General features: G+C 46.2%; 104 protein-coding genes, 2 tRNA genes, 1 other RNA gene, 1 pseudogene and 1 other annotated feature (1 of these 109 running past the window's edge). Of the genes and pseudogenes, 95 read left to right on the top strand and 13 right to left on the bottom strand.

The window, feature by feature from the left end; genetic code table 11:
* The 11 genes from DW183_RS10655 to DW183_RS10605 form a co-directional block, all read left to right on the top strand.
* On the top strand, window positions 1–545 hold the 3' end of the coding sequence (locus DW183_RS10655; RefSeq protein ID WP_118281986.1) for an ATP-binding protein. 817 nt of this gene lie to the left of the window's left edge; the window shows 545 of its 1,362 coding nt (coding positions 818–1,362); the start codon falls outside the window, past its left edge; it ends in the stop codon at window positions 543–545.
* A gap of 4 nt (window positions 546–549) precedes the next feature.
* Complete coding sequence (locus tag DW183_RS10650) at window positions 550–2,634, top strand: DNA topoisomerase (protein ID WP_118281985.1); 2,085 nt, start codon at window positions 550–552, stop codon at window positions 2,632–2,634.
* Window positions 2,635–2,652: 18 nt separating this feature from the next.
* Window positions 2,653–3,330, top strand: a complete 678-nt coding sequence (locus DW183_RS10645; RefSeq protein ID WP_118281984.1) for a UDP-N-acetylglucosamine pyrophosphorylase — start codon at window positions 2,653–2,655, stop codon at window positions 3,328–3,330.
* Between the two features lie 141 nt (window positions 3,331–3,471).
* The gene (locus DW183_RS10640; protein ID WP_118281983.1) at window positions 3,472–4,173 is read left to right on the top strand and encodes an iron-sulfur cluster assembly scaffold protein; all 702 of its coding nucleotides are present in this window, start codon (window positions 3,472–3,474) and stop codon (window positions 4,171–4,173) included.
* A 20-nt stretch (window positions 4,174–4,193) separates the two neighbouring features.
* Entirely contained in the window at window positions 4,194–5,204 is a 1,011-nt protein-coding gene (locus DW183_RS10635) for a GGGtGRT protein (RefSeq protein WP_118281982.1), read from the top strand.
* Window positions 5,205–5,309: 105 nt separating this feature from the next.
* Window positions 5,310–6,440, top strand: coding sequence for a DUF362 domain-containing protein (locus tag DW183_RS10630; RefSeq protein ID WP_118281981.1), 1,131 nt, complete (start codon window positions 5,310–5,312; stop codon window positions 6,438–6,440).
* Window positions 6,441–6,455: 15 nt separating this feature from the next.
* Complete coding sequence (locus DW183_RS10625) at window positions 6,456–6,683, top strand: purine biosynthesis protein PurH (protein WP_118281980.1); 228 nt, start codon at window positions 6,456–6,458, stop codon at window positions 6,681–6,683.
* Between the two features lie 22 nt (window positions 6,684–6,705).
* Window positions 6,706–7,431, top strand: a complete 726-nt coding sequence (locus tag DW183_RS10620; protein WP_118281979.1) for a nitroreductase family protein — start codon at window positions 6,706–6,708, stop codon at window positions 7,429–7,431.
* 142 nt (window positions 7,432–7,573) lie between these two features.
* A complete protein-coding gene (locus tag DW183_RS10615) occupies window positions 7,574–7,885 on the top strand; it encodes a PadR family transcriptional regulator (protein WP_118281978.1) in 312 nt (103 codons plus the stop codon).
* A gap of 2 nt (window positions 7,886–7,887) precedes the next feature.
* Window positions 7,888–8,850: a DUF2812 domain-containing protein gene (locus tag DW183_RS10610; protein WP_118281977.1), complete on the top strand. Its 963-nt coding sequence runs from the start codon at window positions 7,888–7,890 to the stop codon at window positions 8,848–8,850.
* Window positions 8,851–8,917: 67 nt separating this feature from the next.
* The gene (locus tag DW183_RS10605) at window positions 8,918–9,328 is read left to right on the top strand and encodes a YhcH/YjgK/YiaL family protein (RefSeq protein WP_118281976.1); all 411 of its coding nucleotides are present in this window, start codon (window positions 8,918–8,920) and stop codon (window positions 9,326–9,328) included.
* Here DW183_RS10605 and DW183_RS10600 read toward each other — a convergent pair whose 3' ends face one another.
* Entirely contained in the window at window positions 9,329–9,673 is a 345-nt protein-coding gene (locus tag DW183_RS10600) for a hypothetical protein (RefSeq protein ID WP_243069567.1), read from the bottom strand.
* Complete coding sequence (locus DW183_RS12695; RefSeq protein ID WP_243069566.1) at window positions 9,657–9,833, bottom strand: hypothetical protein; 177 nt, start codon at window positions 9,831–9,833, stop codon at window positions 9,657–9,659. The genes DW183_RS10600 and DW183_RS12695 overlap by 17 nt, the downstream gene beginning before the upstream one ends.
* Before the next feature lie 129 nt (window positions 9,834–9,962).
* On the opposite strand from DW183_RS12695, the gene DW183_RS10595 reads away from it, so the two are divergent.
* The 8 genes from DW183_RS10595 (at window position 9,963) to ilvC (ending at window position 16,763) form a co-directional block, all read left to right on the top strand.
* Window positions 9,963–10,706 (top strand): DNA/RNA non-specific endonuclease, encoded by a 744-nt coding sequence (locus DW183_RS10595; protein WP_330416382.1) that lies wholly within the window; start codon window positions 9,963–9,965, stop codon window positions 10,704–10,706.
* A 96-nt stretch (window positions 10,707–10,802) separates the two neighbouring features.
* Window positions 10,803–11,672 (top strand): YitT family protein, encoded by an 870-nt coding sequence (locus DW183_RS10590; RefSeq protein WP_118281975.1) that lies wholly within the window; start codon window positions 10,803–10,805, stop codon window positions 11,670–11,672.
* Window positions 11,673–11,675: 3 nt separating this feature from the next.
* Window positions 11,676–13,052, top strand: a complete 1,377-nt coding sequence (locus tag DW183_RS10585; protein ID WP_118281974.1) for a glycoside hydrolase family 32 protein — start codon at window positions 11,676–11,678, stop codon at window positions 13,050–13,052.
* Window positions 13,049–13,447, top strand: a complete 399-nt coding sequence (locus DW183_RS10580; RefSeq protein WP_118281973.1) for a DUF1284 domain-containing protein — start codon at window positions 13,049–13,051, stop codon at window positions 13,445–13,447. The genes DW183_RS10585 and DW183_RS10580 overlap by 4 nt, the downstream gene beginning before the upstream one ends.
* Window positions 13,425–14,102: a 4'-phosphopantetheinyl transferase family protein gene (locus tag DW183_RS10575; protein ID WP_118281972.1), complete on the top strand. Its 678-nt coding sequence runs from the start codon at window positions 13,425–13,427 to the stop codon at window positions 14,100–14,102. The genes DW183_RS10580 and DW183_RS10575 overlap by 23 nt, the downstream gene beginning before the upstream one ends.
* On the top strand, window positions 14,099–15,094 hold the full coding sequence (locus tag DW183_RS10570; protein ID WP_118281971.1) for an asparaginase: 996 nt from the start codon (window positions 14,099–14,101) through the stop codon (window positions 15,092–15,094). The genes DW183_RS10575 and DW183_RS10570 overlap by 4 nt, the downstream gene beginning before the upstream one ends.
* A gap of 119 nt (window positions 15,095–15,213) precedes the next feature.
* The gene (ilvN, locus tag DW183_RS10565) at window positions 15,214–15,714 is read left to right on the top strand and encodes an acetolactate synthase small subunit (RefSeq protein WP_118281970.1); all 501 of its coding nucleotides are present in this window, start codon (window positions 15,214–15,216) and stop codon (window positions 15,712–15,714) included.
* Between the two features lie 20 nt (window positions 15,715–15,734).
* The gene (gene ilvC / locus DW183_RS10560; RefSeq protein ID WP_118281969.1) at window positions 15,735–16,763 is read left to right on the top strand and encodes a ketol-acid reductoisomerase; all 1,029 of its coding nucleotides are present in this window, start codon (window positions 15,735–15,737) and stop codon (window positions 16,761–16,763) included.
* Between the two features lie 339 nt (window positions 16,764–17,102).
* Here ilvC and DW183_RS10555 read toward each other — a convergent pair whose 3' ends face one another.
* Window positions 17,103–17,990, bottom strand: a complete 888-nt coding sequence (locus tag DW183_RS10555) for a LysR family transcriptional regulator (protein ID WP_118281968.1) — start codon at window positions 17,988–17,990, stop codon at window positions 17,103–17,105.
* Between the two features lie 216 nt (window positions 17,991–18,206).
* Between DW183_RS10555 and leuC the strand changes: the two genes are divergently transcribed.
* Window positions 18,207–19,466: a 3-isopropylmalate dehydratase large subunit gene (leuC, locus tag DW183_RS10550; protein ID WP_118282105.1), complete on the top strand. Its 1,260-nt coding sequence runs from the start codon at window positions 18,207–18,209 to the stop codon at window positions 19,464–19,466.
* An 11-nt stretch (window positions 19,467–19,477) separates the two neighbouring features.
* The gene (gene leuD / locus DW183_RS10545) at window positions 19,478–19,966 is read left to right on the top strand and encodes a 3-isopropylmalate dehydratase small subunit (RefSeq protein WP_118281967.1); all 489 of its coding nucleotides are present in this window, start codon (window positions 19,478–19,480) and stop codon (window positions 19,964–19,966) included.
* 43 nt (window positions 19,967–20,009) lie between these two features.
* Here leuD and DW183_RS10540 read toward each other — a convergent pair whose 3' ends face one another.
* Window positions 20,010–20,810 carry a hypothetical protein gene (locus DW183_RS10540; RefSeq protein WP_118281966.1) on the bottom strand — a complete coding sequence of 267 codons (801 nt, stop codon included), beginning with the start codon at window positions 20,808–20,810 and terminating at the stop codon, window positions 20,010–20,012.
* Between the two features lie 168 nt (window positions 20,811–20,978).
* On the opposite strand from DW183_RS10540, the gene thrC reads away from it, so the two are divergent.
* On the top strand, window positions 20,979–22,463 hold the full coding sequence (gene thrC, locus DW183_RS10535) for a threonine synthase (RefSeq protein ID WP_118281965.1): 1,485 nt from the start codon (window positions 20,979–20,981) through the stop codon (window positions 22,461–22,463).
* Between the two features lie 70 nt (window positions 22,464–22,533).
* Here the strand turns inward: thrC and DW183_RS10530 are convergent, their stop codons facing one another.
* Together DW183_RS10530 and DW183_RS10525 are read right to left on the bottom strand one after the other, a co-directional pair.
* A complete protein-coding gene (locus DW183_RS10530; protein WP_118281964.1) occupies window positions 22,534–23,421 on the bottom strand; it encodes a chemotaxis protein CheX in 888 nt (295 codons plus the stop codon).
* A gap of 3 nt (window positions 23,422–23,424) precedes the next feature.
* A complete protein-coding gene (locus DW183_RS10525) occupies window positions 23,425–23,805 on the bottom strand; it encodes a response regulator (RefSeq protein ID WP_118281963.1) in 381 nt (126 codons plus the stop codon).
* Window positions 23,806–23,972: 167 nt separating this feature from the next.
* Between DW183_RS10525 and DW183_RS10520 the strand changes: the two genes are divergently transcribed.
* The 4 genes from DW183_RS10520 to DW183_RS10510 are packed head-to-tail and all read left to right on the top strand — an operon-like array spanning window position 23,973 to window position 25,414.
* The gene (locus DW183_RS10520; protein WP_118281962.1) at window positions 23,973–24,320 is read left to right on the top strand and encodes a hypothetical protein; all 348 of its coding nucleotides are present in this window, start codon (window positions 23,973–23,975) and stop codon (window positions 24,318–24,320) included.
* Complete coding sequence (locus DW183_RS10515; protein WP_330416381.1) at window positions 24,317–24,577, top strand: response regulator transcription factor; 261 nt, start codon at window positions 24,317–24,319, stop codon at window positions 24,575–24,577. The genes DW183_RS10520 and DW183_RS10515 overlap by 4 nt, the downstream gene beginning before the upstream one ends.
* Window positions 24,543–24,713 carry a hypothetical protein gene (locus tag DW183_RS12795; protein ID WP_330416380.1) on the top strand — a complete coding sequence of 57 codons (171 nt, stop codon included), beginning with the start codon at window positions 24,543–24,545 and terminating at the stop codon, window positions 24,711–24,713. Before DW183_RS10515 ends, DW183_RS12795 begins: the two co-directional genes overlap by 35 nt.
* Entirely contained in the window at window positions 24,710–25,414 is a 705-nt protein-coding gene (locus tag DW183_RS10510; protein WP_118281961.1) for a sensor histidine kinase, read from the top strand. Before DW183_RS12795 ends, DW183_RS10510 begins: the two co-directional genes overlap by 4 nt.
* 39 nt (window positions 25,415–25,453) lie before the next feature.
* Here the strand turns inward: DW183_RS10510 and DW183_RS10505 are convergent, their stop codons facing one another.
* Window positions 25,454–26,821, bottom strand: a complete 1,368-nt coding sequence (locus DW183_RS10505; protein WP_118281960.1) for a citrate/2-methylcitrate synthase — start codon at window positions 26,819–26,821, stop codon at window positions 25,454–25,456.
* 130 nt (window positions 26,822–26,951) lie between these two features.
* Here DW183_RS10505 and ssrS point away from each other — a divergent pair.
* From ssrS to DW183_RS10400, 21 genes are all read left to right on the top strand, one after another.
* Window positions 26,952–27,132: non-coding RNA, 6S RNA (gene ssrS, locus DW183_RS10500), on the top strand.
* An 88-nt stretch (window positions 27,133–27,220) separates the two neighbouring features.
* Window positions 27,221–28,684, top strand: coding sequence for a SpoIID/LytB domain-containing protein (locus tag DW183_RS10495; RefSeq protein WP_118281959.1), 1,464 nt, complete (start codon window positions 27,221–27,223; stop codon window positions 28,682–28,684).
* A gap of 16 nt (window positions 28,685–28,700) precedes the next feature.
* Window positions 28,701–29,591 carry a YihY/virulence factor BrkB family protein gene (locus tag DW183_RS10490; RefSeq protein WP_118281958.1) on the top strand — a complete coding sequence of 297 codons (891 nt, stop codon included), beginning with the start codon at window positions 28,701–28,703 and terminating at the stop codon, window positions 29,589–29,591.
* Between the two features lie 33 nt (window positions 29,592–29,624).
* Window positions 29,625–29,840, top strand: a binding site (T-box leader).
* Between the two features lie 113 nt (window positions 29,841–29,953).
* On the top strand, window positions 29,954–30,973 hold the full coding sequence (gene pheS, locus DW183_RS10485) for a phenylalanine--tRNA ligase subunit alpha (protein ID WP_118281957.1): 1,020 nt from the start codon (window positions 29,954–29,956) through the stop codon (window positions 30,971–30,973).
* 20 nt (window positions 30,974–30,993) lie between these two features.
* The gene (gene pheT, locus DW183_RS10480) at window positions 30,994–33,411 is read left to right on the top strand and encodes a phenylalanine--tRNA ligase subunit beta (RefSeq protein WP_118281956.1); all 2,418 of its coding nucleotides are present in this window, start codon (window positions 30,994–30,996) and stop codon (window positions 33,409–33,411) included.
* A 15-nt stretch (window positions 33,412–33,426) separates the two neighbouring features.
* Window positions 33,427–34,452 carry a tRNA preQ1(34) S-adenosylmethionine ribosyltransferase-isomerase QueA gene (queA, locus tag DW183_RS10475; RefSeq protein WP_118281955.1) on the top strand — a complete coding sequence of 342 codons (1,026 nt, stop codon included), beginning with the start codon at window positions 33,427–33,429 and terminating at the stop codon, window positions 34,450–34,452.
* Window positions 34,453–34,581: 129 nt separating this feature from the next.
* Window positions 34,582–34,890, top strand: a complete 309-nt coding sequence (locus DW183_RS10470) for a DUF1540 domain-containing protein (RefSeq protein ID WP_118281954.1) — start codon at window positions 34,582–34,584, stop codon at window positions 34,888–34,890.
* Window positions 34,891–34,992: 102 nt separating this feature from the next.
* Window positions 34,993–35,868: a prolipoprotein diacylglyceryl transferase gene (gene lgt / locus DW183_RS10465; RefSeq protein ID WP_118281953.1), complete on the top strand. Its 876-nt coding sequence runs from the start codon at window positions 34,993–34,995 to the stop codon at window positions 35,866–35,868.
* A 294-nt stretch (window positions 35,869–36,162) separates the two neighbouring features.
* Complete coding sequence (gene mraZ, locus DW183_RS10460; protein WP_118281952.1) at window positions 36,163–36,594, top strand: division/cell wall cluster transcriptional repressor MraZ; 432 nt, start codon at window positions 36,163–36,165, stop codon at window positions 36,592–36,594.
* Between the two features lie 13 nt (window positions 36,595–36,607).
* Window positions 36,608–37,555, top strand: a complete 948-nt coding sequence (rsmH, locus tag DW183_RS10455) for a 16S rRNA (cytosine(1402)-N(4))-methyltransferase RsmH (RefSeq protein WP_118281951.1) — start codon at window positions 36,608–36,610, stop codon at window positions 37,553–37,555.
* A gap of 26 nt (window positions 37,556–37,581) precedes the next feature.
* Window positions 37,582–38,049, top strand: a complete 468-nt coding sequence (locus DW183_RS10450) for a hypothetical protein (protein ID WP_118281950.1) — start codon at window positions 37,582–37,584, stop codon at window positions 38,047–38,049.
* Between the two features lie 73 nt (window positions 38,050–38,122).
* Window positions 38,123–39,931, top strand: coding sequence for a peptidoglycan D,D-transpeptidase FtsI family protein (locus tag DW183_RS10445; RefSeq protein ID WP_243069565.1), 1,809 nt, complete (start codon window positions 38,123–38,125; stop codon window positions 39,929–39,931).
* A gap of 31 nt (window positions 39,932–39,962) precedes the next feature.
* Window positions 39,963–41,711 carry a peptidoglycan D,D-transpeptidase FtsI family protein gene (locus tag DW183_RS10440; protein ID WP_118281948.1) on the top strand — a complete coding sequence of 583 codons (1,749 nt, stop codon included), beginning with the start codon at window positions 39,963–39,965 and terminating at the stop codon, window positions 41,709–41,711.
* Between the two features lie 74 nt (window positions 41,712–41,785).
* Window positions 41,786–42,739 (top strand): phospho-N-acetylmuramoyl-pentapeptide-transferase, encoded by a 954-nt coding sequence (gene mraY / locus DW183_RS10435; protein ID WP_118281947.1) that lies wholly within the window; start codon window positions 41,786–41,788, stop codon window positions 42,737–42,739.
* Window positions 42,740–42,763: 24 nt separating this feature from the next.
* Complete coding sequence (murD, locus tag DW183_RS10430; RefSeq protein WP_118281946.1) at window positions 42,764–44,125, top strand: UDP-N-acetylmuramoyl-L-alanine--D-glutamate ligase; 1,362 nt, start codon at window positions 42,764–42,766, stop codon at window positions 44,123–44,125.
* 3 nt (window positions 44,126–44,128) lie between these two features.
* Window positions 44,129–45,253, top strand: a complete 1,125-nt coding sequence (locus tag DW183_RS10425; RefSeq protein WP_118281945.1) for an FtsW/RodA/SpoVE family cell cycle protein — start codon at window positions 44,129–44,131, stop codon at window positions 45,251–45,253.
* Window positions 45,254–45,281: 28 nt separating this feature from the next.
* Window positions 45,282–46,061, top strand: coding sequence for a cell division protein FtsQ/DivIB (locus DW183_RS10420; protein ID WP_118281944.1), 780 nt, complete (start codon window positions 45,282–45,284; stop codon window positions 46,059–46,061).
* Window positions 46,062–46,200: 139 nt separating this feature from the next.
* The gene (ftsZ, locus tag DW183_RS10415) at window positions 46,201–47,439 is read left to right on the top strand and encodes a cell division protein FtsZ (RefSeq protein WP_118281943.1); all 1,239 of its coding nucleotides are present in this window, start codon (window positions 46,201–46,203) and stop codon (window positions 47,437–47,439) included.
* Window positions 47,440–47,530: 91 nt separating this feature from the next.
* Entirely contained in the window at window positions 47,531–48,289 is a 759-nt protein-coding gene (locus DW183_RS10410) for a sigma-E processing peptidase SpoIIGA (protein WP_118281942.1), read from the top strand.
* Window positions 48,290–48,293: 4 nt separating this feature from the next.
* Entirely contained in the window at window positions 48,294–49,007 is a 714-nt protein-coding gene (gene sigE / locus DW183_RS10405; protein ID WP_118281941.1) for an RNA polymerase sporulation sigma factor SigE, read from the top strand.
* 69 nt (window positions 49,008–49,076) lie between these two features.
* Complete coding sequence (locus tag DW183_RS10400) at window positions 49,077–50,678, top strand: MBL fold metallo-hydrolase RNA specificity domain-containing protein (RefSeq protein WP_118281940.1); 1,602 nt, start codon at window positions 49,077–49,079, stop codon at window positions 50,676–50,678.
* On the opposite strand, the gene sigG is transcribed toward DW183_RS10400, so the two are convergent.
* From sigG to DW183_RS10385, 3 genes are all read right to left on the bottom strand, one after another.
* Window positions 50,647–51,450, bottom strand: a complete 804-nt coding sequence (sigG, locus tag DW183_RS10395; RefSeq protein ID WP_118281939.1) for an RNA polymerase sporulation sigma factor SigG — start codon at window positions 51,448–51,450, stop codon at window positions 50,647–50,649. The two genes, DW183_RS10400 and sigG, sit on opposite strands and share 32 nt — an antisense overlap.
* 114 nt (window positions 51,451–51,564) lie before the next feature.
* The gene (locus DW183_RS10390) at window positions 51,565–52,905 is read right to left on the bottom strand and encodes a threonine/serine ThrE exporter family protein (RefSeq protein ID WP_199649438.1); all 1,341 of its coding nucleotides are present in this window, start codon (window positions 52,903–52,905) and stop codon (window positions 51,565–51,567) included.
* 16 nt (window positions 52,906–52,921) lie between these two features.
* Window positions 52,922–53,719, bottom strand: coding sequence for a DUF4866 domain-containing protein (locus DW183_RS10385; protein WP_118281937.1), 798 nt, complete (start codon window positions 53,717–53,719; stop codon window positions 52,922–52,924).
* A 123-nt stretch (window positions 53,720–53,842) separates the two neighbouring features.
* Here DW183_RS10385 and DW183_RS10380 point away from each other — a divergent pair, with 123 nt between their 5' ends.
* The 15 genes and pseudogenes from DW183_RS10380 to DW183_RS10315 all read left to right on the top strand — a co-directional run bounded on the left by DW183_RS10380 (window position 53,843) and on the right by DW183_RS10315 (window position 68,168).
* Entirely contained in the window at window positions 53,843–54,754 is a 912-nt protein-coding gene (locus DW183_RS10380; RefSeq protein WP_118281936.1) for a LysR family transcriptional regulator, read from the top strand.
* A complete protein-coding gene (locus tag DW183_RS12690; RefSeq protein ID WP_243069564.1) occupies window positions 54,751–54,915 on the top strand; it encodes a hypothetical protein in 165 nt (54 codons plus the stop codon). The genes DW183_RS10380 and DW183_RS12690 overlap by 4 nt, the downstream gene beginning before the upstream one ends.
* Window positions 54,860–54,991 (top strand): annotated as a pseudogene (locus tag DW183_RS12875) (5-methyltetrahydropteroyltriglutamate--homocysteine methyltransferase); the annotation flags it as partial. The gene DW183_RS12690 and the pseudogene DW183_RS12875, both read left to right, overlap by 56 nt.
* Window positions 54,974–55,171, top strand: a complete 198-nt coding sequence (locus DW183_RS12545; RefSeq protein ID WP_199649436.1) for a hypothetical protein — start codon at window positions 54,974–54,976, stop codon at window positions 55,169–55,171. The pseudogene DW183_RS12875 and the gene DW183_RS12545, both read left to right, overlap by 18 nt.
* Entirely contained in the window at window positions 55,155–56,525 is a 1,371-nt protein-coding gene (locus tag DW183_RS10365; protein ID WP_118281935.1) for a GGDEF domain-containing protein, read from the top strand. Before DW183_RS12545 ends, DW183_RS10365 begins: the two co-directional genes overlap by 17 nt.
* A 24-nt stretch (window positions 56,526–56,549) precedes the next feature.
* Window positions 56,550–57,392, top strand: coding sequence for an aldo/keto reductase (locus tag DW183_RS10360; protein WP_118281934.1), 843 nt, complete (start codon window positions 56,550–56,552; stop codon window positions 57,390–57,392).
* Window positions 57,393–57,429: 37 nt separating this feature from the next.
* A complete protein-coding gene (locus tag DW183_RS10355; protein WP_118281933.1) occupies window positions 57,430–59,115 on the top strand; it encodes a methyl-accepting chemotaxis protein in 1,686 nt (561 codons plus the stop codon).
* A 142-nt stretch (window positions 59,116–59,257) separates the two neighbouring features.
* Window positions 59,258–59,878 (top strand): zinc dependent phospholipase C family protein, encoded by a 621-nt coding sequence (locus DW183_RS10350; RefSeq protein ID WP_118281932.1) that lies wholly within the window; start codon window positions 59,258–59,260, stop codon window positions 59,876–59,878.
* A 175-nt stretch (window positions 59,879–60,053) separates the two neighbouring features.
* The gene (locus tag DW183_RS12455; RefSeq protein ID WP_158573072.1) at window positions 60,054–60,239 is read left to right on the top strand and encodes a hypothetical protein; all 186 of its coding nucleotides are present in this window, start codon (window positions 60,054–60,056) and stop codon (window positions 60,237–60,239) included.
* Window positions 60,240–60,355: 116 nt separating this feature from the next.
* Window positions 60,356–62,410: a glycoside hydrolase family 31 protein gene (locus DW183_RS10340; protein WP_118281930.1), complete on the top strand. Its 2,055-nt coding sequence runs from the start codon at window positions 60,356–60,358 to the stop codon at window positions 62,408–62,410.
* 262 nt (window positions 62,411–62,672) lie between these two features.
* Window positions 62,673–63,398, top strand: a complete 726-nt coding sequence (locus tag DW183_RS10335) for an ABC transporter ATP-binding protein (RefSeq protein ID WP_243069563.1) — start codon at window positions 62,673–62,675, stop codon at window positions 63,396–63,398.
* Window positions 63,399–63,402: 4 nt separating this feature from the next.
* Entirely contained in the window at window positions 63,403–64,326 is a 924-nt protein-coding gene (locus tag DW183_RS10330) for a SufB/SufD family protein (RefSeq protein WP_118281929.1), read from the top strand.
* 15 nt (window positions 64,327–64,341) lie between these two features.
* A complete protein-coding gene (locus DW183_RS10325; RefSeq protein ID WP_118281928.1) occupies window positions 64,342–65,094 on the top strand; it encodes an NAD-dependent protein deacylase in 753 nt (250 codons plus the stop codon).
* 332 nt (window positions 65,095–65,426) lie between these two features.
* The gene (locus DW183_RS10320) at window positions 65,427–65,651 is read left to right on the top strand and encodes an HPr family phosphocarrier protein (RefSeq protein WP_118281927.1); all 225 of its coding nucleotides are present in this window, start codon (window positions 65,427–65,429) and stop codon (window positions 65,649–65,651) included.
* A 63-nt stretch (window positions 65,652–65,714) separates the two neighbouring features.
* Window positions 65,715–68,168 carry an ATP-dependent DNA helicase gene (locus tag DW183_RS10315; RefSeq protein ID WP_118282099.1) on the top strand — a complete coding sequence of 818 codons (2,454 nt, stop codon included), beginning with the start codon at window positions 65,715–65,717 and terminating at the stop codon, window positions 68,166–68,168.
* Here the strand turns inward: DW183_RS10315 and DW183_RS10310 are convergent.
* Window positions 68,139–69,029 (bottom strand): LysR family transcriptional regulator, encoded by an 891-nt coding sequence (locus DW183_RS10310; protein ID WP_118281926.1) that lies wholly within the window; start codon window positions 69,027–69,029, stop codon window positions 68,139–68,141. The two genes, DW183_RS10315 and DW183_RS10310, sit on opposite strands and share 30 nt — an antisense overlap.
* A gap of 205 nt (window positions 69,030–69,234) precedes the next feature.
* Between DW183_RS10310 and DW183_RS10305 the strand changes: the two genes are divergently transcribed.
* The 17 genes from DW183_RS10305 to DW183_RS10225 all read left to right on the top strand — a co-directional run bounded on the left by DW183_RS10305 (window position 69,235) and on the right by DW183_RS10225 (window position 93,961).
* The gene (locus tag DW183_RS10305) at window positions 69,235–73,035 is read left to right on the top strand and encodes a phosphoribosylformylglycinamidine synthase (protein WP_118281925.1); all 3,801 of its coding nucleotides are present in this window, start codon (window positions 69,235–69,237) and stop codon (window positions 73,033–73,035) included.
* Window positions 73,036–73,167: 132 nt separating this feature from the next.
* Entirely contained in the window at window positions 73,168–74,238 is a 1,071-nt protein-coding gene (locus DW183_RS10300) for a carbamoyl phosphate synthase small subunit (protein ID WP_118281924.1), read from the top strand.
* Window positions 74,238–77,444, top strand: coding sequence for a carbamoyl-phosphate synthase large subunit (carB, locus tag DW183_RS10295; RefSeq protein ID WP_118281923.1), 3,207 nt, complete (start codon window positions 74,238–74,240; stop codon window positions 77,442–77,444). Before DW183_RS10300 ends, carB begins: the two co-directional genes overlap by 1 nt.
* Before the next feature lie 116 nt (window positions 77,445–77,560).
* Window positions 77,561–79,372 carry a bifunctional homocysteine S-methyltransferase/methylenetetrahydrofolate reductase gene (locus tag DW183_RS10290; RefSeq protein ID WP_118281922.1) on the top strand — a complete coding sequence of 604 codons (1,812 nt, stop codon included), beginning with the start codon at window positions 77,561–77,563 and terminating at the stop codon, window positions 79,370–79,372.
* Window positions 79,373–79,477: 105 nt separating this feature from the next.
* Window positions 79,478–81,688 carry an ABC transporter ATP-binding protein gene (locus DW183_RS10285; protein WP_118281921.1) on the top strand — a complete coding sequence of 737 codons (2,211 nt, stop codon included), beginning with the start codon at window positions 79,478–79,480 and terminating at the stop codon, window positions 81,686–81,688.
* Window positions 81,688–83,538 (top strand): ABC transporter ATP-binding protein, encoded by a 1,851-nt coding sequence (locus DW183_RS10280; protein ID WP_118281920.1) that lies wholly within the window; start codon window positions 81,688–81,690, stop codon window positions 83,536–83,538. Before DW183_RS10285 ends, DW183_RS10280 begins: the two co-directional genes overlap by 1 nt.
* Window positions 83,539–83,655: 117 nt before the next feature.
* Window positions 83,656–85,158, top strand: a complete 1,503-nt coding sequence (locus tag DW183_RS10275) for a methyl-accepting chemotaxis protein (RefSeq protein WP_158573071.1) — start codon at window positions 83,656–83,658, stop codon at window positions 85,156–85,158.
* A 125-nt stretch (window positions 85,159–85,283) separates the two neighbouring features.
* A complete protein-coding gene (locus tag DW183_RS10270) occupies window positions 85,284–87,710 on the top strand; it encodes a homocysteine S-methyltransferase family protein (RefSeq protein WP_118281918.1) in 2,427 nt (808 codons plus the stop codon).
* 106 nt (window positions 87,711–87,816) lie between these two features.
* A tRNA-Val gene (locus DW183_RS10265) sits at window positions 87,817–87,889 on the top strand.
* A 17-nt stretch (window positions 87,890–87,906) separates the two neighbouring features.
* Window positions 87,907–87,980: transfer RNA gene (locus DW183_RS10260), tRNA-Met, on the top strand.
* Between the two features lie 160 nt (window positions 87,981–88,140).
* Window positions 88,141–88,686 carry a 2-C-methyl-D-erythritol 2,4-cyclodiphosphate synthase gene (ispF, locus tag DW183_RS10255; protein ID WP_118281917.1) on the top strand — a complete coding sequence of 182 codons (546 nt, stop codon included), beginning with the start codon at window positions 88,141–88,143 and terminating at the stop codon, window positions 88,684–88,686.
* Between the two features lie 29 nt (window positions 88,687–88,715).
* Complete coding sequence (epsC, locus tag DW183_RS10250) at window positions 88,716–89,372, top strand: serine O-acetyltransferase EpsC (protein WP_118281916.1); 657 nt, start codon at window positions 88,716–88,718, stop codon at window positions 89,370–89,372.
* An 18-nt stretch (window positions 89,373–89,390) separates the two neighbouring features.
* Complete coding sequence (gene cysS, locus DW183_RS10245; RefSeq protein WP_118281915.1) at window positions 89,391–90,797, top strand: cysteine--tRNA ligase; 1,407 nt, start codon at window positions 89,391–89,393, stop codon at window positions 90,795–90,797.
* Window positions 90,782–91,213 (top strand): Mini-ribonuclease 3, encoded by a 432-nt coding sequence (locus DW183_RS10240; protein ID WP_118281914.1) that lies wholly within the window; start codon window positions 90,782–90,784, stop codon window positions 91,211–91,213. Before cysS ends, DW183_RS10240 begins: the two co-directional genes overlap by 16 nt.
* A gap of 17 nt (window positions 91,214–91,230) precedes the next feature.
* On the top strand, window positions 91,231–91,980 hold the full coding sequence (rlmB, locus tag DW183_RS10235) for a 23S rRNA (guanosine(2251)-2'-O)-methyltransferase RlmB (RefSeq protein ID WP_118281913.1): 750 nt from the start codon (window positions 91,231–91,233) through the stop codon (window positions 91,978–91,980).
* Window positions 91,981–91,988: 8 nt separating this feature from the next.
* Window positions 91,989–92,594 (top strand): sigma-70 family RNA polymerase sigma factor, encoded by a 606-nt coding sequence (locus DW183_RS10230; protein WP_118281912.1) that lies wholly within the window; start codon window positions 91,989–91,991, stop codon window positions 92,592–92,594.
* Between the two features lie 86 nt (window positions 92,595–92,680).
* Window positions 92,681–93,961, top strand: coding sequence for an EAL domain-containing protein (locus DW183_RS10225; RefSeq protein WP_118281911.1), 1,281 nt, complete (start codon window positions 92,681–92,683; stop codon window positions 93,959–93,961).
* Between the two features lie 72 nt (window positions 93,962–94,033).
* On the opposite strand, the gene DW183_RS10220 is transcribed toward DW183_RS10225, so the two are convergent.
* Window positions 94,034–95,356, bottom strand: coding sequence for an oligosaccharide flippase family protein (locus tag DW183_RS10220; RefSeq protein ID WP_118281910.1), 1,323 nt, complete (start codon window positions 95,354–95,356; stop codon window positions 94,034–94,036).
* Between the two features lie 124 nt (window positions 95,357–95,480).
* On the opposite strand from DW183_RS10220, the gene nifS reads away from it, so the two are divergent.
* The 3 genes from nifS to mnmA are packed head-to-tail and all read left to right on the top strand — an operon-like array spanning window position 95,481 to window position 98,218.
* Entirely contained in the window at window positions 95,481–96,665 is a 1,185-nt protein-coding gene (nifS, locus tag DW183_RS10215; RefSeq protein ID WP_118281909.1) for a cysteine desulfurase NifS, read from the top strand.
* A 23-nt stretch (window positions 96,666–96,688) separates the two neighbouring features.
* The gene (gene nifU, locus DW183_RS10210) at window positions 96,689–97,126 is read left to right on the top strand and encodes a Fe-S cluster assembly scaffold protein NifU (RefSeq protein ID WP_118281908.1); all 438 of its coding nucleotides are present in this window, start codon (window positions 96,689–96,691) and stop codon (window positions 97,124–97,126) included.
* On the top strand, window positions 97,127–98,218 hold the full coding sequence (mnmA, locus tag DW183_RS10205; protein WP_118281907.1) for a tRNA 2-thiouridine(34) synthase MnmA: 1,092 nt from the start codon (window positions 97,127–97,129) through the stop codon (window positions 98,216–98,218). It begins immediately after the preceding gene.
* Between the two features lie 85 nt (window positions 98,219–98,303).
* On the opposite strand, the gene DW183_RS10200 is transcribed toward mnmA, so the two are convergent.
* Window positions 98,304–99,113 carry a histidinol-phosphatase HisJ family protein gene (locus DW183_RS10200; RefSeq protein ID WP_118281906.1) on the bottom strand — a complete coding sequence of 270 codons (810 nt, stop codon included), beginning with the start codon at window positions 99,111–99,113 and terminating at the stop codon, window positions 98,304–98,306.
* A gap of 216 nt (window positions 99,114–99,329) precedes the next feature.
* Between DW183_RS10200 and gap the strand changes: the two genes are divergently transcribed.
* The 13 genes from gap (at window position 99,330) to smpB (ending at window position 115,257) form a co-directional block, all read left to right on the top strand.
* On the top strand, window positions 99,330–100,331 hold the full coding sequence (gene gap, locus DW183_RS10195; protein ID WP_118281905.1) for a type I glyceraldehyde-3-phosphate dehydrogenase: 1,002 nt from the start codon (window positions 99,330–99,332) through the stop codon (window positions 100,329–100,331).
* A 70-nt stretch (window positions 100,332–100,401) separates the two neighbouring features.
* Window positions 100,402–101,598 (top strand): phosphoglycerate kinase, encoded by a 1,197-nt coding sequence (locus tag DW183_RS10190; protein WP_118281904.1) that lies wholly within the window; start codon window positions 100,402–100,404, stop codon window positions 101,596–101,598.
* Between the two features lie 17 nt (window positions 101,599–101,615).
* Complete coding sequence (gene tpiA / locus DW183_RS10185; RefSeq protein WP_118281903.1) at window positions 101,616–102,368, top strand: triose-phosphate isomerase; 753 nt, start codon at window positions 101,616–101,618, stop codon at window positions 102,366–102,368.
* A gap of 160 nt (window positions 102,369–102,528) precedes the next feature.
* On the top strand, window positions 102,529–103,656 hold the full coding sequence (locus tag DW183_RS10180; RefSeq protein ID WP_118281902.1) for a tetratricopeptide repeat protein: 1,128 nt from the start codon (window positions 102,529–102,531) through the stop codon (window positions 103,654–103,656).
* A complete protein-coding gene (locus tag DW183_RS10175) occupies window positions 103,643–105,064 on the top strand; it encodes a CapA family protein (protein ID WP_118281901.1) in 1,422 nt (473 codons plus the stop codon). Before DW183_RS10180 ends, DW183_RS10175 begins: the two co-directional genes overlap by 14 nt.
* A 101-nt stretch (window positions 105,065–105,165) precedes the next feature.
* Entirely contained in the window at window positions 105,166–106,707 is a 1,542-nt protein-coding gene (gene gpmI, locus DW183_RS10170; protein ID WP_118281900.1) for a 2,3-bisphosphoglycerate-independent phosphoglycerate mutase, read from the top strand.
* Between the two features lie 54 nt (window positions 106,708–106,761).
* Entirely contained in the window at window positions 106,762–107,643 is an 882-nt protein-coding gene (locus DW183_RS10165; protein WP_118281899.1) for a phosphoribosylaminoimidazolesuccinocarboxamide synthase, read from the top strand.
* A gap of 13 nt (window positions 107,644–107,656) precedes the next feature.
* Entirely contained in the window at window positions 107,657–109,144 is a 1,488-nt protein-coding gene (gene purF, locus DW183_RS10160) for an amidophosphoribosyltransferase (protein ID WP_178011062.1), read from the top strand.
* Between the two features lie 9 nt (window positions 109,145–109,153).
* The gene (gene purB, locus DW183_RS10155) at window positions 109,154–110,605 is read left to right on the top strand and encodes an adenylosuccinate lyase (RefSeq protein ID WP_118281898.1); all 1,452 of its coding nucleotides are present in this window, start codon (window positions 109,154–109,156) and stop codon (window positions 110,603–110,605) included.
* Between the two features lie 193 nt (window positions 110,606–110,798).
* Window positions 110,799–112,160, top strand: coding sequence for an NADP-specific glutamate dehydrogenase (gene gdhA / locus DW183_RS10150; protein ID WP_118281897.1), 1,362 nt, complete (start codon window positions 110,799–110,801; stop codon window positions 112,158–112,160).
* A 168-nt stretch (window positions 112,161–112,328) separates the two neighbouring features.
* Entirely contained in the window at window positions 112,329–112,571 is a 243-nt protein-coding gene (gene secG / locus DW183_RS10145; RefSeq protein ID WP_118281896.1) for a preprotein translocase subunit SecG, read from the top strand.
* 93 nt (window positions 112,572–112,664) lie between these two features.
* Window positions 112,665–114,800, top strand: coding sequence for a ribonuclease R (rnr, locus tag DW183_RS10140; RefSeq protein WP_118281895.1), 2,136 nt, complete (start codon window positions 112,665–112,667; stop codon window positions 114,798–114,800).
* Window positions 114,793–115,257 carry an SsrA-binding protein SmpB gene (smpB, locus tag DW183_RS10135; protein ID WP_118281894.1) on the top strand — a complete coding sequence of 155 codons (465 nt, stop codon included), beginning with the start codon at window positions 114,793–114,795 and terminating at the stop codon, window positions 115,255–115,257. Before rnr ends, smpB begins: the two co-directional genes overlap by 8 nt.
* Window positions 115,258–115,343 lie beyond the last annotated feature (86 nt).

The following is a 115,343-nucleotide window of genomic DNA, read 5'->3' as shown; positions in this document are numbered from 1 at the left end:
TGGCGGCTTTTGATGTTGTTGAAAAAGTGGTTTCCTTCGAGACCGGCGGCTGGGATAACTCCAAGAAAGGGGTTTATCACATCCGCAATCATTTTGTGAATTTCTGGTTCACTTTTATCTATCCGCATTTGTCAGATTTTTATGTCATGAGTGCGGAAGCATTTTATGAAACTTATATTGAAAAGGAATTGGATACCTATCTGCAGCAGTATTTTGTCAGTGTCTGTACAGAATACCTGCAACTGTTAAACCATGTGGGACAGGTGCCGATTAAACTTGTAAAAATGGGAACCTGGGTAGGAAAAGAGGGATCCATTGATATTATCGGGCAAAATGCGCAGCGGGAAAATGTAGTTGGCATCTGCAGCTGGACAGAGGATGAATTTTCCTATGGAAGATACGAAAAACTTTTGGTGCAGATGAAAAAGGCAAAGATTTCTGCAAATGTGATCTATCTCTTCTCTGCCAAGAAATTTGATGCAGAGATCGAAAAACTGGCAGCAGAACATGCAGAGATCGTGCTGGTAGATATGACGGAGTTATAATTTTATGGGTAAATCCTTATTTATCGCAGAGAAACCGAGCGTTGCACAGCAGTTTGGTGCGGCTTTGGGTGAAAATCTGAGCAGACGTGACGGTTATCTGGAGGGAGAGCATATGGTCATTACCTGGTGCGTCGGACACCTGGTGACTATGAGTTATCCCGATGTTTATGATGAAAAATACAAAAAATGGCGTTTGGAGACACTTCCTTTTTTACCGACGGAGTTCAAATACGAGGTCATATCTTCAAGTGCCAAGCAGTATGGTATTGTTACCAGCCTGATGAAGCGGGACGATGTGGATACCATCTATGTCTGTACGGACTCGGGACGTGAGGGAGAATACATATATCGTCTGGTGGAACAGATGTCTGGCGTGACCGGCAAGGTCAGAAAGCGTGTCTGGATCGATTCGCAGACAGAGGAGGAAATCCTGCGTGGGGTCAAGGAGGCAAAAGATCTTTCGGAATATGACAATTTGTCCGATGCAGCCTATCTGCGCGCCAAAGAAGATTATCTGATGGGGATCAATTTTTCACGCTTGCTCTCGATCCGCTATGGCAATTCCATGGCAAATTTTTTGAATGAAAAATATTGTGTGGTGTCGGTCGGACGTGTCATGACCTGTGTTCTTGGCATGATCGTGCGCCGGGAAAGAGAAATCCGCAATTTTGAAAAGACACCATTTTACCGCGTGCTGGCGGGGGTCGATGTGGCAGGTGCTAATCTTTCCATGGAGTGGAAAGCGGTCGTGGGATCGCGCTATGAGAATTCGCCTTTGCTTTACAAGGAAAATGGCTTTAAAGAGATGGCGAGTGCCGTCAAACTGATCGAGGAGACCTTGGAGATGGAGCCCGGCAGTGCGGTTTTAGATGAAGAACGGCGCATCATGGGACAGGCAAAGGGAAGCATTGAGAAGATCGAAAAGAAGAAAGAAAAGAAAAAGCCGCCGCTTTTATACAACTTAGCGGAATTGCAGAATGACTGTTCCAAGTTCTTTAAGATCAGCCCGGACGAGACACTTGCGGTCGTGCAGGAACTCTATGAAAAGAAATTGGTTACCTATCCGCGAACGGATGCCAGAGTCTTATCGACGGCTGTGGCAAAGGAGATCCACAAGAATATCCGTGGACTTTTAGGCATTCCGGGTGTCCGGGACTACGCGCAGACCATCCTGGATCAGGAGATGTATAAGGGGCTTGCCAAGACACGTTATGTCAATGACAAGCAGATCACCGACCACTATGCCATCATTCCGACCGGACAGGGCTTGTCTGCCTTAAAGGGATTAAACAGCAGGGCGGTTTATATTTATGAGACGATCGTGCGTCGTTTTCTGGCGATCTTTTATCCGCCGGCAGAATATGAAAAGTTAAATCTTACTATAAAAAGTGGAAGTGAATACTTCTTTGCATCCGAGAAATATTTAAAAGAGCCGGGCTATCTTAGCCTGATGGAATATTCTTTCCGCAAGAAAAAAACTGCCACGGCGGATGCCAAGGAGGCAGCAGCGGTGGATAATGGCTCGGAGGAAAACGAGGGCGAAGAGTACGAGAATTTAAACATCAATATGGCGGAAGTCCTTGCCCAGATCAAAAAGGGCGACGAGGTTGGGATCGGCAGCATGCAGATCAAGGAAGGCGAGACTTCACCGCCAAAGCGCTACAATTCCGGTGCTATGATCCTTGCCATGGAAAATGCCGGGCAACTGATAGAGGATGAGGAATTGCGTTCCCAGATCAAGGGAAGCGGTATCGGAACCTCTGCAACGCGTGCAGAGATCCTAAAGAAACTGGTAAACAACAAGTATATTGCCCTAAATAAAAAGACCCAGATCTACACCCCGACCTTACAGGGAGAAATGATCTTTGACGTCGTGAATGCTTCGATCCCGTCACTTTTAAATCCGGAGTTGACGGCAAGTTGGGAAAAGGGGCTGACCTACGTGGCAGACGGTGAGATCACGGCGGATGAATATATGGTCAAATTGGAAAATTTTATCAAACAGAAGACTGCGCGCGTGCTGGCGAACAACAATCAATATGCCATGCAGGGGATGTACCGTGCAGCAGCACAATATTATAAAAAATAGAAAAGGATGGAAAAGAAAATGGAACATTGCAAAGTAAAAAACATGTATGACCTGACACAGACATTGGCAGCACCATTGCTTGAAACCGTGGATTATCCATGGGAGGCATTGCCAAAAATAGGAGAGTTTATTAAAGAAATCGGACCAAAGCTTGACCCGGAAGTTTTTGAACGGCGTGGAGAAAATATCTGGATTGCAAAATCGGTATCCATTGCAGCAACAGCTACATTAAATGGTCCGCTCATCATTGATGAAGACACCGAAGTACGTCCGGGCGCATTTATCCGTGGCAATGTTATTGTTGGTAAGAACTGTGTTGTAGGGAATTCAACAGAATTGAAAAATGTTATTCTGTTTAATGTTGTTCAGGTACCACATTATAATTATGTTGGAGATTCCGTACTTGGTTTCCATTCACATATGGGGGCTGGTTCCATTACCTCTAATGTTAAGAGTGATAAGACACTTGTGGTTGTAAAAGACCGCTATGAAAGCAAGGAAGAGATTGCGACAGGCCTTAAAAAATTCGGTGCAATGCTTGGCGATTATGTAGAAGTTGGATGTAACAGTGTATTAAATCCAGGTACGGTGGTATGCTCACATTCTAATATTTATCCAGTATCTTGTGTACGCGGAGTCATCCCGGCAAACTCCATTTTTAAAGATAAAGACCACGTGGTAAAAAAAGAAGCGTAGGAAAGCGCACGGAAAGAGAAAAAGGTCTAGACGAACCGCAGAAAATGTGAGAAAATAAGCAGAGTGTGTTAGTTATTTTTTTAACTAAGCAAGGCATAGCCATATGATGCATGCTTTATGTATTATGAAAGGAGTCTTATAATGATTTACACAAAGGAAGTTGAAAACATGTGTCCTGTTGCAAAGGGCGCAAAACATGAACCAGCTCCAATTCCTGAAGAAGGAAAATGGGTGCATTCTAAGAAGATTGAAGATATTTCAGGCTTTACACATGGTGTGGGCTGGTGTGCTCCTCAGCAGGGCGCATGTAAGTTGTCTTTGAATGTTAAGAACGGTGTTATTGAAGAAGCATTGGTAGAGACAATCGGATGTTCTGGTATGACACATTCCGCAGCAATGGCAGCAGAGATCTTGCAGGGCAAGACAATTCTTGAAGCATTAAACACAGACCTTGTTTGTGATGCTATCAATACAGCAATGAGAGAGTTATTCTTACAGATCGTTTACGGACGTACACAGTCTGCATTCTCTGATGATGGACTTGCTATCGGTGCTGGTCTGGAAGACTTAGGAAAGGGTCTTCGTTCACAGGTTGGTACTATGTACGCAACCAAGGCAAAGGGTGTTCGTTATCTGGAAATGGCAGAAGGCTATGTTACAGGTATTGCTCTTGATGCTGACGACGAAGTTATCGGTTACCAGTTCGTTTCTCTTGGAAAGATGACAGACTTCATCAAAAAGGGTGATGACGCAAATACTGCTTGGGAAAAGGCTTCCGGTTCTTACGGACGTGTTACACCAGAGCAGGGCGCTGTTAAGATCATCGACCCAAGAGTAGAGTAGTAGAAAGGAGACGTAAGAAGATGGCTTTATTTGAATCATATGAAAGAAGAATTGACCAGATCAATGCTGTTTTAAATAGTTATGGTATCAGCTCTATCGAAGAAGCTGAGAAGATCACAAAGGATGCTGGACTTGATGTATATGAGCAGGTTAAGAAGATCCAGCCGATCTGTTTTGAAAATGCATGCTGGGCATACACAGTAGGTGCAGCGATCGCAATCAAGAAGGGATGCCGTAGAGCCGCTGATGCAGCAGCTGCAATCGGTGAAGGACTTCAGGCATTCTGTATCCCTGGTTCTGTAGCAGATCACCGTAAGGTAGGTCTTGGACATGGTAACCTTGGAAAGATGTTATTAGAGGAAGAGACAGAGTGCTTCTGCTTCTTAGCAGGACATGAGTCATTTGCAGCAGCAGAAGGTGCGATCGGTATCGCTGAGAAGGCAAACAAGGTTCGTCAGAAACCTCTGCGTGTTATCTTAAATGGTCTTGGAAAAGATGCTGCACAGATCATTTCCCGTATCAACGGATTTACTTACGTTGAGACAAAGTATGACTACAAGGAAGCAAAACTTAATGTAGTATATGAAAAGGCATACTCAGATGGACTTCGTGCATCTGTTAAGTGTTATGGTGCTGATGATGTTCAGGAAGGTGTTGCAATCATGCACTTTGAGAACGTTGGTGTATCTATCACAGGTAACTCAACCAACCCAACACGTTTCCAGCATCCGGTAGCAGGTACATACAAGAAAGAGTGTATCGAGCAGGGTAAGAAGTACTTCTCAGTAGCATCAGGCGGTGGTACAGGACGTACACTTCATCCGGACAACATGGCAGCAGGTCCTGCTTCTTATGGTATGACAGATACTTTAGGACGTATGCATTCTGATGCACAGTTCGCAGGTTCTTCTTCTGTTCCGGCTCACGTTGAGATGATGGGACTGATCGGTATGGGTAACAACCCAATGGTAGGTGCTACCGTTGCTGTTGCTGTATCCGTTCAAGAGGCTGCTGACGCTGGCAAGTTCTAAAAATAGACAATAATATCCCGGTCTGGGATCATGGGATCCCCGTGCTATTTGGCACGGGGATTTTATAGTACATATAAGTATTTAAGAGAAAGAAAAGGGAAGATCATGGGAGAATCAAAAGTATATTTCACATCTTTTAAAACGACAGAACATGAAAACCTGATCCAGAAACTGCATCGTCTTATGAAGCAGGCTGGATTTGAAAACATTGATTTTAATGAAAAATATGCTGCCATCAAGATCCATTTTGGAGAATATGGAAATCTTGCATTTCTTCGTCCAAATTATGCCAAGGTGGTTGCAGATTATGTCAAGGAACTCGGCGGAAAGGCATTTCTTACGGATTGCAATACCCTTTATGTCGGCAGCAGAAAGAATGCGCTGGATCATCTGGATACAGCCTATGTCAACGGATTTTCGCCCTTACAGACAGGCTGCCATGTGATCATTGGTGATGGCTTAAAGGGAACGGACGAGACGATTGTTCCAATCGATGGGGAATATGTAAAGGAAGCCAAGATCGGACATGCCATTATGGATGCAGATGTCTTTATTTCTCTGACACACTTTAAGGGACACGAGACGGCAGGTTTTGGCGGTGCGATCAAAAATATCGGTATGGGCTGCGGATCAAGAGCCGGTAAGATGGAACAGCACTGTGAGGGCAAGCCGAGTGCAGATAAGGATCTGTGTGTGGGCTGTGGTGCCTGTAGCCGTATCTGTGCACATGGTGCGCCGGTCATAGCAAACGGCAAGGCGACGATCGATCATGATAAGTGTGTGGGCTGTGGCAGATGTCTAGCAGTTTGTCCAAAGGATGCGATTACAGCGAATTTTGCAGATTCTGTTTTCATGTTGAATTGTAAAATGGCAGAATATGCATATGCAGTCTGCAAAGACAGACCATGTTTTCATATTTCATTGATCTGTGATGTGTCGCCAAACTGTGATTGCCATGCAGAAAATGATATTCCAATTATTCCGAATATCGGAATGCTTGCATCTTTTGACCCGGTAGCATTAGACCAGGCATGTGCTGACCTTTGCAATAAAATGCCTGCGATGTCAGGAAGTCTGTTAGATGAAAATGAAAAGAATTTACCAGAAGAAGTGCATGCACATTGTGGACACGATCATTTTAAGATGACGCACCCGGATACAGAATGGGAATCTTGTCTTGATCATGCACAAAAGATGGGGCTTGGAACGAGAACGTATAAATTAGTGCAGATATAGAAGGACGAAAAACATATGAGTTATTTGATTGCAGAAACAACAAAGGAAGAACGGGAGAAAATCGTTGCAGATGCACTTGGAAATATAGAAGCAAGTTGTGACGGCTGTATGCCGGGATTAGCAGAAATGTATCAGGATTATATTGACGGGAAAAAGGAACTTCGACAAATCAATATGGAATTCAATGCCCGTTATGTAAAAGGTGATGATATGCCGGGAAGATCCGGGTGTATGTACTTATAGGGAGCAAAGGAAGACAGGAAGCATGAATGAGATCATAAAAAGCCTTTATGACAGAAAGTCTGTACGTGTGTTTGAGGACAGACCGATCCCGGCAGACATGAAAAAGACGATCTTAGAGACGGCGGCGCAGGCACCTTCTGCCGGATGTCAGCAGTTATATACGATCATTGATGTGACGAATCAGGCGATCAAGGATACGCTGGCAGATTTTTGTGACCATCAGCCTTTTATCGCAAAGGCAGATATGGTGGAGGTATTTTGTGCAGATTGTAAGAAATGGTATGATGCCTATATAGAGGCAGGCTGCAGCCCAAGACATCCCGGTGTGGGAGATCTCATGCTTGCGGTCACGGATGCGACGATCGCAGCGCAAAATACGGTCGTGGCGGCAGAAAGTCTTGGCATTGGATCCTGCTATATCGGTGACATCATAGAAAATCAGGAGGACGTCGCAAAACTTTTGCATTTGCCGGACTATGTATTTCCAGCAGCCATGTTGGTCTACGGATGGCCGACCGACCAGCAAAAGATGCGCAAGAAACCAGAACGCTGCCCACAGGAATACATTGTGCATGAAAACACGTATCACAGTATGGATGGAGCAGAACTGCGTGGTATGTTGGCACACCATTGTAAGCAAAGATCTTTTGAAGATTGGTGCGCAGCATTCTGCGAGCGCAAATACAATTCAGACTTTTCTAAGGAAATGACAAGGTCAGTGGAAGTATATTTAAAGCAATATCATTAAAAGAAGAAAGTACAGTGAAAGGCAGGAAGAAATTCCTGCCTTTTTGTATGGGCACAGAAACTCCTTGACACATATATCGCACTGCGATACAATATGATATATCGAAGTGCGATATATATTCTGGAATATAAGAGGTTTTATCATGGATGCGCATATCAAAAAAGTATACGTGCCAATGACAGAGACAGGTTTTTACATTTTACTGTGTTTACAGGAACCCAACCATGGTTATGGCATTGTGCAAAAGGTAAAAACTATGACGGGTGGTGACATTGTATTGGCACCGGGAACCATGTATGGCAGTCTGTCAAAGATGGAAAAGGACGGACTGATCTCTTTTGTGCGAGAGGAGGACAAGCGGAAAATATACGAGATCACGGCACTCGGCAGGGAAGTGCTGGAAACCGAAAAGAAACGAATTGACCGATTGTACCGGAATATGAAGGAGATGTAGCTATGAAAGATAAGAAGATCACTTTTAAGTATTTTTCCATTGCAGAATATGAAAAAGAAGAAGCATATTTGCGCAAAATGCATCAGCAAGGCTGGAAACTGGTAAAGATATCACTCCGTTATCTCTATGTCCGTGCCTATATTTTTGAAAAGTGTCAGCCGGAGGATGTGATCTACCGCATCGACTATGATCAGACCGGTGGAGACGCCTATATACAGATGTTTGCGGACTGCGGCTGGGAATATTTGTTTGATTTTGATGAGAGTTCTTATTTTCGGAAGAAAAAAGAGGATATCGCAGAGGATGAAGATATTTTTTGTGACGATGCATCCCGGCTTGCCATGGTACGGCGTGTCTTTAAGGCAAGATATATTCCTTACCTTACCCTTTGCGTATCAGATATTATTTTTTGGATCGGCTTGGATTCACTGATCTACATGGGATCCGGAAAAAGCGGACTCATCATCACCATGATACTTTGGATAACCATTCTGCTGGCGCTCTTATACTTAGGAGTATTGACAATGCAGTTTTATAAATGTGAAAAGAAACTGGCAGAGGAAACAGAGGCGGCAGAAGGCGTTAAGTACAAATATATAGGATTGGCGGTACTTTGGGTAGCGCTGGCTCTGGTGACCGGTATTCTGATCCTATATGCCAATCGTTCCGATTATTCGGTCACAGACCGGGAGAATGGTTTTTCCATAGAGAGCAAACGGATGAATACGGAACTGGAACGCGAGTATGAGGCGCAAAAAGGGGATCAGATCGCGATCGGGCATGATATTGATGATGGTTATATTGAGATCACGATCAAGGATAGCGAGGGTCAAGTCCTTGCAAGTCAATCTTATGAAGATTGGAGTGAGGATATCCAGACCATAGTGGTTCCTAAGGATGGCAGGTATCGCATTATTTGTAAGGGAAGACATGCGAGAGGCAGCATTCAGGTAAAACTGGAGTAGCAATTTTGCATACAGATAGAAAAAGTGCTAGAGTAGAGGATAAGATTTTTGACAAAGGAGAATACAAATGACTTTAGAGGAAGCAGTAGCATATTTAAAAGAAGAGGACTTAGCCACTATGGCAGTCGGCACTTATGAAGTGGATGGAGATTTCTATTTTATGATCCAGGAGTATGAGACCAAGGAAGCGGCAGATTGTCGCCTGGAAACCCACAAGAACTATACGGATATTCAGTGGATCATTTCCGGCGAGGAAGCCATTGATACGGTAAATGTGGCAGGGCTTACTGTAGAGGAAGCCTATGACGCAGACCGTGACGTGGCATTTTGGCAGGAACCTGCAGAAATGTGCCATATGGTATTATCTTCCGGTTCCTACGCGATCCTGCCACCGAGCATCGCACATAAACCTGGCATGCGTGCAGGAAGTCAGGCATCCCCGGTCAAAAAATGTGTGGGAAAGGTGCGCGTTCACTAATTACCAGACTTCGCCCGGGTACTTTAGATTCCAGTCTTTACGGACCTTTGTCATGATATCCATGACATCTTTAGACTGGGCAAGGCGCATGATGCTGTCATCCCCGGAAAGGATGGCATCTTCCATATCCTTCATTTCATAATAGAGAGCATTTGCCGCTTGACCGGCGCAGATCTCGCGTCTGTCGCCCGCTGCGGCATCGACGATAAAGGCTTTATCGGCTCGTGGGTATTCCATGATCTCGATATAGCCTTTTTCTAAACTGATCATGGCGCGTTTTGGCTGCTTGGAATGCATGGATAAGGCTACGGTAGCCATCTGCCCCAGATCATTTTGTAAAAGCATGGTCGCCTGCTCGTCGGAGCCGGTCGGGGAAGGCAAGGGCTTTTTCCTGTGTGCGGTTGGCGACACCGTAGAGTTTTTTGTCCATTTTTTGCAGTGCCTGTGCCATTTCATTAGCGATCACGCCGGTACCGATCACTGCCCAGTTCAATTCTTTCTTCATTGGAAATCAACCTCCTTTTTGCATCTTCGCGCTTATTAAATCACAAAATAAAAGGGGATGCAAGGCAGAGGAAAAATGCGCTATAATAGACGGGCATAAAAAGAATAAAATACATGACAAGGAAAGATGATGAGCAGATATAAAAAGCTAAAAAGAAATAAGATGACAGCAACCGCTATGGCGATCGTGGCACTTTTGATCGGCATGAATCTGGGACGCATGGGGCAGGATACCACGGACCAGAAACTCCCGAACGGCATTACGACAGAAGTAGGTGCGGAAGAACTAAGTGACATACCGGACTATAGTGGAGCCCCCTATGTAGTCTTAGGGAACAATGTGCCGGATTTTACAGAGGAGGAAAAGAAGACCACTGAGGCATTTACCTACTATGGAGATCTAGACGATCTGGGAAGATGTACACTGACCTTTGCCAATGTCTGTCCCCAGACCCAGCCGACAGAGAAGCGCGGGGAGATCGGACAGGTACGGCCGAGTGGCTGGCATACGGTCAAATATAACGATCTGATCGACGGCAATTATCTGTATAACCGCTGCCATCTGATCGGCTATCAACTGACCGGAGAAAATGCCAATGAAAAAAATCTCATTACAGGTACGCGTTATCTGAATGTGGAGGGCATGCTGCCTTTTGAGGATATGGTAGACGCGTATGTGGATGAGACCGGAAACCATGTTTTGTACCGGGTAAGGCCGATCTTTTCGGGAGACGATCTTGTGGCGCGGGGCGTGCACATGGAAGCATGGTCGGTAGAAGATGCAGGACAGGGCATCTGCTTTGATGTCTTTTGCTATAATGTGCAGCCGGGCATTGTCATTGATTATGTGACAGGCGACAGTCAAAGAGAGTAAGCATAGGTTGAGACAAGGGGCATTTTTTGGTACAATAAAGCATATTTTAGTTTTTATGAAGTCTTGTAAACGCCGTTTGAAATGAGAGGAGACTAGATGAAAAAAGACGTATTACAACCCAAAAACTTTGTTATGCTAACGATCGCAGGTTTGATCAACGCCTTTGGCGTGACCTGTTTTTTGTACCCGGTCAATCTGTATGACTCTGGGATCTCAGGTACTTCCATGTTGCTGGCGCAGGTGACACCGGGCTATCTGTCCCTGTCGGTATTTCTTTTGCTCTTAAACTTCCCTTTGTTTTTATATGGTTACAAAAAAATGGGCATATCCTTTACCCTCTATTCGGTCTATGCCGTTTTTGTCTATTCTATGGGAACCTGGATCATCACGGATATCCTGCCGGTGGATGTGACGATCGCCTCGCCTTTGGCAGAGCAGGATCTTTTGCTCTGTGCCATCTTTGGCGGACTGATCTCCGGTATCGGCAGTGGTCTGACCATACGCTACGGCGGTGCCATCGATGGCGTGGAGATCTTAGCCATCCTTTTTTCAAAAAAACTTGGCATTACGGTGGGAACTTTTGTTATGGGCTACAATGTTATTTTGTATGTGTTTGCGGGCATTGTCATGGGCAGTTGGATCCTGCCGCTTTACTCGATCATCACATATGCGATCGCGCTCAAGGCAGTGGACTTTGTTGCGGAAGGTCTGGATAAGGCGAAATCCGTCATGATCATCACCAACCATCCCGACAATATCTGCGAGGCACTTTCTTCTGAATTTGGTAACGGGATCACGCTTCTGGGAGCCAAGGGCTACTATTCGGATAAGGATAAGACCATGATCTATTTTGTTGTCAACCGTTTCCAGATCAATAAAGTGAGACAGATCGTGCAGGAACAGGATCGGCATGCCTATGTGACGATCACGGAGGTATCGGACGTACTGACGCATGAGGAGGCGTAAGAGATGGCGGTAACGTTACATTTTCTGCCCAGAGACCATTGGATGAACGATCCCAATGGATTTATCTACTACCGGGGCAAATACCACATATTTTATCAATATTTTCCCTACGAAAGCCGGTGGGGAACCATGCACTGGGGGCACAAGACCTCGACAGACCTTGTGCATTGGAAAGATGAGGGGATCGCCTTATATCCCAGCAGGGATTTTGACCGTAATGGCTGTTTTTCCGGGTCTGCCATAGAGATCGATGGGAAAATGTATCTGTACTACACTGCGATCGTCTATGCATCCATGGATCCGGCAAATATTCATGTGAGCGGCAGTGGGCTGATCGCATGTCAGGCAATGCTGGAAAGCCCGGATGGCATGCATTTTCCGGCAGAAGAAAAACGCATTATCATCCCGACGTTTTCGGAAAATGAGGTCGGTCATCCCGGAGATACCAGAGACCCAAAAGTCTGGCAGGAAAGGGAACAGTATTTTATGGTCCTGGGCAGCCGTAAGGGGGAGCAGGGAAATCTTTTGCTCTATAGCAGCAGGGATGGTCTGCACTGGCAATTTGCATCCGTGGTAAGCGACGAGCGCATCAAGAGCCATACCTGGGAATGCCCGGATATTTTTTCCATAGACGGAGAACATTATCTGATCATGTCGCCCATTGGCATAGAAAAGACCGGGACAAGTTATCCCAATCAGTCAGTCTGGACAAAATTGTCCTTTAATCCGGGGAAAAAGCAGGCAAAGATCCTGTCACACCCCCGTTTCATAGATTATGGCATGGATCTTTATGCACCGCAAAGTACACTGGATGAAAAAGGCAGACGCATTGTCATGGCATGGATGCGTATGCCGCGTCCGCTTGCAGACGGCAGGATCGGTATGCTGACCTTTCCGCGTCTGGTCAGGCAAAAAGAGGGTGACTTGCGTTTTGGACTGCATCCGGCGGTGGAGAGCCTTTTTACAAGAGTTTTGCAAAAGAAACAGGCAGAAGACGTCCTGCGGGATCAAAGACCATTAAAGATCAGTCTGGATCTTTTGGAGGGAGCACATATAGATATCGGGGGCTATGTCATCCGCTTTTATCAGGAAAAGGTCTATACGGACAGAAGCAAGGTCTTGGCCATAGAAAGAGCGGATCTTTTTGGCGAGGAAGCCCAAGTGGGCAAGGAGTTTTGCACGCCCATCTTGCAGGATGGCAGACATCTTGATATTTATGTGGATGCAAATATTATAGAAATCTATGTCAATCAGGATGAGTATGTCCTTTCCAATATCGTGTATGATCTGGGAAGTCAGATCTTGGCACAGGATGTGGAAAAGATAGCGTATTTTGGGCTGGATACAGAAGAGCCGGTATACGAGGGAGAAAAGAAATGAAGCATTTTCGTGTACATCACATTATGTGTACCAATTTATATCAGGGCTATGGTTACAGCGGGGCATTTTGCCAGAATATGACTAAGATGGTCACCTGGCTCAAAGATCACGCAGACGAGCCGCTTTTACTGGTGAGTGATCCGGATGAGATCTGCAAAAAATGTCCGAATCTGGTGGAGGGTAAATATTGCATGGATGCGACCAATCATGTCAAGAGCAAGGATCAGCATCTGCTGGAACCTCTGCATCTTTTGGAGGGGCAGACCTACACATATGGTCAGCTCATGCAGCAGGCGGACAAGTATCTGACAAAAGAAGTATTTGAGTCATCTTGCAGTAAGTGTGAATGGTACAAACAGGGGCTTTGTCATTATGAAGATTTCAGATTTTGCTGATCTTGGGCTGGAGCAGATCCCGCCTGCGGATACGGAAGAAGCGGATGCCAAGATCAAAGACTACTACGCATCGTTAAGTCCTGCCAGAAAAGAAAAGGCGGATGCCATAAAAAGCAGATCTTCCCGTAGGCAGAGCATTTGCGCCGGTCACCTTTTGGAAGATATGTTACGAGTCCGGGGGCTGTCTGCACCTTTTTCCTATGGCATGTCGGAGAGGGGCAAACCTTTTTTAGAGGACGTTCAATTTTCTCTGTCACATTGTAAAGGCTGGTGTGCCTGTATCGTGGCGGATCAGATGGGGGGAGTGGATGTTGAGATGCTGGGACGCTATCGGGACAGTCTGTGCAGACGCTTTTTTACCGAGGCGGAGCAGGTCTTTTTGCAAAAGACAACCGAGGCCGATTTTTATTTTACCCTTCTTTGGACATGCAAGGAAGCACTAGCAAAATGTCTGGATATAGCATTGACAGAAGTGTGCCAAAATTGCAACATGAGTCCGCTTTTACAAACTTTAAAAACAAAGCCGTCACAAGGCATGCATGGACTTGGAAACCTGACCTACGGTGGATATGATATATATTTTGAGACCATATGTTTAAAAGATGCAGTTGCCACATATTGTTTATGCCGAGAAGAAAAGAGAGATAGAAAATGAAAAAGATTTGTATGATCGCTGTTGGCGGAACGATCGCTTCCGTTGAGACAAAAGAAGGATTGCGACCGGAGATCACCTCAGAGGAGATCCTGACCTATATACCGGAAGTGTCAAAACTCTGTCAGATCGACGCCATTCAGTTATTTAATATTGACAGCACCAATGTCTATGCCAAGCATTGGAAGGCACTGGTTTCCTGTATCGAGGAAAATTATGCGGCTTACGATGGCTTTGTCGTGACGCATGGAACGGATACGCTGGCTTATACAGCGGCAGCCCTGTCCTATTTTATCCAAAACAGCAGAAAGCCTATCGTTATTACGGGATCCCAGGTGACGATCGCGGCGGAGAATACGGATGCGAGAGACAACCTGCTCAATGCTTTTATCTATGCGGCGGATGACCGTGCATGCGGTGTGCATGTGATCTTTGATAACAAGGTCATCCTGGGAACGCGGGCAAGAAAATCCCGGACAAAAAGTTATAATGCTTTTTCCAGCATTGATTATCCACAGATCGCCATCTTTCGCAATCACCGACTGGTCTTTTATATCGAGGAGCCAAAGCCGGAGGGCAATCCTATTTTTTACCATGATTTTTCGGCGAGGGTATTTGTTTTGAAAATGATACCGGGGATCGATCCTGCCATCTTTGATTATCTGAAAGAGCACTATGACGCGGTCGTTCTGGAAAGTTTTGGTGTGGGCGGCGTGCCTTATTACGGTGACCATGCTTTTGAAGCGGAGATCAGCAAGTGGACGCAGGAGAAAAAAGTCCTGGTCGTCACCACCCAGGTGGCGCATGAGGGTAGTGATATGGAGGTCTATGCAGTGGGGCAGACCATCAAGCAAAAACTGTCCCTGATCGAGGCTTTTGACATGACAACAGAGGCGATCGTGACCAAATTGATGTGGATCCTGAGCATTACCAGAGATCCAAAAGAGATCGCGGAGATATTTTACACGCCTGTCGAAAAAGATATTTTATTGTGAGCCGGCATATATTTCATCATAGAATTTCGTTGACAAAACGAAGTGTTGTGCTAGAATAATTTTTAAGCGCGAGACGGACAAGTGTCTGTCTGCAAATGACAGAGGAGAGGTTTTTTCGTATGAGAAGTCAGGTAATGTCCATTTTGGTAGAAAATACACCGGGGCTTTTGAGCCATGTATCCGGGCTTTTTAGCCGTAGAGGCTACAATATCGACAGTTTTTCTGCCGGAGTGACAGCAGATCCGAGATTTACCAGAATTACCATCGTGGCAAGCGGTGACGAATTGATCTTAGAGCAGATTGAGAAGCAACTTGCCAAGTTAGAGGATGTGGTAGATGTCAAGATCTTAGAGCCGGGCTCATCCGTTACGAGAGAACTCATGATCGTCAAGATCTCCGCTAAGGCTGAGGATCGCCAGTCGGTACTCACCATTACGGACATTTTTCACGGCAAGGTAGTGGATGTGACCCATGATTCCATGGTCATTGAGGTTACCGGCCATCAGGACAAGTTACAATCATTCTTGGATATGTTAGCTGATTATGAGATTTTGGAATTGGCAAGGACAGGTCTTACCGGTCTGACCAGAGGTACTAAGGATGTTGTTATAATTGATTGATATTAAAGGAGGAAAAAAAGATGTCACAGGAAGCAAGAATTTTTTATCAGGAAGACTGTAATTTATCATTGTTAGATGGTAAGACGATTGCAGTCATCGGCTATGGTAGCCAGGGTCATGCCCATGCATTGAATGCAAAGGAGTCAGGATGCAACGTGATCATCGGTTTGTACGAAGGCTCTAAGTCTTGGGCAAAGGCTGAAAAGCAGGGATTTGAAGTATATACAGCAGCAGAAGCTGCAAAGAGAGCAGACATCATTATGATCTTGATCAATGATGAGTTACAGGCTGATATGTATAAGAAAGACATTGAGCCAAACTTGGAAGAAGGCAACATGCTTATGTTTGCTCATGGTTTCAACATTCACTTCGGATGCATCAAGCCACCAAAGAATGTAGATGTTACCATGATCGCTCCTAAGGCTCCGGGTCATACCGTTCGTTCTGAGTATCAGGCAGGAAAGGGTACTCCTTGTCTGATTGCTGTAGAGCAGGATTACACAGGAAAGGCTCTTGACATGGCACTTGCTTATGGTCTTGCCATCGGCGGCGCAAGAGCAGGTCTTTTGGAGACAACCTTCAGAACAGAGACAGAGACAGACCTCTTTGGTGAGCAGGCAGTTCTTTGCGGTGGTGTTTGTGCACTTATGCAGGCTGGTTTTGAGACACTTTGCGAAGCAGGTTATGATCCAAGAAATGCATACTTCGAGTGTATTCATGAGATGAAGTTGATCGTAGATCTGATTTATCAGTCAGGTTTCGCAGGCATGAGATATTCTATCTCTAACACAGCAGAGTATGGTGATTACATCACAGGGCCTAAGATCGTTACAGAAGACACCAAGAAGGCTATGAAGCAGATCCTTTCTGACATTCAGGATGGTTCTTTCGCTAAGGAGTTCTTACTGGATATGTCACCTGCAGGTCGTCAGGTTCACTTCAAGGCTATGAGAAAGTTGGCCTCTGAGCATCCTTCAGAGAAGGTTGGCGAGGAGATCCGTAAACTTTACAGTTGGAATAACGAAGAAGACAAGTTGGTCAACAACTAAGTCGACTGTACATAAAAGACAGTGCGCTCGTCGCACTGTCTTTTTTTCGTCTTGGGGATAGGGCGATGTGTTATCAGATATAGAGGAGCAGATGGCTGGCAGGGGGGCAGGGGATGGGCTGGTGCAGTATGCGGGCGGTAAACTGTCGCAGAACAGGGAGTCTCTGACGAGAAAGATTTGCTTAGAAGAAGCTGTGCAAGAGACAGTTTCTTCTAAGCAAATCCTTTCTCGAAGAGACTCACATAACCTGCTCCTAAGTTTGCCGCCCGCATACTGCACCAGCCCATCCCCTGCCCCCCTGCCAGCCATCTGCTCCCGCGAAGTTTGCTGTCGCATTGCCTAGCCACGGCAAAAATCAAGAAAGCAGGACAACGCATCGTTTTGCAGATGCGTCTTTTTGTAGGCAAAGCCGACATCACGCTTATGGATGGGGATGTCAAGCGGAATCTGCTGCAACTGTCCGTCTGCCAGTTCCTCCTGCACAAAGTTTTTGATGACACAGGCAACACCGACACCGATCTTGGCAAACTCGATCAAAAGATCCATATTGGAGATCTCGATATAGTCCTTGGTCTGGATCTGGTTCTTGGCGAGGTAATCGTCAATGTACTGACGGGTCATATTATTTTTATCAAGGAGCATAAGGGTGGATGCTTCCAAGATCTCCCGCGTGGAAGTCATATCCTGCGGAAGATGCGACATATAGGTGGAAGTCGCCACAAAGATGTCCTCGATCTCCACTAAATTTTCATAGATGAAGCCAGTCTTATGCTCCGGCATGCCGACAAGCCCGATGTCAATGGCATCATCGGCTAACATCTTGAGGGTCTCATTGGAGGACTGACAGCGGATGCGGATATTGATCTGTGGGTGTTCCCGGATAAAGGCGGACAGGTAGGGAAGCAGGAGATATTTGCAGAGGGTCGTGCTGACCCCGATATGCAGGGTGCCGCCATCGGTCCGGGTCAGTGTCTCCAACTTGGTCTCTGCACTTGTGATTGCCGAGAAGGCGGTATCTAAATGCTGAAAGAGGAGTTGCCCTTCCGGTGTCAGCCGAACACCCTTGGAATTGCGCAAAAAGAGGCGGGTATGGAGAGCGTCTTCCAACTTCTGGATGGATTTGCTGATGGCAGGCTGGCTGATATATAATTGGTTGGTTGCCTTGGAAAAACTTCCGGCTTTGGCAACTTCATAAAAAATGTGATAAGCAGACAGTGGATTGTTCATTGTATTTCCTTTCTGATGATATATAACCTATAGTTATAGTGAATATATTTAATATGTATTTCTATTATATATACTTTCATGGTAAAATCAATATTGAACAAAAGAAAACTGCCTGAGATATGGGGTATGGCTGCAAACGTATCCGGTGTCACAGGCAGGAAAATCAGACATAAGAAGCACATAAGTATAGATCAGGAGAAAAAGGAGGAACATGTCATGGGAATGACAATGACACAGAAAATTCTTGCGGCACATGCCGGATTGGATTCCGTAGTGGCAGGACAGTTGATCGAGGCAGATCTGGATCTGGTACTGGGCAATGATATCACTTCACCGGTAGCCATTCATGAGATCGAAAAAATGAAGGTAGACGGCGTTTTCCACAAGGACAAGATCGCACTTGTCATGGATCACTTTGTACCCAATAAGGACATTAAATCCGCAGAGCATTGCAAATGTGTCCGTGAGTTTGCGTGCAGAAATGAGATCACCAATTATTTTGATGTGGGAGAGATGGGAATCGAACATGCCCTTTTGCCGGAAAAAGGTTTGACCGTAGCCGGTGATGTCATCATCGGAGCAGACTCACACACCTGTACCTACGGTGCGCTCGGAGCATTTTCTACCGGCGTGGGAAGTACGGATATGGCAGCAGGCATGGCAACCGGTAAGGCATGGTTCAAAGTACCGTCCGCTATCAAGTTCAATCTGGTTGGCAAGCCGAATAAATACATCAGCGGTAAAGACGTGATCTTGCACATCATCGGTATGATCGGTGTGGATGGCGCACTTTACAAGTCCATGGAATTTGTCGGCGAAGGCATCCAATACTTATCCATGGATGATCGTTTTACTATTGCAAATATGGCCATCGAAGCCGGTGGAAAGAACGGTATCTTCCCGGTTGACGATCTGGCTAAGCAGTATATGGCAGAACATTCCAAGAGAGATTACAAGGTATATGAGGCAGATGCGGACGCTGTTTATGATGAAGAATATACGATCGATCTTTCAACCTTAAAGTCAACGATCGCATTTCCACATTTACCGGAAAATACAAAGACCATTGACGAGGTCGGCGATATCAAGATCGATCAGGTTGTGATCGGCTCTTGTACCAACGGCAGATTTGAGGACTTAAAGACAGCGGCAGAGATCTTAAAGGGCAAGAAAGTCAAGAAGGGCTTACGCGTTATCGTGATCCCGGCAACCCAGCAGATCTATCTGGATGCCATGGAAGCAGGTTTCATCCGAACCTTTATTGAGGCTGGTGCCATCGTCAGTACACCGACCTGTGGTCCGTGTCTGGGCGGTTATATGGGAATTTTGGCAGCAGGCGAACGATGCGTTTCGACAACTAACCGAAACTTTGTCGGACGTATGGGACATGTAGATTCCGAAGTATATCTGGCAAGCCCGGCAGTGGCAGCAGCAAGTGCTTTGACAGGTAAGATCAGCGGACCGGAAAACGTATAAGAGGTGAGAATATGAAAGCAGCAGAAGGAAAAGTATTTAAGTTTGGCGATAATGTAGATACCGATGTTATTATTCCGGCGAGATATCTGAATTCATCAGATCCAAAGGAACTGGCAACACACTGTATGGAAGATATCGATGCAGATTTTGTAAAAAAAGTAACGCCGGGAGACATCATTGTGGCAACCAAGAATTTTGGATGCGGATCATCCAGAGAACATGCACCGATCGCGATCAAGGCAGCCGGCGTATCTTGTGTGATCGCAGAGACCTTTGCGAGAATTTTTTACCGCAATGCCATCAATATCGGACTTCCGATCGTAGAGTGCCCGGAGGCGGCAAAAGATATTTCGGATGGAGACGAGGTATATGTTGATTTTGACAGTGGTCTGATCACCAATAAGACGACCAATAAGACCTATCAGGGGCAGGCGTTCCCGCCATTCATGCAAAAGATCATTGACTGCGAAGGACTTGTCAATTATATCAATCAGAAATAAAAGAATATGAAAAGACCCGGTCTGTTTGACAGATCGGGTCAAGTTATATGACAAAGGAATCGATATAATCCAGATAAGTCTGGGAGAGTTTTAGTGCCGAATAAACATCGGCATATTCCCGGGCAGACAGGTCTGCGATATAGTTCTGGATAAATTTTTTCTGGATGCCGTGATCTCTGGCGTAGTCGACCGCCTTGTTGTAGGCGATGGCAGCCTTGATCTCCGTTGTATATTTTCCAATGATGACATCACCATTGAGGTGGAGCCTGGCAACAAAGAGGCATTTGCCCTTTTTCTCGGTCTGGGTGATGCCGTGATAGGCGTTGATGATGCGGATATTGGCATAGCGGTAATCGGTCGGATCCCCGTTGACAAAGACATAATCCCGTCCGGCTACACCGTAATTCTTGATGCCATAGCGTTGGGCGATATTGTATTGCATGCCATAGTCATTGACAAAGAGGTGATTGCCGCGCCGCATGATCTTATGGCTGGAATAGTAGAAAAGATCGTCATTGTCAAATTTGAGATCATAATCTGCCTCCAGATAATAGGAAAAAAATCCCTTTTGCAGGTAGATCGGTGTTTTGATATACATGCCGTGATCCCGGAAATTCAAAAGGCTGATGGCTTTTTCAAAAGACAGGTGGCGGATGCGGGAAGTGTAGTTTTCCGGCGTGATCGCAGGACTGGATAAGATGTCCATGGCTTCCCGATAGATGGCGTGGGCGATGGCAGCATCAGAAGAAGAACCAAGGCTGATATGCTTGGCATGATAAGTCAGGCTGGCACGATAATAAAGAGAGCCATCTTTTTTTGAGGTTTGATATACGCCGGTTGACATAAATTCCTTCCTTTCATTATTTATATGACATTTATTATAGCATAAGGGTCTGGATTTGAGAAATCCTACGTTGACACGGCTTTTGGGTATAACGTATAATGGAAATCAGCGTAGTGACGTGTCAAAGTTACAAACGAAGTGAGTGAAGAAAAAGGAAGAGGTAAGAAAATGGAATTACAGTATGTAAGCACAAGAGATGCATCTGAAGTGGTGAGCGCATCACAGGCGATCTTAAAAGGATTGGCAAATGGTGGCGGATTGTTTGTCCCAACCTTTATTCCAAAATTGGATGTGAGTTTGGAAGATTTGAGCAAGATGACTTATCAGCAGACAGCCTATGAAGTCATGAAACTCTTTTTGACAGATTTTACCAAGGAAGAGTTGGAAAACTGTATCAACCGCGCTTATGATGCCAAGTTTGACACCGAGGAGATCGCACCTTTGGTATATGCAGACGGCGCTTACTATCTGGAACTGTTCCATGGATCTACCATTGCCTTTAAAGATATGGCATTATCTATCCTGCCGCATTTGATGATCACATCAGCCAGAAAGAACCAGATCAAAAATGATATTGTCATTCTTACTGCGACCAGCGGAGATACCGGAAAGGCTGCCCTTGCCGGATTTGCAGGCGTAGAGGGCACCAAGATCATTGTCTTTTATCCAAAGGACGGTGTCAGCCCGATCCAAAAGCAGCAGATGGTGACCCAGACAGGGGACAACACACTGGTTGTTGGGATCGACGGCAATTTCGATCAGGCACAGACCGGTGTGAAAAAGATGTTTGCTGACGAAGATCTGAAAAAGGAACTGGACGCAGCAGGCTATCAGTTCTCATCTGCCAATTCCATCAATATCGGACGTCTGGTACCGCAGATCGTATATTATGTCTATGCATACAGCCGTCTGCTTGCCAACGACAAGATCAAGGCGGGAGAATCGATCAATGTGGTTGTGCCGACAGGAAATTTTGGAAATATCTTAGCCGCATTTTATGCAAAAAATATGGGGTTGCCGATCGCGAAACTGATCTGTGCATCCAATGAAAATAAAGTATTATTTGATTTCTTCCGTACCGGTGTCTATGACAAGAACCGAGAATTTATCCTTACCAACTCACCGTCTATGGATATTCTGATCTCCAGCAACTTGGAGCGTCTGATCTATCGCATTGCAGGTGAGGACGCAAAGGCAAATGCAGCATTGATGCAGAGCCTTACGACAGAAGGACGCTATGAGATCACGCCACAGATGCGTCAGGCTTTGCAGGATTTCTATGGCAATTACAGCAGCGAGGAAGAGACCGGACAGACCATTCATGATCTCTATGAAAAGACAGGCTATGTGATCGATACCCATACCGCGGTTGCTGCCGGTGTTTACGGAAAATATAAGGCAGAGACAGGGGATGAGACAACGACGGTCATCGCTTCTACCGCAAGTCCTTTCAAGTTTGCCAAGAGCGTCATGACTGCCATTGATGCTTCCTATGCAAAGGAAGATGATTTCGCATTGATCGATAAATTGAGCGAGATCTCCCGTGTCGAGGTGCCAAGAGCCGTAGAAGAGATCCGCAGTGCTCCGGTACGTCACAAGACCATTTGTGCCGTGGATCAGATGCCACAGGTAGTAAGAGATTTCCTGAAATAAAAAATATACAAGATACAAAAAAGAGGGTTTCCCAAGCGGAAGCCCTCTTTTTAAAATATGGATTTTCATACTAAGCATATAAACTGATGATCAAATGAATAGCACCAAACGGATAGATGACCGGCAGAATGAAAGTCGTAGAAGAAAGCGACAGTGCTTCTGTGGTATCTACGGAAGGTGGATCCAAGGATAATTCGATGGAGTGTTCATTGGACATATTGACCATAAAGAGTCCGTTGTGCAGATTGATAAAGTCCTCAATAGATGCCTGCACATATTCGTCAAACTCGGTAAAAGTTGTCTTGGCATAGCGCGATGCGAAAGCAATAGCAACATCTTCTTCCATGTCCACACGGGAAATGCAGTTTACCTTGCCGTGGATACGCTGGGAGACGCAGTAGTTGACCGGGAACTCATCACAAGGAATCGGTGTGAGAGGAGTGAAGTCATCCCCGATAAAACGCACCAGATTATTGAACATGAGTTCCATATACATGATGCTGTATTCCGTGATCGGAACCTCTGCCACCAAAAAGAAACGTTCGATCAACTGGGTGATCTTTTCTTTGCTTTCGATATTCAGATCGATGTCATACATCTCATTTTCGGCTTCGTAGTCCAAGACCAGCGTTTGCAGTTCCTCATAGGAAATGGCACCATCATCGACCAGACATTGTCCAAAGAGGAGAAAGTCCGGGATCTGTGTCTTTAAAAGTTCGCGTACCTGGTCTTCAGTAAGATAACCGCGCTCTATGGCAATCTCGCCAAATCTGCGGTCTTCTCTGGTCTGCAGAAAGCATACTTCGTCCACTTCGGAGGCAACCATATAGCCCTTGTGCATGGCAAGGGTACCTAACTTGATGTGCGCGGCAGACAACTGTGAGATCGCGTGTGTCAACTGTTCAGGCGTAATGGCATCGCGTCTGAGCAGATAAGAGCCAAAAAACTGTGAATACATACTTTATTTTCCCCCTAAGTGTACCTCAATCAATCGATCAACCTGTGGCTGACTGATCGGCTTCTGAATGAAATCTTTTGCTCCGGCTTCGATCGCCTTCTTTAACTGCATCTGTGTGCCGACAGAGGAGACAATGATGATCGTTGCGTCAGGATCTGCAGCGATGATCTCCTTGGTCGCAGCGATGCCGTCTTTGAGCGGCATGACAATGTCAAGAAATACCATGTCCGGATGATATTTTTTGAACTGCTCAACGGCCTGCTCGCCGTTGACAGCATCATAATAGGTAGCCCCGGATGCGTATTCGCTGATGGCATCCTTTAGGTTCTTTCTGGCTAATATTGAGTCGTCGCATATCAGTATGCTTTTGTTCGATAAATCCATATCTATAACTCCTTGCAATTATTTCTTCCTAACTTATCTAAATATACTTATAATACTACATCAAATGACATAATTATTCAAACAAATTGTGTAAAACCTTAGACTTTTATTGAAAGAAAAAAATCTTACCGTTATAATGATTACAAATAAATGAGAGAGGTGTAAAAATGACAAATGCAGATATGATGGTTATTTTTGATGTGATCATCACGATTATGGGATCTTATATTATCTTTTCTACGATAAAGATGAAAAAGGATGGCATGGTGCCGAATTTATTTGTGCCGGTAGAGGAAATGACCAAATGTAAGGATCAGCCGGGCTTTATTGCCTTTCTTTTCCCGCGGGCGATCATCTTTGGGCTTGTGTCTGCTATCTTTGGCATCGAGGGCGTGTGCAATGATATGTTCTTGAATCTGGGACAGATCGTCAATGTCATCATGATCGTGGTCTTTATCGTCGCATGGGTATGGTTTTCCATGCAACTTCGCAAGGGAAAGGAGAAATTCTTTTGAGTGGCAGAATTCTTGTAGTAGATGACGAGGAGAAGATCCGTCTGATCATCCGCAAGTATGGTGAATTTGAAGGTTATGAGATCGATGAGGCTGCCAATGGTATGGAAGTCGTAGAAAAGTGCCAGAAGCAGGACTATGACCTTTTGGTCATGGATGTGATGAATGCCGGAACTGGACGGTTTTTCTACCTGTGCCGCCATCAAAAAGACAAAAGATATTCCGGTGATCATGATTTCTGCCAGGGGCGAGGAATATGACCGGATCCATGGCTTTGAGTGTGGCGTGGATGACTATGTGGTAAAGCCTTTTTCTCCAAAAGAGTTGATGATGCGTCAAGGTGGTCATGAGCCGGCAGAAAACGACGGAATAAAAAATGGATATCTATACCTATGAGGGACTGGAAGTCAATTCTGGTAAGTGCGGAGGATAGTGACGATCTGTCGGAGGCTTTGGAGACACTGGCGCTGGATAATGGCGTATCACTTTTGGTCACAGATGCAGACGGTGCTTCGCTTTACAGTGCACAGTACAATCCGCGGGGAACTATGAATACCCTGCCGCAGGATACCTTCAAAGAACTGTATGCCCAGGCACAGGCATCCGGCGGAGAAACACAGATCGAATATATGGGTAGTATGCAGTTAGATCTGACCGACCTGATGCGACAGGTCATGCTGCGTTATGGCAAATTAAAGGAGCAGGATGGTTATGTCATGGAATTTGTTGCAGATGGAGAAGTCTATATCATGGGAGATGCAGACAAGATCGCCCAGGTGCTTTGCAATCTGATAGGCAATGCCATCAATTATACCGGAGCCGATAAAAAGATCATCGTGCGGCAAAGCCTGCACGAACACCATGTACGCGTGGATGTGATCGACAGCGGAGAGGGAATTGCGGCACAGGATATTCCTTATGTGTGGGATCGCTATTATAAGGGAGATAAGGCGAGAAAACGTCTGGTGTCAGGCACAGGTCTGGGACTTTCCATTGTGCAAAAGATCTTGGAATTGCACGGAGCAACCTATGGTGTAGAGTCAAAGCCCGGGATGGGGGCAGATTTCTGGTTTGCCTTTGAAATCGTGGAAAAATAGAAAAGACAGAAGGGATGTCCCTCCTGTCCTTCTACTTATCTATTCTCTTTCGTCCATAGGAGTTACTTCTTTGTGTGGACATACGGTCATGTAGGCAGGACGCATGATCTTGCCCTTGTGACATACTTCTTCCATACGGTGTGCGCTCCATCCGGCGATACGCGCGATGGCGAAGATTGGTGTATAGAGTTCCAGTGGAAGACCAAGCATCTGATATACAAAACCACTGTAAAAATCGACGTTTGGGCTGACACCCTTGTAGATCTTGCGCTTCTCGGCAATGATCTCCGGTGCTAAGCGCTCTACCAAAGAGTAGAGGGCAAATTCTTTTTCATAGCCCTTTTCCTCAGACAGACGTTCTACGAAAGAATGGAAGGTAACGGCTCTCGGGTCAGACAGAGAATAAACGGCATGACCCATACCATAAATAAGACCTGCCTTGTCGAAGGCTTTTTTATCCAGAAGGTCACGCAGATAATTGCCGACTTCTTCTTCATTGGTCCAGTCTTTGACCTGTTCTTTCATATCTGCAAACATCTTGACAACCTTGATGTTGGCACCGCCGTGTTTTGGCCCCTTCAAAGAACCGATCGCAGCAGCGATGGCAGAGTAGGTATCCGTGCCGGAGGAGGAAACCAGATGTGTCGTAAAGGTGGAGTTGTTACCACCGCCGTGTTCCATATGCAGGATCAGGGCAACATCTAAAAGTTTTGCCTCGAGTGGTGTGAACTTACTGTCATCACGCAGACAATGCAGGATGTTTTCTGCGGTAGAATATTCTTTCTTTGGCGGATGGATAATCAGACTTTCGCCATTGTAGTAGTGGCGGTAGGTCTGGTAACTGTAAACGGACAGAAGCGGGAACATACTGATCAGTTGTAAGCACTGACGCAGGACATTGGCTTCGGATGTGTCGTCCGGTACTTCATCATAAGAATATAAGGTCAGAACTCCACGTGCTAATGCGTTCATCATGTCTTTGCTTGGCTTTTTCATGATGACATCACGGACAAAGTTCTGTGGCAGGGAACGATAATTGCTCAACAATTCACAGAATTCGCCCAGTTCCTGTTTGTTTGGTAATTTGCCAAAGAGGAGCAGATAGGTGCATTCCTCGAAACCAAAGAAGCAGTCATCCGGCAGTTCTGCGATCAGATCCTGCACATTGTATCCGCGGTAATATAACTCACCGTCGCAAGGAACGGATTTGCCATCCACGATCTTGGTGGAATTGACCTCGGAAATCTCGGTGATCCCGACCAAGACACCTTTACCATTTAAATCACGAAGACCTCTTTTTACATCGTATTTGGTGTATAATTCCGGGTCGATGTAAGAAGATTTCTTGGATAATTCTGATAAATGCACTAACTGAGGAGTAATTTCGCTAAATGATTGATTTGTCACAATGGTTACCTCCTTTTGCGTATATATTATTTATATTATCATGAGTTACCGTGTAAAAGCAAGATATGAAAAAAACCATAATTTACTATGGTAATTTATTTGAAGATATCATATAATAGCAATAGATTTTTTTAACCTGAAATGTGCGATTCAACCTGTTGTTTTGAACCTACATTTACTTTAAAAGGGATTCTTATATTGTCTGATGGATGTCAGGCCTCCGTTTGCAGTGGAAGGCAGAAGTCAGATTGCGGTTACCCACCTAGCATTGCTAGGAGTCAAAATATCAGGCCCGGCATTTTGGGGATACTTAAAAAGATAAAACACATAAGACAAGGAAGTTGCCGTCCGGTGACTTCCTTTCTTGTGTAATAAAAATTCCTGGGAGGGAGGAAAGAATTGAAAAAACGGACGCGTTATACATTACGAAAGCCAAAAGACTATCGCATGGTTATTTTTCTGACCCTTTTGTGTGTCTTTTTGATCTTATTGATTCTTTATACCCAAGGAAAAATGCGTATTTTACAGGATTTTATAGCGAGACAGACAACCAAGGAAGAGGATAAGATACAAGAGGAGGTCCCGGATACGCCGGAGGCAATGCCTTATTCTTCGGATCTTCGCATTGTACTTATGGATCGGGACAAAGATATATACCGGGGCTCTATCAGCCTTTACGGAGACAGCGATCTGACCATCAACCGGGCAGGGCAGACCAGCGATCTGGCGGCAGGGACGACCTATAGCATGAGCGCAGACCAGATCAGCGCCGGGGAGACGATCACGGTCACAGGCGCAGAGGGCAGCCAGTGGTATCTGGTCAATGAGGACGGCGTGACCTCCAATGGATATGAGGGGACGCTGGAGATCTGGGGACAGGCGAATGGACTTGTGCTGGTCAACCAGATTCCCATGGAATATTATTTAAAGCGCGTCGTGCCAAGCGAGATGCCAAGGACCTATGGGGCAGAGGCATTAAAGGCACAGGCGGTGTGTGCAAGAACCTATGCTTATGGGCACAGCAATTCTTATGCCTATCCCGATGTCAAAGGAAATATGGATGACACCGTCTCTTTTCAGGTGTATAATCAGGGAACGGAATCTGCGGAGACCAATGAGGCGATCCGTTCTACCGCAGGGCAGATCCTTATGAAGGATGGAACTGTGGTCGATGCCCTGTATTATTCGACATCCTGTGGCTATATGCAGGACGGCACGCTTTTTGGTAATATGGATAGCAGCATCTTTCATACCGGCTATATCGGCTTACAGGAAAGCGGACAGGATTTTGATACTTATCTGCGCAGTGGGGACGAGCATGCCTATGAGGCAAACGAGCGTTATTTCCGCTGGCAGGCAAGCCTTACAGGGGATGATCTTTCCGGACTGCGGGCACATTTGCAGAATTACCTTGCCACGGACGATAGTATTTCCTGCGACAGGAAGATGAAAAAGAAGATCACAGACACTTCTTTGACAGATGATAAGGCATTGGGGCAGATCAAGAATATCACGGTAGAAAAACGCAATCCCGGCGGGACAGCCATGTGCATCAGCATTTCTTTTTCTGAGGGAAAGGTAGAGATAGAGGACCAGTTACATATCCGGCAGATCTTAGGTGATCTGTGTGGCTATGTCATCTTGCAGGATCAGGAAAGGTTAGACAGCGTCAGCACACTTCCGAGTGCGGCGATCTCCATCGAAAAGCAGGGGGACGGAAAGTTTCTGGTCTATGGCGGTGGTTTCGGACATGGTGTTGGCATGAGCCAGAATGCAGCCAAAGCCTTGGCGGCAGCCGGTTATGCTTATACGGATATCCTGGGATATTTTTATCAGGGAACCGCCTTGCAGCAGGTATATTAAAGATAGAGGACAGATTATGATATGGATGGTCATCGGATATGTAAAGACATATCTGGATAAATGTAAAAGAGATAATATCGGTGCTTTCGCCGCGCAGGCGGCATTTTTTATCATTATGTCGGCAATTCCTTTTTTGATGGTGTTTACTTCCTTATTACAGTACACCAATATTTCACAGGAATATGTCACGGACCTGCTCTGTAAAGCCATGCCAAAATATATCGAACCGCTCTTGCAGCCGATCTTAAATGAAGTATATTCCCGGTCGGTCGGAATCATATCCCTCACGGCGATCGTTGCCCTGTGGGCGGCAGGAAAGGCCCTGCAATATATGACAGCAGGCATGAATGTCTTAAATGGCATTGATGAGACCAGAAACTGGTTTGTCGTTCGTTTCTGGGCGATTGTCTATACGATCGTATTTATTTTTGCCATTATCATCGTGCTGATCCTCATGGTATTTACGGAATATATCCAGAGCCTTTTAGATCAGGCGTTTGGTGTCTGGGGCATACTGGTAGCCATTGTCAGTGTCCGCCCGCTGATCCGAGGGCTGGTGGCCTTTGCCATACTGACCGGACTTTTTGTCTGGCTCTTTACGACCCTGCCAAATAAGAAGATCAAGGCTTATACGCAGATCCCGGGCGCGCTTCTTTGTGCAGCAATCTGGTATGTATTTTCGATTTTTCTATCTTTATATGTGAATTTTTACGATCGTTTTTCTATTTATGGCAGTATGTCGACGATCGTGCTCATGATGTTCTGGCTGTATTCGTGTATGTATATCATGTTTATGTGCGCGGAGGCGAATGTTTTCTTTGCCGAAGTGCTGGGGAGATTTATGCGCAAGCAGATGAGAAAAATACAGGATAAATGGAAAGCCTTTCGCTTGAGAAATAAATCTTGATGTTTTTTTCAGGCTATGCTAGAATGTCAGATGTTAAAGGCTTTGAATGCGCACAGTAGCATGTCATACTTTTTTCAGAGAGGATGGGTCATCGGCTGAAAGCCCGTCTAAGGTAAGGTGGCAGGTGAATTTCCCGCAGGAGCTGCGTGACTGAAAGAAGTAAGTCGCGACGGATAGTGCACGTTAAGCATATGAGTGTCAGAGAAATCTGGAATCAGGGTGGTAACGCGGAGTGATTTCGTCCCTATCGGGATGAAGCCTCCGCTTTTTTGTGTCATAGAAATCTGATACATTCCCTATCACAAAAGGCACTTCGTGCTAAAAGGACTTTTTGAAGAGAAAATAAAGAAAAGGAGATAGAAATGAAAGACAAGTTACAGGAAATCACAAAAAGAGCCATGGAACAGATTGATGCAGCAGAAGAAATGTCTGCACTTAACGATGTGCGTGTGGCAGTGCTTGGAAAAAAGGGTGAACTGACCGCTGTATTAAAGTCCATGAAAGATGTGAAGCCGGAAGACAGACCGGCAGTAGGACAACTGGTAAATGAGACCAGAAGTGCCATCGAGGAGAAACTCGCTGAGGCAAAAGAGCGCATGGAAGAGGCAGAGTTAGATCACCGTCTCAAATCCGAAGTCATCGATGTGACCCTTCCGGCAAAGAAGGCAAAGATCGGACATTTACATCCAAACACCAATGTATTGCAGGAAGTAGAAGATATTTTCGTTGGTATGGGCTATGAAGTCGTAGAAGGACCGGAAGTAGAATATGATTACTACAACTTTGAAGCCTTGAATATCCCGGCAAATCACCCTGCCAAGGATGAACAGGATACCTTCTATATCAATAAGGACATTTTGCTTCGTACCCAGACCTCACCGGTACAGGTGCGCGTCATGGAAAAGGGTAAACTGCCGATCCGTATGATCGCACCGGGAAGAGTTTTTCGTTCCGATGAAGTAGATGCGACCCATTCTCCATCATTCCATCAGATCGAGGGGATGGTTATCGATAAAAACATTACTTTTGCAGACTTAAAGGGAACTTTGCAGGAGTTCGTTAAGCAGTTGTTTGGCGCGGACACCAAGGTTAAATTCCGTCCGCATCATTTCCCATTTACCGAGCCGAGTGCAGAGATGGACGTTTCCTGCTTTAAGTGCGGCGGCAAGGGCTGTCGTTTCTGTAAGGGCGAGGGCTGGATCGAGATCTTAGGCTGTGGCATGGTACATCCAAAGGTACTCAAGATGAGCGGTATCGACCCGAATGAATATCAGGGATTTGCTTTCGGACTTGGCTTGGAGCGAATCACACTTTTGAAGTACGAAATTGACGACATGAGACTCTTGTATGAGAACGACGATCGTTTCTTGAAGCAGTTCTAGGAGTAGGAGGAAGAAATAGCATGAGAACATCATTAAATTGGATTAAAGATTTAGTACCGGGGCTGGAAGCAACGCCTCAGGAATTTATGGATGCTATGACTTTGTCAGGCTCCAAAGTAGAATTTTATGAATGTATGGACAAGGATCTGGAAAAGATCGTAGTCGGACAGATCGAAAAGATCGAAAAGCACCCGGATGCAGACAAACTAGTCATCTGTCAGGTCAATGTAGGAAGCGAGACCATCCAGATCGTGACCGGTGCACCAAATGTATATGAAGGTGCAAAGGTGCCGGTTGTCTTAGATGGCGGACGTGTTGCCGGCGGTCATGACGGTGAAAAGACCGAGGGCGGCATCAAGATCAAGAAGGGCAAATTGCGTGGCGTAGAATCAAACGGTATGATGTGTTCGATCGAAGAACTGGGTTCAGACCGCAATATGTTCCCGGATGCACCGGAATACGGCATTTATATTTTCCCGGAGGATACCCAGGTGGGAGCCGATGCTGTCAAGGTATTGGGACTGGATGATGCCGTTGTAGAATATGAGATCACATCCAACCGTGTAGACTGCTTTGCTGTTCTTGGCATTGCAAGAGAAGCAGCAGCAACCTTTAAAAAAGAATTTGTACCAGAGGTTGTTACAAAGACAGGAAATGACGAGGATGTCAACGATTATATCAAGGTGTCTGTAGAGGCGACAGATCTCTGCCCACGTTATACGGCAAGAGTGGTAAAGAATATCAAGATCGCTCCTTCACCGGAATGGATGCAGAAACGCCTGCGCGCACAGGGCATCCGTCCGATCAACAATATTGTCGATATCACCAACTATGTGATGGAAGAGTACGGTCAGCCAATGCATGCCTATGATATGGATACGATCGAAGGACATGAGATCCGGGTTCGCCGTGCCAATGCCGGTGAGACTTTCGTGACTTTGGACGGACAGGAAAGAAATGTAGATGAAAATGTACTGATGATCTGTGACGGCAAGAAAGCCATTGGCATTGCCGGTATCATGGGTGGTGAAAATTCCATGATCACAGACAATGTTTCGACCATGTTATTTGAGGCAGCATGCTTTGACGGAACCAATATCCGTCTTTCTTCCAAGCGTGTGGGACTGCGTACCGACGCATCCGGCAAGTTTGAAAAGGGACTGGATCCAAACAATGCCATGGATGCTATGGATCGTGCCTGCCAGTTGGTAGAAGAATTGGGCGCAGGTCAGGTCGTTGGCGGTGCCATCGATATTTATACCAAGAAGATGGAAGGCAGACGTTTGCCGTTTGAACCGGATAAATACAACCATATGCTGGGAACCGATATTTCACCGGAAGACATGCTGGAATACTTCAAACGTCTGGACTTAGGCTATGACGAAAAGACCAATGAGGTATTGGTGCCGTCATGGAGACAGGATCTGGAAAGTTATGCTGACCTTGCAGAAGAAGTTGCCCGTTTCTATGGCTATGACAAGATCCCGACTTCACTGCCAAGCGGAGAGGCAACCACCGGTCGTCTTTCTGAAAAGTTAAAGGTAGAAAAGATCGTGCGCAATGTTGCACAGTTCTGTGGTTTCTCACAGGGCATGACCTACTCCTTTGAAAGTCCAAAGGTATTTGACAAACTCCTTCTGGACAAGGATGATGTACTGCGTCAGGCGATCGTGATCTCCAATCCTTTGGGAGAGGACTTCAGCATCATGCGTACCCTTCCTTTGAATGGTATGATGACATCTTTGGCAACCAATGCAAACCGTCGTAATAAGGACGTGCGCTTGTTTGAAATGGGAAATATCTATCTGCCAAAGCAGTTGCCACTTACTGAACTGCCGGAAGAAAGAATGCAGTTGACACTTGGTATGTATGGAGAGGGTGATTTCTTTACCATGAAGGGGGTCATTGAGGAGATCACTTCACAACTTGGCATGGATGCAAAACTGACCTATGATCCGGCATCCGGTAAGAACTTCTTACATCCGGGCCGTCAGGCAAATGTCCTTTATCAGGATAAGGTCATTGGATATTTAGGTGAGGTACACCCGAAGGTATGTGCAAACTACGGTATGAAAGAGCGCACCTATATCGCTGTTGTCGATATGCCGGCAGTGATGGAATTTGTATCCTTTGACAAGAAGTACGAAGGCATTGCCAAGTTCCCGGCTGCAACAAGAGACATCAGTATGGTGGTTCCGAATGAGATCCTGGTCGGACAGATCGAGGAAGTCTTTGAGACCAAGGGCGGCAATTACCTGGAGTCTTACGAACTCTTTGATATCTACGAGGGCAACCAGATCTTAAAGGGGCATAAGTCTGTTGCATATTCTTTGACCTTCAGAGCAAAAGATAAGAACCTGGAGGAAGAAGATATCACGGCTGCCATGAACCGCATTTTAAAGGCACTGGAAGCCATGGGTATTCAGTTGAGAAAGTAATTAAGGAAAAAGAAAATGGATGTAAAAGACTTTTATTATGATCTTCCGGAGGAACTGATCGCACAGGATCCTCTGGAAAAAAGATCAAATTCGAGACTTATGATCCTTGATAAAAAAAGTGGCGATGTGACGCATCGCCATTTCTATGATATCAAGGAATATTTAAGACCGGGCGATTGTCTGGTCATCAACAACACCAGGGTCATACCGGCGCGTTTGTATGGCGAGCGCGAAGAGACCGGAGGCAAGGTTGAGATCCTGCTTTTGAAGCGGAAAAGCGATGATGTCTGGGAGACACTGGTAAAACCGGGCAAAAAGGCAAGGATCGGCACACGCCTGACCTTTGGCGGTGGACTTTTAAAGGGCCAGGTCATCGATATTGTGGATGAGGGCAACCGCCTGATTCGTTTCTCCTATGAAGGAATCTTTGAGGAGATCCTGGACCAGTTGGGACAGATGCCCCTGCCGCCTTATATCACACACGAACTCAAGGATAAGAACCGCTATCAGACGGTCTATGCCAAATATGACGGATCTGCGGCAGCACCGACCGCAGGTCTGCATTTTACAAAAGAACTCTTACAGGAGATCCGTGACATGGGTGTATCCATTGCGGAGGTCACTCTGCATGTGGGACTTGGCACCTTCCGCCCGGTCAAGGTGGATGATGTCTTAGACCACCATATGCATTCCGAATTTTTCCAGATCTCGGAAGAAGCGGCAGACCTGATCAATACGACCAGAAAAAACGGAGGACGTATCATTTCTGTTGGGACGACCAGCACGAGAACACTGGAGTCGGCGGCAGAAGCGGACGGCACCTTACATGCCAAGAGCGGCTGGACGGATATCTTCATCTATCCGGGATATCAGTTCAAGGTCATCGATGGACTGATCACGAATTTCCATCTGCCGGAATCCACGCTTGTCATGCTGGTTTCTGCCCTTGCCGGCAGGAAACATGTCATGGCAGCCTATGAGGAGGCAGTAAAGGAACGATATCGCTTCTTTAGTTTTGGCGATGCCATGCTCATCATTTAAAATTGCGCTTTTTAAAATACAATCTTCCTGGTCGCATAGGAGAAATTTAAGAGGACATAATATTATAGTAGCTTGCATAAGGCAGGCTGCTATTTTGCATTCGCCCTATGGCGAGAAAGGAGTTTTTGTATGACACAATTAGATTGTAGAGCGACAGAGTGCCGTTACAATGCGGACAAGATGTGTGCCAGAGCAGGTATCACTGTGGAAGGTACAAGCGCAAAGAAGAGTGATGAGACATATTGCGGTAACTATGAAGTGGGCAAAGACGGATGCGCCTGCAACAGAGCCGGAGAGCCGGACGGTGTGACAGAGATCACCTGCGATGCCAAGAACTGCCATTACAATGCCTCTGGCAAGTGTGAGGCGGGAAGTGTGGATATTGCTGACAGTACAGGTGTCGGACAGACCATGTGTGCAAGTTTTGCCATGAAATAAAAAAAAGATGAAAAAGATCCGCAAGTTTTTTTGCGGGTCTTTTTCTATGGCATAAAATGTGCTAGAGTATGGAAATAGGAAAAGGAAAGGCGGATTTTTAAAATGAATATGGATATCAATTTTCCAAACCTACATATCTATCTGGAACATGTAGGAAAGAATATAAACGTCTTTGGCATCACGATCGCTTACTACGGCATGATCATTGCACTTGGCATGCTGCTGGGCGTATCACTGATCTTGCATCGGGCAAAAAAAGACGGACTGGACCCGGATCAATGTCTGGATATCTGCATTTTTACCATTATTTTTGCCGTGATCGGGGCGAGGATCTACTATGTGGTGTTTGCCTGGGATTATTATAAGGATAATCTGCTGTCGGTCTTTAATATCAGACAGGGCGGCCTTGCCATTTACGGCGGTGTGCTTGCCGGGGTCCTGACAGCCTATATCATGTGCCGGATCAAAAAGATCCCATTCCTACAGTTCGCAGATCTGGCGGCACCGGGACTTCTGGTCGGACAGATCTTGGGACGCTGGGGCAACTTCTTCAACCGGGAAGCCTTCGGACAATACACGGATGGACTCTTTGCCATGGAACTGCCATTAAATGCTGTACGGTCCATGGATGACATCACGCAGGAGATGCTGGCACACGCGAGAGTGGCAGACGGCGTGACCTATGTACAGGTACATCCGACCTTCCTGTATGAATCCCTCTGGAATCTGGCACTTTTGATCTTTATACTGGCAATGACAAAACACAAGAAGTTTCACGGAGAGTTTTTCTACTTTTATCTCTTCTTTTACGGCTTGGGACGCTTCTGGATCGAAGGACTGCGTACCGACCAGTTGAAGATGTGGGTCACCGGATTTCCGGTATCACAGGCACTGGCACTGGTTCTGATGGCGGTTGCCCTGATCCTTTTTGCCCTCGGTCTGCACAAGTCCAAACAAAATAATGCACAAAAATTATAATTAAATATTGTAAAAATTTTTATACACTGGAAGAAAAACGTATAAAAAGGGACAAAACCACAAGAACTTGTGCTTAAAAATAAAAGGACACAAGAAATAGTAGTGGGATTTGCCACCACCATCTACCACAAGCCCGAAAGCCTTGATTTTACAAGGTTTTCGGGCTTGCTTTTTGCCCTTTAATACCATAAAATAATCATAAAAGTGGTGCGAAGTGGTATGTAGTGTCATGAAGTGGTGGATAAGTGGATAATTTCGTGGATAAGATGCTAGGGGAAAGGAGGTACAGCAGTTATGTTCATGGGAGAATATAGTCATAACGTAGATGCCAAGGGCAGACTTATTGTTCCGGCAAAGTTTCGTGAACAGTTGGGCGATCAGTTCGTTGTGACAAAAGGCGTGGACGGCTGTCTGTACGTATATTCCCAGGAAGAATGGAAACGCATAGAGGAGAAGTTCCGCGAAGTCAATCTGACAACAAAAGACGCACGTAAATTTATGCGTTTCTTCTTTGCGGGTGCTGCCATGTGTGAGGTGGACAAGCAGGGACGTATTCTGATTCCGTCGGTACTTCGTGAATTTGCAGGACTGGAAAAGGATGTTGTCTTAGTAGGTGTTCTGACCAAGATCGAGATCTGGGACAAGGATCGTTATGCGGATGCAAGTTCTTATGATGACATGGACGAGATCGTAGAGCATATGGCTGAGTTGGGACTGAGTATTTAGGAGTGGAACATAGATGGACTTTAAGCATTATTCGGTACTCTTACCGGAGACAATCGAACAATTACATATCAAAGAAGACGGCATCTATGTAGACGGGACACTCGGCGGTGGCGGACATTCTTATGAGATCGCCAAACGGCTGACGACAGGACGCCTGATTGGTATCGATCAGGACTATGATGCGCTGGAAGCCGCAGGCGAGAGACTAAGACCATTTGCAGACCGTGTGACTTTGGTACACAGCAATTATGAAGCCATGGTTGAGAGAGTCCACGAACTTGGCATTGATAAGGTAGACGGTATTCTTTTAGATCTTGGCGTATCTTCTTTTCAGTTAGACACACCGGAGAGAGGATTTTCCTACATGGTCGAGGATGCACCTTTGGATATGCGCATGGATCAGGACAATCCGATGACAGCAGCGGATATCGTCAATGACTATTCCGAGGAAGACCTTTATCGCATCATCAGAGACTATGGAGAAGATCGATTTGCAAAGAACATTGCCAAGAATATCGTAAAAGAACGTCAAAAAGAGCGGATCACAAGAGCAGGACAGTTAAATCAGATCATTGAACGGTCGATCCCGAAAAAATTACAGGTTACCGGCGGACATCCGGCAAAGCGCACGTATCAAGCAATCCGTATTGAACTCAATCGGGAATTGGATGTGCTGGAGCAGAATCTGGATGCATTTATCGATCTTTTAGCAGAGGATGGCAGGATCTGTATCATCACCTTTCATTCTTTGGAAGACCGCATCGTAAAGAATACGTTTAAGAAAAATCAGGATCCATGTACCTGCCCGAAAGATTTTCCGGTATGTGTATGTGGAAAGAAGTCCAAAGGACGTGTGATCACAAGAAAACCGATCCTTCCATCCGAAAAGGAACTGGAAGAAAATACCAGATCACGAAGCGCAAAATTACGTGTATTTGAAAGAGGGACAAGCAGCAGATAGTTGGGAGTTTGAAAAAGGAGAGGACTATGACTGAGGTAAAGACTTATTATTATACAGACGGCAATACCGTACGACAGGTAGAACAGCCGCTTCCGGACCGCCATACCAGAGAGCGTGAGATCCGTGAAGAAAGAGAAAGAAAGAGAAGACAGGCAAGACGCAAGGCACAGGCAGCCATGCGCCGCAAACGTGTCTATTCTATGTATATTGTATCCGTGGCAGTTGCATTGGTGGGTCTTTTTGTAGGCTATATCAATCTGACCAACAGCATCACGACACATATGGATAATATTTCGGCTTTGGAGCAGAATATTTCTGATCTCAAGGCATCCAACAGTGCGACCGAGAGCCGCATCGCCAGTGCGACCAATTTAGGCGACATCAAGACGGCTGCCATCAATGAGATGGGCATGGTCTATGCAAATGCTGACCAGATCGTGTATTATGATATGGATAGCAGTGATTATATGAACCAGTATCACAATATTCCATAGGATAGGAGTTTTTTGATTGGCTAGACAGATACGAAGAAGCAGAAGGAAAAAACCGAAAAAGTTACTTAGGAGAATGCATAATAAGCTTTACATTGTTTTTGGAGTATTATGCATTCTTTTTGTGGCTTTGATCTTCCGGCTCATGTATATCGAATACACGAGTGGGGAGAAATACGAAAAGATCGTGCTCTCACAGCAGGAATATGACAGTACGATCATTCCGTATAAGCGCGGTGACATCGTGGATAGCAAGGGGACGGTTCTTGCGACAAGCGTAGATGTTTATAATGTCATCCTGGACAGCAAGGTCTTGCATGCAAACGAGGAAAAGATTTCATCTACCATCGCCTATCTGACCCAGTGCTTCCCGGAGATCACGGCGGACCAGGTCAATCAGGAGATCACAGACAACCCGGATCGGGAATATACAGTGCTGGCAAAGCATGTTTCCTATGAGGAAAAGGCGGCTTTTGAAGCCTTAATGAACGGCGAAGATACCAAGGATCAGATCGCGGGGATCTGGTTTGAAAAAGAATATACAAGGACTTATCCTTACAATTCGCTGGCAAGTGCCATGATCGGCTTTGCTAATGCAACGACCGGTGTGATCGGCTTGGAAAATCAGTATAATGATACATTGAACGGCACGAATGGAAGAGCTTATGGGTATCTTAACGCGGACAGTAATGTTGAACAGACCGTAATCGAGCCGGAGAATGGGTATTCGCTGGTAACTACATTAGATACAAACATACAGACCATTGTAGAAAGTGCTATTTTACAAGCCAATGAGGAAATGAAGCAGGAGACAGAAGGTGCTACGACAGGTAGTGATAATACGGCAGTGCTTGTAATGAATCCGAAAAATGGCGATGTGCTTGCTATGGCATCGTATCCAACGTTCGATTTGAATAATCCGAAGGATCTCAGTGCATACTTTACAGAGGAACAATTATCTGCGATGTCAGATGAAGACAAAATGAATACACTGAATAATCTCTGGCAGAACTATGCAATTTCAAAGACATTTGAGCCAGGATCTACGTTTAAGCCATTTACAGAAGCAATGGGGTTGGATTCCGGAACATTACACGGAGACGAAACCTACATCTGTGACGGTGGAGAATGGGTGAGTGGCCATGAAATTGGCTGTGTGAAGCGAACAGGTCATGGAATGGAGGATTTGCGAGGCGCACTGCGCGACTCTTGTAATGATGCGATGATGCAGATGGTACGCTCCATTGGACCGGCGAATTTTGCAAAATATAGCCGGGAATATGGCTTCGGTCAGAAGACCGGTATTGACTTGCCGGGAGAGGCATCGACAGCTTCTTTGATTTTTAGCGAAGAACAATTGGCGCAGACGGAATCAAACCTTGCAGTTTCTTCCTTTGGACAGGGCTTTAATGTGACGATGGTTCAGCTGGCATCATCTTTTTGCTCTCTTATCAATGGAGGGGATTTGTATCAGCCGCATGTTGTTAAAAAAGTGGTGGATGATTCCGGCAATACGGTGCAGGAAATCAACCCGGTAGTATTGAAAGAGACGGTTTCCAAGGAAGTAAGCGATACCCTTCGCGACTATATGTACACCGTTGTCAGCGAAGGAACCGGTGCAAAAGCAGCGGTAGAAGGTTATGCGATTGGCGGTAAAACCGGTACAGCAGAGAAGGTTCCACGTGGCTCCGGAAATTATGTGGTGTCGTTTATTGGCTATGCACCTGTGGAAGACCCACAGGTCGTGGTGTATGTGGTTGTTGATGTGCCGCATGTAGAAGCGCAGGATCACTGTTCGCAGTCTTCTTTCATTGCAAAAAATATCTTTTCACAAATCTTACCTTATATGAATATTGAACGTATGGATTCTGTGGCAGCAGAATAAAATGTGATAAAGCGTTTTATGGAGGCTTGGCATGGAACGATTGCGTGTGTACTCCCACCGAAAGGCAAAACTGATCGGTGGGACCTTTATCGTCGTTTTGCTGGCTTTAGGGCTGCGCGTAGGCTATCTGATGATCTTTCGGGCAAGCCATTACGCGGAACTGGCGGTAGAGGTGGAGCAGCGGGAGCGCAAGGTGAAGGCGGCAAGAGGACGCATTATTGATAGAAATGGCGTAATTCTTGCGTCAAATAAGACGGTATGCACAATTTCCGTCATACATAACCAGATCGAGGATCCGGAGGCGGTCATTTCCTGCCTGACTAAGGAACTGGGGCTGACGGAGGAAGAAATACGAAAGAAAGTAGAAAAGGTGTCCTCCATCGAAAAGATCAAGACCAATGTGGAAAAAGACATTGGGGATGCCATCCGTGCCTATGATCTTGCAGGGGTCAAGGTGGATGATGACTACAAGCGCTATTATCCCTATGACCGCATCTTATCTAAGGTCTTAGGCTTTACCGGTGGCGACAATCAGGGCATCATCGGGCTGGAGGCTTATTATGATGAGGCTTTGCAGGGAGAGGATGGAAAGATTCTGACCTATACGGATGCCAGAGGCGTGGAGGTCGCCGAACTGGGGGAGGTTCGGCTGGAACCGGAGGCAGGGGATGATCTTTATGTCTCGCTGGACTACAATATTTCACGTTTCGCCACCCAGTTGGCAGAACAGACCATGCAGCGCCATCAGGCATCCGGTGTGGAGATTATTGTCATGAATCCGAAAAATGGGGAGATCTATACCATGGTCAACGTACCGGAGTTTTCCCTGCAGGAACCTTTTACCTTAACGGAATACATGGCGGGGCAGACCGGGGAGAAGACCGATCTTTTAAATGAGATGTGGCGCAATATCTGTATCAGTGATACCTATGAACCGGGATCGACTTTCAAGATTATCACAACGGCTGCGGCACTGGAAGAAGGGGTAGTCACGCCGGAGGAATCCTTTTACTGTAATGGCAGTATCACGGTGGAGGATACGCGGATCCGTTGTCACAAGACAACGGGACATGGGAGCGAGGATTTTACCCATGCCATCATGAATTCCTGCAATCCGGTCTTTATCCAGTTGGGACTGCGTCTGGGAGCGCCGCGTTTCTTTCATTATTTTGAACAGTTCCAGATGCTTTCGACGACCGGGATCGACCTGCCCGGCGAAGGAGCGACCATCATGCACCAGTTAAAAAATGTAGGTCCGGTGGAACTGGCGACCATTTCCTTTGGTCAGTCTTTTCAATTAACGCCCATACAGATGGCATCTACAGTGTCCTCTCTGATCAATGGGGGAGAGCGCGTTACCCCGCATATCGCACTGACCTGCCGGGATCGCGATGGCAAGGTGACAAGAACTTACAAGACCAAGGACAAAGGCAGTGTCGTATCAAAGGAGACCTCTGAGATCCTGCGAGGTCTTTTGCATCAGGTGGTAGCGGAGGGGACCGGTAAGAACGGTCAGGTTGCAGGCTTTGCCGTAGGAGGCAAGACGGCGACATCGCAGATGCTTCCCCGCGGGAGCGGAAAGTATATCGCTTCCTTTATCGGGTTTGCCCCGGCAGAGGATCCCGAGGTCTTAGCCATCGTTATTATCCATGAGCCCCAAGGCATTTATTATGGCGGCACGATCGCGGCACCGGTGTGCAGCCAGTTGTTTGAAAATATCCTGCCTTATCTGGGCGTGGAAGAGACCGAAAAAAATACGGATAGTGCAGTTGCGCAATAGTGCCAAAACACTTATACTATTTAGTTGAAAAAAATGAAATTTGCAAAAGAATGCATAATAAACAAGGAGTCGTTATGGTTGAAAAAATTTTATTTCCGGTACTTATTTCATTTGGGATAGCAACGATTCTAGGACCTATTGTTATTCCTTTTTTACGAAGACTCAAGGTTGGACAGACGGAGCGTGAGGAGTTGGAGTCGCATCAGATCAAGACAGGAACGCCGACCATGGGCGGCCTGATCATTTTGGCAGCGATCGTGATCACATCTCTTTTTTATGTGTCACGTTATCCCAAGATCATACCGATCGTATTTCTTACGGTAGGTTTTGGCGTTATCGGATTTCTGGATGATTATTTAAAGGTTGTTCTGCGCCGTTCGGATGGACTTTTGGCATGGCAGAAGATGCTTTTACAGATCGTGGTGACAACGATCTTTGCCGTATATCTGGTGCGTTACACGGATGTTTCTTTGACCATGCTGGTGCCGTTTTCCGGCGGACATTACATTGATCTGGGCTGGCTTGCCATTCCGCTCATGTATTTTGCCGTGATCGGTACGGTCAACGGTGTCAACTTTACAGACGGACTGGATGGTCTGGCATCTTCGGTAACGGTATTGGTTGCAGTATTCTTTACGGTGGTAGCCGTAGGGATGAACAGTGGAATCGAGCCGGTGACCTGTGCGGTCGTGGGAGCACTCTTAGGATTTTTGCTCTTTAATGTCTACCCGGCAAGTGTCTTTATGGGAGATACCGGATCTTTGGCACTGGGCGGTTTTGTGGCAGCAACGGCTTATATGTTACAGATGCCACTCTTTATCCTGATCGTGGGTCTGATCTATCTGGTAGAGGTTTTATCCGTGATCATCCAGGTGACATTCTTTAAACTGACACACGGAAAACGTATCTTTAAGATGGCACCGATCCATCATCATTTTGAACTTTCCGGCTGGTCAGAGACCAGAGTTGTAGCCGTATTTTCCATCATCACGGCACTGCTTTGCCTGATCGGATATGCAGCACTTTAAACGAGAAAAGTCAGGAGGCAGATTGTGGATATTTCAAATAAGACAGTACTTGTCGTAGGAACAGGAAAAAGTGGCGTGGCAGCAGCAAAACTCTTGCTGCATCATGCAAAAAAGGTATATATACAGGATGGCAATGAGGCTTTGGATGTGGCAGCATTCCGCAGCAAGAACCCGGAACTGACACCGGTGGAACTGATCCTGGGGGATGTATCGGAGGATATGTTAAAGTCCTTTGATATTGCCGTTTTGAGCCCGGGCGTGCCGCTGGATATTCCTTTGGTAGAAAAGATGAAAACTTTGGGCATGACCATCTGGGGCGAGATCGAACTGGCATATGTCCTTGGCAAGGGGCACGTGGTAGCCATTACCGGAACCAATGGTAAGACGACGACAACAACCTTGGTCGGTCAGATCATGGCAAGACATTTTGCACATGTGGCAGTCGTTGGAAATATCGGTATTCCTTATACGAGCGTGGCAGAGGAGACGACAGACGATACGGTTGTTGTGGCAGAGATCAGCAGTTTCCAGTTGGAGACCATTGATACGTTTGCACCGAAAGCGGCTGCGATCTTAAATATCACGCCGGATCATCTGAACCGCCATCATACCATGGCAAATTATATTGCCGCCAAGGAGAGCATCGTAAAGAACCAGACCAGGGATGATCTGTGTGTGCTCAATTATAATGATGAAGTCCTGCGTGCCTTTGGAAAGACCTTAGAGCAAAAAGTCGTCTTGTTTTCCAGCACCGAGACTTTGGATGCTGGGCTCTATCTACAGGAAAATGAGATCCTGTGGGCAAGAAATGGAAAGACCGAGCATATTATTTCGGTGGAAGAACTCAATATCTTAGGTGCACACAATTATGAAAATGTTATGGCAGCGGTTGCACTTTGCGATGGCATGGGCGTGCCGATGGAGACTATCCGGGAGGGACTGAGAGCCTTTCATGCAGTAGAACACCGTATCGAGTTTGTCTGCAAAAAGAATGACATTGCCTTTTACAACGATTCCAAGGGAACCAACCCGGATGCCGCGATCAAGGGCATCTGTGCCATGAACCGCAGGACAGTCCTGATCGGTGGTGGTTATGACAAGGAGTCCGTTTATGATGAGTGGATCGATAGTTTTGATGGCAAGGTCAAGCAACTGGTCCTGATCGGACAGACGGCGAAGAAGATCGCGCTCTGCGCCGATGCACATGATTTTCATGATTATGTCTTTGCGGATTCTTTAGAGGAAGCCATAGACATTGCCTATGAGACAGCAGAACCGGGCGAGGCTGTTCTTTTATCACCGGCATGTGCAAGTTGGGGCATGTTTGACAATTACGAACAGCGTGGAGATATCTTTAAAGCATATGTAAGAAATCTAAAGGAGTAATGCATGGAGAGAGCCGTGACTGCGCAAAAAAAGAAAAGAAAGCGCACCGGAACAACCAAATATATCGACTATACCTTACTGCTGATGATCATATGTATCTTAGGTTTTGGTCTTGTCATGTTGTATAGTACCAGTGCCTATAATGCAACCTTGAAGTTCGGCAGTTCCATTTATTATCTGAAAAGACAGGCGATGTCAGCAGGACTTGGTTTTGTTCTGCTTTATATCTGTGTCAAACTGGATTACCATTTTTTTGCCAAATTTGCGGGTGTGGCGTATCTTTTGGCGACGGTTCTGTGTTTGGCGGTAAATTTTGTGGGAACCAGTAGTCATGGATCCTCCCGCTGGCTCAACATTGCAGGATTTTCCTTCCAGCCGTCCGAACTGGCCAAGGTTGCCGTGATCTTATATCTGGCAACGGTAATCAGTAAACGACCGATGGCTATGCGCACCTTCAAGGGCAATATAAAACTGCTGGCAACGATCTTGCCTATCTTTGTGGTGGTTGCCTATAACAACCTGAGTACCGCCATCATTATTGTGGGGATCGCCTTTATCATGGTCTTTATTTCCAGTCCCAAGACGGCACCGTTTATCCTTGCTTTTGTGGGCGTTGCTTTACTGGCGGTTGTCTTTATTTTTGGAACATACCGGCAGGAGCGTGTGCAGATCTGGCTACACCCGGAAAATTACGACACCGGCTATCAGACCCTGCAGGGCTTGTATGCGATCGGATCCGGCGGACTTTTTGGCAAGGGGCTGGGCGAGAGTATCCAGAAACTGGGCTTTGTCCCGGAGGCGCAGAATGATATGATTTTTTCCATCATCTGTGAGGAACTGGGACTTTTCGGAGCCATCTGTGTGATACTTATGTATATTCTTTTATTGTGGCGTCTGCTTTTGATCGCGACCAATGCCAAAGACATGTTTGGATCCTATCTGGTGATCGGCATTATGGTGCATATCGCCTTACAGGTTATCTTAAACATTGCCGTTGTGACCAATTCCATGCCAAACACCGGTGTTACGCTTCCTTTTGTCAGTTATGGAGGAACCTCCATCATGTTTCTGATCGCGGAGATGGGCGTAGCCCTCAGCGTGTCAAAGAGTGCGCATGTGGAGACTTAGGATAGAAAGAGGATGGAGACTGTGATTGATGAAACGAAAAGGAAGAAACAACCAAGAGATCCCAAAGAAAAAAAAGAAGAAATTTTCCAAGTTCCGCTTTTACTTTTTTAATATAGTTCTGGGTGTGATCATCTGCCTGCTTGTCGCAGCTATGGCGAGTTATGCTTTTTGTACGGTGCATACGGTGACGGTCAAAGGCAATACCGTCTATACGGAGGAGGAGATCAAGCAGTTGGTACTGGACGACTCCTATTCCAAGAATACGGTCTATGCCTGGGGCAAGAACCTCATCAAGCCAAAGACCGATATTCCTTTTGTGTCCGCGATCAAGGTAAAGATCAAGGGCTATGACAAGTTGGAGATCGACGTGACGGAAAAGAAACTTTTCGGATGCGTTTTGCTTTCGGACAACCGTATGGCTTACTTTGATGAAGACGGAAAAGTGGTGGAGGTGTCGGACCGCGTCATTGAAAATGTGATGCAGGTGTCCGGGATCACCCTGGATAAGGCAAAGGTCGGCAGTAAGGTCGGGCTGGAAAAAGACCAGTTATCCTTCATGTTAAATCTTTTAAAGATCTTAAAGAAGTACGACATTGCGATCAGCAGCCTTTCTTTTGATGAAAGAGGCCGCATTACGGTCGTTTACGGAAGTATTCTGATCTGTGTGGGAAATGATACTAACGTGGAAGAAAAGATCATGCGTCTGCCACATATCCTGCCAAATCTGGAAGGACAAAGCGGGACACTACATTTAGAAAACTGGACACCGGATAACACAGATATTGTGTTTGAAAGACCAAAAGAATAGCCTGTATAAATTTCAATTTTTTTGAAAAATAGGTTGATAAATGAATAAAATTTATATATTATAATCTATATGGGTTTGTAGAATAGGATTTATGGGTTTACTCATAGATTTTGAGATAGGAAGAAGGAGGATTAAGACCTTGCTTGAAATAATGACGAATGAAGCGGATACCAGTGCCAAGATTATCGTGATCGGAGTAGGTGGCGCAGGAAATAACGCTGTGAATAGAATGATTGATGAGAATATCGCAGGTGTTGAGTTTATCGGGATCAATACAGATAAGCAGGCACTTTCCCTTTGCAAGGCACCGACATTGATCCAGATCGGTGAGAAACTGACCAAGGGTCTTGGTGCAGGCGCACAGCCGGAGATCGGTCAGAAGGCAGCAGAGGAGACCGCAGAGGAGATCGCAGCCAATGTCAAGGGCGCAGATATGGTATTCGTTACCTGTGGTATGGGTGGCGGAACCGGAACAGGTGCAGCACCGGTTGTTGCCAAGATCGCCAAGGAGCAGGGCATCCTTACCGTTGGTGTTGTGACCAAGCCATTCAAGTTTGAAGCAAAGACACGTATGGTCAACGCAGAGTCCGGTATTGAGAGACTCAAGGAAAATGTTGATACTTTGATCGTGATCCCGAATGATAAATTATTAGAGATTGTAGACCGCAGAACGACTATGCCGGAAGCGCTCAAGAAGGCAGATGAAGTATTACAGCAGGCAGTACAGGGTATTACAGACCTGATCAATCTGCCGGCTCTGATCAATCTGGATTTCGCAGATGTCCAGACTGTTATGAAGGACAAGGGTCTTGCTCATATCGGTATCGGTACAGCCAAGGGTGACGAAAAGGCAACAGAGGCTGTTCGTATGGCAGTAGAGAGTCCACTTTTGGATACGACCATCAATGGCGCAACACATGTCATTATCAATATTTCCGGAGATATTTCTCTTATGGATGCCAATGCAGCATCTACTTATGTCAAGGATCTTGCAGGAGATTCTGTCAATATCATCTTCGGTGCCAAGTATGATGAGTCCAAGCCGGATGAAGCAACGATCACAGTCATTGCTACAGGCTTAGAGGACGCACCGGCAGCAGCACCAAAGCCATCTATGGGCAGTTCTCTCTTAAATAATATGCAGTATGCCAGCGGGCTTGGCACACCAAAGCCATCCGTAAGCGGATTTGGCGCAGGCGTACATACACAGCCTACGACACAGGCACCGAGACCATCGGCAGCATCACAGGCTGGTGGAGCATCTGTAGGAGGCGGTATGGGTAACTTCCCACCACTGACCAAGCCACAGCAGCCGACCAGCACAGTCAAGCAGGAAGACATCAAGATTCCTGAATTTTTAAAGAACACAAGAAAATAATCTAGCAGGCTCGTTTCGACAGAATTTATAAAGCCACTTCCTTATAATTGATTTTATCAAAAGGAGGTGGCTTTTTATTTATGTCGTTTATTTGGATGTTCTTGTTCTACAAAATCTTATGCTGGATCTGGCAAGTCTTCTAGCCCTTGCGATCTGGCAGGAAAAATCTATGTCGGTGCCAAGGCTGGTCTTAGCGAGCCTGCTTGCTACGGGGCTTGGCTGTCTGGCATATCTGTTTTTACATTCCTTTTGGGGCTATGTCATTTTTGTCGTTTTTCTTGTCAATCCACTCATGCTGTTACTGGCATTTGAAAGGACAGCCCCTAAGGCATTGACAGTCCTTTATTTTCACCTGCTGATCGTTTATGCGGGATTGGGCGGGCTGGTGTCCCTGTTGGATCTGTATCTGCCGGCGGAGATCCGGGATTTCTTATTACCTCTGGCATGTGCTTTGTTTTTTTTGCTTACGGTCATTGCATCGATCTTACAGGCAAGAAAAAGAGAGCAGCGGGAAGTGGCGATCCTGGTGTGTGGGCATGTGGAAAAAATGCAGGCACTTGCCGATACCGGAAATCTCTTGCGCGACCCCATCAGTGGCAGACCGGTTTGCGTGGTGTCGGAAGACTATAAGGAGAAATGGAAGATCCCGGCAGAGCGGATGCGTCTGATCGCCTATGAGACGGTGGCAGGGCAGGATTTTATGGAGATCGTGGCAGCAGATAAATTCCTGATGAAAGAGGCGGGAAAAATGGTCAGCCAGAAAGAGATCCTGCTGGGATTTGGCAAGGCATCCTTGTTTCAGGGGAAAAATTACCAGATGATATTACATAAAGATTTTTGTTGGGAGTGAGCATATGCGTTTATTGTTTCGATGGCTTACGAGAGAGAAACTGGAATTGCTTTACATCGGTGGATGTGAGGTGCTTCCGGAACCTTTGAATGCAAGAGAGGAACAGGCATGTATCGAGGCTATGCAGGATCATCAGGATAAGGAGGCAAAGGAAAAACTGATCGCCCATAACCTGCGTCTGGTCGTCTATATCGCCAAGAAATTTGATAATACCAAGGTGGGAACCGAAGACCTGATCTCCATCGGCACGATCGGTCTGATGAAGGCAATCAATACCTTTGATGCCTCCAAGAGCATCAAACTGGCGACCTATGCGTCGCGCTGTATTGAAAATGAGATCCTTATGTATCTGCGTAAAAATAACAAGCAGAAACTGGAGGTTTCGATTGATGAACCCCTCAATGTGGACTGGGATGGAAATGAACTTCTTTTGTCGGATATTTTAGGCACGGACGAGGATGTGATCTACCGGGATTTGGAGACGCAGGCAGATCTCAAACTATTACATCAGGCATTAAAGACCTTAAACGGCAGGGAGAAGATGATCATTGAACTGCGTTTCGGGCTACATAGCAAAGATGGGGAAGAACTGACGCAAAAGCAGGTGGCAGACCTTTTGGGAATTTCCCAATCCTATATTTCCCGTCTGGAAAAAAAGATCATGAAGCGGCTGCATCGGGAGATGGCACGGCAGGAAAATGGTATGAAAGTAGTGTGATTTTTCGGAAAAATGTTATATAATATGGATATGGAACAGGAAATTTTCTGACGAAACGGAGGAGAAGGTATGATCATTGAATTTCTGGGGGCAGCCCATGAGGTGACAGGTTCCTGTCATTATGTGGAAGTGGGCGATAAGAAGTTTTTGGTGGACTGCGGCATGGAGCAGGGGCCGGATATCTATGAAAACCAAGAGATCCCGGTACAGGCGAGCAGTATTGATTATGTCTTTGTGACCCATGCACATATCGACCATTCGGGGCTTTTGCCACTTTTGTATGCGCATGGTTTCCGGGGGCAGATCTATGCGACAGAGGCGACGTGTGAACTCTGCAACATCATGTTAAAGGACAGCGCACATATCCAGACTTTTGAGGCAGAGTGGAAGAACCGTAAGGCAAAACGTGCCGGAAGGCCGGAGGTCACACCTTTATATACGGTTGAGGATGCCGCAGGTGTCTTGGAGCAATTTGTGCCGGTGCATTACCATGAGACGATCAAGGTCTGCGATGAGATCACGGTCCGCTTTGTAGATGCCGGACATCTTTTGGGATCATCGTCCATTGAAGTCTGGCTGACAGAAGGAAATGAAAAGCGAAAGATGGTTTTTTCCGGGGATATCGGACAGGGAAACCGACCGCTCATTAAGGAGCCGGAATACTTAAAAGAGGCAGACTATGTGTTAATTGAATCCACCTATGGAGACCGCTTGCATGAGGCGCCGATCGATTTTGCCAAGGCTTTGGCACAGATCATGCGATCTACGTTTCAGGCGGGAGGCAATCTGGTCATACCGGCATTTTCCGTCGGCAGGACACAGGAAATGCTCTACTTTATCCGCAGGATCAAAGAGGAGGGCATGCTGTCTGATTTAGAGGATTTTGAGGTCTATATGGATAGTCCCTTGGCGGTGGAGGCAACTGCGGTCTTTCATGATAATGTATCGGAATGTTTTAGTCAGGAAGCAAAGAGGTTGATCGCCGAGGGCAAGAATCCGATCCGTTTTCCGGGTTTAAAGATGGCAGTGACCAGTGAGGAGTCCAAGATGATCAACTTTGACATGAAGCCAAAGGTCATTATTTCGGCATCCGGTATGTGTGAGGCAGGCCGTATCCGCCACCATCTCAAGCACAACCTCTGGCGACCGGAATCTACCATTCTTTTTGTGGGATATCAGGTGCCGGGGACTCTAGGCTTTAACCTTTTAAATGGGGCTAAGGAGGTCAAACTCTTTGGTGAGACTGTCCATGTGGAGGCACGGATTGAAAATCTGCCGGGGATCAGTGGTCATGCCGATAAGAATAAATTGCTGGATTGGATGGGCGGCTTTGAAAAGGCGCCAAAGAAGGTCTTTGTCGTACATGGGGAGGATGCTGTCTGTGATTCTTTTGCAGATGCCATCCATGAAAAATACGGCTATGAGGCGTATGCACCTTATTCCGGCGACCGCTTTGATCTTCTGACCGGAGCCTGCTTGGAGCAGGGCAGCCGACAGGTAAAACAAAAGAAGACGCCATCCTCCAAGGCATCTTCCAATGTATTCGCCAGACTGCTTGCCGCAGGAGAGCGGCTTATGCGCGTGATCCGGGACTGCGAGGGCATGGCGAATAAGGATCTGGCAAAATTTGCTGACCAGATCAATGCTTTGAGCGACAAGTGGAGCCGGTAAGATAGTGCTCCATGGATTTTAAGGCGTTTTTTTCGAGGCGGGAAACCTGGGCTTGGGAGATCTGGATTTCAGAGGCAACTTCCATTTGGGTTTTCCCTTCAAAAAAACGCAATTTTATGATATGGGATTCTCTTGGACTTAAGGTTCCAAGGGCATCATTTAAGGAGAGACTTTCGACCCAGTTCTCTTCTTTATTTTTTTTGTCACTGATCTGATCCATGACATATAAGGTATCGCCGCCATCATTGTAGATAGGATCATAGAGGGACAGGGGGCTTTGCATGGCATCTAAGGCATAGATCATATCTTCCACCGGGATGCCTGCGGCAGCGGCGATCTCGTCCATGGTAGGTTCTGTTACGCTGGTGCGCAGGAGATTTTCTTTGGCAACGATTGCTTTGTAAGCGGTATCGCGCAGGGAACGGGAAATGCGGATACTGCTGGAAGTGTCACGCAGATAGCGGCGGAGTTCGCCTATGATCATGGGAACAGCATAGGTAGAAAACTTGACATTCATAGTCGGGTCAAAATTGTCAATGGATTTGATGAGCCCGATGCAGCCAATCTGAAAGAGGTCGTCCAGATTTTCCCCATGACCGGAAAAACGTTTTAAGACACTGAGCACTAGGCGCAGATTTCCCTTGATATAGGTCTCGCGTGCCTGCGCGTCCCCTGCTTTTATCTTATCCCAAAGTTCATTCTTTTCTTCATCGGATAGTAAGGGCAGTTTGGCAGTGTTGACACCGCAGATCTCAACCTTGTATGTGCTCATAAAAAAGACCTCCAACTTCAACTACTTTTAGTGTTGCCAAGTTGTAGATCTTTTATGCGCCACAGGGACGTTCCTTTTGCCATAAGGAGTGTCCCTGTGGTATCTCTGTGGTATCTAGGTGCAATAGCGGAAGGTTTTGTCGGTGAGGATGCGGGCAAAGATCAGCCCAAGAGGCAGGGCTAAGATGACAAGGAGTGCGGATGCCAGCCAGGAAGCCGCAGCCGTCAGGTTCATAATGCCAAGATTATAAAAGCCCTTGTAAAGGTAAAGCCCCGGAACCATGATGACAATGGATGGCACGGTCAGGGAGATACGCGGATAGCCTGCCAATCCCTTTAAGGTGGAGGCTAAGAGACCGGCGATAAAAGCCCCGATAAAGGCTGCAGCGGCAGGTGGCAGGGCAAGCAGGTCGATTAGTTCCAGCCTTACGGTATTGGAAATGGCACCGATCAGACCGGCGGCAAGTGCCAGTCGCACGGGACTGTTAAACATAATGGAAAAGCCAAAGACCCCGCAGCAACTGGCGAGCAGGCGGAGCAGGATCCATTGCCAGAGGCCTAAGTTCAAAGGCAAAAAGTCCATAGGCTGTAAGCCCAAAGACATAGCCAGGATCCATGCGGTCATGGTAGCGACCGTAATGATGATCAGCGAGTAGACCAGACGCTCGGTGCCGGATCGCATATCCAGTTTGGCGAGATCGATACCGCTTGTAATGAAAGGAAAGCCGGGAATGATAAATAACATGGAGCAGATATAGCCGGCTTCGTGCTCCAGCCGTACCGCAAAGATGACCTCTAAGAGTTTTAATAAAAGCGTGTAGGACAAGCATGCGGCGGAAACGGAGGCAATGATGCACAAAAATAAGGTAAAGTGGTGCTTGGACAGTTTACAGCGGATGTAATTGCCGATGCCCGCGCCGACAAAGGCGCAGAGCATTTCCACAATGCCGCCGCCCAGCAGAAAAGTGAAGGCTCCGCAGGCTAGAGCGGCAGAGGCGGCTAGTGTGAGTGGTGAGTATAAGCCATGTATTTTTTCGATATCATCCAGAGCAGAATGAATCTGCTCACAGGTCTGCTGTCGTTCGTTTTTGGAAAAATTGGAAACAAACTTTTCCAGACGGTTCAACTGCGAAGTGTTGACCCCGGTATTGGTCAGGCAGAGAGACTGGCTGAAACTGTCGTTTCCGTCAATACAGGTATAGTTGATCGACATGAGTCCAATGTCCACTGTGCAGGTGATGTCCATGAGTTCGGATAGGGTATTCATGGAACTGCGGACACGCCAGGCTCCGGTTCCGCATGCTAACATCATGATGCCGACACGCCCGATGACAGATGCCTTGGCAGGCAGTGTGGCAGAGATGATCGGCATGGTATCGTTGGGGTCGCTGTAGTCATGCCATAAAATATCCATATGGTTTTTTTTGATGCCGGGTTGGGCTTGTAATGTATTCATCATGCTGCCTCTTTTCCTAGAAATCCAGACTGTCACTGCCGGCAGTCTTTATCATTTCTTCACGGCAGGAAAGTACCAGTCCGTCGATCACACTTAGGTGCTGCAGCATCTTATTTTCAAACTGATGGATGGGAAGCAGGACGCCGAGTTCATCAAACGATTTGCCGGAGCGGATGCCGGTTTCCTGTCCGTAATATACAATAGCGGAATAGGCTTCTTCCTGAATATCATGGAAAGTCGACCAGATTACATCATAAGCCTGGGCTTCGGTCAGACCTAATTTTTTGGTATCCGGCAGGGCATAGAGGATGAGGATGCCGCGCTCCCTGTTTTCCGCTTTCTCGCAGATATCCATACCGGAGGTGTAGTAGCGAACCAGATCATAGGCGTCGGCGAGATAGAGTTTGGAACGTGGGGCGGCATGATGCGCCTGATAGATCTCATGGAATTTCTTATATTCATGTCTGGAGACAAGGTCTGCCTTGTCATTGAGCAGGTTTCCGTCCACATCGGTCAAAAGGACAGGATTTTCTCCATTCTTCCCATGAAAACGCTTCGGGATAAGGTAAGTTTCCTTTAAAAGGTCAAACATGCTGCGGTTAAACAGTTCCAGCAGTAAGGCACTGACATCACCGTTTTTGTAAGCGCCCAGCAGGACTTCTGCAAAATGATGGGGATCCGGGTCCGTTGTGCGCTTGTCATCACACAGATGATCGTAAAAAGCATCCATCAATCGTTCACAATACTGGTCAGAAGACAGGATTCTGGAAAACATATTTTCCACTTCTTCTTCTCTTGGTAATACCAATGACATAAAAATCATCTCCTATTTTAGTTGTTTTCTCTTTCTAATGTGATTATAATTTTATGGTAGCAATAAATAAAAGATATTATTGATATGATAATGATCATGATTTGATATGATAGAGGAAGGCCTATGAATGTCAATTTTGAGTATTATAAGATCTTTTACTATGTGGCAAAATATAAGAACTTTACCAAGGCGGCACATGCCTTAAATAACAGCCAGCCCAATGTGACCCGGGCTATGAATTGTCTGGAACATGAGTTGCGTTGCACCCTTTTTGTCCGCACCAACCGTGGGGTTTATCTGACTCCGGAGGGCGAAAAACTCTATGTCAGAGTGTCTGCCGCCATGCAGCAATTTCAACTGGCAGAGGAAGAATTGTCGGATTGTGTAGGTTTGGAACACGGAACGATCTCCGTAGGCGCCAGTGAGATCGCCTTAAATATCTTTCTTCTGGACCATCTGCGGGTTTTTCACAGGGAGTATCCGGGGGTACGCCTAAAGATCAGCAACCATTCGACCCCGCAGGCGATCCGTGCGGTGCGCAGTGGAGAAAGCGATTTTGCCGTGGTGACGACGCCCATACAGGTAGAAGCGCCGCTCAAAGAAGTTCCTCTGGAGGATTTTCAGGATATTCTGATCGGTGGTCCCATGTTTTCAGATCTTTTGGGACAAAATAAGAAGTTGAAGGATCTGCAGGGCTATCCTTTGATCTGTCTGGGGCAGGAGACAACGACCTACCGCTTTTACCATGAGTGGTTCCGGGCGCAGGGAGAGGAATTTTTGCCGGAAACCCAGGTGGCGACGAGCGACCAGGTACTGCCTCTGGTAAAAAGTGATCTGGGACTGGCTTTTCTGCCACAAAAGATGGCGGAACCTGCCCTTATGGCGCAGGAGGTGATCGGGATCCGGCTGGAGGAAGAAATCCCGGCGCGCAGGATCTGTCTGGTCTACGATGCCAAACGCCCGATGAACGCTGCAGCACAGAAACTCAAAAAGATACTGATCGATAAAGATGTGATGGAGGAGAAGAAAGCATGACACTGCAACAATTAAAATATGTCATCACCTTAGCGGAGGTGGGGATGATCACAGAGGCGGCGGAAAACTCTTTATTTCGCAGCCAAGCCGGACAAAAAGGTCGTATATGTGCCTTTGGACAGACTGTATTTAAGCCCGCAATGCGGCTTTGCTTCCTGTGATATCGGAAATAAATTAACAGAGGAGGAACAGTGGGCAAAATTAAAGCTGGTCAAGGAAGTGGCAGAAGAAGTATGGCAGGATGCCAATACATCTTTTGCAGGAAAAAGCACAAGATACAGTATATTTTTTGACGACAAAATACACTTATTAGTTGGAGAAACGAATAAAGGATGGTATAATATACATATTGCGATAGATAATTCCAAAGCAAAATGCAAGGATTTGGAGACAATACAATATGGGGAAAGGATATGAACTGGAAAAAAGGGTTCTGGCAATGATATCTGAACAATATGAGGGCATATATCAGTTGAACCTGGCGGACAAGAAGGTCATCTGCATCTATGACGGACGGGATGCATGGGGACCGGATGACGTTTTGGATCGTGACATCTGGAGAGATCGTCTGGTCGGACTTTGCCATCCGGAAGACAAAGAGAATCTACAATCTGTTTTGGCAGAGGATTCTCTTTTTCTGCTAGGGAAAAAAGAGGCAAAGACAGACAAGATCAGCAGGGATTTCCGTTTTATGATCGAGCAGGGCTACCGGTGGATCAACCTGATGCTGGTGCCGGATCCTGCGCATGGGCAGATCACGGTGACCTTTCGCGATGTGACCCATCGCTATGAGTATGATGAGATCATACGACGAAAGAATATGGAATTAAGGCGGATGTTACAGACTGCGGAACAGTATCGGGATGCTCTCTTGACTGAATCGGTTGTCTTATATCAGGTCAATTTTTCCAAAAACCTGATCGAGAATGAGATCTTCCAAAAAGATAAAAAGACCAATGGCATGGTAAGGGTATTGAATACCGTAGGCATCCATACACCATGTGCTTATGATGAATATTGCGCCAGATGGCAGGGCAGAGTGTCAAAGGATACGCTGGCGGAATACCGCAAGTTTTCCTCTGCGTCTTATATGGTGGAGGCTTATCAGGATGGGAAGACACTCTTGCGACAGGATTACCGCACCCTGGATTCCACGGGAGAAGAGATGTGGATCAATAAGACGATCTATCTGACCAAGGACAATATCCAGGGAGATATTATCGGTATTGTCAGCCTGCGCAATGTTACAGACCGCTATCGGCAGGATTACCTGCGGGAGTCTTTGGAAAAGCAGGCATCATTGGATCTGTTGACCGGACTTTACAATCATGTGACTGGCGAAGTCCTGATCAAGAGCAAGATCAATAACGAAAAGTACGTGGACGCTGCATTTATCATTTTTGACATAGATTCTTTCAAAAAGATCAATGATACCCATGGACATTATTTCGGAGACTGTGTCTTGCAAAAGGTATCCGATTGCCTCAAGGGCTGCATCCGTGAGGAACAGGACATTGCCGCACGATACGGCGGGGATGAGTTTGTCGTATTCATGACTTACAAGCAGGAGGATGACATCAAGGATATCGTTGAGCGCATCTTTGATAGTGTTTCCTGCCAGTATGAGGGGCTTGTCATCAGCGTCAGTATGGGCATCTGTCTTTCCAGCGCCTGTGATGGCGGCTATTATGACCTCTACAAGAAAGCGGACAAATCCTTATACGCTGCCAAGGCGGGAGGTAAGGGACAATATGTGTATTATGAGGCTTAGATACAGATAAAGGAGACTCTTTTTATGCAGACTATGACACTTTTAAATCAAACAAAGATACCTGTTTTAGGATTTGGTACTTATAAGATCACGGATCCGACACTTGCAAAAGAATCTGTAACAGAGGCAATTTGTCGTGGATACCGGCACGTGGATACAGCGGCTTTTTATGAAAATGAAGTTGCGGTTGGTCAGGCTATCCGGGACACGATAGCAGAAGGGGGTCTGGCAAGAAAAGATCTGTTTGTGACCAGTAAAGTTTGGAAAACAGAAAATACTTATGATAAGGTGATGGCATCTTTTGAAAAGACCATGGAGAATTTGGGATTAGACTATCTGGATCTCTATTTGGTACATTGGCCGGCATCGGACGCTTTTGACCCAGATTGGAAGGAGACAAATCGGCAGGTTTGGCGAGCCATGATCGATATTTATCGGAGCGGACAAGTGAAAGCCATCGGCGTGTCAAATTTTTTGGTGCGGCATTTAGAGACGATTTTGGAGATGGAAGTGCTTCCTATGGTGGATCAAATAGAAATCAATCCTGGATTTTTACAGAGAGAAACTGTGGATTTTTGCCAGAAACAGGGGATTATTGTTGAAGCGTGGAGTCCTTTGGGCAGAGGACGCATTTTTGATGACCCGACCTTGCTGTCCTTGGCAAATAAATACGACAAAACAGTAGCACAGATTGCACTTCGCTGGGAACACCAACACGATATTGTTGTACTACCAAAGACGGTCACACCGAGTCGGATGACGGAGAATATGCAGATTTTTGATTTTGAATTGTCTTATGATGATATGGAAACGCTGGATGGCATGGATCCCGTGGGGGCATCGGGGCATAGTCCGGATCAGGCATAGGGCATTAAGACATAAAGGATGTATGGAGGAATGAAAGATGAAAGAAAGTAAAGCAAAAAAGAGAGGAACGATCGCGGTAAAAATTGATGCACTTGTGCTGATCATGGTTATTCTATCTAACATTATCTGTCTGAGTGTACTGGTGTCCAGCAGTAGAAAATACATCAGATCGGCGGTGCAAAATAGCATGCTGGATATGGTAGATTCTTATGCGAAGTTGATTGAAACGGATATTGAACAAAGTGGCAAAGATGATTTGGATTATGATGGCTATGCCGCTATCTTAGACGATGTCGGTGTAAAAGGGATGGAGAGTTCCTATGTCTATGTGGTCGATGAAAATGGCACCATGTTATATCATCCGACGGAGGATAAGGTAGGCAATCCGGTAGAGAATACAGTCGTCAAAGGTTTGGTACAGCAATTGGCAGAGGGAGAGCATCCAAAAGATGCGGTTGTGACCTATGATTTTAATGGAGTAGAAAAATATGCCGGATATTCCATTATTGGTAATAACAATATTGTTGTTGTCAGTGCGGATGAAGATGATGCACTTACCGGAATCAATACCACAACAAGGACAGCCATTGGTATTTTGATCGTACTCATTATTCTGGCCAGCATTGCGGCACTTATTTTTGGCAGAAGGCTGGTAAAGCCACTTGTGACCTTAAGCGGTATTATTGAGGAGGTTGCCAATGGTAATATGAATGCCGATTTTTCCGGTATTAAAATTACCAATGATGAGATCGGCATGATGGCAACCAGTGTAAAAGATATGACGGGTACACTGGGCGGTATCGTAGAAAAGATTCGTGCTACCAGCGATGCTATGGCACAACACAGCAGCAAATTAAATGATACCAGCGAACAGACTCTGGCTGCCAATGGAGAGATCAGTAAGGCAGTAGAGGATGTTGCGATCGGTTCTACCAATATGGCGACTTCTATTTCCGATATCAATGTGGATCTGGGAAGTATGCATGATGAGACACAGACGATCGATGCTTCTGTTCTGGATATCGAAACCCAGACACATTCTGTATTGGAGAGCAGTGCTATCATGAACCAAAAGATGCATCATATGCAAAGTAGCAGTGAAAAGATGGAAGAAGGCATTGGCGTTATTGCAGAGCGTGTGGAAAAGGTCAATGCGGTTGTGGAAAAAGTCAGTGATATCATCGGCGTAATTGAAGATATTTCCGGACAGACCAATCTTTTGTCACTCAATGCATCCATTGAGGCTGCCCGTGCAGGAGATGCCGGTCGAGGATTTGCAGTGGTGGCAGAAGAGATTCGTGTGCTATCTGATAATACAAGCGGTGAATTAAATAATATCAAAGAGATTATTTCAGAATTAGTAGAGGAGTGTCAGGCATGTATGCGGGCATCTCAGGAAGTTGTTTCCGATAATGCTGTGCAAAAAGAGGAGATCAGCAGCGTCTTGCAGGAGTTTGCTAGTTTAGATGATCAGATTGGTCGGACAGCGGACAAGGCGGAAGAAATCAAGGGCTTGGTAGATCAGATGGTTTGCTTGAATCAGAATATCACGGACAATAGTAATGGACTTACGGATGTAAGTTCTTCCAATGCTGCCGCAACCGAGGAAATGACAGCCAATATTGAGGAACTCAATGCCATGATGAATGGTGTGGCGGAAATGGCGGGACAGATGAATGAGCAGGCAGGATTCTTAAATGAGGCTTTATCTTATTTTAAATAGCATCTGTTCACAGAAATAACATGACTTTTACACAAAAGGTGGTATCTTTTTTACAGAGAACGTGGATAATGGTATATGTAAGGTAAAAAGAGAAAAGATGAGCGCGGGACTGGGCGCAGTGTGAAAGGGATGCAAAGCGTAAATGAAAACATTGAGTCACAAATATCTGGCAGAACATATCGCAGGGCAGTATCTGCGAGGTTTTTCCATGCTGGAAAAAAATGCATACATATATGGGGCAATTGCACCGGATGTCAACAAGGTCACCTATCTGCATGGATGGAAAGGTAATAAAAAGTTTTTCGGACACAATTATGAGAACAGCAGTCAGACCATGGATCATCTGATCAAAAAACTGGAACGGTCGACGCCGGGTGGAGGGATCTATTTTTACCGTCTGGGCAAGTTGACCCATTACATCGCAGACAGTTTTACCCATGTGCACAATGGCTATTTTACAGGCAGTCTTGCCGAGCATGTGCAGTATGAAAGTGCTTTGCACAAATGCCTGTTAGAACAGATCCCATTTCAAAAGATGGTCTTACCTACCTTTGATGTCAAGGCCCTGCATGAGCATCATGATACTTACGCAGACCTGTACCCATCCCTAGAGATCGATCTTTTATATATTTCATCCATGGTCTTGGCAGCGACCCTCTGTTATGCTGACAGACCCCAATACGTTGGCAGGATCTTATGGGATTTCCCAACATGGAGCGTACAGCAATTTCCGCGATTTTACAGACAGTTTACAACCTTTTAACAAAACGCAGATAGAAGCACCCTAAGGGGTGCTTTTATAATGTTATTTGTTATGGGAGATGAGTGCGCTGGCATGAAGCTTTTATCTCCTGTGACAGATACATTATTTTGCAGGTAAAAGGAGTATAAAATGAGTAAACTGAAACTGACAAAACTGGAAAAATCCTGGGTTTTGTATGATGTGGGTCATTCTGCATTTCTTCTGCTATATTGATGGCGTATATACCATTATCGATATGGCTACAGCGTATGGAACAGCACTGGGGCTGGCTGGCAGATGGCATTATCTGGCAGTTTTGGATGCCGGTGGAACGGGTTCCGCCTCTTTGGAGAATTATTGCTGGCATGGGGGATTGTGCTGATCCTTGCCTTTGCATTTTCTTTGGCAAAAAAGAATATGTAAAATATCTGAAAATTGCGACCTCTCGCACAAGTTGTGGTATAATTATGACAACTTAGAGTGTGGGAGGTTTTTTCTATGGATCGTTTTTATGTGGAGGCTGCACCGATTGCAGAAAATAAGACCTATGTGAGCGGACAGATCCGTCTGAGTATTATTACAGACCATATTTTGCGTCTGGAGCGTGTGGAAGGAGATACCTTTGCGGATCTTGCAACGCAGAAGATCATGCATCGTGATTTTGGCAGCCCGTCTTTTTCGGTAAAGGATAATATGCTGGATATCGAAGTGACGACGGCAGACCGGGTCTTTCATGTGGATAAGGAGACCCTGCTTGTGTCCGTGAAATTGGAGAACTACTGGGTAGACAGCCATCAGGTACATCCGCTGGGTGGGACATTCCGAACCCTGGATAATGGCTTGGGCGACCGTATTTTATTTGGAGAAAATAAGGGACCGGTCAAATTATCGGACAGTATCTTTTCTCTGGAGGGGGTAGCGGAGATCGATGATTCCGCATCCTATTTTCTGGAAGAAAACGGCACCTTATCTGCCAGAAGATCAGGCGATATCGACCGCTATATTCTGGCATTTGGCAAGGATTATCTGGGCGGTCTGCGCGAGTTTTACGGTTTGACAGGATTTACACCGCTTTTGCCCAAATACGCACTGGGAAACTGGTGGTCACGCTACTATGCATATAGGCAGCAGGAATATATTGATCTGATGGATAAGTTTAAAGACAAGGGAATCCCGCTTACCGTTGCCACCATCGACATGGACTGGCATCTGGTAAAAAATGTGCCAAAGGATGCGACGACCCACAGCAAATTCTGGGGCAGGGGCTGGACGGGCTATACCTTTGATACAGACTTATTCCCGGACTACAAGCAGTTCTTTCGCGACTTAAAAGAGCGGGGGCTTGCTATTACTATGAACCTGCATCCCCATGACGGCATCCGCTATTTTGAAAAGCAATATCCTGCCATGGCAAAGGCGAATGGCATTGATCCGGCAAGCAAGGAGCCGGTAGAATTTGACTTTACCGACCGGACATTTGTAGATTCCTATTTTGATCTGGTCTTACATCCTTACGAAGAAGATGGTGTAGATTTCTGGTGGATCGACTGGCAGCAGGGTCGCAAGTCCAATCGTCAGGGGCTGGATCCTCTGTGGCTGCTCAACCATTATCATACCTTAGATGCCGGGCGGGATGGCAGAACGCCACTTATCCTTTCGCGTTATGCCGGGTGTGGATCCCACCGTTATCCGCTGGGATTTTCGGGCGATACCATCGTGCGTTGGAAGAGTCTTGCCTACCAGCCGTACTTTACCCTTGCAGCATCAAATACGGGTTACAGTTGGTGGTCACATGATATTGGCGGGCATATGGGAAGCAAGGGCAATCCGGAACTCTATACCCGCTGGGTACAACTGGGCGTCTTTTCTCCGATCAACCGTTTACACTCTACCCGGGATAAATGGAGCAAGGAACCATGGCTTTATGGGACAGAGGCAGAAAAGATCGTGACCAAGTTCCTGCAGTTGCGTCACCGCCTCCTGCCATATCTTTATACGGCAAATGTCAGGACGGCGCGGGAAGGACTTCCTATTGTCATGCCTATGTATTATCTGCATGACTGCAAGGAAGCCTATGAGGCAAAGACCCAGTATTACTTTGGCACGGAAATGATCGTGGCTCCGGTTGTGACCAGGCAAAATAAAGAGGGATTGGCACCGGTCAGTGTCTGGCTGCCGGGGGGCAAGTGGACAGACTTCTTTACCGGTCAGGTCTTTGAGGGCAATCATACCTATGAACTCTTTGTGCCGCTGGACCGCATACCGGTCTTTGTAAAGGAGGGCGGTATCGTGCCGCTTCTTGCCGATTACAGGAATAATGATCAGGAATTTAGATCTCTGGAAGTGTGTTTATATGCAGGTAATGGAAAGTATCGCCTGGAAGATGAAGCAGGCGGTATCGACTTCTCCATGCAAAAGACAGAGGATGGCATCGAGATCTTTGTCACAAAAGAGGAGACCTGTCCTACCGAAAAATTGGCGATCCGGGTCATTGGGGCAAGCGATACGGTTTATCATGTGCATGGAAATATGGAATACAGCATACAGATATAAGTTTAATTTCATACTATTTTAGTAGGCGATAGGGAGTACATCCTAAATGCATATAGGAATACGGGAAATGTACAAAATACAGGACATGAGCGTAAAAAAAGGCATAAAAAGGGTGTATTTCCTATCTTTATGTGGTAATATATCTTCGTGTGCCGCAGGGACGTTCCATTTGCCACAAGGAGTGTCCCATTTGGCGCAAATAGCCAATAGGGACACTCCTTGTGGCAAATGGAACGTCCCTGCGAGAAGAGGAGATATAAAGGTGTTAGAGTTACAGGATATTTGTTATGAGACCGAAGATGGCAAGTTGATCTTAGACCATATCAATGCGACCATCGAGGATCATTTTGTTGTGATTACAGGACCAAACGGCAGTGGAAAATCAACACTTGCCAAGGTTATTGCCGGGATCAATAAGCCGAGCCAGGGGCGGATCCTTTTAAATGGAGAAGATATTACCGACTGGTCTATTACCGATCGTGCCAATCGTGGGATTTCTTATGCTTTCCAGCAGCCGGTCCGTTTTAAGGGGCTGACGATCAAAGATCTCATGTCACTGGCGGCAGGAAAGGATGCGACAGTCAGCGAACTTTGTGATCTCTTGTCTGAGGTAGGGCTTTGTGCCAAGGATTATATCAACCGAGATCTGGATGGCAGTCTTTCCGGCGGCGAGTTAAAGCGTATCGAGATTGCTATGGCATTTGCCAGAAATTCCGATCTGACCTTGTTTGACGAGCCGGAGGCAGGAATCGATCTGTGGAGTTTCCAGAAACTTATCCATGTCTTTGAAAAGATGGTGGCAGCCAGCGACGGAAACATCCTTATCATCAGCCATCAGGAGAGGATCTTGGATATTGCGGACAAGGTTCTTTATTTAAAGGACGGCAAAGTTGAAATGTACGATACAAAGGACAAGGTTCTGCCAAAGATCATGGGCATGCCGAGTTCGACCTGTAGTGTACTGACAGAAAAGATGAAGGAGGACTAAGGACGTGGGAACGATTGAACAGAATATTTTAAAAGAAGTTGCCGGTCTGGACGCACTTCCGGTGGGCGCTTACAATATCCGTACCAATGGCACATCTTCTGCCAGAAATACAACAGCCAATATTGATATTGTCACCAAAGAGGACAAGCCGGGCATTGACATCATCATCAAACCGGGCACCAAGAATGAGAGCGTGCATATCCCGGTCGTGGTTTCACAGGCGGGATTAAAGGATATGGTATATAATGATTTCTTTGTCGGTGAGGGCGCAGACGTGACCATCGTAGCCGGTTGCGGCATTCACAACTGCGGCAGTGCGGATAGCGGTCACGATGGCATCCATACCTTTTATGTAGAAAAAGGTGCTAAGGTGCGCTACATCGAAAAGCATTACGGCGAGGGAGATCCGGGCACGACAGGCAAACGTCTGATGAATCCAACGACCATCGTTCATTTAAAGGAAGATGCCGAGATGATCATGGAGACATCCCAGATCTCCGGTATTGATGATACACTGCGTATCACAGAGGCAGACTTATGTGATCGCGCAAAACTGGAGATCCATGACAGCATCATGACGACAGGTGATCAGAATGCAGATGCACAGTTTACGGCAGATCTTAACGGAGAGGACTGCGCTTGCAATATCGTCAGCCGTACCGTTGCCAGAGACCATAGCAAGCAGCATTATACCTCTACCTTGAATGGCAACAACCGCTGTGCAGGGCATACCGAGTGTGATTCCATCTTGATGGATCAGGCATATGTGCTTGCCACCCCGCAGTTGTCTGCGGCAACGACAGAGGCAAGCCTTATCCACGAGGCAGCCATCGGCAAGATCGCCGGGGAGCAGTTGATAAAACTTATGACTTTAGGCTTGACAGAAGAAGAAGCAGAGGAACAGATCATTTCCGGTTTCTTAAAATAAAGCGGGAGAAGTGCCATGGAAGCATTGATAGCGAAATTTATCGAATGGATCAAAGAGTCAGAACATATTGTCTTTTTTGGCGGAGCGGGGGTATCGACTGAGAGCGGCATCCCGGATTTTCGCAGCAAGGACGGCTTATACAATCAGCATGATGTGCAGTTTGACAAGTATCAGCCGGAATACCTCTTGAGCCATACCTGTCTGATGAGAGAACCGGAGGTTTTCTTTGAGTTTTACCGGCAAAAAATGGATAGCCGGGGCTTTGAACCCAATGTCACTCACAGGGTGCTGGCGAAGTTGGAAGAGATCGGAAAACTGGATGCTATCGTTACACAGAATATCGATGGGCTGCACCAGTTGGCTGGATCAAAATGTGTCTATGAGATCCATGGGACGACCCACAAAAATTATTGTGCATCCTGCGGAGAGAGAGTCGGCGAGAATTATATTTTTGAGACGACCGGTATTCCCAGATGTCCGAAATGCGGCGGCATGATCCGTCCGCAGGTCACCCTGTATGAAGAAGGTCTGCCGGAAGATGCAGTCAGAGGGGCAGTTGATGCGATCCGAAAAGCCGACACCCTGATCGTGGCAGGCACGTCCCTAAATGTCTATCCGGCGGCATCCTATGTCTATGAGTTCCGGGGCAACCATCTTATTGTCTTAAACAAAGAGCCACTGCATGTGCAGTTGAACCAGGAGAAGGATCTCTTTATCGAGGCAGCCATGGGGCAGGTCTTTGTTGCTTTGGAAGATGCACTTTTTTGATAAAAATGTATAAAATTCTTGATATGATCTTGAAAAAAATATAATTTTGTGCAAGATGAACAGAAATATAGAGAAGAATATCGACGCTTTGTGTAATATTAAGTAAAATGTGTGCAAAGTGTTAAATGTTCGACAAAATGCGACATTTGTCCTTCAAAAGGACAAATACCCTGCAAAGGAAAACTGTAAATATTACCCGAAATTTTAATATTTTTCACGAATTTTTGATTTGACAAAGGAAAACACCTGTGTTTAAATAGGTCAAATGAAACGTTGGAAACGCTTTCATTGAATGTAGTTTCGCGGTTTTAAAGTGAAAAGGAGTGAAAAAAATGGAACTGAAGGTAATGCTTAAGGACGAAAAAGAAGTACAGGAATTCGTGCAGGCAGCATCCGTTTGTCCAGAAGCCATTGATTTAAAGAGTGGCGCCATATATTTAGACGCAAAATCCCTGCTTGGTGTTATGAGCATGGGGATGAAGCGAGAGATGCGGGTACTTTGCAGTAAATATGATCCGACCTTTGTGCAGGCGGTTCGTAAATTTGCAGTAGCCTAAATTGTATGGAAGATGCCCCCGGCAGGTTTACCTGCCGGGGGCATTTTATGTTATACTAAAAATATGAAGATCAGTAGGCTTTTACAAGAGGAAGAATTAAAACCGCAGATCGTGATCTCTGTCCGCAATCTCGTCGAATTTCTGATGAATGCAGGTGATATTGACGACCGGCATGGCGGGCAGATGCGCATGGAGGCTATGCAGGAAGGCAGCCGAATTCACCGCAAGATCCAGAGGCGGGCGGGAGCCGATTATCACGCAGAGATCCCGCTCAAGTTCATAGTCTCTTATGAGGAGTATGATCTTGCCATTGAGGGCAGAGCCGACGGCATTATTTATGAGGAAGGCTTGTTAGAAGAGACCAGCCGTTTTCTAGAAGATCCCCGGATGGATCTTGAAGAAGGGCAGGAAGAGGCAAAGCCGTTCGTTATGATCGACGAGATCAAGGGTGTCTATCTGGATGTGGAGCAGATGGCAGAGCCGAACGCCGTGCATCTGGCACAGGCAAAGTGCTATGCCTTTATTTTTGCGACCCAGCATGCCCTGCCTGCCATCGGCGTGCAGATGACCTATTGCAATTTGGATACGGAGGAGATCCGCAGATTTCAGATGCATTATTCCTATGATGAGATCGAGTCTTGGTTTTTGGAACTCGTTGCTTCTTATAAGAAATGGTCGGATTTTTTATTTCACCACAAGATGATTCGTCAGCAGTCCATCCGGGGTTTGGAATTCCCCTATGCCTACCGGCAGGGGCAAAAGAAACTGGTAACGGATGTCTACCGCAGTATCATGCGCGAAAAGACCTTGTTTTTACAGGCACCGACAGGGACGGGCAAGACTCTGGCTACCATCTTTCCTGCCATACAGGCGATGGGGCAGAATATGGGAGACAAGATCTTTTATCTGACTGCCAAAAATGCGACCGGTGTCGTGGCACACGATACCTTTCTTCTGATGGAAGAACAGGGCTATGAGGGAAAGACGGTCGTGATCACAGCCAAGGATAAGATGTGTCTTTTGGAGGAGAGATCCTGCAACCCGGACGACTGTCCTTACGCAAAAGGGCATTTTGACCGTGTCAACGATGCCGTCTATGACATTTTGCAGGAAGAAAATATGATGGATCGTGATTGCATTTTGCGCTGGGCAAAAGATAGACGGGTCTGTCCTTTTGAGTACAGTCTGGATATTGCATCCTGGGTCGATCATATCATCTGTGACTACAACTATGTCTTTGATCCAAATGTCTGTCTCAAACGCTTTTTTGCGGAGGGCATCCGGGGCGACTATCTTTTTCTGGTGGATGAGGCACACAATCTGGTCGAGCGTGCCAGAGACATGTATTCGGAGACTCTGGTCAAAGAAGACTTTCTTGCCATGAAAAAGAAGTTAAAGATCTATGGAAAAAAACTGGAAAATACCTTGGAGCGCTGCAACAAGGAAATGCTGGTCTTAAAGCGGCAGTGTGAGAAACTGCTTGTCTTAGAGGAGATGGATTCCTTTTTGTTTGCCCTTTTCCGGGCGGCAGCGGCGATGGATGAGTTGCTGCAAAAAGAAGGAAATATCATAGACCGTGACGTGGTCTTAGACTTTTATTTTAAGGTGCGCAATTTTGTCAACCTGTCCGACGATTTTGACGAGCACTATCGTATTTACTGTGATTATGATGAGAAAGGACAGTTCTGCCTGCATCTTTTTTGCGTAGATCCTTCCTATATGCTGCAAAAGCGGCTGGATCGGTCGCGCGCCTGTGTCTTTTTCTCGGCGACCCTGCTTCCTATCCGCTATTATAAGGAACTTTTGTGCTGTGATGATGATGTCTATGCCATTTATGCGGACTCTGTTTTTGAACAGGAAAAGCGGGCACTTTTGATCGGCAGGGATGTCAGTAGCCGCTATACCAGGAGAACTTTTGCGGAATATCTGGCTTTTGCGGACTATATCGAAGCTATTGTGGAAAAGAAAAAGGGCAATTACATGGTTTTTTGTCCTTCTTATAAGATGTTGGAGGAGATCAGCCAGAAGTTTATGGCAAAAAGTCTGGGCTCCTGTGACGTGATCTGCCAGCGCTCGGGCATGAGTGAGCAGGAGCGGGAAGATTTTCTGAAAGAATTTGAAGAAGTAAGAGAGCGTTCTTTCGTTGCTTTTTGCGTGATGGGAGGTGTCTTTTCGGAGGGGATCGACCTGACGGAGGAAAAATTGATCGGTGCTATCATTGTCGGTGTGGGGCTGCCCCAGATCGGGAATGAGCGGGAAGTCATGAAACAGTATTTTGAGGCGACCGGGAGAGACGGATTTTCCTTTGCCTACCTTTATCCGGGTATGAATAAGGTGATTCAGGCGGCAGGCCGCGTCATTCGGACAAAAAGTGACGAGGGCGTGATCGCCCTCTTAGATGAGCGTTTTACAAAAAGTGAATACAGGCAGACCTTTCCGCGGGAATGGAATGACGGAAAGATCTGCGATCGTCATACGGTTGGAGATCTAGTGGATGATTTTTGGCAAAAGAGATAAAAAGGCTTCTGCTGAGGCGCCGAGAGGCAGGGACGGATGTGTCGCTGCGACCAGGCTTCTTGGTGGAAGTTTTTCTTTTGTAGAAACAACGGTCAGATCCTTTGAGGAATGTTTGATGCAGTAGTCCGGGATAAAGGCAATGCCAAGACCGATGCGCGCCAGGTCGATCAAAAGATCATTGGAATACAACTGAAAAGCCGGTACCAGATCCAGACGATGTTCCAAAAAGATCTGGTGGAGATATTCACTGGTCGTAGAATTTTTGTCCAGCATCAGGATAGGCAGACCGGAGATCTCCTTGAAAGTCATTTCCTTAGTGACCTGCGGAAAATGTGTGGGATTGGCGATGAACACATCCTGAAAGGTTGTCAGGGTCTGGGTGATATAAGAAGTATTCATGCGGGAGTTGGGATGGTTGGTGATGATGATGTCAACCTTTCCCTGCTCCAAGAGGTCGACGCAGGACTTGCTTGTCGCATTGGTGATGCGGATGGGTACATCCGGGTAGAGTTCGTGGAACTTTTGGATATAAGGCACCAGAAAATAGCGGCAGATGGTATCGCTGGCGCTGATGTGGAGTTGTCCCAATCTGGTGTCGTTGACATTCTGGATCTGTTCTTCGCCGCGGCGTATAAGGTTCATGGCTGGTTCGATGTGCTGTAAGAGCAGTTCACCGGCAGGGGTCAGTTGGACTTTTTTGGTGCTGCGGATAAAGAGGGGCTGACCGATCTTTTTCTCCAAAGTCTTGATCGACTGCGATACGGCGGACTGGGAAATGAAAAGCTGCTTGCTCGCCTCGGAGAAACTGAGGGAAGATGCAACATGGTAAAATACTTTGTATAGTTCGTAATTGATATCCATAAGGTTTCCTTTCTTTTTTTGTAACGCAATGTTATCATTCATATTATATAAGCACAAATAATAGCAGTCAAGGATATAGATAAGATTTACTAATATATCTGATTAGGGATAATAATTATGTGCAGGTCAGCGCGATGTGCTATACTATGGGTAAATGTGATAGGGCATATCCTATGTCCAAGTGAGTGAAAGATGGAGGTATAGCATGGGAAACGTAAGAAGAGTTTATGCAGAGAAGAAACCCCAGTATGCAGTGGCAGCAAAGTCACTTTACAGTGAGATCAAGAGTTATCTTGGCATTACTACGGTAACAGGCGTCCGCGTCCTGATCCGTTACGATATTGAAAATATTTCGGAGGACACTTACAAGAAGGCATTAAAGACCGTTTTTTGTGAACTTCCGGTCGATGATTATTACGAAGAAGAATTTGCTTATGAAGGCAGGACGTTCAGCGTGGAATTTTTGCCGGGACAGTTCGATCAGAGAGCGGATTCCGCAGAGCAGTGCGTCAAGTTGTTAAAGGAAGATGAAGATGTCATCATCCGTTCCGCAACCACCTATGTCATTGAAGGACAGATCACAGACGAGCAGTTTGAAGCCATCAAGAAGCACTGCATCAATCCGGTAGACTCCAGAGAGACCGGTATGGATAAGCCTGAGACTCTGACCGATCATTTTGAAGATCCGGCAGATGTTGCCATCTTTGATGGCTTTAGCAGCATGCCGGAAAAGGAATTAAAAGATCTCTATGATTCTCTTGGACTTGCCATGACCTTCAAGGATTTCTTACATATCCAGAAGTATTTCGCTCAGGATGAAAAGCGCGATCCTTCCATGACAGAGATCCGCGTGTTGGATACCTACTGGTCAGACCATTGCCGTCATACGACATTCTCTACCGAGTTAAAGAATGTTACCTTTGAGGACGGTTATTATCGTGCCCCAATCGAAGATTCTTACAATGATTATTTGGATAATTTCAAGATCCTTTACAAGGACCGTGATGATAAGTTTGTCTGCCTCATGGATCTGGCTCTGCTTGCCATGAAAAAGTTAAAAAAGGACGGCAAGTTGGACGATCAGGAAGAATCTGACGAGATCAATGCATGCTCTATCGTTGTGCCGGTAGAGGTTGACGGCAAGACAGAAGAATGGCTTGTCAATTTCAAAAATGAGACCCACAACCATCCGACCGAGATCGAGCCATTTGGTGGTGCGGCTACCTGTCTGGGTGGTGCTATCCGTGATCCGCTTTCCGGACGTACTTATGTATATCAGGCTATGCGTGTGACCGGTGCTGCAGATCCGACCGTATCCGTCAAGGATACCATGGAAGGCAAACTCCCACAGAAGAAACTGGTGCGTGAGGCAGCCCATGGCTATTCTTCTTACGGTAACCAGATCGGTCTGGCAACCGGATATGTCAAAGAAGTATATCATCCGAATTATGTGGCAAAACGTATGGAGATCGGTGCCGTTATGGGGGCTGCTCCAAGACGTGCCGTGCAGAGATTAAATTCTGATCCGGGCGACCGCATCATCTTGCTTGGCGGAAGAACCGGACGTGACGGAATTGGTGGTGCGACAGGATCTTCCAAGGCACACAACACCCAGTCTACCGCAGTCTGTGGTGCCGAAGTACAAAAGGGAAATGCACCGACAGAGCGTAAGATCCAGAGACTTTTCCGTCGAGAAGAAGTAAGTTATATCATCAAAAAATGTAATGACTTTGGTGCAGGCGGTGTGTCCGTAGCCATCGGTGAGTTGGCAGACGGATTGCGCGTACAGTTAGACAAGGTGCCAAAGAAATACGCTGGTCTGGATGGAACAGAACTTGCCATTTCTGAGTCTCAGGAACGTATGGCAGTGGTTGTTGCACCGGAAAATGTTGACCAGTTCTTAGCATATGCCAAGGAAGAAAACTTAGAGGCAGTCGAAGTTGCCATCGTTACCGAAGAACCGCGTCTGATCTTGGAGTGGAGAGGCAAGGAAATCGTCAACTTAAAGAGATCTTTCTTAGATACCAACGGCGCACATCAGGAGACAGATGTCGCAGTGGAAATGCCGGTAAAAGAGGACAATTATTTCCATACCTATGCAGTTGAGGGCGTTGCAGATGCTCTGGCTGTAGGCGATGTGAAAAAAGCCTGGGAGACTACTTTATCTGACCTGAATGTATGCTCACAAAAGGGCTTAGTGGAAATGTTCGATGGTTCCATCGGGGCAGGCAGTGTCTATATGCCATATGGCGGACGCTACCAGTTGACCGAGACCCAGTCTATGGTTGCCAAACTTCCGGTAGCCGAAGGCAAGTGCGATACCGTTACCATGATGGCATACGGCTTTGATCCATATCTGTCTTCCTGGAGCCCATATCACGGATCATCCTTTGCCGTACTCGAATCTGTTGCCCGTATCGTAGCTGCAGGTGGTGATTACAGCAAGATCCGCTTTACTTTCCAGGAGTACTTCCGTAGAATGTCTGAAGATCCAAAGAGATGGAGCCAGCCATTCGCAGCCTTGCTTGGTGCTTATCAGGCACAGATGAAATTCGGACTGCCGTCCATCGGTGGAAAGGATTCCATGTCAGGATCCTTCAATGAGATCGATGTACCGCCTACACTGGTTTCTTTTGCGGTTGATATTGCAAAAGAGGGCGACATCATCACACCGGAATTAAAGAAGACAGGCCATGCTTTGGTATTCTTCCGTGCAAAACGTGATGCTTATGATCTGCCGGATTATGATCAGGTCATGAAGTTATATGATGTCATCCACAGCCTGATCCAAAAGGGAGCCATCGTATCTGCTTATGCACCGGATGCAAGTGGTCTGGCAGCAGCATTTTCTAAGATGGCATTTGGTAATAAACTGGGTGTGACGATCGCAGATAGCGTAGCGGCAGAAGAACTTTTTGCAAACTGCATGGGCTCTATCGTAGCCGAAGTAAACGGCGCGGATACCACAGTCATCCTTGATGCTATGGAGGCGGCAGGACTTGGTCATGACGTAAGCGTGATCGGATCTGTAAATGATAGTCGGAACTTTATCTATAAAGACATGAGCCTTTCTATAGAAGAGGCTTTAAAAGACTGGGTGACACCACTGGAAAAGGTATTCCCGACCAGAGCCACAGAGGACAAAGATCCTGTTGATACCGGATTGTATCAGGCAAAAGAGATCTATGTATGTAAGAATAAAGTGGCAAAGCCTAAGGTATTTATTCCGGTATTCCCGGGTACCAACTGTGAATATGACAGTGCAAAGGCATTTGAGCGTGCCGGTGCAGAACCGATCGTCAAGGTATTCAAGAACCAGTCAGCCGAGGACATCCGTGATTCGGTCGAGGTATTTGCAAAGGCGATCGATCAGGCACAGATGATCATGTTCCCGGGCGGATTTTCCGCAGGTGATGAGCCGGAGGGAAGTGCTAAGTTCTTTGCAACTGCTTTCCGTAACGAAAAGATGAAAGAAGCCGTTATGGATCTTTTGAATAACCGTGACGGACTTGCCCTTGGTATCTGTAATGGTTTCCAGGCACTCATCAAATTGGGACTTGTGCCATATGGTCAGATTCATACCCAGCAGGCAGATGCACCGACCCTGACTTACAATACGATCGGACGCCACATTTCCAAGATGGTCTACACCAAGGTGGTATCTGACAAGTCACCATGGCTGGCACAGGCTACGCTGGGACAGACTTATTGCAATCCGGCATCCCACGGAGAGGGACGTTTCGTTGCAAGCAAGGAATGGTTGGACAAATTGTTTGTAAACGGTCAGGTCGCAACTCAGTATGTGGACGAGGCAGGCAATCCGACCATGGATGAGGAGTGGAATGTCAACGGTTCTTATATGGCGATCGAAGGCATCACCAGCCCGGATGGACGTGTGCTTGGTAAGATGGCACATTCTGAAAGACGCGGAGAATCCGTTGCCATCAATATCTATGGCGAGCAGGATATGAAGATCTTTGAATCCGGTGTCGCATATTTTAAATAATAGAAAAATGAGAGAGCCTTTTATCTTTTTGATAGAAGGCTCTTGCAATATAGAAAATCATGTGATAACATACTATAAGTTTAGGCATTTTTAAAATTTAACATGTAGAATTTCGAAAGGACAGGGCAAAAGATGAGAGCATTTCTTATTCTGGAAGATGGCACTGTGTTCGCCGGTGAGAGCATCGGATCGACACGCGAAGTCATCAGTGAAATCGTATTTAATACATCCATGACTGGATATCTGGAAGTTTTGACAGATCCTTCCTATGCCGGACAGGCTGTCGTTATGACATATCCTTTGATCGGCAATTATGGCATTACACCGGACATGGAGTCAGAAAGACCGTGGGTGGACGGATATATCGTCCGCGAACTCAGCCGTATCCCAAGCAACTTCCGTTGTGAGGGGACCATTCAGGATTTCCTGAAAGAACATGACATCCCGGGAATCTGTGGTATTGATACGAGAGCACTTACCAAGATCTTGCGTGACAAGGGAACCATGAATGGCATGATCACGACCGACGAGAATTACGATCTGGATGAGATCTTACCAAGACTTGCGGCATATACCACAGGTGATGTGGTATCCAAGGTCACATGTGCTGCACCAAAGGTTTTGCCGGGTGACGGCAAGCGGGTGGCACTTTTAGATCTGGGAGCCAAGAGAAATATTGCCAAGTCCTTAAATGATAGAGGATGCGAAGTGACCATCTATCCGGCAGATACACCGGCAGAGACCATCTTGGCAGGCAATCCGGACGGCATCATGCTCAGCAACGGACCTGGGGATCCAAAGGAATGTACAGAGGTCATCAAGGAGATCAAGAAGTTATATGACTCGGACGTACCGATCTTTGCCATCTGTCTGGGACATCAGCTCATGGCACTTGCGACCGGCGCGGATACCCACAAGATGAAATACGGACACCGTGGCGGCAACCATCCGGTCAAGGATCTTTCCACCGGACGTGTCTATATCTCCTCACAGAACCATGGTTATGTGGTTGATGTCGACAAGTTGGATCCGTCCATTGCGACACCGGCATTTGTCAATGTCAATGATGGCACAAATGAGGGATTAAAATATACAGGAAAGAATATCTTTACGGTACAGTTCCATCCTGAAGCTTGCCCTGGCCCACAGGATAGTGGATATTTGTTTGACCGTTTTATTGAAATGATGGGAGGTGACCAGTAATGCCAAAGAATAAAGACATCAAAAAGGTACTTGTGATCGGTTCCGGTCCAATCGTCATCGGACAGGCAGCAGAGTTTGACTATGCAGGCACACAGGCATGTCGTTCCTTAAAAGAGGAAGGCATCGAGGTTGTTCTGGTCAATTCCAATCCGGCGACCATCATGACAGACAAAGAGATCGCAGATGAGGTCTATATCGAGCCTCTGACAGCCAAAGTCTTAGAGCAGATCATCTTAAAGGAAAAGCCGGACAGCGTGCTTCCAACCTTGGGTGGACAGGCAGGACTCAACCTTGGTATGGAACTGGCAGAGTCAGGCTTTTTGGAAGAGCATGGCGTAAAACTCATCGGTACAACGGCAGAGACCATCTTTAAGGCAGAAGATCGTCAGGCATTCAAGGACACCATGGAAAAGATTGGTGAGCCTTGTGCGGCATCTTTGGTCGTTAAGAACGTAGAAGACGGTATCAAGTTTACCAATACCATCGGTTATCCGGTCGTACTCCGTCCGGCATTTACCCTTGGCGGCAGCGGCGGTGGTATCGCCCACAACGAGACAGAACTCGTAGACATCTTATCCAATGGTCTGCGCTTGAGCCGTGTCAATGAAGTTTTGGTTGAGCGTTGCATCGCAGGCTGGAAAGAGATCGAGTACGAAGTGATGCGTGATGCAGCAGGCAACTGCATTACCGTATGTAACATGGAAAATATCGATCCGGTCGGTGTGCATACCGGCGACTCTATCGTTGTGGCACCGTCACAGACTTTGGGTGATAAGGAATACCAGATGCTCCGTAGTTCTGCTTTAAATATTATCTCAGAACTTGGCATTACCGGTGGTTGTAACGTGCAGTACGCCCTCAACCCGGATAGTTTTGAATATTGCGTTATCGAGGTAAATCCTCGTGTCAGCCGTTCTTCTGCACTGGCTTCCAAGGCAACCGGTTATCCGATCGCTAAGGTGGCTGCAAAGATTGCTTTAGGCTATACATTGGATGAGATCACCAATGCCATTACCGGCAAGACCTATGCATCCTTTGAGCCAATGCTTGACTATTGCGTTGTCAAGATCCCACGTCTGCCATTTGATAAGTTCATCACGGCAAAACGTACCTTAACGACACAGATGAAGGCGACCGGTGAGGTCATGAGTATCTGCAACAACTTTGAGGGTGCCCTGATGAAGGCAATCCGTTCCTTAGAGCAGCATGTAGACTCTCTTATGAGTTATGACTTTACGGGATTTAGTAACGAAGAACTGGAAGACCAGTTACACGTCGTAGACGATAGAAGAATTTATGTGATCGCAGAGGCACTGCGCAGAGGCGTTTCCTACGACCACATCCATGAGATTACCAAGATCGATATCTGGTTCATCGACAAAATCGCTATCCTGGTCGAGATGGAAGAAAAGTTAAAGAGCGAGGAACTGACACCGGAACTTTTAAAAGAAGCAAAGCGTATCGAGTTCCCGGATAATGTCATTGCAGATCTTACCGGCAAGACCAAAGAAGAGATCCGCCAGATGCGCTATGACAATGATATTGTTGCTGCATTTAAGATGGTTGATACCTGTGCGGCAGAGTTTGAAGCAAGCACCCCATATTATTACTCTGTATTTGGCAGCCAGAATGAAGCGGTAGAGACCAATCTGAAGAAAAAGGTACTCGTACTTGGATCCGGGCCGATCCGTATTGGACAGGGTATCGAGTTCGACTATTGCTCTGTACATTCTACCTGGGCATTTGCCAAGGAAGGTTATGAGACCATTATTGTAAACAACAACCCGGAGACGGTTTCTACAGACTTTGATATTGCGGACAAACTTTATTTTGAGCCGCTGACGGAGGAAGATGTAGAAAACATCGTCCGTTTTGAAAAGCCAGATGGAGCTGTTGTCCAGTTCGGTGGTCAGACAGCCATCAAGTTGACCGAAGCCCTGATGAAGATGGGAGTTACTATCTTAGGAACCAAGGCAGAGGATGTTGATGCCGCAGAGGACAGAGAACTCTTTGATGAGATTCTGGAAAAGACAGGTATCCCGAGAGCATCCGGCGGAACGGTATTTACCGCAGAAGAGGCAAAGAAAGTTGCCAATGAGATCGGTTATCCGGTTCTGGTACGTCCTTCCTATGTACTGGGCGGACAGGGCATGCAGATCGCTTTCAATGATGACGAAGTGGATGAGTTCATGGAGATCATCAACCGTATCGCACAGGATCATCCGATCTTAGTGGATAAGTATTTACAGGGTAAGGAGATCGAAGTCGATGCTGTATGCGACGGTACAGATATTTTGATCCCTGGTATCATGGAACATATTGAGCGTACCGGTGTCCATTCCGGAGATAGTATCTCTGTATATCCGGCACATACGATCAGTGATGCCATCAAGAAAAAGATTACCGATTATACTGAGAAACTGGCACAGGCACTGCATGTCGTAGGTCTGATCAACATCCAGTTTATCGTTATGAATGATGAAGTATATGTGATCGAGGTCAATCCGAGATCTTCTCGTACCGTGCCGTACATCAGCAAGGTTACCGGTATTCCGATCGTGGATCTGGCAACCAAGGTCATCATCGGAAACACCTTAAAGGGTATGGGCTACACACCGGGATTGCAGCCGGAAGCAGAGTATGTGGCAGTTAAGATGCCGGTATTCTCTTTTGAAAAACTGCGTGGAGCAGAGATTTCCCTGGGACCGGAAATGAAGTCTACCGGTGAGTGTCTGGGTATTGCAAAGACCTTTGATGAGGCACTTTATAAGGCATTCCTCGGTGCAGGTATCGTACTGCCGAAGTACAAGCAGATGATCATGACCGTAAAGGATGCGGATAAGCCGGAAGCCGTTGGCGTGGCAAAGCGCTTTGCGGCCTTGGGCTACAAGATCTATGCGACCAGAAGTACCGCCAAGTATTTGCAGGAGCATGGCGTAGATGCACTCTGGGTCAACAAGATCACTCAAGAATCACCGAATGTCATGGATCTGATCCTGGGTCACAAGATCGACCTTGTCATTGACACACCGACCCAGGGACACGGCGATAAGACCCGTGATGGCTTCCTGATCCGTCGAAATGCGATCGAGACAGGCGTACACTGTATTACAGCAATGGATACGGCAAATGCACTGGCAACCAGTTTGGAATCTGCCACAGATGAATTTACCTTAGTGGATATTGCAAAAGTCAAGAACATCTAAATAAAACGCACTGGAATAAGTGTGAGTTTCATATTGCGAAACTGCTTTCTTTTGGTTACTATGGAAAGTAGTTTCGCTTTTTAAGTGACAGAAATCTTTAGATACGAGGGAAAAAGATGAAAATAGGAGAATTCTTCAAGGAAAATACACTTCTCTGTGATGGTGCAATGGGAACCTATTATGCCTCTAAATTTCATGATGAAACACTGGTAGAACGTGAAAATTTTGAGCATCCGGAGCGCATTGCCCAGATTCACGGGGAATATTTAGAAAGTGGAGCGAGACTGCTCCGCACCAATACATTTGCTACCAATTCTAACTTCTTTTCTTCCGTCGAGGAGATGGAAAACAATATTATGATCGCCTGCCAGATCGCAAAAAGTGCAGTGGAAGCATACTATGAAAAAACAGGCCTGACAAAAGAGACCTATCCTGTTTATGTGGCAGCAGACATCGGTACGATCTATGATATGGAGCAGAAAGATGATAGCAATGTTCTGGCAGAATATCATCATATCGTGGATACGTTTGTATCGGCAGGTATGGATATTTTCTGGCTGGAAACGCAGGTGGATGTTTACTATCTGAAGAGATTGCTTGCTTATATCAAGGAAAAAGCACCGCAGGCTTATGTGATGGTTTCCTTTTCTATGGATAAAACGGCCTATAGTAAGGGTGGCTTGCAATTTGATCGCATGGTGCGACTGATGAGTGAAATGGATGAAGTGAATGCCTATGGATTAAACTGTGGCATGGAAGCAGCGCATATGTACCAACTTTTGAAAAATGTAACCTTTCCATCAGAAAAACCTGTCATCGCCTTGCCAAATGCCGGTTATCCATATCAGTTGCGCGGCAAGACCATTTACGGAAAGAATGAATCTTATTTTCAGAAGATGCTATTGCAGATCGCAGACTTAGGGATTGATCTTGTTGGTGGCTGTTGCGGAACGACACCGGATTATCTGAAAGAGATTGCAGAACAGTTGAAAGGCAAGAAGAAAATGGAAAAAAAGACAGGCTCGCCGGAGACACCTGCTGTCTCAAGAACGGAGTCTGTATTTTGGAAAAAGTTACAAAGTGGGGAGAAGCCCTTTGTGGTAGAACTGGATCCGCCATCGGATATCAAGGTTGAAAAACTGGTATCGGGAGCGCAATTGTTAAAGGAACATCGTGTTGATCTACTGACACTTTCCGATTCTCCGATGGCACGCAGCCGTATGGATGCGTCCTTGCTGGGCAGTAAGATTCAGAGGGAGACCGGCATTTATGTCATGCCGCACTTGTCCTGCCGTGATCGGAATGTGATCTCTCTGCGCGGTACGATGCTCGGTGATTACGTCAATGATTTAAGGCATTTTCTGGTCGTTACGGGAGATCCGATTGCACAGAATGACAGAAACACGATCACACAGGTATTTGATTACAATTCTATCAAGTTTATGGGACTTTTGCAGGAAATGAATGAAGACCAGTTTTATCAGGATCGTATCGTTTATGGCGGTGCCCTAAATTATCAGGGCGTAGGTGTGGATGCCATCGCAAGAAGAATGAAACTGAAAATGGAACAGGGATGTAGTTTCTTTTTGACACAGCCGATTTATGCAGACGCGGATGTGGAACGTATCAAGGACTTGAAAGACCGTACCGGTGCAAAGATCATCGGAGGTATTATGCCACTTGTGAGCCGAAAAAATGCCTTGTTTATCGCAAATGAGATGCCGGGTATGCATGTGCCACCGGAAACGCTGGCATATTATGAGGAGGGCATGAGCCGTTCGGAATATGAAGAAGTTGCCATCCGTGTATCCGTGGAGATTGCCAGAAAGATGTCTTCGATTGTTGACGGTTATTATTTTATGACACCGTTTAACCGCGTAGAACTCATCTGTAATATCATTGAGCGTATCCGTGAAGAAAATTTATAGAAATTTAATAAGTATGAACAGAATTTTGGGTGACATTGGAAAAAAAGAGTTCTACAATAAGAAAGATATAAAAAATAAACACATGTATAAGAATAGGGAGACAAGATGAAATTTTTATTTCAAAACTTATGGGAACGGAAAAAGGCAGTTGCCATAGTTATTGTGCTTTTGATCGCACAGGCATTATGTGAACTGTCACTTCCAAACTACACAGCGGATATCGTTGATGTCGGTATTCAGCAGAATGGTGTTGACTCTGTAGCAGTGGAAGAAATGCGTCAGGAGACACATAACTGGCTTCTTGCTTTTATGGATGATGATGAGATTTCTTATCTCAATGCCTGCTATGAAAAGCAGGGGGAGACTTATGTCCTAAAGGATGAGGTTTCAGAGGATAAAGACAAAAAAACAGCATTGGAACAGGTTTTGCAGGAGCCAATGGTGCTGACCTACTTTATGGAATATGGTGCGCAAGAGTCCGGCGATTCGGAATATGCATCCATGATGGGGGATGCGGCTAAGATGCAGGAGCAGTTAAAGCAACTTGCACAGGCAGGTGCACTGACACCTTCCTCTTTGTATGATATGCGTGCGGCGGTGACAGAAAAGTTTGGTGATCTGGGTGACACGATGATCGACCAGATGTCCATTGCCATGGCGCAGCAGGAATATGAGGCGTTGGGGTATGATATGCACCAGATGCAGATGGACTATCTGCTTCGTACCGGTGGTGTGATGATTCTGATGACACTTGGCATGCTGCTGGCAGCCGTATTGTTGGGATATGTTTCTTCAAGAACAGCGGCAGACATTGGGCGTAGTTTGCGTAAAAAAGTTTACACCAGTGTTATCTCTTTCTCCGGAAAAGAGATCGATCAGTTCTCAACGGCATCACTGATCACCAGATGTACCAACGATATTCAGCAGGTACAGATGGTAGAAGTCATGCTGCTTCGTATGGTATTGTATGCTCCGGTGCTTGCCATTGGCGGTATTATCATGGTGACCAGGACCGATGCATCCATGAGTTGGATCATTGTTGTGGCGGTCGCTGTTATCATCAGTGTAGTTATGGTACTGATGAAGTTTTCTATGCCGAAGTTTAAGATGATGCAGAAACTTGTTGACCGCATGAACCTTGTTTCACGCGAGATCTTAACAGGTATTCCGGTTATCCGCGCATTCTCACGTGAGGAGCATGAAAAGGAACGCTTCAAGGATGCCAATACAGAACTCATGGAGACACAGTTATATACAAGCCGCATGATGGCATGGATGATGCCAATTATGATGCTGATCATGAACTGTATTACCGTAGCGATTGTATGGTTTGGTGCAAAGGGAATATCCGCAGGTCATATGCAGGTGGGAGATATGATGGCATTTATTACATATGCCATGGTCATTGTTATGTCCTTCCTATTGCTTACCATGATGTCTATTATGCTTCCTCGTGCAGGTGTTGCTGCAGAACGTATTCAGGAAGTCATCGGAACGAGATCATCCATCACAGATGCTGAGCAGTTAGCAGATGATGAGATGGGAGATATCCGTGGAGAACTTGCATTCCATAACGTAAGTTTTGCTTATCCAAATGCTAAGGATAATGTACTGGATGGTCTTGATTTTGAGGCTGAGCCGGGAAAAACGACGGCGATTATCGGAAGCACGGGATGTGGTAAGTCGACACTTCTAAATCTGATTCCACGTCTTTATGACGTGACAGAAGGAAGTATTACTTTGGATGGTGTAGATATTCGTACCATATCACAAAAGAAACTGCGCGATGCCATAGGGTATGTTCCGCAGAAGGCTGTCCTGTTTTCGGGAGACATCCGCTCTAATATCAAATATGCGGATGAGACGATTTCGGATGACAGGATGGAAGAGGCTGCTGCCATTGCACAGGCAACAGAATTTGTCGAAGAAAAAAAGAAAAAGTACGACAGCCATATTGCGCAGGGGGGATCAAATGTATCTGGCGGACAGAAGCAGAGACTCTCTATCGCGCGAGCCATTGCGAAAAATCCAAAGATTTATCTCTTTGATGACAGTTTCTCCGCACTGGATTATAAGACAGACAAGGCACTGCGTGCGGCATTGTTTGAACATGCGAAAGATGCAACAGTTATCATTGTTGCACAGCGTATCAGCACGATCTTACATGCAGATCAGATCCTGGTCTTGGATGATGGAAAGATTGTCGGAAAAGGAACCCATCAGGAACTTTTGAAGCAATGTCAGGCATATCAGGAGATTGCGGCTTCACAGTTGAGCCAGCAGGAGATAGAAAAGACGAAAGGAGGCTTAGCCTAATGAGTGAGTCAAATGAAAGAGCAAAAGCACCCCGTCGTCATCATGGTCCTATGGGCGGAGGTCCGGGCAGACCGGTGGAAAAAGCAAAAGATTTTAAAGGAACACTAAAGAAATTACTGAATTATCTGAGTGTTTATAAAATAGGGATTGCAGTTGTAATCTTTTTTGCAATTTTAAGTACCATATTTAATGTAATCGGACCAAAGATTTTAAGTAAGGCGACAACAGAGTTGTTCACCGGTCTGGTCGCAAAGATTCAGGGGACAGGAAATATTCGTTTTGATGTGATCGGCAAGATTTTATTGATCCTGCTTGCAATTTATATCTTTAGTGCGCTGATGAGTTTTGTGCAGGGATATATTATGGCAGGGGTATCGCAAAAGATGACATACCGCATGAGATCGGAAATCTCCGAAAAAATCCATCGACTGCCAATGTCCTATTTTGAATCCAAGACCGTCGGTGAGATCCTTTCGCGTATCACCAACGATGTCGATACCTTAGGACAGAGTTTGAACCAGAGTGTGACACAGGTGATTACCTCGGTGGCAACAATGGTAGGCGTACTTGTCATGATGCTTTCCATCAGCCCGCTGATGACCTTGATCGCGCTTGTTATTTTACCGGTTTCTATTGCACTTGTAATGCTGGTTGTTAAGTTTTCGCAGAAATACTTTATTGCCCAGCAGAGAACCCTAGGTGAGATAAATGGTCAGGTGGAGGAGACCTTCTCTGGACAGAACATCGTTAAATCATTCAACAAAGAAAAGGATGTTTTAGCGGAGTTTGATACAAGAAACGAAGAACTTTATAACTCTGCATGGAAGTCACAGTTTTTATCCGGACTGATGCAGCCGATCATGACATTTGTTGGAAACCTCGGTTATGTTGCAGTGGCCATTGTCGGAAGTATTCTTGCAGTGGCAGGAACGATCACCGTTGGCGATATTCAGGCATTCATCCAATATGTAAAGAACTTTACGCAGCCGATCCAGCAGATGGCAAATGTTTCTAACCTCTTGCAGTCTACCGTTGCTGCCGCAGAGCGTGTTTTTGAGTTCTTAGAAGAGACCGAAGAAGTTGAGACGGAAAACCCAATGATTATGGATCATGTTTCGGGGGCAGTTTCTTTTGAACATGTCAAATTTGGTTACAACGAAGATAAGATCATCATCCATGATTTTTCAAGTCAGGTAAAACCGGGACAGATGGTTGCAATTGTAGGACCTACCGGTGCCGGAAAGACAACGATGGTAAAACTATTGATGCGTTTTTATGATGTCAACGAAGGCTGCATCAAGATCGACGGACAGGATATCCGTGCGTTCGGCCGCGGCAATCTGCGAGAACATTTTGGTATGGTCTTGCAGGATACATGGTTATTTAAGGGAAGCATCATGGAGAATATCCGTTATGGAAAACTCGATGCGACAGATGAAGAAGTGATCGCCGCAGCAAAGGCAGCGCATGCACATCACTTTATCGAGACTTTGCCGGGTGGTTATGATTTTGTTTTGAATGAAGAAGCAACCAATGTTTCACAGGGACAAAGGCAGTTGCTTACCATTGCCAGATCTATACTTGCCGATAATCCAATTCTGATTTTGGATGAAGCGACAAGTTCTGTAGATACCAGAACAGAGCAGAGAATACAGAAGGCAATGAATCATCTGATGCAGGGCAGAACAAGTTTTGTCATTGCACACAGATTGTCTACGATCAAAGATGCAGACCTGATCCTTGTTATGAAAGATGGCGATATCATCGAGCAGGGCAGCCATGAAGATCTGATCGCTCAAAATGGTTTTTATGCAGAACTCTACAACAGCCAGTTTGAAGAAGTTGGATAATGTAATCAACTAATGTTTATACACACAATTGTCGAAAAAACACAAAAATGGATGACAGACCGGAAGATGAGTGTTATACTTTTCTTATAATTTTTTGTAAGGGAAGGGATGAATGACATGGAATTGATGCAACGGCAGATGAAGGAAAAGAATCGCGTCGCTTTTACAGTGGCGGTGATTATTACGGGCATTGAACTGGCACTGGCACTTCTTAGTTTTACGCAGGCAGACACGTTGATCGCGAATGCAATCGTACGAACGGTAGTCTGTGCAGTGGCAATGGTACTTTTGATCGTTGTGTATAATAGGAATAAGGCAGATGAACGGTTTGAAAAGATATTTATGATTACATTGATCGTGGTATATGCTGTTTATATTCTTTCTGTTCGCAGTATCGGTATGTATGCTTTTATGTACTTGATCTTATTCTCCATGGCTGTTTATATGCATCCGAAGTGGATCATGGCAGGGGGCATTGCCTTTAGTATCGTCAATGCTATCAAGGTCGTGCAGTGCAAGGTCATTTATGCGGACGAATCTTTGTTTTCAACCAGTTTCGTTCAGTTGATCTTTGCGGTGGCGACGACGGTGGTTGCTTATATCGTAGTCAAGATGATGCAGGAGCATCATGCACAGGACAAAGAAGAAGTAGAACGACGTGCAAAAGAACAGCAGACTGTGGCTGAGAATATCATCCGTATGTCCGATGAACTGGTGCAGATGTTTGAACAGGCAAAGGGGAAGGCAGAACGCCTGACAGAGAGCATGGAGACCAGCAACGGTTCTGTGCAGGAGATTTCTCTGGGTGTTAAGTCTACGGCGCAGGCGATCGAGCATCAGACCATGATGACCAGTGATATCCAGACCAGTCTGGAAAATGCCGGCAATGGTACGGAACTCATGAAAGAGGCGGTAGAGGTATCCACAACGACAGTTCAGAACGGAGCCCAGTTGATCGAAGAACTGCGTGAGCAGGCAATCGGAACAGCCCAGATCAACCGTCAGACAAAGGACACGACGGACGAACTGAACAACCGTATCAAGGAAGTAGAAGAGATCGTCGGAACCATTCTTAGTATTTCCGGACAGACCAATCTATTAGCCCTCAATGCATCCATAGAGGCTGCGAGAGCAGGAGATGCAGGCAAGGGATTTGCGGTTGTTGCAGATGAGATCCGCACCCTTTCTGAGGAGACCAAGGAATCTACCGGCAAGATTACGGCTATCATTGAAAAACTTACGGTCAATGTAGGAGAGGCATCGGAAAATATGCGCAAGTCTACCGAGTCCGTAGAAAAACAGAATGAGATGATCGCTACAACAGCAGAAAACTTCAAGTTGATCGAGGAAAAGATGCAGGAAGCATATACAGAGATTCAGAGTCTGAGCGGAGAGGTTAATGATATCCTAACATCCAACAGTCAGATTAGCGACAGCATTACAGACCTGTCTGCAACCAGTGAAGAAGTGGCTGCATCATCTGAGAGTTGTACAACAGTCTTTGGACAGAGTGTGGCAGATCTAGAGACACTGAACGAACAGTTGAATCAGATCTTCCGTATTGCTGAGAATCTCAAGGATGTGGCAGAACAGGAAAATGACATGATTGTGTCAGAATAGAAGGTTTGCCGGTCTACTGGCGAGCAAGTAAAGGGTTGCAGAAAGCAACCCTTTTTTTTATAATGAAGGCTGATTGAAAAACTGTAGAAGTATAACATATATAAAGATAAAAGGAAGAAACAAAGATGACAAAGCAGGAACTACAGGATCATTTTCAAAAAGGACCGATCATATTGGATGGAGCAACGGGCTCAAACCTGATGGCAAAGGGTATGCCTATGGGAGTATGCCCGGAGGATTGGATCTATCATCACAAGGAGGCAATCGTTTCCTTACAAAAGGCATATGTCGAGGCGGGAACACAGATTTTGTATGCACCGACTTTTACAGCAAATCGCATCAAATTAGCAGAATATGACATGGAAGATCGCTTAGAAGAATTGAATCGTGCCATGGTGCGCTACAGTAGGGAAGCGGCAGGAGATCGGGCATTTGTTGCCGGAGATCTTACCATGACGGGCAGACAGTTATATCCGGTCGGAGATCTCATGTTTGAGGATCTTGTGGATGTCTATAAGGAGCAGGTGAGGGCAATCTTAAAGGAGGGTGTGGATCTCTTTGTGATTGAAACCATGATGAGTTTGCAGGAATGTCGTGCGGCTCTTTTGGCAGTCAAGGAAACCTGTGATCTTCCGGTTATGATCTCCTTGACCTACAATGAGGACGGCAGAACTCTGTATGGCACATCACCTGAGATCGCCATGGTTGTTTTAGAGCATATGGGCGCGGATATTGTCGGCGTGAACTGTTCGACCGGACCTCTTGCTATGATCCCTTTGGTAAAGGCTATGCTGCCTTATGCGGATATCCCGATCATGGTCAAACCCAATGCCGGCATGCCGGAACTGGAGAATGGTGAGACGGTCTATAAGATGACCCCGGAGGAGTTTGCGGATGCCTGCGAACAATTAGTAGATGCCGGAGCATCGGTCGTGGGTGGCTGCTGTGGTACCAGACCGGATCATATCAAGGCGCTGGCAGACCGTATGCGTGGCAAGAAAGTGGAGCCGATCCAAAAGAAGAACAGACCGGTGCTGACCTCGGAGCGTGGCTTTGTGGAGGTGACGCTGGACGGTGGCTTTAAGGTTGTGGGAGAGCGTATCAACCCGACCGGAAAAAAGGCATTGCAGGAAGAACTGCGTTCAGGCAGTATGCAGATGGTACGTCAGTTTGCCAGAGATCAGGAGATCGCAGGAGCAGCCATTCTGGATGTCAATATGGGAACGAACGGTATTGACGAAAAAGCGACTATGCTGGATGCCATCTATGAGGTGATATCGACGGTAGATCTGCCGCTTTCCATCGATACTTCTTATGTGGATGTCATGGAGGCAGCCCTTCGTATCTATCCGGGACGAGCCCTCATCAATTCTATTTCCTGTGAAGCAGAAAAAATGAAAGAACTTTTGCCGATCGCCAAAAAGTACGGAGCCATGTTTGTTCTGCTTCCGCTTTCACAGGCAGGACTGCCAAAGGATCTGGACGAAAAGAAAGAACATATTACCCATGTATTAGAGGCGGCGCGTGCGATCGGATTGCAGGATAACGATGCTGTGGTCGATGTCCTGGTGGCGACTGTGGGAGCCAATCCGTCGGCGGCTTTGGAATGTTTTGAGACGATTTCCTATTGCAAGGATACTCTACATCTGCCTACTATCTGTGGACTTTCCAATATTTCTTTTGGTATGCCACAGCGTATCTTTGTCAATACGGCATTTTTGAATGTGGCTCTTTCCAAGGGACTGACCATGGCGATTGCCAACCCATCACAGGAACTCCTCATGTATACGGCGCTGGCTACAGATCTTTTGCTTGGTAAGGAAGGGGCATCAGAGCGCTACTTGGGAACAGTACCTACGACAGCCATGAAGATGGTCGGCTCCAAGGATGTCAAGGTAGATAGCCAGACGAAAGAAGAGGCTCATCACCCGATCTTTGACTGCGTGGTAAAGGGAGACAAGGAATCCATCATACGGGAAGTAAAAAAAGAGGTGGAAGCGGGAGAGAAACCATCGGCTGTAATCGAAAAGTATCTGATCCCGGGCATCAATCAGGTGGGAGAATATTACGACAACAAAAAGTATTTTCTCCCACAGTTGATCGCGGGAGCCAATGCCATGAAAGAAGCCATGGAGTATTTAGAACCGCTGCTTCTGGCAGACAAAAAGGATGAGGCGAAGGCGACCGTCGTCATTGCGACCGTAGAGGGCGACATCCACGACATTGGCAAAAATCTGGTGGTGCTCATGCTCAAGAACTATGGTTATCGTGTCTTTGACATGGGAAAAGATGTGCCGGCAGAGTCGATCGTAAATAAAGCGATAGAAGAAAATGCACAGATTATTGGTCTGTCAGCCCTTATGACTACGACCATGATGCGAATGAAAGATGTCGTGGATCTGGCAAAGGAAAAAGGCTGTCAGGCAAAGATCATCATTGGCGGTGCCTGTATCACGGAGAGTTTTGCGGAGGAGATCGGGGCAGACGGTTATTCCAAGGATGCGTCAGAGTGTGTCAAACTGATAGATTCCCTTATCCAGTCCAAATTGTAGAAAAAGTTTGAAAAATAAAAAAATTGAAAAAATTTTTAAAAAAGTGTTGACGAAAGGGTACAAGTATAGTATATTTAATTTCGGTCGCGACGAGCGGCAATGAAATGGGATCTTAGCTCAGCTGGGAGAGCATCTGCCTTACAAGCAGAGGGTCATAGGTTCGAGCCCTATAGGTCCCATTCCAACACTTTAATATGGCGAGGTGGCTCAACTGGCTAGAGCGTCCGGTTCATACCCGGGAGGTTGAGAGTTCGAGTCTCTCCCTCGCTACTGAATGAAGCCTTGATCCTTTGGATTGAGGCTTTTTTGCATCACGTTCTTTTTTATTGAAAAGCAACTTGTGGATATGGTATCATATAGGGTGGTTTTTGAATTTGAAGATCATGTTATATTTTACGGATAAAGACCGTAGAATAGGAGGGAAAGACCTATGCGGATTGGAACAGGTTATGATGTGCATAAATTAGTGGAAGGTCGTAAGTTGATCTTAGGTGGCGTAGAGGTGCCGCATACGCTTGGTTTATTGGGACATTCGGATGCCGATGTGCTTTTGCATGCGATCATGGATGCTATCCTTGGCGCGGCAGGACTGGGAGATATCGGTAAACATTTTCCGGATACGGATGAGGCTTATCGCGGGATCTCATCTATGAAGTTATTGGAACATGTAGGTGCTTTGATCGCAGACCACGGTTATGTGGTCGGCAATATTGATGCTACGGTGATTGCACAGCAGCCAAAGTTACGTCCTTATATAGAACGCATGGAGGAAAATGTAGCAAGCGTGTTCGGGATTTCTGTGGATCAGGTCAATATCAAAGCAACGACTGAGGAGCATTTGGGATTTACCGGAAGAGAAGAAGGCATTTCTTCTCAGGCAGTCTGTTTGTTGGAATCTTTTTATGAGAGCAGCGTAGCCGTTGCTGATTCGGCAAATCGATGTTCGTCCTGTCAGGGATGTAGCAAAGAATTTTAAAAAGAGAATAGACAAAGAGGTTGTTAGTCATGTTTAAACATATAAAGGAAGAATTCGCGGTCATTCAGGAGAGAGACCCTTCCATCAAAAGTCCGATGGAAGTGATCCTGTATCCGAGTTTTAAGGTTATGATCAGTTACCGCAGGGCGCACAAGTTGTATCTGAAAGGTCATTATTTCTGGGCAAGATGGATTTCCCAGCGTGCCGCCAGAAGGACCGGGATCGAGATCCATCCGGGAGCAACGATCGGCAAAGGATTTTTTATCGATCATGGTACCGGCGTCATCATCGGAGAGACTACGATCATTGGAGATAATGTCACCTTATACCAGGGAGTTACCCTGGGTGGAACCGGTAAGGAGACAGGCAAGCGTCATCCGACTTTGGAGGATAATGTCATGGTCAGTGCCGGAGCCAAGGTCATCGGTTCCTTTACTGTAGGCAAGAATTCCAAGATCGGTGCAGGGAGTGTTGTGATCGAGGAAGTGCCGCCCAACTGTACTGTGGTTGGTGTGCCGGGGCATATCGTCAAGCAGAACAATGTCAAGGTGCCGACCAGCGATATGGATCAGATCCATTTACCGGATCCGGTACAGGAAGACATCAAGGTCTTGCAACAGGAAAATTCAGAACTGGTCAACCGTGTATTGCAGTTGGAAAATGAAATACGTAGTTTAAAGAAATAAGAACATAAGGAGAATTTCATGAAGATCTATAATACATTATCAAAGAAAAAAGAAGAGTTTGTGCCGATCGAAGAGGGCAAGGTCCGTATGTATGTCTGCGGACCGACGGTTTACAATTACATTCATATCGGTAATGCAAGACCTATGATCGTTTTTGACACAGTGCGCCGTTATTTAGAGTTTATCGGTTATGATGTCAACTACGTTTCCAACTTCACGGACGTGGATGACAAGATCATCAAAAAGGCGATCGAGGAAGGTTCCACGGCAGAAGAAGTGTCAAAGCGCTATATCGCAGAGTGCAAAAAGGACATGGCAGACATGAATGTCATGCCGGCAACGACCCATCCGCTGGCAACCGAGGAGATCGGGGGTATGATCCAGATGATCTCTACCCTGATCGAAAAAGGCTATGCCTATGTGGTATCCGATGGAACCGTATATTACCGCACACGCAAGTTTGCTGACTATGGCAAACTTTCTCATAAAAATCTGGACGATCTGGAAGCCGGACACAGAAGCATCAAGGTAGTCGGAGACGAAAAGAAAGATGACTTTGACTTTGTGCTCTGGAAACCAAAAAAGGATGGTGAGCCATACTGGGAGTCTCCATGGTGCGACGGACGTCCGGGCTGGCATATCGAGTGCTCTGTTATGGCAAAGCATTATCTGGGCGATGAGATCGATATCCATGCCGGTGGCGAAGATCTGATCTTCCCGCATCATGAAAATGAGATCGCACAGAGTGAGGCAGCCAATGGCGTAGAATTCTCCAAATATTGGATGCACAATGGTTTCCTTAATATTGACAACAAAAAGATGAGCAAGTCTCTGGGCAATTTCTTTACCGTAAGGGAGATCGGCGAAAAATATGACCTGCAGGTTCTGCGTTTCTTTATGTTGCAGGCACATTACCGCAGCCCGCTCAACTTCAGCGCAGAACTGATGGAAGCCGCAAAGAATGGTCTGGAGCGTATCCGTACCGCAGCATCCAATCTGCAGTTCTTAGCAGATCACGCAGAGGCAGAGGCATTTTTGGACGGCGAGGAAGCAAAACTTGCAGAAGCAAAGAACTATGTAGACAAGTTCAAGGCGGCCATGGAAGATGATTTTAACACGGCAGACGCGATCTCTTCTATTTTTGAACTGGTAAAATATGCCAACCAGAATGCAGACGGATCTTCCTCCAAGGCATATGTGCAGGCGCTTTTGGACGAGTTAAAGACACTTTGCGATGTGCTCGGTATTATCGTAGAGACCAAGGAAGAAATGCTGGATTCTGACATTGAGGCAATGATCGAGGAACGTCAGCAGGCAAGAAAGAACCGTGATTTTGCCAGAGCAGATGCCATCCGTGACAAACTTTTGGCAAAGGGCATTGTACTGGAAGATACCAGAGAAGGGGTAAAATGGAAAAAAGCCTAAATCAAGAGATCAAAGATAAATTTGCGATCGCTGACGTTGATATCCGTACCTACTCGCCGCTGACACTGGCTTATATTGGGGACGGGATCTTTGATGTGATTATCCGCTCCATTGTGGTAGGCAGGGGCAATACGCCGGTCAATCAACTGCATCACAAGACCAGCCATGTCGTCAAGGCACATTCGCAGGCGATCATGGCGGAGGCACTGATGGATGTGCTGACGGATACGGAAAAGGATATTTACCGCAGAGGGCGCAATGCCAAGTCACACACCATGGCAAAGAATGCAACGGTGACGGACTACCGCAGTGCTACGGGATTTGAGGCATTGATGGGATATCTCTATCTGACCGATCAGATGGAGCGCATGATGGAAGTGGTCAGCATTGGGCTGGAACGCTGTCATTTATTATAAGCAGGAAAGGATAAAGAATGGAAGAGACACAAAGCCTTACAATAGAGGGAAGAAATGCCGTGTTGGAGGCATTTCGCTCAGGCAAGACCATAGACAAGTTGTTTCTCTTGGACGGCTGCATGGACGGACCGATCCGGACGATCCAGAGAGAGGCAAAAAAGCACGACACGATCATTTCTTATGTGACCAAGGAGCGTCTGGATCAGATTTCTGAGACCGGAAAGCATCAGGGCGTGATCGCTTATGCGGCTGCCTACACCTATGCCAGTATCGATGATATGTTACAAAAGGCAAAGGATGCCGGCGAAGATCCGTTTTTGATCTTTTTGGACAATGTGGAAGATCCCCACAATCTGGGCGCCATCATCCGTACGGCAAATCTGGCGGGGGCGCATGGCGTGGTTATCCCCAAAAGACGTGCAGTAGGACTGACGGCAACCGTGGCAAAGGCAAGTGCCGGAGCCATCAATTATACACCGGTCGCAAAGGTGACAAATCTGTCCCAGACCATCGAAACACTCAAACAGGAAGGTATGTGGTTCGTCTGTGCGGATATGGGCGGAAGCACCATGTATGATCTGAACCTGACAGGATCGATCGGACTTGTGATGGGCAATGAGGGAAGCGGTGTCAGTGACCTTGTGAAAAAGCACTGTGATTTCGTGGCATCCATCCCGATGAAAGGGGATATCGATTCCCTGAATGTTTCTGTGGCAACAGGCGTGCTGACGTATGAGATCGTGCGGCAGCGGCTTTTGAAAAAATAGGGGAGTCCATGGACAGATATGACGAGATGACGGATGAAGTCTTGGTAGCAGCCTATCGCGCAGGCGATTTTGCAGCCATGGAGCATCTGTGCAAAAAATATCAAAAAGTGGTTTCTGCTTACGGCAAAAAGTTCTTTATCAAAGGCAGTGAAGAACAGGATGTCGTGCAGGAGGGCATGGTCGGTCTTTTCAAGGCGATCCAGGATTATGACCCACAGACGCAAGTGAGTTTTTCACATTTTGCAAGGCTCTGCATCAGCCGGCAGATCTATAAGGCGATCGAGGCGGCGGATCGCAAGAAGAACCAGCCGCTCAATTCCTATGTGTCGATCTTTGATTCGGAGGACGAGGAGAGCCCAAACCGGCAGATCATCGAGAATATCTTGGCGGATGATGTGCAGAATCCGGAAAATGTATGGATCGATGCGGAAAAGACAGAGCAGATCGTAGAACAGATCATCAAAAATCTGAGCAAGATGGAACTGGAAGTCTTTTTTTACATGGTACAGGGACTGGACTATCATACGATCGCCGTAAAGATGGACAAGACAGAAAAGAATATTGATAACGCTATCCAGAGGATTCGACAAAAAGTTCGTCGCATTTTGGCATAATATGTATGATGTCAAGGGCGCGATGAATTTTTTTGTTGCACTTTGCGGTAACTGATGATAGAATCCATGTGGGAGTTTAATTAAAAATGTTAAATAAAATTTTAGAACACAAAACAGAAGAATTACCATCTTTAGAGCGTTTTAAGATGCTGGGATCCAAGGTGGTAGTGGAGATGAAAAAACCGGTACTTGCCAGTTTTAATCTGCGCAATCTCAAGTATTTTAATGAGATCTATGGGACAGCAAAAGGGGACTGGCTGATCACACTTATGGTGGATTATTTTTGCCGGGAAAACAAAAAGAGTATTTTGGGAAGCATGAGTTATGTGGATCATTTATTAGTTCTCTGTGAGGCGGGTGGAGATAGCGATGAGGAGATCTTAGCCTTTTATCAGGATATTGCAGACCGCTTCTTGGAGAGAGTCAGTGACCATTATGACCGTGTCAAGATCCATGTGGAGTGCGGTCTGTACGTCATGCAGCCGGGAGACAGTTTTATCTATGCACAGGACAATGCACGCTATGCACGCAGGAGCATCCGGCATAGTTATTCCAATACGGTTGCTTTTTATTCCGAAGACCTGCGCCGCAGATCCATCAAGAAGGCAAGTATTATTCCGAATTTTGAACATGCCATTGATACAGACGGGATTCAGGTCTATTTACAGCCAAAATGTTCTGCCAAGAATGACCGTATCATTGGTGCGGAGGCTCTGTCACGTTTTTGTGACGAGGACGGCGAGATCTTGTCACCGGCGATCTATGTGCCGATCTTAGAGCAGGCTGGGATCGTTTCCAGACTGGATTATCAGGTGCTGGTAAAGAGCGTAGAACTTCTTAGTAAATGGCGGGACGACGGACATGAACTTTTCCCGATCTCGGTCAATCTGTCGCGCGTGGACCTTTTGGAAGATCGTTTTATTGAATCTCTGGATCATCTGGTGGAAGATGCAGGGCTGGACAAACAATATATCGAATTTGAATTGACGGAGACAGTGCTGGTCAAGGATCTGGAAATGATCATTGCTAAAATGAACCACCTGCGCGAGAAGGGCTACCGGATCGCTTTAGATGATTTTGGTTCCGGCTACAATTCCTTATATGTTTTAGGACAGGTTCCGGCAAATGTGATCAAGTTTGATCGTGGATTTGTTTTACATTCCATCCAAAATCAGATGGGAATGACCATTCTTTCCAATCTGGTCAATACCTTTAAGGAGATCGAGTTTGAGGTCTTGTGCGAAGGGGTAGAGACCGAGGAAGAAAAGCAGAAGATCGTTTCCTGCGGTTGTGATGTCATTCAGGGCTATCTGTATGACAAACCGCTTTGTATCGATGATTTTGAAAAGAAATATATTTATGCATAAAAAGCGCAAAAGATAGCATAAGATAAAAATCGAAGTCAGGACCGTTGTAAGGACAGCCTTACAACGGTTTTTTTATGCATTCTTTTTGCATGTAATGGAAAGCAGGCGCAGGTATGCCATGAAAGCCGATACGACCTGACTGCACAGGACGCCAAGCAGGAAGGCGCGGAAGCCGTAAAGCGGGATGCCAAAGAAGATGAAGGCAAGACGGATCAGGGCACCGGTCATGCTGTTAAAAAAGGTATCTTTGACATTACCAAGACCGTTTAAGATGCTGTTCATGGTCGTGCCGAGAAAAAGAAAAGGACACAGCCAGGACAGGGTGCGGATGTAGATACCGGCGACTTCGTTTGCAAATATTTTCTGCCCGATCAAAGGGCTGAAAAAATAAAAGAAAAAGGAACATAAAAAGCCTAAGAACATGCAGAGGAAAAAGCCAACGGTGATGGAATGCCGGATATAATAGTTCCTGCCTTCTTCCTTGGCGCGCGAGATCGAGGGCAGGAGCATGACCGCGATGGAGTTGGAAAGGACGGTCGGAAAAAAGATCATGGGCAGAGCCATACCGCTGTAGATGCCATAGATGCTGAGGGACTGGGTATTGGTCAGCCCGAAGCGCACCAGACAAAGCGGGATCATGATATTTTCAATGCCGTGTAAGACAGTGAGGAGCAGGCGGGTGGCAGTCAGGGGACAAGCCATGGACAAAAGATCTTTGCAGGTGGTGTTGACTTGTGCGCTCGGCTTTTGCCGGATCTGCTTCTGGCTGAGGGACAGGAGATTTAAGTAATAAAAGGTTGCTGCGATCTCGCCCAGGAGGAGCCCTAGCATGGCATGAAATTTCGTGAAAGGCAGACCGCTATGTATGGTAATATAGTAGATGCCCATAACACTGCCGATGCGTACCACTTGTTCAATGCACTGTCCGATGGATGGAATCTTTGATTTTTGCAGACCATAGTAATAACCGTTGATACATCCATGGATGCATTCTAAGGGGATGCACAAGATGAGCGGATAGAGGAGTGTCTTTATGGAAGGCTCATGAAAGAGTCCGGCTGCGATGCTGTCAGCAAAAAGCAGACAGGGGATGCAAAAGACGGCGCTCAGGGCAAGGGAGAGGCACATTCCCATAGCCAGGTAGGATTTTTCCCTGCCATCTTTGGCGGAAGAACTTTTGGCGACAAAACGGGAGATAGCGGTGTGGATGCCGGAGTTGGCAAAGGCTATTCCTACTGCCAAGAGGGGCATTGCCAGTTGGTAAAGTCCGAGTTCCTTTGCACCGATGGCGCGTGACAAAAAGATCTTATAATAAAAGCCTAAAAGACGACAGAAAAGCCCGGTAATTGTAAGAAGTAATGCACCAGAATAGACGGGGTGAGTATTTTTTCGCAAGAGATTTCCATCCCAAAAACATTTTTAACATTATATGTTAGAATTTGGTTGACAGAACAAAATGGGAATGCTAGTATATCAATATCCTAGTAAAAAGGTAGGAAATAAAACGAGGTGAAAACTTATGAAAGAATTTGTTTATTTGGACAATGCGGCTACGACAAAAGTCAGACCGGAAGTTGTGGAAGCAATGCTTCCTTATTTTACAGAGATTTATGGCAATGCATCTGCCGTTTATGATTTTGGACAGAAGTGTAAGCAGGCGATTGAAGATGCCAGAGAGACGATCGGATCCTCCATCGGAACCAGGGCTTCAAATATATATTTTACTGCAGGCGGAAGTGAGTCAGACAACTGGGCATTAAAGGGTGTTGCAGAGGTCTACAAGGATAAGGGAAAACACATCATCACGACCAAGATCGAACATCATGCCATCCTGCATACTTGCGCTTATCTGGAACAGCAGGGCTATGAAGTGACATATCTGGATGTGGATGCAGACGGGCTGGTTTCCCCGGAAGATGTCAAGAAGGCAATCCGCCCGGATACCATTCTGATCTCTGTGATGTTTGCTAACAATGAGATCGGAACCATTGAACCGATCGAGGAGATTGGTGCCATCGCACATGAACATGGCATTTTATTCCATACAGATGCTGTACAGGCATATGCCCAGGTGCCGATCGATGTGGAAAAGATGCATATCGATCTTTTGAGCGCCAGTGGACACAAACTAAATGGACCAAAAGGTATTGGTTTCCTTTACATTCGTCAGGGACTTAAATTAAAATCCTTTATCCATGGTGGTGCCCAGGAAAGAAAGCGTCGTGCTGGAACAGAAAATGTGCCGGGTATCGTTGGACTTGGCAAGGCGGTTGAGATTGCTATGGCAACCATGGATGAGCGTATCAAAAAGGAAAGCGAACTTCGTGACTATCTGATTGCAAGAATAGAAGATGAAATTCCGTTTGCAAAATTAAACGGACACAGAGTTAAGAGACTGCCAAACAACATTAACTTTTGCTTCCGTTTTATTGAGGGCGAGTCAATGTTGATCATGTTGGATATGGCTGGTATCTGTGGATCATCAGGATCTGCATGTACATCAGGATCCCTAGATCCATCCCATGTCCTTTTAGCAATCGGTCTGCCACATGAGATCGCACATGGATCCCTTCGCCTGACCTTAAGTGATGAGATCACCAAGGATCAGTTGGATTATGTTGTGGATCATTTGAAAGAAATTGTTGCAAAACTTCGCAGCATGTCACCACTTTATGAGGACTATGCGAAAAAACATTTGTCATAAGTATTTAAAACGGAGGAAAAATTATGTATAGTGAAAAGGTAATGGATCATTTTCAAAATCCAAGAAATGTCGGAGAAATGGAAAATCCGAGTGGCGTAGGTACGGTTGGTAACGCTAAGTGTGGCGATATCATGAGAATGTATCTGGATATTGACGAAAATGGTATTATCAAAGAAGCAAAGTTCAAGACATTTGGCTGTGGCGCAGCAGTGGCAACCAGCAGTATGGCAACGGAACTTGTTGCAGGAAAGACGGTACAGGAAGCTTTGGAAGTTACCAATAAGGCAGTTATGGAGGCTCTGGACGGACTTCCACCTGTAAAGGTTCACTGTTCCCTTTTGGCAGAGCAGGCGATCCATGCAGCACTCTGGGATTATGCACAGAAAAATGGCATCAAGATCGAGGGCTTGGAGCCACCAGTCAATGATATCGAGGAACTGGAAGAAGAGGAAGAATACTAATTGAAACAAAAAGTAGTTGTTGGTATGTCCGGAGGAGTAGACTCCTCTGTGGCGGCATATCTTTTAAAAGAACAGGGCTATGATGTGATCGGCGTGACCATGCAGATCTGGCAGGATGAGGATGAATTTGTGCAGGAGGAAAATGGCGGCTGCTGTGGGCTTTCTGCGGTAGATGACGCCAGACGTGTGGCTGCAAGGCTGGAGATCCCTTATTATGTGATGAACTTTAAATCAGAGTTCAAGCATAAGGTCATGGATTATTTTGTGGAAGAATATTTACAGGGGCGTACCCCGAATCCTTGCAATGCCTGCAACCGCTATGTCAAGTGGGAGGCACTTTTAGACCGTGCGCTCTCCATCGGCGCAGATTATATCGCGACCGGTCATTATGCAAGGATCGCGCAGCTACCCAATGGAAGATATGCGATCACCAACTCTGTGACGGCTGCTAAGGATCAGACTTATGCGCTTTATAACCTGACCCAGGAACAACTGTCGCATACATTGATGCCGGTCGGTGTCTATCACAAGGATCAGATCCGGCAGATCGCGGAAGATCTTGGACTTCCGGTGGCACACAAAAAGGACAGTCAGGATATCTGTTTTATACCGGATAATGACTATGCATCCTTTATTGATGAGGCCGCACCGGATCGTGTACCGGGACCGGGGGATTTTGTCCTGAGCGACGGTACAGTTGTTGGAAAACATGAGGGCGTTACGCATTATACGATTGGACAGCGTAGGGGACTTGGCATTTCTGTAGGCAAGCGCATTTTTGTCAAGGAGATCGATGCGAAAAATAACCGTGTTGTTCTGGGCGATGATGACGATGTCTTTACGGATCATCTGGTCGCAGACCAGATCAACTGCATGGCTGTGCCGGAATTCTTGGACGGACAGGAATTCCTTGCCAAGATCCGTTATTCCCACAAGGGCACCAAGTGCCATGTGAAAATGCTTGCAGACGGACAGATGCGGCTGGACTTTGAAGAACCGGTACGCGCGGTCACACCGGGGCAGGCAGTTGTCCTTTATGATGGACATTATGTTGCCGGAGGCGGCACGATCGTTCAAGAGATGTTATATTAGAAATCAGAGAGCCATCTCATTACGAGATGGCTCTTTTTGTGCTTGGCGCGAAAATGTGCAGAAGCATTTTTTATATGCCGGAAAATTAGTAGATGCTATGTGGATGCGGCACACGGTGGAGATAGACCATATATTCGTCAAATCCACAGGAGGCAAGAAAGCCTGGCAGACGGTCAAAGCCTAATGCAATATCGCTGGGTTTGTGTGCATCTGCACCGATCGTGATCAGTTTTCCGCCGAGTTCATGGTAGCGCTTTAGGATCTGCGGGCATGGATTTGGCACAGAAAGCCCACAGCGGAAGGCACCGGTGTTGACTTCCAGTGCAATATCATGTGCAATGAGAAAACGCAGGATATCATCGATCAGCGGCGCATATGGCGTGTAAGTATCGTAAGGCTGGGCAGGATCCTGCGGCCCATAGCGAAAGACATAGTCCAAATGCCCCAGAGCGTCAAAATTGTGAAATGCCGCCAGGTTCTCATAGACGGCCTGATAATATTCTGTATAGGCTTCCGCAGGATCGCGCCTCTCAAAATAAACAGGGTAGTAAGGATCTCGCGTATGTACGACATGCACAGAGCCGATGACATAGTCAAAGGCATAGGATGCAAGCAGATCGGCATGCTTTTGTGCAAGATGCGGTTGCAGACCCAGTTCCAAGCCATGAAGTACAAAGAAAGGCGCAGCCTCTTTTTGCAAAGCCGGCATGGCTTTTTCGCAAGCATCCAGATCCAGATCGAAAAGATGCGGTTCTTCCTTATAGTCTAAATCCAAGTGGTCTGTAAATGTAATGCCGGACAGACCCAACTGTCTGGCTTTTTCTATCATATCCAAAGGATCCGCGTCACTGTCACCGGAAAAATGACAGTGCATGTGATTGTCCCAAAGTTTCATTGGCAAAGTACCTCCATTCACTTACCAATTATAGGAAAATGTCGCATAAAATGCAACGAATCCGCAAAATGTCAGGACAGAGGAAAAATCTTAGTGAAAAAATTATCAAACTTTGTTTTTGGGGTTGAAATGTAGGTAGAAATTGGTTAAAATGAAGTCAGTTTGGGAATGTTATTCCCTAGACATAGTATTTTTAAATCTTAGGAGGAATTTAAAATGGCAGTAAGAGTAGCGATTAATGGATTCGGCCGTATTGGTCGTCTTGCATTCAGACAGATGTTTGGAGCAGAAGGATATGAAGTAGTTGCAATCAACGACTTGACAAGCCCAAAGATGTTAGCACATCTGTTAAAGTATGATTCATCACAGGGTAAGTATGCTTTGGCTGATACAGTATCTGCTGGAGAAGATTCTATCACAGTTGATGGCAAGGAAATCAAGATCTACGCTTTCCCGGATGCAAACAATTGCCCATGGGGTGAATTAAAGGTAGACGTAGTATTAGAGTGTTCTGGTTTCTACACAAGCAAGGAAAAGGCACAGGCTCATATCAACGCTGGTGCTCGTAAGGTTGTTATTTCTGCACCTGCAGGAAATGATCTTCCTACAATCGTTTACAATGTAAACCATAAGACATTGACTCCAGATGACAAGATCATCTCAGCAGCTTCTTGTACAACAAACTGCTTGGCACCAATGGCTAAGGCTCTTAACGATGCTTTCGGTATCAAGTCTGGTATCATGAGCACAATCCACTCATACACAGGTGATCAGATGACACTTGATGGACCACAGAGAAAGGGTGACCTTAGAAGATCTCGTGCAGCTGCAGTTAATATCGTACCTAACTCAACAGGTGCTGCAAAGGCAATCGGTCTTGTAATTCCTGAGTTGAACGGAAAGTTGATCGGATCTGCACAGCGTGTTCCATGCCCAACAGGTTCTACAACAATCCTTGTTGCTACTGTTGAGAAGTCTTGCACAGTTGAAGAGATCAACGCAGCAATGAAGGCAGCAGCTACAGAGTCATTCGGATACAATGAGGATGAGATCGTTTCTTCTGATATCATCGGAAGCACATATGGTTCAATCTTCGATGCTACACAGACAATGGTTGGAGAAGACAACTTAGTACAGGTTGTTTCTTGGTATGACAATGAGAACAGTTACACATCTCAGATGGTTCGTACAATCAAGTATTTCTCTGAGTTAGCATAGTCCTAGCCAACATGGGGTCCGGTCGTTGGGACCGGACCTCTTTTTTATTAAAAGACTGGAGGATTTAATCATGGGATTAAATAAAAAATCAATCGATGACATCAATGTAAAGGGTCTGCGCGTTCTTTGCAGATGCGACTTTAATGTGCCTCTTATTGATGGCAAGATCACAGATGAGAACCGTCTGGTACAGGCACTTCCTACCATCAAGAAACTGGTTGCTGACGGTGGCAAGGTGATCCTTTGTTCACATCTTGGCAAACCAAAGGGAGAGCCGGTTCCGGAACTTTCTTTAGCACCGGTTGCTAAGAGACTTACAGAACTCTTAGGACAGGAAGTAAAATTCGCAGCTGATCCGGAAGTTGTAGGACCAAATGCCAAGGCTGCTGTAGAAGCAATGAAAGATGGCGACATCATCTTACTTGAGAACACAAGATACCGTGCAGAGGAGACCAAGAACGGAGACGAGTTCTCTAAGGATCTGGCATCCCTTTGTGATGTATTTGTAAATGATGCATTCGGTACAGCGCACAGAGCACATTGCTCAAATGTTGGTGTGACAAAGTATGTTGACACCGCAGTTGTTGGTTACTTGATGCAGAAAGAGATCGATTTCCTCGGAAACGCAGTAGAGAATCCGGTTCGTCCGTTCGTTGCTATCCTTGGTGGAGCAAAGGTTTCTTCTAAGATTTCTGTTATCGAGAACCTCCTTGACAAGGTAGATACTTTGATCATTGGCGGTGGTATGGCATATACCTTTATGGCTGCACATGGCGAGCCTGTAGGAAAGTCTCTTCTTGAGAAGGATTACATGGAGTATGCACTTCAGATGGAAGAAAAGGCAAAGGAAAAAGGCGTTAAACTTTTGATCCCTATCGATACCGTTGTAGGTGATGACTTCAAGAACGACTGCAACTTCAAGGTTGTAGAACGTGGAGAGATCCCGGACGACATGGAAGGTATGGATATCGGACCTAAGACATGCAAACTCTTTACCGATGCGATCAAAGATGCAAAGACTGTTGTTTGGAACGGACCAATGGGATGTTTTGAAATGCCAAACTTTGCAAAGGGAACGATCGCTATTTGTGAAGCACTTGCAAATATCGATGGAACAACCATTATCGGTGGTGGTGACTCTGCATCCGCAGCAAACAACCTTGGCTACGGCGACAAGATGACACATATCTCTACCGGTGGCGGCGCATCTTTGGAATTCTTAGAGGGTAAGGAACTTCCTGGTGTAGCAGCAGCAAACGATAAATAAGAAAAGGGGTTATTATAATGGCAAGAACAAAGATTATTGCAGGCAACTGGAAAATGAACAAGACTCCAAGCGAGGCAGTTGCTTTGATCAACGAATTAAAGCCGTTAGTAGCGAATGATGACGTAGATGTAGTATTTTGTGTACCGGCAATTGATATCATTCCTGCAGTTGAGGCTGCAAAGGGAACCAATATCCACATTGGTGCAGAAAATATGTATTTTGAGGAGAGTGGCGCTTACACAGGCGAGATCGCTCCAAGCATGCTTACAGATGCAGGCGTAGAGTACGTGGTACTCGGACACTCAGAGAGAAGAGAATACTTCGCTGAGACAGACGAGACTGTAAACAAGAAGGTTTTAAAGGCATTTGAACATGGTTTGACACCGATCATCTGCTGTGGTGAGACTTTGACCCAGAGAAAACAGGGTATCTACATTGAATGGATCCGTATGCAGATCAAGATCGCATTCCAGAATGTCACAGCAGATCAGGCAAAGAAGGCAGTCATTGCTTATGAGCCAATCTGGGCAATCGGAACAGGCGAGACCGCAACAAGCGATCAGGCAGAAGAAGTATGCGGCGCAATCAGAAAATGCATCGCAGAAGTATATGATGAGGCTACAGCAGAAGCAATCCGCATCCAGTATGGCGGATCTGTAAATGCAGGCAATGCTGCAGAACTTTTTGCAAAGCCTGACATTGATGGCGGACTTGTCGGCGGTGCTTCTTTGAAGGCAGATTTTGGCAAGATCGTAAATTATAATGCATAATGGCATCGTTACAACTGCTATTGTAACTCTAGGAGACATCCAATTCTGGATGTCTCCTTTTTCTCTTGTGACACTTCTTTATATATGCTAAAATAAGCCGTGGTTAGGTGCGTATGGATCGAAAAGAAATGCGTATTTTTGACAGGAGGAATAGATACAAATGAAGCGTGGACTTGTTATAGGACTTATACTTACCGCCTGCTTACTGGCAGGATGCGGCAAAACAGATAAAAAAGAGACTAAGGAGACCGTCAAAGAAGTGGCAAAACAGGAAGTCTCCGACTACAGCCAGTTGTCGATCAAGGAATTGGAAGTGCTGGGTGCGGATAACGATGAAGAAGCCATGATGGAACTGGCAAATCGTTGTGATTATGGCAGTGAGGACTGCGAACAGGATTTTACAGAGGCAAAAAAGTGGTATGAATCCGCAGGAGAAGTGGGAAATACCGATGCACTTTGTGTACTGGGATATTATGCCCTCAACGGTATTACGCAGGATGTGGATCTGGACCAGGCAGCAGACTATTTCCAGACGGCGATCGATGCCGGAAGTGAGCGGGCATATGTAGGCTTGGCGCGCACATATCTGGCTGGTTATGGGGATGAGGCAGACAGACCTGCCAAGGCATATGAAAATATCAATCTTGCCTACCAAAAGGGCATTCCGGTAGGGCAGTATTATATGGCTTATCTTTTAGAGAACGGTATCGGTTGTGCGCAGGATTATGCACAGGCGATGAGCATATATGAGCAGGTGGCAGAACTCAAAGACCTTACCATCTATGACGCTTATCTTCCAAATGCTGCGGCGACGGATCTTGGCATGATGTATATGCGTGGTGAGGGCGTGGCACAGGATTATGAGGAAGCCATGAAGTGTTTCAAGACAGCTGCAGGCAAGGATTATGCCATGGCACAGTATTATATGGGACAGATGTTTGAAAACGGTTTTGGCTGCGATCAGGATTATAAGGAAGCCTTACAGTGGTATCAGAGCGCCGCAGATCAGGACTATGCTCCGGCTTTGAACCAGATCGGCTACCTTTACTATAATGGATTTGGCGTGGAAACAGATATTGATCAGGCCATCTATTATCAGAAACTGGCTGCTATGCAGGGTTATGCGGTTGCACAGATCAATTTGGGATATTTGTTTGAAAACGGTATTGGAGTAGAGCAGAACTACAGCACGGCACTGGCATACTATCGCATGGCGGCAGACCAGGATAATGAGGGTGCCAAGGAAGCAGTCGTGCGTGTGCTCAAACTGATGGATGAAAAAGAGTAAGAATTACGTGGGCATCGTGGCGGCGGTCTTTGTGATCGCCATGATCGCTTTGGTCTGGTATCTGCTCTTTGGGGCAGACTTTATCCGGCGTGCACAAAAGTCCGACGGACAGGAAGAGAAGCAGGAGGAGACCACGGAAAAGGAAGAACTTTTAAACATTTCCAACGTGGATCAGGCCTATGATGCCATACTCAACAAAAGTACAAAAGAATTTATAGGAAACCATCCGATCGACGAGGAGTTTCTTTCCTGGTTCACCGGCAACTATGGTATAGAGCAGTTGGAAAAGATCGCTTCTTATGCCCAGTTGGACGATGGAGAGATTTGGTACGAAATCACAGGGAACAGTATCCATGTTTTGTGGTATGATTATTGTATGGAGACTGGGATCCAGCAGTATGTCTATGACAAGACGTATGTTAAAGAGTGTCAGGATGCAGATCGTATCGTGCTGGATTTTACCGGTGATTTTTCTCTGGCTGAGGGCGTGGGGACGACAGACTATTATCACAGTGTGGGGGATGATATCACCAAATGCCTGGGGGCAGATCTGCGTCAGGAAATGCTTAATGCAGATATCATGACCATCAACAACGAGTTTGTCTACTCGACACGTGGACAGGCACTGGCGGGAAAAGCCTATACCTTCCGCGGAGATCCAAAGACCTGCCAGAACCTCGTGCTCCTGGGCGTAGATGTCGCGGGACTTGCCAACAATCATGTCTATGACTTTGGAGAGAATGCCTTTTTGGATACCTTAGATACCTTAAAGGCGAAGAATATCCCTTATATCGGTGCCGGCAGGAACCTGGAGGAGGCATCGGAGCCGATCTTTTTCATTGCAAACGGCAAGAAGATCGCCATCGTGGCGGCGACTCAGATCGAGCGGAGCACCAAATACACCAAGGAAGCGACCGAGGACAGTCCCGGAGTCCTAAAGACTTTGGACTCGGCGAAATATGTAGCCCAGATCGCAAAGGCAAAGCAAAATGCCGATTATGTGATCTGCTATGTGCATTGGGGCACGGAACACACACATCAATACGGCAGTGACCAGGTCAAACTGGCAAAAGATTTTGTGGCGGCAGGAGCGGATGCCATCATAGGCGCTCATCCGCACTGTTTGCAGGGGGCAGACATCATGGATGGTGTTCCGGTCTTTTACAGTCTGGGAAATTTCTATTTTTCGCAGGAAGCAGAAATGCCGGATGATTATGATACTGCCATGGCACAGATCATCATTGATGATTCCGGGACACTGAGTGCAAGACTCCTGCCGTGTCATTTTTCGGGAGGAAATCTGGAACTGGTATCCGACCCGGAAAAATACCGCCAGATCCTTGCTGATGTAGAAGGATATTCGGACCAGATAGCTTTTGATGGTGACGGCTATCTACTTGTCCATTAGTTCAAGTGTAAAGTGCATGTTTTTTAGTTATTGTGTCCATTGATTTTTACCATGAAATCGGGATAGAATAAATATAATTTCAGAGAAAAGAGGAAAAGAGAATGAGCAAGAAGCCAGTTGTTTTAATGATCTTAGATGGATTTGGTCTGAATGACAGACACGAAGCAAATGCCGTATATGAGGCAAATACACCAAATATCGATAGTTTGATGCAGAACTATCCTTATGTTAAGGGAAATGCCAGCGGACTTGCGGTTGGACTCCCGGACGGACAGATGGGAAACTCTGAGGTAGGACACCTGAATATGGGCGCAGGACGTATCGTATATCAGGAACTGACCCGTATTACCAAAGAAATCGAGGACGGAGATTTCTTCCAGAATGAGGCTTTGAAAAAAGCAATGGAGAATGCTAAGGCAAAGGATTCTGCCCTTCATTTATTCGGACTTTTATCAGATGGTGGTGTGCACAGCCACATTACCCATTTATATGGATTGCTCGAGATGGCAAAGCGCGAGGGCTTGAGCAAGGTTTATGTCCATGGATTTATGGACGGCCGTGACACAGCACCGACCAGTGGTATTGAGTATGTCAAGGCTTTAGAAGAGGAGATGGCAAAGATCGGTGTCGGTAAGATCGCCAGTCTTTCCGGTCGTTATTATGCCATGGATCGTGACAATCGTTGGGATCGTGTGGAAAAGGCCTACCGTGTACTTACTCTTGGCGAGGGCAATACAGCAAGCGATGCTGTCAGTGCTATGCAGGCATCCTATGATGATGGCAAGACGGATGAGTTTGTGATCCCGACCGTGATCACAGAAGATGGTCAGGCGATCGGCAAGGTATCCGCAGATGACAGCGTGATCTTCTTTAACTTCCGCCCGGATCGTGCGAGAGAGATCACAAGAGCCTTCTGCAGTGATGATTTTGACGGATTTGACAGAGGTCAGCGTCTGCCGCTTACCTATGTATGCTTTACCGAGTATGATGTGACAATCCCGAATAAGGAGATCGCTTTCCACAAGGTAGAGTTACACAATACTTTCGGCGAATTTTTAGCAGCACATGGAAAGACCCAGGCAAGAATTGCCGAGACAGAAAAGTATGCGCATGTTACTTTCTTCTTCAACGGTGGTGTAGAGGAGCCGAACCCGGGCGAAGACCGCATCCTTGTAAAGTCTCCAAAGGTTGCAACTTATGATCTTCAGCCGGAAATGAGTGCTTATGAAGTATGTGACAAATTATGTGATGCGGTCACTTCTGACAAATATGATGTGATCATCATCAATTTTGCAAATCCGGACATGGTAGGTCATACCGGCGTTGAGGCAGCAGCCATCAAAGCGGTAGAAGCCGTTGACTCCTGTGTGGGACGTGCAGTAGAAGCCTTGAAGTCTGTAGACGGCACCATGTTCATCTGTGCAGATCATGGTAACTGCGAGCAGTTAGTAAACTACGAGACAGGTGAGCCGTTGACCGCACACACGACCAATCCGGTACCATTCATCCTGGTAAACGCAGATCCTTCCTATGGTCTTCGTGAAAATGGATGCTTAGCAGATATCATTCCGACCCTCATCGAACTGATGGGTATGGAACAGCCGGAAGAAATGACAGGCAAGTCACTTTTGATCAAAAAGTAAGATCCGCCTGTATTTTGCAGGCGTATATCATAAAAGCATAAATAATTAAGGATAATGGAGGAAAGACAAATGAAACCAATGAAAGAAGGCAAGGTCCGCGAAGTTTACGATAATGGTGACAGCATCATCATGGTAGCCACCGATCGTATCTCTGCATTTGACGTGATCTTAAAGAACAAGATCGTAGACAAGGGAGCAATCCTGACACAGATGTCCAAGTTCTGGTTCGATTACACCAAGGATATCGTTCCAAATCACATGATCTCAGTGGATGTGAAAGATATGCCGGAGTTCTTCCAGAATAAGGAATATGAAGGAAAGAGCATGATGTGTAAAAAGTTGCAGATGATTCCGATCGAATGTATCGTCCGTGGTTACATCACAGGAAGCGGCTGGGCTAGTTATCAGGAGAACGGCACAGTATGCGGCATCACCCTTCCGGTTGGTTTACAGGAGTCTGAAAAATTGCCGGAACCGATCTATACACCGTCAACAAAGGCTGAGATCGGTCTGCATGATGAAAATATTTCTTACGAACAGTCTGTAGAAGTATTGGAAAAGGCTTTCCCGGGCAAGGGAGAGGAATATGCTTCCAAGATCAAGGAATATACACTTGCACTTTACAAGAAATGTGCAGACTACGCACTTACCAAGGGCATCATCATTGCAGATACCAAGTTTGAGTTTGGTCTGGATGAGGATGGCAATGTCGTTTTGGCTGATGAGATGCTGACACCGGATTCTTCCAGATTCTGGCCATTGGAGGGCTATCAGGCAGGACAGGGACAGCCTTCTTTTGACAAGCAGTTTGTAAGAAACTGGTTAAAGGCAAATCCGGACAGCGATTATCTGCTTCCCCAGGATGTCATTGACAAGACCATCGCAAAATACAAAGAAGCATTTGAAATGCTGACAGGAAAGAAATTTGGAGCGTAGACAGGAGATGCAGATGACGACAACAGATTCAAATAAGGCTATGCCGTTTGAAGGACTGCATGAAGAATGTGGTGTCTTTGGCATGTATGATTTTGACGGCGGTGACGTGGCTTCCTCTATTTACTATGGCTTGTTTGCCTTACAGCACAGGGGACAGGAAAGCTGCGGTATTGCCGTTAGTGAGACGAGCGGACCAAAGGGCAAGGTCACTTCTTATAAGGGGATGGGACTTGTCAATGAGGTTTTTGACGGCGAGACCTTGGAAAAGATGCGGGGTGACATTGGTGTAGGACATGTCCGTTATTCGACCGCAGGAGAGTCCACCAGAGAAAATGCACAGCCTCTCGTTTTAAATTATGTCAAGGGAACGCTGGCGCTGGCACACAATGGAAATCTGATCAATGCCAAGGAATTAAAAAAGGATCTGGAATATACCGGAGCCATTTTCCAGACAACGATCGACTCCGAGGTCATTGCCTATCATATTGCCAGAGAGCGCTTGCAGTCTAAGACTGCAGAGGAGGCAGTACGCCGCGCCTGCATGAAGTTAAAAGGTGCCTATGCACTTGTTGTGGCTTCTCCACGAAAACTGATCGGTGCCAGAGATCCTTTCGGCTTTAAGCCACTTTGCATCGGTAAGCGTGACAATGCTTATATCTTAGCATCCGAGACCTGTGCGCTGGATACCATCGGTGCCGAATTTGTCCGTGATGTCTTACCGGGCGAAGTTGTTACAATCACACCGGAAAAGGGCATTGAGTCCGATATGGAAATGGCACTTCCAAAAGAAAAAGAAGCCAGATGTATTTTTGAATATATTTATTTCGCAAGACCGGACAGTCATATTGACGGGGTCAGCGTTTATGGCAGCCGTATCAAGGCGGGCAAGTTCCTTGCCATGGACTCACCGGTTGAAGCAGACTTGGTTACCGGCGTACCGGAGTCGGGCAATGCGGCAGCCCTGGGCTATTCCTTACAGTCCGGGATCCCTTACGGAACTGCTTTTGTCAAAAACGGTTATGTGGGACGTACCTTTATCAAACCAAAGCAGAGCAGTCGTGAATCCAGTGTGCGTATCAAGTTAAATGTCTTAAAGGAAGCCGTTGCAGGCAAACGAGTCGTCATGATCGATGACTCCATTGTGCGTGGAACAACATCAGACCGTATTGTGCGTATGCTGCGTGAGGCAGGTGCGACGGAAGTGCATGTGCGCATCAGTTCACCACCATTCCTCTGGCCGTGTTATTTTGGAACGGATATTCCGGAGCGCGAACAACTGATCGCCTACAAGAGATCCATTGAGGACATCCGCAAGATCATCGGTGCAGATTCTCTTGGATATCTTGGCATGGAACGCCTGGATGAGATGGTGGAAGGTCTGTCGATCTGTCGGGGATGCTTTAACGGCAAGTATCCGATGGAGCCGCCGAAGGAAGATATCCGTGGTGAATATTTTGACAAAGAGATCGATATGGCAAAGAAATTGGAACGCAATTTATAGGAGGAGAGTATGAGTACAGATCGTTACAGTAGCCCACTTTCAGAGAGATATGCCAGCAGGGAAATGCAGTATATCTTTTCTCAGGATAAAAAGTTCTCCACATGGAGAAAACTCTGGATCGCACTTGCTGAGACAGAGATGGAATTAGGACTGAGCCAGGACGGCAAGCCGGTCATCACACAGGATATGATCGATGAGATGAAAGCACATGTCGACGACATCAATTATGATGTGGCAAAGAAAAGAGAGGCAGAGGTTCGCCATGATGTTATGAGCCATGTCTACGCATATGGCAAACAGTGCCCGAAGGCAGCAGGCATCATCCATCTGGGAGCGACTTCCTGCTATGTAGGTGATAACACCGATATTATCATCATGCGTGATGCACTTCTTCTGGTGCGCAAGAAACTGGTCAATGTCATTGCAGAATTGGCAAAGTTTGCAGATACCTATAAAGATATGCCGACCCTTGCTTTTACACATTTTCAGCCGGCACAGCCAACAACTGTTGGTAAGCGTGCGACACTCTGGTTAAATGAGTTCGTTATGGATCTGGAAGATCTGGATTATGTTTTGTCTAGTTTAAAACTTTTGGGATCTAAGGGAACTACCGGTACACAGGCAAGTTTCTTGGAACTCTTCCAGGGAGATCAGGAGACCATCGACAAGATCGATCCGATGATCGCAAAGAAGATGGGCTTTGAGAAGTGCTATCCGGTCAGCGGACAGACATATTCCCGCAAGGTGGATACCAGAGTCTGCAATATCTTGGCAGGCATTGCGGCATCTGCACACAAGATGAGCAACGATATTCGTCTGCTCCAGCACTTAAAAGAAGTAGAGGAGCCATTTGAAAAGAGCCAGATCGGTTCATCTGCCATGGCATACAAGCGCAATCCGATGCGTAGCGAGCGTATCGCATCCTTATCACGTTATATCATTATTGATGCCTTAAATCCGGCGATCACATCTGCAACCCAGTGGTTTGAAAGAACTCTGGATGATTCTGCTAATAAGAGACTTTCTATTGCAGAGGGATTTTTGGCATGTGACGGTGTCTTAGATCTTTGCCTGAATGTTGTGGATGGTCTTGTGGTCTATCCAAAGGTCATCGAAAAGAGACTGCGCAGTGAACTGCCATTTATGGCAACCGAGAACATCATGATGGATGCGGTAAAGAATGGCGGCAACCGTCAGGATCTGCATGAAAAGATCAGAACCCTTTCCATGGAAGCAGGAAAGACGGTCAAGGTAGAGGGCAAGGATAATAACCTCTTAGAATTGATCGCAGCAGATGATGAGTTCCCGATGGGCTTAGAGGAACTGGAAGCAACCATGCAGCCGGACAAGTACGTTGGACGCGCACCTCGTCAGGTAGTCAAATATTTAGAAGAAGTCATCCAGCCGATCCTGGATGAAAATAAAGACGTTCTCGGTGTAAAGGCTGAGATCAACGTCTGATCAGAATGCAGGAACTTCCTGTGCAATTATGCACGGGAGGTTTTTTTTGCATATTTTTATCGCGGGAAAAATCAAAAAATGCAAGTTAAAAATTTTAATTATGCATTGCACTTCAACACGATAAAGTATATAATGTCACTAGATTTTGTGAGAACAAGGTCGGAAAGAAGTTTTGAGTAGGAGGACACAATCAATGAAATTCGAGAGTAGTTATTTGCAGAGAGTGTATGACGGACTTGAGAGCCGTAACGCAGAGCAGAAAGAATTTTTGCAGGCAGTGGCAGAAGTTCTGGAATCTTTGGAGCCTGTTGTGGCAGCCAATCCGGAATTGGAGAGATGGGGCATCATCGAGCGTATCGTTGAGCCGGAGCGTATTATCCAGTTCAGAGTATCTTGGGTAGATGACAATGGCAAGGTTCAGGTCAACCGTGGATACAGAGTACAGTTCAACTCTGCAATCGGACCATACAAGGGAGGTCTTAGACTTCATCCATCCGTAAACCTTTCTGTTATTAAGTTCCTTGGATTTGAGCAGATCTTCAAGAACAGCCTGACAACACTTCCGATCGGCGGTGGCAAGGGTGGTTCTGACTTCGATCCTAAGGGCAAGTCAGACATGGAGATCATGAGATTCTGCCAGGCATTTATGACAGAACTTGAGAAGCATATTGGTGCTGATACAGACGTTCCAGCCGGAGATATCGGTGTTGGCGGACGTGAGATCGGATTTATGTATGGTCAGTACAAGAGACTGCGCAACGAATTTACCGGCGTACTTACAGGAAAGGGACTTACTTACGGTGGTTCTCTTGCTCGTACCGAAGCAACCGGTTATGGACTCTGTTATTATACACAGGAGGCATTAAAGAGTCTCAGAAATACAGACTTTAACGGCAAGACAGTCGCAGTTTCCGGTGCAGGAAATGTTGCTATCTACGCTATCCAGAAGGCATATCAGTTAGGCGGTAAGCCAGTGACATGTTCTGATTCTACCGGTTGGATCTATGATCCGGAAGGAATCGATGTAGACCTTTTGAAGGAAGTAAAGGAAGTAAAGCGTGCTCGTTTGACAGAGTATGCTGCTGCACGTCCATCTGCTGAATATCATGAGAAGAAGAACGGAGAGCATGGTGTTTGGTCAGTGAAGTGTGATATCGCGCTTCCTTGTGCAACACAGAACGAATTGGATGAAAACGATGCTAAGATGCTGATCGACAATGGCGTTCTTGCTGTATGTGAAGGTGCAAACATGCCTTCTACACCAGCCGCTATTGAGGCACTTAAGAAGGCTGGCGTCCTCTTTGGACCGGCAAAGGCTGCAAACGCAGGTGGTGTTGCAACATCAGCACTTGAGATGAGCCAGAACTCTGAGAGATTACATTGGACATTTGAAGAAGTTGACGAGAAGTTACAGCACATCATGACCGGTATCGTACACAACTCACTCGATGCTGCTGCAAAGTACGGCCTAGACGGAGATCTGGTTGTCGGTGCTAATATCGCAGGCTTTGAAAAGGTTGCAGATGCTATGATCGCACAGGGTGTTGCTTACTAAAATATAGCATTTTCAGAGGCGTTCCTTTTGAACAAAGGGACGTCTCTTTTTTTCTCCTTTCATCCGGGCGGTCTATAAAAAACTCTTGCGTATAAGGTATGACTGTGTTATACTTTGTTAAGTTGTGACGAATGGCTCGTAGTTTCGGGCTTACATTAGGAGGTTCTCATGGAAGTATTAAAGACAATTCTTATGATTGCATTTATTATTATATGTTTGGCTATTATCGTGATTATTCTGATGCAGGAAGGTAAGTCAGCAGGTCTTGGTTCTTTGAGCGGACAGACATCTGAGACATACTGGAGCAAGAATAAGGGACATTCCAAAGAGGGAATGCTTGTCAAGATCACCAGTGTTCTTGTTTTATTATTCTTTGTGCTTGCCGCAGTTTTGAATATCGGAAGTTTTTAATCATAGGTATGTGAGCCATCGTGGAAACGGTGGCTTTTTTCTTTATGAAAAGAGTGAGGACGGGGCATCCTAGTGATGTCAGGGAGATTGGATATGAACGAGAAAAAATTGGAAGAACGCAAAAAAATGATATATGGTCTTTTGTGCGATGAACTTTATGTTCCTATGCGCACCAAAGAGATCGCTATGCTTTTAGATATCCCAAAGAGCAAACGTCAGGATCTACAGGAAGTGCTGGATGCTCTGGTCGAGGAGGGCAAAGCCCAGGTATCAAAAAAAGGCAAGTACCAGAAGGCAGAAAAAGTGGTAAAAGAGGGGGCTTTTATCAGCCATGCCAAGGGCTTTGGCTTTGTTTGTGTGGAGGATGAGGGTGAGGACTACTATATCCCGGAGGAATATGTCGGAAATGCTTTTCATGGTGATCAGGTGCGGATCGAACTTTTGCCACCGTCTAAGGGAAAGCGCAGAGAGGCTAAGATCATAGAGGTCTTGTCCCATGATATTTCGACGGTCGTCGGAACGTATGAAAAGTCAAAAAATTATGGCTTTGTCATATCGGACAATGCAAGGATCACGCAGGACATCTTTATCCCGCAGGGGAAGGACATGCATGCGGTGGACGGACATAAGGTGGTCTGTCAGATCACGAGTTATGGCAAAAAGAACCGCAACCCGGAGGGCGTGATCACGGAGATCTTAGGGCACCGTAACGATCCGGGCGTAGATATTATGTCGATCGTACGTGGCTTTGACCTGCCGACGGAATTCCCGGAAAAGGTCTTAAATCAGGCGACGCGTGTGGCGAATGAGGTGTCGGAAGCCGATCGTGCCGGAAGACTGGATCTGCGCGGGGTTACCATGGTGACCATTGACGGAGAAGATGCCAAGGATCTGGACGATGCCATTTCCATCTGCCACAAAGGCGATGGTTACGAACTGGGCGTGCATATTGCCGATGTGTCAAATTATGTGCAGGAGCGGAGTGCCCTGGATGAGGAGGCGAAAAAGCGCGGCACCAGTGTCTATCTGGTAGACCGCGTTATCCCTATGCTGCCGCATACACTTTCCAATGGGATCTGTTCCTTAAATGCTGGGGAAGACCGTCTGGCACTTTCTTGTATCATGACACTGGATGCCAAGGGAAATGTGATCGATCATACGATCGCGGAAACGGTTGTCAATATTGATGCGCGTATGTCTTATACATCGGTCAAGAAGATCCTGGTGGACAAGGATCCAGCGGAATGTAAAAAGTATCAGGACTTGGTGCCGATGTTTGCCCTGATGGAAGAATTATCCGGTCTGATTCGCAAGAAGCGTATGCAGCGGGGATCCATTGATTTTGATTTTCCGGAGACAAAGATCGTTCTGGATGCGCAGGGACATGCTGTGGATGTGATGCCTTATGAGCGCAATGTGGCAACCAAGATCATTGAAGATTTTATGCTGATTGCCAATGAGACGGTCGCAGAGCATTTTTATTGGCAGGAGATCCCGTTTTTGTATCGTACCCATGCAACGCCGGATGGCGAGAAGATCCGTAAACTGGCTACCTTTATCGGAAATTTTGGCTATACGATCAAGGGTGGCGCGGATGAGGTGCATCCGAAAGAATTGCAAAAACTGTTGGGTAAAATCCAGGGGACACCGGAGGAAGATTTTATTTCAAGACTAACGCTGCGGTCTATGCAACAGGCAAAATATACGGTAGAATGTACAGGACACTTTGGATTGGCGGCAGATTATTATTGCCATTTTACCTCGCCGATCCGCCGATATCCGGATCTGCAGATCCATCGTATCATTAAGGAAACCTTGCGTGGCAGATATAATGAGACAAGACGGGAACACTATGAATCGCTGTTGCCGGTCATTGCAACAGAGACCAGTCGGCTGGAGCGCCGGGCAGACGAGGTGGAGCGGGAGGTAGACAAGTTAAAGAAAGTAGAATACATGAGCCGACATATCGGAGAGACCTTCGAGGGTATTGTTTCCAATGTGACCGGATGGGGGCTTTATGTGGAACTGCCAAATACCATTGAGGGGCTCGTGCATATCTCTACGATCCGGGGGGACTATTATCAGTTTGTAGAAGAAACTTATGAACTTGTCGGAGAGCGCACAAATCGACATTATAAACTGGGGCAGCGTGTTAAAGTTGTGGTAGACGACTGCGATACCATGGCGCGCACGATCGACTTTGTTTTGGCGGAGGATGAAGATGAGTAAAGAGAGCAAGAAACTCATAGCAAACAATAAAAAGGCATATCACGAGTATTTTCTGGAAGAAAAATATGAGGCAGGCATCGCGCTGCATGGCACAGAGGTCAAGTCGCTTCGTATGGGAAAATGTAGCATCAAAGAGGCATTTGTGCGGATCGAGAATGATGAGGTGATCATTTACCAGATGCATATTTCTCCCTATGAAAAGGGGAATATCTTTAACCGGGATCCGCTGCGTCCCAAGAAACTTTTGATGCACAAGGCAGAGATCAATAAGTTAAAAGCCAAGATCGCCGAGAAAGGTTATACCTTAGTGCCGGTGGAGGTCTATTTCAAGGGCAGTCTTGTCAAGGTTGAGATCGCGCTGGCAAAGGGTAAGAAACTCTATGATAAGCGTGCAGATATTGCCAAAAAGGATATGCGCCGTGAAGCGGAACGCGATTTCAAGGTGCGCAATCTTTAGCATATGGGAAATGTAACTCTAGAAAATGACAAGTTGTACATTAGTCAATGATGTGACACCAACTTTTGAAAAATAAAAAGATTGGC

It is taken from the genome of Roseburia sp. AM16-25 (assembly GCF_003473825.1).
Taxonomy (GTDB): Bacteria; Bacillota; Clostridia; order Lachnospirales; family Lachnospiraceae; genus Pararoseburia; species Pararoseburia lenta.
Note: the sequence above shows the minus strand (reverse complement) of the source record. Positions and strands in the feature narration are given on the sequence as shown.

Excerpts from the sequence above, each read along its gene's own strand:
- DW183_RS10650 (WP_118281985.1), top strand. The coding sequence starts at position 550 with ATGGGTAAATCCTTATTTATCGCAGAGAAACCGAGCGTTGCACAGCAG.
- DW183_RS10645 (WP_118281984.1), top strand. The coding sequence starts at position 2,653 with ATGGAACATTGCAAAGTAAAAAACATGTATGACCTGACACAGACATTG.
- DW183_RS10640 (WP_118281983.1), top strand. The coding sequence starts at position 3,472 with ATGATTTACACAAAGGAAGTTGAAAACATGTGTCCTGTTGCAAAGGGC.
- DW183_RS10635 (WP_118281982.1), top strand. The coding sequence starts at position 4,194 with ATGGCTTTATTTGAATCATATGAAAGAAGAATTGACCAGATCAATGCT.
- DW183_RS10630 (WP_118281981.1), top strand. The coding sequence starts at position 5,310 with ATGGGAGAATCAAAAGTATATTTCACATCTTTTAAAACGACAGAACAT.
- DW183_RS10625 (WP_118281980.1), top strand. The coding sequence starts at position 6,456 with ATGAGTTATTTGATTGCAGAAACAACAAAGGAAGAACGGGAGAAAATC.
- DW183_RS10620 (WP_118281979.1), top strand. The coding sequence starts at position 6,706 with ATGAATGAGATCATAAAAAGCCTTTATGACAGAAAGTCTGTACGTGTG.
- DW183_RS10615 (WP_118281978.1), top strand. The coding sequence starts at position 7,574 with ATGGATGCGCATATCAAAAAAGTATACGTGCCAATGACAGAGACAGGT.
- DW183_RS10610 (WP_118281977.1), top strand. The coding sequence starts at position 7,888 with ATGAAAGATAAGAAGATCACTTTTAAGTATTTTTCCATTGCAGAATAT.
- DW183_RS10605 (WP_118281976.1), top strand. The coding sequence starts at position 8,918 with ATGACTTTAGAGGAAGCAGTAGCATATTTAAAAGAAGAGGACTTAGCC.
- DW183_RS10600 (WP_243069567.1), bottom strand. The coding sequence starts at position 9,673 with ATGCTTTTACAAAATGATCTGGGGCAGATGGCTACCGTAGCCTTATCC.
- DW183_RS12695 (WP_243069566.1), bottom strand. The coding sequence starts at position 9,833 with ATGAAGAAAGAATTGAACTGGGCAGTGATCGGTACCGGCGTGATCGCT.
- DW183_RS10595 (WP_330416382.1), top strand. The coding sequence starts at position 9,963 with ATGAGCAGATATAAAAAGCTAAAAAGAAATAAGATGACAGCAACCGCT.
- DW183_RS10590 (WP_118281975.1), top strand. The coding sequence starts at position 10,803 with ATGAAAAAAGACGTATTACAACCCAAAAACTTTGTTATGCTAACGATC.
- DW183_RS10585 (WP_118281974.1), top strand. The coding sequence starts at position 11,676 with ATGGCGGTAACGTTACATTTTCTGCCCAGAGACCATTGGATGAACGAT.
- DW183_RS10580 (WP_118281973.1), top strand. The coding sequence starts at position 13,049 with ATGAAGCATTTTCGTGTACATCACATTATGTGTACCAATTTATATCAG.
- DW183_RS10575 (WP_118281972.1), top strand. The coding sequence starts at position 13,425 with ATGAAGATTTCAGATTTTGCTGATCTTGGGCTGGAGCAGATCCCGCCT.
- DW183_RS10570 (WP_118281971.1), top strand. The coding sequence starts at position 14,099 with ATGAAAAAGATTTGTATGATCGCTGTTGGCGGAACGATCGCTTCCGTT.
- ilvN (WP_118281970.1), top strand. The coding sequence starts at position 15,214 with ATGAGAAGTCAGGTAATGTCCATTTTGGTAGAAAATACACCGGGGCTT.
- ilvC (WP_118281969.1), top strand. The coding sequence starts at position 15,735 with ATGTCACAGGAAGCAAGAATTTTTTATCAGGAAGACTGTAATTTATCA.
- DW183_RS10555 (WP_118281968.1), bottom strand. The coding sequence starts at position 17,990 with ATGAACAATCCACTGTCTGCTTATCACATTTTTTATGAAGTTGCCAAA.
- leuC (WP_118282105.1), top strand. The coding sequence starts at position 18,207 with ATGGGAATGACAATGACACAGAAAATTCTTGCGGCACATGCCGGATTG.
- leuD (WP_118281967.1), top strand. The coding sequence starts at position 19,478 with ATGAAAGCAGCAGAAGGAAAAGTATTTAAGTTTGGCGATAATGTAGAT.
- DW183_RS10540 (WP_118281966.1), bottom strand. The coding sequence starts at position 20,810 with ATGTCAACCGGCGTATATCAAACCTCAAAAAAAGATGGCTCTCTTTAT.
- thrC (WP_118281965.1), top strand. The coding sequence starts at position 20,979 with ATGGAATTACAGTATGTAAGCACAAGAGATGCATCTGAAGTGGTGAGC.
- DW183_RS10530 (WP_118281964.1), bottom strand. The coding sequence starts at position 23,421 with ATGTATTCACAGTTTTTTGGCTCTTATCTGCTCAGACGCGATGCCATT.
- DW183_RS10525 (WP_118281963.1), bottom strand. The coding sequence starts at position 23,805 with ATGGATTTATCGAACAAAAGCATACTGATATGCGACGACTCAATATTA.
- DW183_RS10520 (WP_118281962.1), top strand. The coding sequence starts at position 23,973 with ATGACAAATGCAGATATGATGGTTATTTTTGATGTGATCATCACGATT.
- DW183_RS10510 (WP_118281961.1), top strand. The coding sequence starts at position 24,710 with ATGAGGGACTGGAAGTCAATTCTGGTAAGTGCGGAGGATAGTGACGAT.
- DW183_RS10490 (WP_118281958.1), top strand. The coding sequence starts at position 28,701 with ATGATATGGATGGTCATCGGATATGTAAAGACATATCTGGATAAATGT.
- pheS (WP_118281957.1), top strand. The coding sequence starts at position 29,954 with ATGAAAGACAAGTTACAGGAAATCACAAAAAGAGCCATGGAACAGATT.
- pheT (WP_118281956.1), top strand. The coding sequence starts at position 30,994 with ATGAGAACATCATTAAATTGGATTAAAGATTTAGTACCGGGGCTGGAA.
- queA (WP_118281955.1), top strand. The coding sequence starts at position 33,427 with ATGGATGTAAAAGACTTTTATTATGATCTTCCGGAGGAACTGATCGCA.
- DW183_RS10470 (WP_118281954.1), top strand. The coding sequence starts at position 34,582 with ATGACACAATTAGATTGTAGAGCGACAGAGTGCCGTTACAATGCGGAC.
- lgt (WP_118281953.1), top strand. The coding sequence starts at position 34,993 with ATGAATATGGATATCAATTTTCCAAACCTACATATCTATCTGGAACAT.
- mraZ (WP_118281952.1), top strand. The coding sequence starts at position 36,163 with ATGTTCATGGGAGAATATAGTCATAACGTAGATGCCAAGGGCAGACTT.
- rsmH (WP_118281951.1), top strand. The coding sequence starts at position 36,608 with ATGGACTTTAAGCATTATTCGGTACTCTTACCGGAGACAATCGAACAA.
- DW183_RS10450 (WP_118281950.1), top strand. The coding sequence starts at position 37,582 with ATGACTGAGGTAAAGACTTATTATTATACAGACGGCAATACCGTACGA.
- DW183_RS10445 (WP_243069565.1), top strand. The coding sequence starts at position 38,123 with ATGCATAATAAGCTTTACATTGTTTTTGGAGTATTATGCATTCTTTTT.
- DW183_RS10440 (WP_118281948.1), top strand. The coding sequence starts at position 39,963 with ATGGAACGATTGCGTGTGTACTCCCACCGAAAGGCAAAACTGATCGGT.
- mraY (WP_118281947.1), top strand. The coding sequence starts at position 41,786 with ATGGTTGAAAAAATTTTATTTCCGGTACTTATTTCATTTGGGATAGCA.
- DW183_RS10425 (WP_118281945.1), top strand. The coding sequence starts at position 44,129 with ATGGAGAGAGCCGTGACTGCGCAAAAAAAGAAAAGAAAGCGCACCGGA.
- DW183_RS10420 (WP_118281944.1), top strand. The coding sequence starts at position 45,282 with ATGAAACGAAAAGGAAGAAACAACCAAGAGATCCCAAAGAAAAAAAAG.
- sigE (WP_118281941.1), top strand. The coding sequence starts at position 48,294 with ATGCGTTTATTGTTTCGATGGCTTACGAGAGAGAAACTGGAATTGCTT.
- DW183_RS10400 (WP_118281940.1), top strand. The coding sequence starts at position 49,077 with ATGATCATTGAATTTCTGGGGGCAGCCCATGAGGTGACAGGTTCCTGT.
- sigG (WP_118281939.1), bottom strand. The coding sequence starts at position 51,450 with ATGAGCACATACAAGGTTGAGATCTGCGGTGTCAACACTGCCAAACTG.
- DW183_RS10390 (WP_199649438.1), bottom strand. The coding sequence starts at position 52,905 with ATGAATACATTACAAGCCCAACCCGGCATCAAAAAAAACCATATGGAT.
- DW183_RS10385 (WP_118281937.1), bottom strand. The coding sequence starts at position 53,719 with ATGTCATTGGTATTACCAAGAGAAGAAGAAGTGGAAAATATGTTTTCC.
- DW183_RS10380 (WP_118281936.1), top strand. The coding sequence starts at position 53,843 with ATGAATGTCAATTTTGAGTATTATAAGATCTTTTACTATGTGGCAAAA.
- DW183_RS12690 (WP_243069564.1), top strand. The coding sequence starts at position 54,751 with ATGACACTGCAACAATTAAAATATGTCATCACCTTAGCGGAGGTGGGG.
- DW183_RS10365 (WP_118281935.1), top strand. The coding sequence starts at position 55,155 with ATGGGGAAAGGATATGAACTGGAAAAAAGGGTTCTGGCAATGATATCT.
- DW183_RS10360 (WP_118281934.1), top strand. The coding sequence starts at position 56,550 with ATGCAGACTATGACACTTTTAAATCAAACAAAGATACCTGTTTTAGGA.
- DW183_RS10355 (WP_118281933.1), top strand. The coding sequence starts at position 57,430 with ATGAAAGAAAGTAAAGCAAAAAAGAGAGGAACGATCGCGGTAAAAATT.
- DW183_RS10350 (WP_118281932.1), top strand. The coding sequence starts at position 59,258 with ATGAAAACATTGAGTCACAAATATCTGGCAGAACATATCGCAGGGCAG.
- DW183_RS12455 (WP_158573072.1), top strand. The coding sequence starts at position 60,054 with ATGATGTGGGTCATTCTGCATTTCTTCTGCTATATTGATGGCGTATAT.
- DW183_RS10340 (WP_118281930.1), top strand. The coding sequence starts at position 60,356 with ATGGATCGTTTTTATGTGGAGGCTGCACCGATTGCAGAAAATAAGACC.
- DW183_RS10325 (WP_118281928.1), top strand. The coding sequence starts at position 64,342 with ATGGAAGCATTGATAGCGAAATTTATCGAATGGATCAAAGAGTCAGAA.
- DW183_RS10320 (WP_118281927.1), top strand. The coding sequence starts at position 65,427 with ATGGAACTGAAGGTAATGCTTAAGGACGAAAAAGAAGTACAGGAATTC.
- DW183_RS10315 (WP_118282099.1), top strand. The coding sequence starts at position 65,715 with ATGAAGATCAGTAGGCTTTTACAAGAGGAAGAATTAAAACCGCAGATC.
- DW183_RS10310 (WP_118281926.1), bottom strand. The coding sequence starts at position 69,029 with ATGGATATCAATTACGAACTATACAAAGTATTTTACCATGTTGCATCT.
- DW183_RS10305 (WP_118281925.1), top strand. The coding sequence starts at position 69,235 with ATGGGAAACGTAAGAAGAGTTTATGCAGAGAAGAAACCCCAGTATGCA.
- DW183_RS10300 (WP_118281924.1), top strand. The coding sequence starts at position 73,168 with ATGAGAGCATTTCTTATTCTGGAAGATGGCACTGTGTTCGCCGGTGAG.
- carB (WP_118281923.1), top strand. The coding sequence starts at position 74,238 with ATGCCAAAGAATAAAGACATCAAAAAGGTACTTGTGATCGGTTCCGGT.
- DW183_RS10290 (WP_118281922.1), top strand. The coding sequence starts at position 77,561 with ATGAAAATAGGAGAATTCTTCAAGGAAAATACACTTCTCTGTGATGGT.
- DW183_RS10285 (WP_118281921.1), top strand. The coding sequence starts at position 79,478 with ATGAAATTTTTATTTCAAAACTTATGGGAACGGAAAAAGGCAGTTGCC.
- DW183_RS10280 (WP_118281920.1), top strand. The coding sequence starts at position 81,688 with ATGAGTGAGTCAAATGAAAGAGCAAAAGCACCCCGTCGTCATCATGGT.
- DW183_RS10275 (WP_158573071.1), top strand. The coding sequence starts at position 83,656 with ATGGAATTGATGCAACGGCAGATGAAGGAAAAGAATCGCGTCGCTTTT.
- DW183_RS10270 (WP_118281918.1), top strand. The coding sequence starts at position 85,284 with ATGACAAAGCAGGAACTACAGGATCATTTTCAAAAAGGACCGATCATA.
- ispF (WP_118281917.1), top strand. The coding sequence starts at position 88,141 with ATGCGGATTGGAACAGGTTATGATGTGCATAAATTAGTGGAAGGTCGT.
- epsC (WP_118281916.1), top strand. The coding sequence starts at position 88,716 with ATGTTTAAACATATAAAGGAAGAATTCGCGGTCATTCAGGAGAGAGAC.
- cysS (WP_118281915.1), top strand. The coding sequence starts at position 89,391 with ATGAAGATCTATAATACATTATCAAAGAAAAAAGAAGAGTTTGTGCCG.
- DW183_RS10240 (WP_118281914.1), top strand. The coding sequence starts at position 90,782 with ATGGAAAAAAGCCTAAATCAAGAGATCAAAGATAAATTTGCGATCGCT.
- rlmB (WP_118281913.1), top strand. The coding sequence starts at position 91,231 with ATGGAAGAGACACAAAGCCTTACAATAGAGGGAAGAAATGCCGTGTTG.
- DW183_RS10230 (WP_118281912.1), top strand. The coding sequence starts at position 91,989 with ATGGACAGATATGACGAGATGACGGATGAAGTCTTGGTAGCAGCCTAT.
- DW183_RS10225 (WP_118281911.1), top strand. The coding sequence starts at position 92,681 with ATGTTAAATAAAATTTTAGAACACAAAACAGAAGAATTACCATCTTTA.
- nifS (WP_118281909.1), top strand. The coding sequence starts at position 95,481 with ATGAAAGAATTTGTTTATTTGGACAATGCGGCTACGACAAAAGTCAGA.
- nifU (WP_118281908.1), top strand. The coding sequence starts at position 96,689 with ATGTATAGTGAAAAGGTAATGGATCATTTTCAAAATCCAAGAAATGTC.
- DW183_RS10200 (WP_118281906.1), bottom strand. The coding sequence starts at position 99,113 with ATGAAACTTTGGGACAATCACATGCACTGTCATTTTTCCGGTGACAGT.
- gap (WP_118281905.1), top strand. The coding sequence starts at position 99,330 with ATGGCAGTAAGAGTAGCGATTAATGGATTCGGCCGTATTGGTCGTCTT.
- DW183_RS10190 (WP_118281904.1), top strand. The coding sequence starts at position 100,402 with ATGGGATTAAATAAAAAATCAATCGATGACATCAATGTAAAGGGTCTG.
- tpiA (WP_118281903.1), top strand. The coding sequence starts at position 101,616 with ATGGCAAGAACAAAGATTATTGCAGGCAACTGGAAAATGAACAAGACT.
- DW183_RS10180 (WP_118281902.1), top strand. The coding sequence starts at position 102,529 with ATGAAGCGTGGACTTGTTATAGGACTTATACTTACCGCCTGCTTACTG.
- DW183_RS10175 (WP_118281901.1), top strand. The coding sequence starts at position 103,643 with ATGAAAAAGAGTAAGAATTACGTGGGCATCGTGGCGGCGGTCTTTGTG.
- gpmI (WP_118281900.1), top strand. The coding sequence starts at position 105,166 with ATGAGCAAGAAGCCAGTTGTTTTAATGATCTTAGATGGATTTGGTCTG.
- DW183_RS10165 (WP_118281899.1), top strand. The coding sequence starts at position 106,762 with ATGGAGGAAAGACAAATGAAACCAATGAAAGAAGGCAAGGTCCGCGAA.
- purF (WP_178011062.1), top strand. The coding sequence starts at position 107,657 with ATGACGACAACAGATTCAAATAAGGCTATGCCGTTTGAAGGACTGCAT.
- purB (WP_118281898.1), top strand. The coding sequence starts at position 109,154 with ATGAGTACAGATCGTTACAGTAGCCCACTTTCAGAGAGATATGCCAGC.
- gdhA (WP_118281897.1), top strand. The coding sequence starts at position 110,799 with ATGAAATTCGAGAGTAGTTATTTGCAGAGAGTGTATGACGGACTTGAG.
- secG (WP_118281896.1), top strand. The coding sequence starts at position 112,329 with ATGGAAGTATTAAAGACAATTCTTATGATTGCATTTATTATTATATGT.
- rnr (WP_118281895.1), top strand. The coding sequence starts at position 112,665 with ATGAACGAGAAAAAATTGGAAGAACGCAAAAAAATGATATATGGTCTT.
- smpB (WP_118281894.1), top strand. The coding sequence starts at position 114,793 with ATGAGTAAAGAGAGCAAGAAACTCATAGCAAACAATAAAAAGGCATAT.